Source organism: Acinetobacter suaedae (assembly GCF_008630915.1).
Lineage (GTDB): Bacteria > Pseudomonadota > Gammaproteobacteria > Pseudomonadales > Moraxellaceae > Acinetobacter > Acinetobacter suaedae.
This window is the reverse complement of the sequence record NZ_CP043909.1, coordinates 2,074,997-2,190,339: the sequence shown is the minus strand read 5'-3', so window position 1 is coordinate 2,190,339 and position 115,343 is coordinate 2,074,997. Positions and strand designations below refer to the sequence as shown.

The window sequence follows — 115,343 nt, the reverse complement described above, 5'->3', positions numbered from 1 at the left end:
GTGGGATTTGCCAAATCGGTGAGTGGTCCAGATTTCCTAGGTGGAGGACGCTTACATTTATTATTTGAAGAATGGGATTATGCATGGACACCACATGTTGAAGCTCAGTTGATTGAATTATCAGAATTAGGAGGTGAGTTAAATACTGTTGCAATACAAAAACTCTTGCATATCAAACAGACTTTTTCTCAGACAGGGCAAGGAAGATCATCTCATCTTGCAGTACAGCTTTTAATTCGAGCAGCATTGATGGGATTGCACAAACAAATTCCAATTCTGTTTGTTGAAGTTCAACAATTCTTACCAACTGATCCTGATTTGGATTCGGTGATTCAATGTGGACAAAAATTATTAAATTTATGGACAGGCAAAGATTTCTTAGCTTTTCAGCAACAACCTGAACTTAAAGTGCTGATGCAGCAAGTCATCCCCACAGCATTATTTTTACTGTCTCAGTTGGCTACGCCACCAGCAGATCAACAACAGCAAATTCTTAATCAAGTTTTGCAATTACGCAATTTGTCTAAGCAGATAAATCGTGTAGTAGGTGGTGAGCAAAATTTCTTAGCACAATTTTATAATGCTTTAGCAAGATTAAATATGGAGTGGCAAAAGCTAGATGTGTTGGCGGGTGCGGTTGATGCCTTACGTTTTATTGATGGTGATTTGACTGAACAGGATTTACAGCAATCAGTTCAGCGACATTTTGGTTTGGGTGCAAACCCTGAACATGCAGTCGCTTATCTATCTGGAATGATGCAAAGCTCACCTGAATTATTATTGCGTTATCCTGCCATGGCACAACTACTGAATCAACTGTTATTAAAATGGGATGAGGCTTCCTTTGTGTCGATTCTACCTGATTTACGCCAAGCATTTACTCATTTTAAACCGAAGGAAACAGCAGCTTTTGCTGAGAAGATTGCACAGCTGAATGATGTTTCAAGTTTGGATATCTCTCAATATATCAGTGAGGTTTCAAAAGCTGAAATGCTACAAGGTGTTCAATTAAATCAACAACTACAAGAATTTTTGATCAAGCGAAATTTACAAGGTTGGTTAGTATAATGAATGATTCAAACTCTAATAACCTTGCAGCACGTTGGCGGTTGATTCTGGGTCGCTATAGTGATCGAGCTTTGGATCAGGTACAGCTTGATGCAGAACAATTACGCTTGGAACGTACTCTCGATTATTTATACAACCGTGAGTATGAACAACGTGGTCATGTTGCAGGGGAGTCTCGTCATGGCTCATTAGATGACTCACAGCTCACTGCAATTAATTGGCTCAATCAAGCGCGAAAATTATTTCCGCAAAGTACCTTTGAACGTATTCAAACTCAAGCAGTTGAACGCTACCAATTAGATGCATTACTCAAAGATCCGCAAAGCTTAAAAAGTTTAGAACCTACACCTCAGCTTGCTAAAGCCTTATTGACGATGCGTGGGCGAATGAATGCGCAAACTCGAGATGCTGTCCGAGAGATTATTCAAACTGTAGTAGAGCAAATCGTTGCACGATTAAAACCTAACTTTATCAATGCGATTCATGGTCGACGCAATCGTTTTCGCCGTTCTTTGATTGCAAATAGCCAGAACTTTGACTGGCGACGCACGATTCGAGAAAATCTAAAACACTATAACGCTGATTTAAATAAGCTCATTATTCAACAACCATTCTTCAATGCGCGGGTACAACGTCATTTACCATGGACTGTCGTGTTGTGCGTGGACCAAAGTGGTTCAATGATGAACTCTGTCATGTACAGTGCGATTTGTGCCAGCATCCTCGCAAGTTTACCTGCTGTGAAAGTACATCTCGTATTATTTGATACCAATATTGTTGATTTATCTCATATGGCACATGACCCCGTTGAAGTGCTATTGACTGTTCAGCTTGGCGGTGGCACAGACATTGCCAAAGCGGTGAATTATTGCGAACGTTTTATCAAGCAACCAAATCGCACGATTTTTACGTTAATCAGTGATTTTGAAGAAGGTGGTTCTGTAGCACATTTACTCAATGCGATTAGTCGCTTGCAAAGTCAACACGTAAAGTTATTGGGCTTAGCTGCTTTAGATGAACAAGCTAATCCTGTCTATGATATTCAAATGGCACAGAAGCTGAATGAGAGGGGCATGTCTGTTGCAGCGCTCACCCCTGAACATTTTGCCGAATGGATGGCAGAGGTGATGCAATGAGCTGGCAACGCCAATATTTGGCTTATGATCAAGACAGTCTTGCTACTTATGCAAATACTGGTTTAGTTCGCCGTGCCTTAAAAGATATTGAGGCAGGAAAGGTGATTTTACAAACGGAGCAATCTGAACACATCACCATTGAGAGTGATGGTCAACAGGTTGGTTTATCATCGGCAGGTTTAGTTAATGCATCATGTACCTGCCCAGCAACAGGTGCTTGTAAGCATATTGTTGCAGCCGTTTTATATCTGCAACAACATTTACAAAAACCTGTTCAGCAACCGATTGTAAAACCAGTACCAGACTCAGCTACAGAGATTCAAGGTGCGACGGTTGAACTGACTGAACAGCATAAAAATGATATTCAGCTCAACCTTATCGAAGAAATATTAGCATTCGATCTTAGCCAAATTGGCAAGAAAATCGGTAAAGCTCAAACTCAAAAAGCTATTAAACTAGCTCGGCTTTGGCAACAAGAACAACAAACGGAATTATTGGAAGAAGAGTACAGTTTAAAAATTCGTATCAAGAGTCTAGCTGAAGACATTATTTATGTTGCAGGGGCTGGTTTTGCTGGAATGCTGTCCAATTTAGAAAAGGATCAGCCCGCATATTATTTAGCTGCTTTAAGTGAAGTACAACGACTGCAAGGAAAATTCTGGACTGAGTTGGAACTCAGTGAAACAGAGAATCTCACAGTTCTGAGTGAGAGTGAACGTCAATTTATTATAGAACTCAAAGATGATCTTGCTCAGTTGATTGAATTTGGTTTATCACATGTAAACGAAATGACTGCACGACAATTACATCTACTGAATATGTCAGCTAGAAGTGAATCATTACCACGTTTGGCTGGAATGTTAAGACAGCTTAGTGGTCAGGTCAGTCGACTTTTAAATCGTGACGAACATAGTTCTGAACACGAAACATTATTGTATTTAGCGCAAATGAATGCGTATCTCTACCAATTAGAACATGCTAAAGGTGAGGTTTTAGTTCGCTTAAGAGGCCGGTCACGTCGTCAATATGAAGTGGATCAAGAACAAATAGATTTAGAGCTTTTACCTTTAGGCGCGCGTTGGTGGAGAACATTAGGTGGAGCTAGAGGATTAACTTTATATTTCTCAGAACAAGACAACCCTCAAATTTTTGAGGTGACACTAGCACGTACTGAAAATAATGATCCAAACTTTAATCGTTACAATGCGTGGTCCCAACAAAGCATTTGGATGATGACAGCCCAACAACTCATGCAGAAAAAAGTACGACTACAGCAGCCACGATTTTCAGAGAATAATCGTTTATCGGCATCAGGGCAAAGTCGCGCTTTACCATTAAATAGCTTAGATAATCTTCAGGATTTTAGTGTCTATCAACACATCGGATTTAATGATTGGAAAAAACTACAACAACGTTGGCAGCAACAATTACAAAGCATTGATGGTGTTGATCAAACGGTAATGCTTAATATTTCTGACTATGACAGCCCTCAAGTTGATGAAATTGAGCAATGCCTGTGGTGGGCGGTCTATGATCAGAATCAATCAGCGATACATTTACGTTTAGATTGGAAAACATCAGAAATAGAAAAAATTCGTCAGCTCGAACGTTTCTGTACTCAAAAGATTCAAATCAACTCTGTTTTTGTGTATTGCCAAATTAAAGAACATGAGCTGGTCTTGTCACCTATGAGTTTATTAATCACGCAAAACGAAAAAACACGACTGTTTAATTTGGATTTTGATCAGTGGGTTGAGCCTAAGAAAACCCTAAAAGAAAGTTTAGTGGGACGTATTGAGCAACTCCTAGCGAGAAAACAACAACAAAAAAAACAAGTTCCCCCTTCAAAAGGTTTGGGGCAGAAAGTTTGTGAACCTATTCTAGATATATTACTTAGCCAAAGCTGTTCAGGGCGAATGATATTAAGCCGTTCTCAGATTGAAACTCTCCAGCAACAACGTCAGTTAGCCGCAGATGCAGGAATGAACATACTTGCAAGGCAACTTACATTAATGCTTGAGGCTTCTAAATTAAACGTTGGGTCAATTTTACAGTTGGCTTATCTTTGTGATTTAACATTAAAGATGCAGGTCCGTTTTCCTATACAGCTAAATGTTTAGTTTTTATATGATCTTGGTAAAATTTGAGAATTTATGCAAAAAATTAAATTTATGTGATATGTCCTACAAAAAATGTGTAATTGACCGATAAATAATCTAAAATCCTCAGTAAGTTTAGTATGTTGAGATATCAATTTTATGGATGTCATTTAGTTGTGATGGACTTGAAAGATATGCATAAAATTGTAGAACGGTTATGAAGGGGGAAGCTATGTTGGAATCAAAAAACCTAATTGTTTTAGATCGAACACTTATCTTAACAAAAGAGGGTAAAAGTGATTTAGTATATGAAAATGACACATTACTAAAAGTAAAAATGATTTCAAATCAACATATTGTTGTAGAAGATGATCAGCAAGTGAGCTTTATATTAAAACAACAAGACGAAAATGTGATTTGGTCTTTTGTTTAAATAGTGGTGGGATAGGTACTTCACTATTTGTTATTGCATCTAAATACTAGTCACATTTGAGATATCAAATTGATTTCTTCAGTTCTAATAAGATAGGGCAACACTCATTTTCTGTAGTTTTACACTCATCCAGCCATGTTGAAAGACGTTGTTTAAGCCCTTGTAATTCTTTTATACGTTCATCGATTTTATTCAAACGTTGTTCTATGACGTGGCGTACTTCAACGCGATCTCCTAAATTTAAAGTGAGCAGCTCTTTAATTTCGTTGAGTTGTAAACCAGCATCTTTTGCTTTTTGAATAAAATTTAAGGTTTCTATATCTTGTTGATGATAGTAGCGATAGCTTTGTGTACTTTCAGGTATACGCATTAAACCAATCCGTTGATAGTATCGGATCGTTTCAACATTTAACTGACATGCTTTTGCCAGTCTACCAATAGTAAGGTTCATTTGCTGTTCCTTAAAAAAGTGCTAAAAATTGCTTGACTCTGTACCTAGGTACAGACTTTATCCTAACCCTATCAGAAAATAAAAGATAGGTGTAGCAATGGCACATCAACAATCTTCATCATGTTGTTCAGGTAACAAATCGGCAATTATTTATGAATATATTGACCCTGTATGTGGGATGCAGGTTGCTGAAACATCTGAACATTCTTTCGACTATCAAGGTGTTCGATATTTATTTTGTTCGGCTGGTTGCCAACAGAAATTTAGCGCGCACCCAAAAAACTACTTAAACGTGGATAAAACTGAGCAAAAAGCATCATCTTGCTGCCCTGAAGAAAAGCAGCAAAAGCAGTCAAGTTGCTGCGATACTCAGAAAGAAGAACTGACAGTTACAGAAACATCTTCTTGTTGTGCTCCAAAACCTGATGCATCTAAGGCAAGTACATGTTGTGATCATAAAACTCAATTACAGCCGACTAAACCAGAAGTGAAAAAATCTGCGTGTTGCGGTGGTGGACACGCACATCAAGTTACTGATGGAGAAACAGAGATTGATCCTGTTTGCGGTATGTCAGTGAAGACAACAACCGATTTAAAAACAGATCACCAAGGCAAAACATATTACTTCTGTAATCCTTCTTGCTTAGAAAAATTTAAAAATGATCCAGAATTTTATTTGATTCCTGTCGATCAGCGTCCTGTGCCTGAAGGGGCAATGGATATGGATTATACCTGTCCGATGGATCCCGAAATTGTGCAAAAAGGACCAGGAACCTGTCCGATTTGTGGTATGGCATTAGAACCAATGCAACCGACTTTGGATGAAGGTCCAAATCCTGAGTTAGTTGATTTTAGCAAGCGTTTTTGGACAACTTTACCTTTAAGTTTATTGGTTGTTGTTTTGGCAATGGGATCGCATATTCATGCTTTTATTTCTCCCCATATTCAGCCTTGGCTTGAATTAATTTTAAGTTTACCTGTCGTACTCTGGGCAGGTTATCCAATTTTACAACGTTGTTGGGTGTCATATAAAACAGGACATCTCAATATGTGGAGTTTGATCGGTGTCGGTGTACTTGCTGCATTTATTTATAGTGTTGTGGCAACGATTTTCCCATCACTGATTCCAGTTGAGGCAAAAACAGGGCATGGTGTTGCCGTATATTATGAAGCCGCCTGTATGATTGTTTCACTGAGTTTATTGGGACAAGTTTTAGAACTGAAAGCGCGTTCGCAAACAGCGAATTCACTAAAAGCTTTATTACGTTTACAACCGAGTAAAGCGAAGTTAGTTCAAGATGATCAAGTGGTTGATGTTGATATTGCCATGATCAAACAAGGTGATGTATTACAAATAGCTTCGGGCGAGCAAATTCCTCTGGATGGTGTGGTGATTGAGGGGAAAACCTACGTTGATGAATCCATGATGACAGGTGAGCCCGTACCTGTGAAAAAGGAAAAGGATGATCAAGTGATCGGTGGAACCATCAATCAACAAGGTTCAATTCGTATCCAAACGACGGCTGTAGGTACCAATACAACTCTGGCAAAAATGATCCAAACCGTCGCTGATGCACAGCGTTCCAAAGCACCATTACAACGGATTGCTGACGTAGTCGCAAAATATTTTGTGATGGTGGTTCTCGCAATCAGTGTTTTGACATTTATCGCATGGATGGTGTTTGGTAAAGCGCAATTTGATTTAGCGTTAATGTGTGCGGTAGCAGTTTTAATTATCGCATGTCCTTGTGCTTTAGGTTTGGCGACACCGATGTCTGTGATGGCAACAACAGGTCGAGCCGCACAGAAAGGTGTTTTGTTTAAAGATGCTGAAGCGATTGAAGCTTTGAGTAAGGTAAATACCCTAATTATTGATAAAACAGGGACATTAACTGAAGGAAAGCCAAGCTTAAAGAAAATTCAGCCATTGTCTAAGACATATACTCAAGCACAAATTGAATTGTGGATCGCGTCCATTGAACAATATTCAACACATCCGATTGCACAGACCTTAACCAAATTGGTTGAACCTACGCAATTATTAAATGTTATTGATTTTGAGGATGTTACGGGTTTTGGAGTAAAAGGGCAGATCGATGGTAAGACCTTGTACATTGGTAGCCAAAAACTTGTGGATCAACTTGGTTTAACCTTTAGTGAGAGTCTAACTAAGCAACTTGATCAGATGAGATCACAAGGTGATGTGATTAGTTTTCTGATGTCTGAACAAGAAGTGATTGCTTATGTATCGATCCATGATGCAATTAAACAAAATGCGAAAGCGGTGATTGATCAACTCCATGCGGATGGTATTGATGTCATTATGGCAACAGGTGATCATGAGAAAAATGCACAGATGGTAGCAGAACAACTTGGGATTAATCAGGTCTATGGAAATTGTGATCCAAAGCAAAAGCTTGAGATTGTGAAACAGGTGCAAGCCGAAGGAAAAGTTGTCGTGATGGCAGGTGATGGTATCAATGATGCACCAGCACTTGCACAAGCTAACGTGGGTATTGCGATGGGAACAGGAACAGATATTGCCAAGCAAACTGCTCAAGTGACTTTGGTAAAAGGGGATATTCAGGGCGTTGCACATGCGGTTCATATGGCAAAACTAGGCGTGAAAAATATGAAGCAAAACCTTGCTTTCTCATTTGTATATAATGGATTGGGAGTACCTGTTGCAGCAGGATTATTCTATCCATTAACAGGCTTATTGCTCACACCGATGTTTGCTGCTGTCGCAATGTCGTTAAGTTCCTTATCGGTTGTTGTGAATGCTTTGAGATTAAATCGCTCATAATACAAAGCTAAAATGTAAATAAACTCTAATTTTTTAGAGATAGGAAAAGCTGTCGTGATATAGATCGACAGCTTTTTTTATACGTTGTTTTGACTATTTTGACGGGATCAACGCAACTCAGGTCAATTTTATTTGCGAGGGATTTACTTAGTGTAAGAATAATTCACAGGAGTGATAATGATGTTTAAACAACAAAAACAATTTAAATTGGGACATTTATTCAAATCTATATCCCTTACAGCTTCTTTGCTAACACCGCTATTACTAACTACGACTGTCCAGGCAGCACCAGCCGAGAAGTTAGATCTCACACTATCCCAACACTCTCAAAATAAAATTAAAACGTTGTTAAATGATCCAAAAATTTGGCAGCAAATTCCAAAACAAGTGACCCTATGTGTTTACTCACCCAATGGTGAGCATGGTGAGGCATTCCAACAAGCCACCAGTTATATGAGTGAATTACCACGTATTGTGCGCATTGCAAAACAGTATGGGGTCAATATGAACATCACTCGACCTTCTAATTTACAACTTAAAATTGATATTGATTATCCTAAATTAAAGCAAACTGCTTCTACGATGGTGACGCTCAAAGTGTATACCAATGAAGGTGTATTAACTGAGGATTTTCGTAGCAAGCGTTGTGATGGAGCAGGGATTAGTAATTTAAGGGCGCGCCAGTTCAACTCTTTTGTTGGAAGTATTGATGCGATTGGAGCACTGCAAAACTATAAGCAATTAACTTCAGTAATTCAGTTGTTAGCAGATCCAAAATTTGATGAAAAAATGGTAAATAAAGATTATGAGGTGGTCGGAATTGTACCGCTTGGCGCAGCGTATATTATGGTCAGTGACCGAAATATCAATACATTGGCAAAGGCTGCTGGGCGAAAAGTTGCGGTATTCTCCTTTGATCCTACACAGAAAAAATTAGCACAAAATGTGGGTGCACAGCCTGTATCAGTAGATTTGGCGACAGTCGGCCCTAAATTTAATAACAAAGAAGTTGAGATTATTGCTGGTCCAGCAATTTTATTTGATCCTTTGGAATTGCATAAGGGCATGACCGATAAATCAGGTAAAGTGGCTGGAGGAATCATTCGTTTTCCTGTGGTTCAGGTAACAGGAACCTTAATCATGCATCGAAATAAGTTTCCTGCGGGAATGGGACCGATTGCACGCGAGATTATCTCTAAACAATTACAACCTGCCTTTGATTTTGTAGACAAAATTGAAAAAGATATTCCTGAAAAATACTGGATGGATATCCACGAAAGCGATAAGCCTGGTTATATGCGATTAATGCGTGAAGCGCGTATTCAAATGACCAAAGAGGGGTATTACAATAAAGAAATGATGAGACTGCTTAAACAAGTTCGTTGTTCACAACAACCGACTCATTTTGAATGTTCTTTGAATGATGAGTGATTTGAAATGATGCAAAAATAAAATGCTCCAGAGATGCCGCTGCATGTCGTTACCCTTGAACCCTAAAGTTCAAGGTGGAGGTGACGCATACTTGCTGGGTTTCCTACTCGGGGTAGGCATACGCTCTAAATATGCAGGACACCATCCTAAAGAGATGATATCGGCTCAGGGGAATCAGACCGGCTGGCGAACACCCTAGAGACAGTATTAAGTATAACTGATCTTGACCTGATGGCAATGTTTGCTAGCCGTTTATCTGTAACGATACTTACTAATTGATGAGGCTTTGTGCAATTTTACTCAACAGTTTGTTCAACATCTTCTAAAATAGTTTGCAGCAAACGTTCGCAGTGCGCATATTGCTGTAAAGACTTGTTTAAACTAAAAACTTCCTGTGCCATTTGTAGAGCCACCATAATCACCAATTTATTATGTTCGACTCTCGGAGCACTACGACGCATATCATGAAATTTCTGATTCAATAGTTCCGCTGCACGCTCTAACTCTTCACGTTTATCCTCAGTCGTATTGAGGCGAAAAGTCTGCTCAATTAAACGGAGTTCAACGACAATAGTTTCACTCATGATTGTGACTCCTCTTGAGGTTCAGCAATAGGGTGGGCGAGCTGTTGGATTTCTTGTGCATTTTGATCTTGGGCTGTACCCAAAATCGCTAGACGTTGAATAATGGCTTCAACTTTTGATTTAGCCAGTTCATTTTTCTGCAATAGGCGATCACGATCTTGTTGTAGATCTTGGATCTCTTGCATGTTGTTACGTTGTTGCGCTTGTAACTTTTCTTTGATTACGCGTAAATCATTACGCTCGGCCAAAATTTCTTGGAAACGATTTTTCAAATCGGTGGTACTTTTTTCCAAACGACTATAGCGCTCTGCTAAAGTTGTTGCATCATTATTCAGTTGTTTGAATTGATCTTGTAACTGAGACAGTTGTTCAGTTAAGTTATCAATCTCATCCTGCTTTTGCGTGATGATGCTATTTTTTTGCACAATTTGTGCATGGTGATCAGTTGCGGCTAATTGTTTAGCTTCAGAAAGCGAGTTATTTTCTCGCTCTAAATGACTTAAGCGTGTTTTTAAAACACCAATATGCGCTTGTAGACGCTGTAATTGTTCTAACATAACGAAGGTCGCACAGAGTTGCAATCAAAGGTAATATATACAGCAGTATAGAGATTGGATAAACGAATGCAAGACGATATTTCAGGTTGGAACGAATGGAATGCTCATTTTGAGGGGATTGAAGAAATTTCAAGTCCAAGTGAGTTACATGGTTTGCTAACAGGTATAGTTTGTGTGACACAAGCACCAACTTCAGATGAATGGTCACAAATCTTAAACACCCTCAATGTACCACCACTTTCACCCGAAGCCCTCAGAAGTTTGACTGATGAGGCCGAAGATGTAGCACATGCTTTATCCGATGATGAATTAGATTATTTACCAATGTTGCCAGATGACAGTCATGTACTGGCTGATCGAGTTCAAGCATTGGCAGATTGGTGTGCAGGAGTTGTACTTGGTTTTGGTTTAGCTTCGGGGCATATTCGAGGCGAAGAGCAAGAACTGATTGAACATTTACAAGATGTTGCAGCTGTTGAATTTGAAGATTCAGACAATGATGAAGAAGGCGAAGAAAGTTATCAGGAGCTGTATGAGTTTGTGCGCCTAATTCCTGTTAGTCTTTCGATTGGACGAACAAAAGTTCCTGTTGCTGAAAGTTCTTTATTGCGAAATTTCCATGCAAAAAGCCGCAATCAAGATGAGACGGTTTCAGATCCACAAACGATCGTTGAAATGTTTACGCCACATCGCCCAAGTTAATTGCATTAATTTTATAGATCCCTCTTCGGAGGGACTTTTTAGTCGTAGGATAATATGAAACTAACTCAAGCAGATTTTAAAAAACGTCGAGATCGCCTTGCGGAACAAATGGGCAGTAACAGTGTAGCGGTAATTGCGACACGAGCGGAAATGTATCGTAATCGTGATGCAGATTATAAATATCGTGCAGACAGTAGTTTTTATTATCTTACTGGATTCGCTGAACCTGAAGCTGTTGCAGTGATCGAGACTTTTGCTCAGGGTGAGGCATATCGTTATACGCTATTTTGTCGGGAACGTAACCGTGAAATGGAAATTTGGAATGGTTACCGAGCAGGACTAGAAGGTGCAGTCGAACAATATCATGCAGATCAAGCATTTGCCATCCATGAGTTGGATCAGAAAATTGTTCCTTTACTTTTAAATAAATCGAAACTCTTTGTTCGACTAGGACAAACGAAAAAATTTGATGCTGAAGTGGGTGGGTGGTTACACAAAGCAAAAGCAATGCAACGTCAGGGTGGCGATGCACCTCAGCAAATTATTCAAATTGATTCAATTATTGATGAAATGCGTCTGAAGAAGTCGGCGCAAGAAATTGAACTGATGCAGATCGCATCCAATATCAGTGCAGAAGCACATACGCGTGCGATGCAAACTGTAAAGCCAGATATGATGGAGTATGCACTTGAAGCAGAACTCAATTATATTTTCGGTAAAAATGGCTGTGTCCCTGCTTACAATAGCATTGTAGGCGGTGGTGAAAATGCTTGTATTTTGCATTACGTTGAAAATAATAAGCCGTTAAAAGATGGTGATCTGGTTTTAATTGATGCGGCTTGTGAGTATGAATGCTATGCTTCAGACATTACCCGTACATTCCCTGTAAATGGTAAATTTAGTCCAGAACAAAAAGCACTTTACAATATTGTTTTAGATGCCCAGCTTGCCGCAATCGATGCTACGCGTATTGGCAATAATTATAAATATCCGCATGAAGTTGCTGTAAAGATTTTAACTCAAGGTTTGGTTGATCTTGGTTTACTGCAAGGTGATGTAGATGAGCTGATAGAGAGTGAAGCATTCCGTCAATTCTTTATGCATGGTACAGGGCATTGGTTAGGCATGGATGTGCATGATGTCGGTTCTTACAAAATTGATGAAGATTGGCGTGCTTATGAAGCTGGCATGGTGGTTACCGTTGAGCCGGGTTTATATGTTGCACCTGACGATGAAACGGTAGATGCAAAATGGCGTGGTATTGGGATTCGTATCGAAGACGATATTGTAGTCACTGAAAATGGACCGTTGGTTTTGACTAAGAATGTAGTGAAAACTGTTGAAGAAATTGAGCAATTAATGGCTAGTTAAGTCAGAAATATTGATCTAAAGGCTTATTCTCGGATAAGCCTTTTTTTATTTGTCGAATTAAAATAAAACACAGACCAAACAAAGTACAAATTCCAATCCCAATTTGAGTTAGAGTAAGATAGACCCGAAACATCAAGTCATGAAAAACTGATAAGGAATAATATTATGCAGCAACAAGTCATCATTGTCGGTGGGGGTATGGTTGGACTCAGCCTTGCTTTAATGTTGGCAAAATCTAATATTGCCGTAAAGCTATTAGAAGCTGTGAAATATCCAAATTATGATGATGAAAACCTTGCGCCTTATCATTCTAGTTTTGATGCAAGAAATACCGCATTGTCACGCCGTAGTGTGCAAATTTATCAAAAGTTAGGATTGTGGGATGCATTACAACAGCATGCGACCCCAATTTTACAAGTGCATATCACAGAGCAAGGTAGCTTTGGTAAAGCACGACTAGTCGCAGAACAAGAAAAAGTAGAAAGCTTTGGGCAGGTGATTGAGAATGCGTGGTTAGGTCGAGTATTGCTGACTCAAGTGCGCCAACAACCACTCATTGAGTTGATTGATGGGGTAAAGGTTACGACTTTAACTCAAAATGCTGAGTTTGTTTATATCGAAGCGCAGCGTGGTGAGGAAAACCTACAGCTCGAATCAAAATTACTGATCGCAGCCGATGGTCGTGATTCGTTCTGTCGTCAGGCGATTGGCGTGGGTGTAGATGAACATGATTATGACCAAGTGGCGATTGTCACCACTGTGCAAACTTCTAAACCGCATCAACAAGTTGGCTTTGAACGTTTTAGCGCTTTAGGACCGTTGGCACTTTTACCGTTACCGGGTGAATACCGCCGTTCAGTGGTTTGGCCTGTGAAGAAGGGTACGGAAGCTGAATGGTTAGGTGAAGAAAACGATCAGCACTTCCTTGAAGCCCTACAGGAAACCTATGGCGATCGTGCGGGTAAATTTGAAAAAACAGGCAAACGTTTTAGTTATCCATTGTCTCAAGTCTTGGCACATAAACAAGCCGTTGGGCGTGTGGTGTTGATGGGCAATGCAGCACACACCATTCACCCTGTTGCAGGACAAGGTTTTAATCTGTGCTTACGTGATGCTGATGTGCTGGTTCGTTTCTTGATGGAACAATTAGTGAAGTCAGATGATATTGGTCACCCAGACAATTTGTTGGCTTATGAGCAAGCACGTTTGAAAGACCAACAACGCGTGATCAAGTTCTGTGATTCAGTCGTTCGTGGCTTTAGTAATCAAAATCCAATTTTAAAATTAATACGTAATACAGGATTGGTTGCCTTTGACGTGATTCCGGGAATTAAGCCGTTGGTTGCCAATTACGCAATGGGGCTGAAAGCATGAGTGAAATGTTAGATGTGGTCATTGTAGGAGGTGGCTTGGTTGGTGGCTTAACCGCCTTGCTATTGGCACAAGGTAATGTGCAAGCAACAGTATTGGACGCTGCCCCTGTACTGGATCAAGAAAAAACACTTGCGGTGATGAATCCACGCGTGTTGGCCCTCAGTCAGGCAACCATTCATCTATTAAAGACTGTGGATGTTTGGGATGATTTAGCCCGTCAGATGCCATATTCAGGCATGCAGGTCTGGAATAAAAATGGCTATGGAGAAATCAATTTTGGACATGCATCGGAGCGACCACCACATGCAGATCAAGCATTGGGTTCAATGGTGGAGCCAAGTGTCCTGAATGTTGCGATTCAACAAAAAATGTTGCAGCAGCTTAAAGATTACCGCACTCAGGTGAAAGTGATTCGTATCGAGCAAATTCCACAAGGTTGGTCGATTCAGCTAGCAGATGGTACAACGTTGAAAACCAAACTGTTGATCGGTGCTGATGGGGCAAACTCGTTTGTACGTGAACAAGCTTATATTGATTTGGATGTCTTAGATTACAAACAAGCTGCAATCAGTTGTGCGATTAAAACCACTCAACCGAATCAATATGTGGCACGCCAAATTTTCCTACCAACAGGACCATTGGCTTATTTACCAATGGCGAGTTTGGACGCGCAAGACAATGGTTATTGGCAATCGATTGTGTGGACATTACCAGATGATTATGCTGATGAATATTCAGCACTCAGTGATCAGGAATTTATGCAATTGCTGACCCAAGAAAGTTTGCAAATGCTTGGTGAAGTGGTTGAAGTACGTTCAAGAGCACAGTTCCCATTGAAAGCTCGCGCTGCGCAACGGTATATCAAATCAGGTCTAGCATTGATTGGAGATGCAGCACATGTGATTCATCCTTTAGCTGGACAAGGTGTCAATATTGGTTGCTTAGATGCAGCGGTGCTTTGTGATGTTTTGCTGCACGATCTAAAACGTGGTGTATGGGCAAATGAGCAGACTTTGTTACGTTACGAACACCAACGTAAAGGGCAGAACGATGCCATGATGCATAGCATGTCAGCGATAGGTTGGTTAGAAAGTTCAGAGTTATTTCCTTTTGTTTGGGCGAGAAATTTAGGTCTGAAACAGGTTGAACAACTGGATTGGCTTAAAGATCGTTTCATGCAACAAGCCAATGGATTGGTCGCATTGAAAGAGACGCGTTATGCGTGCTAAAAAACAGTAGATATTTTTTAAACAATCATTTATAAATCAGAGTGAATTTGGTTGAAAAAAGCGCAAATTGATAAATATTTTGCTTTGATAAACGAGAAGAGCTTGTTAAATTTCATCAAGTTCTGATGACCAAATAGCGATGATGAAGATTTAGTCATTGTGGGGAGAGTAATATGACGGAAATGAATGATTACGACGAAAATACAGAAGATGCGACTGTAGATGATGAGGAAGCGAAAGCTGCCGAGAATGGTGCGACTGACGAGGAATCAAGCATTAATGATGCAGATCTAGCTGAAGCTGAAAGCTTAACTGTTACTGCTAAGCAGAAACAACGCCAAGCTTTAGAAGATGAAGTTGCAGCATTCCTTGCACGTGGTGGGCGTATTACTGAAGTTCCGCCGGGCGAAACTCACGAATAAGTTAGAAGATTCAAAAAGCATCACGATTGTGGTGCTTTTTTATGCTGGTGTGATTCGTGTTCGCATTCTAATGGTTGGTGTAGTTCTTTTAAAATTCCACATTGTTCAATTGTACGATGTTGAGAGCATTGTTGTTTTAAGTACATTAAATCTTGTTTAAGATGCTTTAAGTTGTTAATTTTTTGCGATACATCGGCAAGATATTGGTCAATCAAACGATCAACTTCACTACATGTCTGATCGGGGTTGGTTGATAACTCTTTGAGTTTTTGTATATCTTGCAAAGTGATACCTAACTCTCGACAATGTTTTAGAAATAACAGTTCTGAAAGCATTTGTTCAGAGTAATTTCGATAATTTCCAGCAGTTCGTTTTGCTTTTTCAAGTAGTCCTATTTTTTCATAATAACGAATGGTATCGACAGAAACACCTGCCTTTTTTGATAATTGTCCAATTGTAAAGTTCATCATGCTTGACTCTGGAGTTACTCTAGGGTTTTAAATCACTATAAAATATTAAGTGAGAAAAGTCATGGCTGGATGTGGATGTAGTACAACCTGTTCCCCAACACAAAAAATTAGCCCAAAATTCCGAAGAGCATTATGGATTGCGCTGGTTTTAAATGCATTAATGTTTTTTGTGGAGATTATAGGTGGATCGCATGCACGCTCAGTTTCATTGTGGGCAGATGCACTAGATTTTGCTGGGGATGCTGCAAACTATGCAATTTCTTTAGCCGTACTATCGATGACATTGTATTGGAGAGCAACTGCGGCATTATTAAAAGGAATGACTATGGCTGCATTCGGCGTGTTTGTTATTGTAAAAGTATTTTGGTCATGGTGGCATGGTATGGTACCAGAACCAATGTTGATGGGTGCAATTGGTGTCCTCGCGTTGCTAGTAAATGTTGCTGTAGCAGTAATGCTTTATGCCTTTCGAGATGGTGATGCGAATATGCGTTCTGTGTGGTTATGTAGTCGTAATGATGCAATTGCAAATATTGCGATTATTGTCGCAGCTTTAGGTGTCTTGGGAACGGGCACTATGTTTCCTGATTTGTTTGTTGCCTTTATTATCGCGTACTTAGGTGTTTCTTCAGGTTATGCTGTTATTAGACAGTCATTGCGAGAAAGAAAACAATCGAGTATTACAATGGGGCGAGAAGCATAGATATGTGTTGTTTAAAAAGTATCATCTACGGATGATACTTTTTCGTTTTTAATAAATTAGAGGAGTAATGAAATTGCGATACTCCACATCATACAACCAATGATAAAATCTAAGACCTTCCACGCCTTTGGGTTGGTAAATAACGGCTTTAACAGTTTAGAACCGTATCCTAAGCTAAAAAAGAAAATCCATGATGCAACAATACTACCAAGTGCAAAACTGATTTTATCCTCGAACTGCGTGGCAACCGATCCAATTAAAACAATTGTGTCTACATAGACATGTGGATTTAACCAAGTGAAAGCAAGACCTGTTAAAAGCACTTGAGTTAAAGTCTGTTTTTGATGGCTCATAAGTTCTATGCTTTGAGTGTTTTTCAAAGCTGCATGAAATGCTTTAGCACCATAGACCAATAAAAATGTTGCCCCTAAATATTTAGCAATTGTTATTAACAGTGGTGACGTAGCCATGATCTCGGCAAAACCCAATACACCTAATGCAATTAAAATGGAGTCAGAAAGTGCACACAATAAGCATAGCCAAAATACATATTGTTGCTTTAAACCTTGTTTTAAAACGAAAGCATTTTGAGCACCAATAGCGACAATAAGACCGCTACCAATACCAAAACCTTTCATAAAGACGCTAAGAGAGAACATAACAAATAAAACGGAAAATCTAGATGTGAGAATTATCTGACTTTTAAAGGTAAAATAAGTAATATTAAGAATAATTAGGTTTGGCTAAAAATAATTTAGGTGGGTGAGTGTTAGATAGTAAACAGTGTGAAGCATTTCTTGCTGTAGCTGAAGCAGGAAGTTTTGATGCGGCAGGAGAACACTTATACATTACACCTTCTGCAGTATCGTTACGTGTACAAGCTTTAGAAAAGTATTTAGGACAAGTTTTAATTATTCGCGGACGACCATGTGTGCTTACCCAGGCAGGGCAAACCTTGTTACAGCATTTGCGTCATACTCGGTTAATGGAACAAAATCTTTTACAAGGTTTGATGGGAAAATCCTCTGAATCGGAATTTTATAAGATTGCTTTGGCATCCAATGCAGATTCATTGGCAACATGGTTGTTACCGAGTATTCAGCCAACTCTGTTTAGAGAAAAAATCGTTTTAGAGCTTAAAATTGATGATCAATCACATACCCATACATTATTAGAAACAGGACAGGTGAATGCCTGTATCACTGCCGAAGAGCAGGTTATGTCAGGTTGTTTAGCTCAACCTCTAGGAAAAATGCGTTATAAAATGTTGGCTTCAGCTGAATTTGTAAATAAATGGTTCAGTGCTGGAGTTAATAGAGAAGCATTAAGAAAAACGCCAGCAGTTATTTTTAATCATAAAGACTTAATGCATTCAGAGGTTTTATTAAAGGGGTATGGCTTACCGATGCAAAGTTATCCCTATAGTTTTATTCCAGCAACAGATGCTTTCGTCAAAGCAATTCAATTAGGTTTGGGTTATGGCATGGTGCCTGAGTTGCAGGTTCAACCGCTACTCGAAAATGGAACGCTTGTTGATATTATGCCTGATGCCCAACTTGATATTCCATTATATTGGCATCATTGGAAACGACAGTCTAAACAATTGGATGTATTGACAGAATGTATTGTTCAAGCGGCTAAGCAAGCGCTGAAATGATGGAAATTTTTTGATAATAGAGCAAGGTAATATCTTCTGATAATTACCTTGCATCCATGTTTATAGCTAAGCTTGAGTCAACTCTAAAGCACGTTGATATGCAATTTTCTTTTTAATTCCAGTTAAATCTGCAGCAAGTTGAGATGCTGCTTTTACGGATAAATCTTGCAGCAAGCGTTTTAATAGCTCATCCAATTTATCTTGTGCCATATCTTTTTCAGTGGTTGCACCGCCAACAACGACTACAATTTCGCCTTTCTCTTGGTTGTGATCATTTTGAATGAAATCAAGTAACTCTTTTAAAGTCATTTTCTTGATGGTTTCAAAGGTTTTGGTGATTTCACGGGCAAAACCTACTGGACGATCTTCACCAAAAACTTGGACCATATCTTGAATACACGCCAAAATACGATGTGGAGCTTCATAAAAAATAAGTGTTTGTGTTTCATCTTTGAGTTTCTCAAGCTGGCTAATTCGTTGAGACGCCTTTGATGGTAAAAAACCTTCAAAACTAAAGCGATCACTCGGTAAACCAACTGCACTTAATGCAGCAATTGCGGCACATGCGCCCGGGACTGGAATCACACGAATACCATGTTCTTGGGCAGCACGAACAAGTTTAAACCCTGGATCACTAATTAAAGGTGTTCCAGCATCGCTGATTAATGCAACTGTTTCTCCATTTAACATTTTTTGGAGAAGTTGATCAATTTTGTTACTTTCGTTGTGATCATGACACGCAGTGAGCGGAGTTGAGATATTATAGTGTTTGAATAATTGAGCAGATTGTCTGGTATCTTCTGCTGCAACCACCGAGACTGATTTTAAAATATCGATTGCACGAAACGTCATGTCATCCAAGTGCCCAATCGGGGTTGCTACAACAAATAATTGAGCACTCATAAAAGGTAACTCCATAATGTATTCAAAAAAATATTGGCTGCTACTTAGTTTGGCAGCATTGATTAGTCCAGCCTATGCGGACGTATTGGTCATTCTACCTGAATCGGGCCCTATGGCGCGAGCTGGTGAAAGTATTAAACGCGGTTTCATGAGTGCTTATACAGCATCGGGAAGTAAAGAAAAAATTATTTTCGTGGATTCTGCAAAAAGTAACGTAAATCAAATTTTTAAAACTAGGGTTAATAAAAATACGAAATTGGTTGTTGGGCCATTAGGCCGATCTGATATTGAGGCGGTGATTAAACTAAAACCGAAAGTTCCTGTGTTAGCACTAAACGATGTGAATACACAAACTGAAAATGTATGGCAATTTAGTTTGGCTAAACAGCATGACGCTGAAGCTTTAAATAAATTACTCATCAAGGATCAAATCCAAACTTTATTGGTATTGCGTGAAGCTGGGACTGAGTCTGCGACAGAACTATTTATGATGTCACTCATGTCTCAGTCACATGCTGCGATTGAAGTGATTCATGAATTACCTAAAAAACTACCTAAAAAAACAGGATTGTTACTATTAGGGGATCATGAGTGGATGATGGGGCTTGGTTCATTACCAAAACAGAATATTTATGCAACTCCGATGAGTATCGAAGAGGGGAAATCTATTCCCATCGGATTACGTTTCTGTGATACACCCGCTTTGTATAATGGACAATGGGCAGACCTAATTGAGGCTTACAAAGAACAACCAGAGAATATGGCATTTCAACGTTTGTTGGCATTTGGTGGTGATGCATGGACGCTTAGCCAGCAGTTCCTAGCCGGTGCTGATAACCAACAATTTTCTTTTGTTGGACGAACGGGGGCTATTGAGGTGAATGCGGGCAAGATCAATCGACAGCCTTATTGCTTTGAACAGCAGAAAAAACACATCCAAATTTTAAAATAAGATATCTCACGCATGGAACAGCAAACAAATTCTATGGGGCAATGGGCGGAGGAAGCAGCAAAGACATTGCTCCATTCTCATGGGTATCAATGTATCAGTCAAAATTATCATTCACGTTTTGGTGAAATTGATTTAATCGTTAGGCGTGGTCAAGAACTTGTTTTTGTTGAAGTAAAAGCCAGATCCTCTGGGAGTTATGCTCATGCTTATGAGGTGATTACCCAAGCGCAAAAGCGTAAAATTATTAAAACAGCCAAATTCTTTTTACAACGTTATCCTAGTTATTATGACTTTGATTGTCGTTTTGATGTGATTTGTTTTGATTTTCCACAGAAAATTGCAAAAACAGTACAACCAGATTTTTCAAAATTGAAGTATGATCAGCAATGGATTGAACATGCATTTACTTTAGACTAATTCTGGCAATATGATCTAAAAGTAGATGTGGAAGATTGAGCAAATGTGTGAATAGGGAGTCTTGCCAAGTGTTAAAACGTTTATCGATCACGTTACTTTGCGCTGCAAGTTTATCGGGTTGTGCGAGCTTTATTTCTGGCGGAACAGGGACTGCACCTGTTGGCACAAATAGTGGTGATCGTAGTCTAGGACAAGTTTTTATTGATTCTTCAATCAAACGTACTGCAAATGTTAATTTATACAAATTAGATCATCGTTTTAGACAGTCTCGCATCAATATTGAAAGTTTTCACAGCAACGTGCTTTTGACAGGCCAAGTGCCTGATCCATATTTAAAGCAACTTGCTGAGGATAATGTACGTGCAATGAGTGATGTCAAAGCCGTACATAACTATATTACAGTAGGCGATAAAGTTGGTTATAGCACGATCATGCAAGATGCGACTGTTACCGCAAATACTCGCGGCTTGTTGATGAGAGCTCCTGTTGTTTCTGATAGCAAAGTTCTAGTACATACTGAGAACGGTGTGTTGTATGTGATGGGGCGTTTAAATACAGCAGAAATGAATGACTTGGATGATGTTTTACAAAAAGTTGGCAATGTGACTAGAATTGTGACTTTAGTTGATAATATTGACCAAACAGCAGGAACCACGACAGCACGTATGGGAGCAACAACTCAACCTTTGGTCGAAACACCAGTGGCAATTGATCCTGATCAAGCTGAGCCTGTGACTATCACTCCAACTACCCCCTAATTTATGAAACAACTTATTCAACAAGTGCAAGAAAATGTAATACGGGCGAGAGACTTTTACAAAGAATTTCGTCTGTATGACTTTGCCAGTTATTCGATTAACTATTTGACGCCGAAAGATACATTTGAAAGGGATGAGCATCTTGCTTATGGATTAAAAGCGCGTCAACGTTTAGATCTTTATCGAAGTAAAAATGCAAAGCAGCAAAAACCACTGATTGTTTTTGTACATGGGGGATCATGGCAGCATGGCAACAAGCGTGATTATTTATTCATAGGTGAAACCTTTGCACGTGAAGGTTATGATGTGGCCGTGATTAATTATCATCTCGCACCTGAGCATATTTTCCCTGCTTTTATTGATGATATTGCACAAGCTATACATTATTTGAATCAGAATCAAAGCAAATTAAATATCTCTACGGAGAATTTGATTTTGATGGGGCATTCTGCTGGTGCATTTAATGTGATGTCTGTGGTTTATTCTGCACAAGCGAAGAACTTTAAATATAAAGATCAAATTAAAGCAATCATTGGATTAGCTGGACCTTATCATTTTGATTATAAAGGTGATCCGCTGGCTGAGCATGCTTTTGATTTGAATGTTTCCTATCAACAGGTTATGCCATATTACTTTATTGAGCCGAATCAAATTAAGCATTACTTGTTAATAGCGGAACAAGATCAATTGGTAGAGAGAAGAAATACGCTTGATTTGGATATTGCATTAAGACAAAAAGGTAACCATAGCCATATTGCTGTTATACCCAAGACAGGACATATTACAATTATTGCGACGCTTGCGAGTTTAATGAGTCATTATTTCAAGACCAAGAGGACGATCTTGCATTTCTTAGAAGAAGCATTAGATTCATAATGAGAAAGAAAAGCATCGATTAGGATGCTTTTCTTTTTTCGGTCATTTGCATAATCATGCTGTGAGCAATGCTCCCTTTGAATGGGATTTGTGGTAACTGATCAAATCTAAAAAATTGAGCATCACTGATCTCTTCAAGCTGTAATTGGATATCTCCAGATTCATATTCAGCATGAAAGGCAATCATTAAATTGCTAGGGAAGGGCCAAGGTTGGCTAGACATATAACGTATATTTTTAAGCTTTAAGCCAACTTCTTCCATTGTTTCACGTTGCACTGCTTCTTCTAAGGTTTCACCTACTTCTACAAAGCCTGCTATCAAACCATACATATTGCTTTTATTATGGGCTGATTTTGCAAGTAATACCTCGTTGCTACCGCGTGTAATAATGGTGATTATACAAGGTTGAACCCGTGGATATTGATGATACCCACAATCAGGGCAAATCATGGCATATTCTTTGTCATGGATTTCAGTCCGTTGTCCACAGTGACTACAGAACTTATGATTACGACGCCATTCAAGCAGTTGTACAGCGCGACTGGCCTGTAGGAAATCTGGTGTTGACCAAGTCTGAATCAAATCACGGATGGGTACAAGTTGAAAGCCATCGGGGATGATTTCGCCTTCTAAAAGATCGCGAGCGATCACATGATCATTTGGATGAATTGGAAGATCACTTGCTAACTTTTCAACTTTAGGTAGTTGAAAATTTTCATCGACTAACAGTTTTTGGTGTTGGAAAATATAAGCAAGTGATCGTTTAGACATTAGGCGGCTATCGTTTTTAATTGCTGACTATTTGATAATGCCACATCAAACATAGATTGCAATACGGGTTGTTTATTTCTTAAGTTATCAACTAATAAATCTAAGCCAGCGACAACATTGAGAATACAGTTGATTTGTTCAGAATCAAGGGTTTGATTTTGAGACAAACGAAGCTGAGCAAAGTCGGCGGCACCTAATAATGCGGTCTGTTGTGCTGCACTACCTAAGAATTGCGCTGCTCCTGACAGTTCTTTGAGATAGTCAGGTAAAGCCTCAATATTATGTGAGGTTGGATCCTGAGCATATAAACTGAGAGTTTGAGTCAGTGTGTCAATTAATGTTTTTGTTTCCGTTAATAGGGCCTTATGAGCTTCATCTAAACGATCAAGTGAGATTTGAAGGTTATTCACACGGAGCTGTAAACGGCTAGAGGTATAATTACGCTCTAAAATTCCAATTGAATTCATTGAAGCTAAAATGCCATTCATTAATTGTTGAACCGAATTGGCATCAGTCAAGAAGTCAGAATGGCTTAGTTTTTCAGCTTGTTGTGTGATCTCTTTTGCTGCTTCATTTAAATTGAGTACTTTGAAAACATTGGCAAGTTGATTGAGCTTTTGCTGAATCTCTTGAGTTTTCTCTGTGGACATGTTTTGGTAGTTGTACTCAATTTCATTGCGAATTTGAGCCATTTCATCCGTCATTAACCGGCTAACAGTATGAATTGTCTCGTAGTCTGGACCATATAAATGGCGACTTAATACCTGAAGTTGAGTGTCACTCAATAATTCATCGCCGATATTGAGTTGATCACGGATATGGTGAGAGAGATTATTCTCTTGACTAATACAGATTGCTAAAATATCTGCAAGATCTTTTAGTTCATGTTGGAAAGTTGAAGGTTGGGCTAAGAACTTAGCAATGTTGGTTTCAATTTGAATAAAAGTACGTAGTCGCGCTTCAGTAATTGTAACTTCATCAATTAAATTTAAAGCGACGTTAACCAGTTGCCAATATTGTTGACTTGGATGATTTGTTGATAACCCTGCAACGTAAACCCCAACAAGTTTCATGCCCTGTAAATCAAGTGGTGTCTCAGTCTGTTTGATCAGTTTATGTATACATAACTTGTAAAGTTGATGAATATATTGAGATTTTTCAAGTACTGGCGCTTGTGGAAGATTAAAACTTGGGGTCAATAAGTTAAGTAAAGGCTGAATAGTCTGACCTTCTTTGGTTATAGGTTTTCCTAATGCCAGTTCTAAGCGATTGAGCGTATCAAGTAAAAACTGTGGAACTTTGACTTCTCTTAAGCAAATGAACTCAATATAGCGTTTTAGCATGGTCGTACCTTCACTCAATGCAACTACGTCATTGGTGTTGATCTGCTGTGGATGAGCCATGATCTTACGCATAAGTTCGCTTGAGTACTGCGTAATTTGTGATAGATGTGGCATATCGATTAGCGCAAGAACCTGAGTACATTGTTCAAGTTGACTGAGTGCATCATCAATTCCGAAGGGTAATGCTTGTTCTTCGGCAAGGGTATTGACCGCTGTTTCTACCAATTTAATCGAATTGTCGATTTCATTTTTTATTATTAATAATGCCGTTGGGTCGAAATGAATCGAGGTTTGGTAAGACATATGACCTACACCTTTCCTGAGTTGTTATATCCATGGACCTCCTTTTGGGAGGTCTAAATCATTTACAGTTAATATAACTTAACTTTGAATGCTTGAAATACAAAAAGCGACATTGATTTAAAAAATTATTTTGCGAAAAGGCATGGTTCGCCATGTTTTTCTTCAAATTGTTTGACCCAAGTCTCATGTTCACTCAACTCATGTTCAGAAGGGCGAATCACAGCTAAGTCAATTTGAATACGCTGACGTGTTGTTTTCTTTTGATCTTTTTCCTCTTGAGAGAGTGAATCCATGTCAAAAGAAACTTGTCCTCCTGTCATTGCAAGATAGACATCGGCCAAGATCTCAGCATCGAGTAATGCACCGTGGAAGGTACGGTCTCTAGCAGGGATTTCATAACGTCTTACAAGTGCATCTAAGGAGTTTTTTTGGCCCGGATGTTTATTTTTTGCAAGTGCTAAAGTATCTGTGACTTCGCACACTTCTGAAAGTAAGGGTAAACCGACACGTTTGAACTCCATATCTAAGAAGTTCATATCGAATGTTGCATTATGTGCGATGATTTCTGCACCTTTTAGATAGGCGAACAGAGTATCTGCTATTTCAGCATATTTGGGTTTATCTTGTAGAAACTCATCAGTGATACCGTGCACATCAACCGAGTCTCCTACAGGTTTTTCTGGATTAATATAGATATGGATTGAACTTCCCGTAAGTTTACGGTTGATCATTTCAATTGCACCGACTTCAATGATTCGGTCGCCATCTTGATAATAGAAACCAGTGGTTTCCGTATCAAGGATCAGTTGTCGTGGCCCTTGTAAGTTGAATTTAGCTTCAGTAACCACAATGTGGGGATGTTGAGTAGTTTCGATTGATTCTGACGTTTGAACTGAACTCTCTATTTCTGTTTCTACCACTGGAGTTTCTAACTCCTTTTCAACATCTAATTCATCGATCATTTCATCTGTATCAAGGTCTAAGCCCAAAGGATCATTTAAAAGCCAATCGGCTTCAGGCTTTTTTATATCAGCGTTAGCCTGTATTGATGCTTTGAGGTGTTGAGCAGTTTGTTCTGCACCTAAGTTTGCGAGTTGATCCGCCATTTCATTACCAGCATGCCCAGCATGGCCTTTGATCCAATTCCATTCAATATTACGATTGGCACAAACGGCATCAAGTTTTTTCCAAAGTTCTGGGTTTTTAACATCTTTCCAGTTTTTCTTTTTCCAGCCATGAATCCATTCTGTAATTCCTTGTTTTACATAGTTAGAATCAGTCCAAATAATCAGATGCGCATCGATTGGGCAAAAAGAAATACCTTCAATTGCAGCTTGTAGCTCCATACGATTGTTCGTTGTTTCTGCTTCACCACCGCAGAGCTTGTGTTCTCCTTGTTCTGTAATGATATATGCCCCCCAACCACCTAAGCCTGGATTGCCTTTACATGCGCCATCAACATAAAGAGTGATTGTTTGTGACATATTTGAACCTGAACAATATATGAGTAAAAAAACTTGATCTGTTTTGCAACAAAGCTAGCAAAAATAGATTAAGAGAATATTAGCATTCCCTCGAATATCATGCATTGTAAAGCTAAAATCAGATGTTGTGAGTTACAAAACTCATGTTTTTTAATTTCTTGTAACATTTCCATGCAAATCACGTTAAATTATTGCCTTGTCTATGTAGCAGGCTTTACTACAATGGCAATCAAAGTAATAAACTAGCGTAAGTTGACTGGAAGATTTTATGTCTAAATCGAGCACATTGGTGTCGCGTACATCTGCAACATCATTATTCAAAATCACTGTACTCACTTCTGCTTTGACTGCGCTGGGAATTACAACGGGCTGTTCTTCAACGCCACATTCTTCAAAAACTTCGTCTTCAAAGCAACTTGGTTCGGGCTATTTGGATGCAAGTAGTTTAGATTCACTTGAAGATTTACTTTCTGCAACAGACATGCGTGCAGTGGAAGGTGATCGCTTATTGGTTTTGAAACATGGTGATGTATGGAAACGTATGACCGTTGGTTTCAAGATGGATTTGAATCGCTGGGATTCTCGTATTGAAGCACAACGTGGTTGGTTTATTTCTCGTCAGCCATACTTGGATCGATTGAGTGCGCGTGCCAGTCGCTATTTGTACCATACAGTGAAAGAAGCTGAACGTCGTGGCATGCCAACTGAATTAGCTTTATTACCTGTAATTGAAAGCTCATATGACCCAGCAGCAACAAGTAGTGCTGCTGCGGCTGGTTTGTGGCAGTTTATCCCAAGTACGGGACGTATTTATGGTTTGCAGCAAACGAGTCTTTATGATGGTCGCCGTGATGTGGTGGAATCTACACGGGCTGCTTATGAATTCCTAGGAAGTTTATACAATCAGTTTGGTTCTTGGGAGTTAGCTTTAGCTGCTTATAATGCGGGTCCTGGTCGTGTACAACAAGCGATTAATCGAAATCGTGCTGCAGGTCTGCCGACTGATTATTGGTCATTAAAATTACCACAAGAAACCATGAACTATGTGCCACGCTTCTTGGCAGTTGCACAAATTATTAAAAATCCAAGTGCGTACGGGGTGTCATTGCCTCCAATTGCAAATCGTCCACATTTTCGCGAGGTGTCATTATCTGGACCTATGGCATTGAGTGAAATTTCTACAATCACGGGTCTAAGTCGTGCTGAGTTATATGCATTGAATCCTGCACATCGTGGTGAAGTGATGGACCCAACGAGCCCGATGCGTATTTTGATTCCAGCAGATTTAAGTCCATCTATTGATGCTCGACTTCGTTCAAATAAATCATCAGGTGGTTTCTGGGCGAGTAAAACGCCACCACCAGCGATGAATACTTCATCCAATACAAGTACAACAGTTCGTACAACGACAAGTACGACTTCACCATCAAACACTGGTGCAGTAAAAACAACACCAACGATGACGGCAAGTAGTACGCCTACTCGCCCAAGTTCAACAACGACGAATACCCGAATCTCTACACCGAAAGGATCTGATGCATTAGCCTCATTTGCTGCTTCAGCTGATGTTCCAAGTGCACCTCGTATTCCAGTTGCAATTACACCAGCGGCAAATGTAAAACCAGTAAGCACTGAGCCACCGATTTCGAGCAAAGAGCGTGAGCAAATTTTAGCAACAATGAAAGCCGAAGGTGAGCAGAAGTCAGTTGCTAAAATTGCAGAACCACAAGCTACACAAGCTGAAAAAGATCAGGTGGTTGCTGAAATTAAGGCAATTGCTCCGAAAGGTACTGAAATTGTTGATCCATTTGATGGCAAAATTAAGTTGACAGCAATTCAAACTAGCCAGTCTGTTGCTGAAGAAAAAGGACAAGAGGTCAGTAAAGGTTTTGCTTACCCAAAAAATTTAGTTGAAGATAAAGTTACTGCGAATAGTGAGGATGCAAAGCGCAATCAAGGCAAGCCTTATATTAGTACCGATACAGAAGTGGTTGTCGTTGCGCCAAAAGGTAAGCGTAGTACTTATGTAGTACAACCAGGTGATACGTTGGCTGTTATCGCGCAGAAAAATAGTGTGAACTGGCGTGATATTGCGAAGTGGAATCAAATTGATCCTGCGGGGACTTTGTTTGTTGGTACGAGCTTATATTTATATGATGCAAAGCCTCAAGCTGAAACGGCAAAGGTGAATGAAACTAAACCAGAAAGTTATGTGGTACAGTCTGGTGATAGTCTCACTAGCTTAGCAAGCCGTTTTGATTTAACAGTTAAACAATTGGCGGACTATAATAATTTATCTATTACGGATGGATTGTTGGTCGGTCAACGATTAACCTTAAAAGAACCAAAGAATAATCCACGCACATCACAGCAAACTGCTCGTGCAACTGAAGCAAAAGCTGCGACCTCACAAAAAGTTGCGACTAAATCATATACGGTTAAACGTGGTGAGTATTTGAAACTCATAGCAGATCGTTATGCGTTGTCAAATCAAGAACTGGCAGATTTGACTGAAGGATTATCTGCAACAAGTAGTTTAATGGTTGGACAACGAATCAATGTACCATTACAAGAAGTGGGGCAGGCTGAGGAAACAACCAATACAAAGAATACGGTAAAGCATGAAAATGTCACTGCATCAACCAGTTATAAGACTGAAAGTTATACGGTGCAGCGTGGTGATACCTTGTCGAGTATTGCCACTAAATCAAAGATCACACTAAATGAGCTGGCTGAATTAAACAATTTAAAAACCAATAGTGGTGTTCGTCTTGGACAAAGTTTGAAGATTCCTGCTGGTTCAACTGTGCCAGATCAGTATGTCGTACAGTCAGGGGATAGTCTGAATGCGATTGCCAGCCGATATAATTTACAAGTAAGTTACTTGGCTGACTTGAATGGTTTGAAACCGAATTCTGGTGTACGTATTGGACAGCGTCTAAAACTAACTGGCGAAGTTGCAAGTATTGAAACACCAGCATCTGTGGAACCAACTAGAAATAGTACTATTACCACAAGCAATCGTAATACAAATACTGAGCAATACACGGTGAAAGCAGGTGAGTCTTTAAATAGTATTGCGAGCCGTTTGGGTATGACAGGTCGTGAACTTGCTGATTTAAACCAGTTACGTGCAAATACAGGTTTACAGCGTGGTCAAACTATCTTGATTCCAAAAACAGTGACTGAATATCGTGTTAAACGTGGTGATACTTTAATTGGGTTGGCAAGTCGTTATGGTATGCAAACCAATGCATTAGCAGAAATGAATGACTTGGCTCCAAATACGCAGTTACGTATTGGGGATGTGATTAAAGTTCCAAATCTGTAAGGATATATATGCACTTGTCTCATGGAAGAGCACAAACTCTCATCCTTTTATTTGGTCTAGGGCTGGGTAGCCAATTTAGTTTGGCTGCTCAACAAACGACGCCTTTTTTGGCTGTACATGCAACACCTCAGTACACTCATTTAAAAGTGATGCCTTATGCAGATGCTAACGCATCTAAAGGTGGAATATTAAGCCAATCAAGTAATGGAACATTTGATAATCTGAATAGTATGAATGGTAAAGGTAGCTCAACTGCTGGAGTCAATTATCTATTTGATACTTTAATGGATCATTCTTTAGATGAGCCGAATGTCATGTATCCATTGCTGGCAGAAAAGGCAACCTACGATCCGCATAAGCCTAAATTTGTTATTTTCTATCTGAATCCTAAGGCTCGGTTTAGTAATGGTGATGTACTGACCGCTGAAGATGTTAAATTTACTTTTGATGCCTATCAGCAAAAAGCCAATCCTGGACTAAAGATGTATTTGTCTGATTTGGAAAAGACAGAAGTTTTATCTAAGCATCAAGTCAAATTTACCTTTCGATCTGATGATAATGCAGAAATGCCGCTCATCGTGGCAAGTTTACCGATTTACTCTAAAAAAGACTGGCAGAATAAAGATTTTACCCGTGTAACGATGCAACCAATTTTAGGGTCAGGTCCTTATTTGATTGATCGGATTGATGCTGGGCGGAGTATCACCTATAAACGAAATCCAAATTATTGGGGTAAAGACCTTCCTGTCAATCGTGGACGTTATAATTTTGATCGCCTTAGATATGTGTACTATCGTAATTTAGATGTAACCTTTGAAGGGTTTAAATCTGGACAGTTCACACTGCATGAAGAGAATACGTCTCGTCGCTGGGTAACCGAATATAAATTTCCTGCTGTCCAAGCGGGACTTATCAAAAAATATAATGCAAATTTAGCCAAGCCCCTAGATTTTCAGAGCTTTGTATTTAATACAAGGCGAAAACCATTAGATGATATCTATTTGCGTAAAGCTTTGAGTTATGCTTACGATTTTGAGTGGCAAAATAAGGCTTTGTTTTATGGTCAATACCAACGCTTACAGAGTTATTTTGCAAATAGTGAATTAGCCGCAGTTGGACGACCATCATCCGCTGAACTTTCTGTCATTGATCCTTATTTATCAAAATTAAACCCATTGATGCAAAAGGGTTTTTTGGCTGATTGGAAATTTCCTGCATCAGATGCTAGTGGTTTCAATCGGAAGAATTTATTATCAGCTCGCCAAATCCTACACGATGCGGGGTATTCGGTTCGCAATGGTCGTTTACTTGATCGTCAGGGTAAACCCATTGAAATAGAACTGCTAATTCATCAAGATGGTTTACAACGTACTTTGATGCCTTTTGTTCGAAATTTGAAGCGTTTAGGTATAACGGTAAATATTCGGCATGTTGATGTGCCTCAGTATATAGAAAGAATGCGCCGTGGTGATTTTGATATGACCACGATGCGTTTGCCGCAAACCATTACACCAGGCAAAGAACAAGCTCAGTTTTGGGGGAGTAAGGCTGCGGACGAAGAAGGGAATTATAATTTTGCAGGCATTAAAAATCCTGCCATTGATCAAGTGATTCAAAAAATTATTGCCGCTGAAAGTCGAGAGCAGGTCGTTTTACATACACGGGTATTGGATCGCTTATTACGGGCTGGTTATTATCATATTCCAACTTATGGTAAGCCTGAAATATGGTTGGCATATTGGGATATGTACCAACAACCGAAGCAAAAACCAAAATTATCTGTTGGTTTAGATTATTGGTGGGTAGACGCTGAAAAAGCGAAGAAAGTAGATCAATATTTACGTAGGAAATAATCAGTCTGGACAATAAGGATAAGATTGATGAGAACATATATATTAAAACGGCTATTACTGATTATTCCAACTTTGTTTTTTATTTTGTTGATTAATTTTGCAGTGATCCAAATTGCACCCGGTGGACCTGTTGAACAAGCAATTCAACAGGCACAAAGTTTTCAAGGCGTTGGTTTATCTGGAGGGGAAACTGCACAACAAAGTTCTCAGACACAATATCAAGGTGCGCGTGGCTTAAGTGCAGAAATGGTTGAGCAGATTAAAGCTCAGTATGGTTTTGATAAGTCTGCACCAGAACGCTTTTGGTTGATGCTTAAGGGCTATCTTTCTTTTGATTTTGGGACAAGTTTCTTTAAAGATAAACCTGTTACTCAATTGCTCTATGAAAAAATGCCCGTGACGATTTCGTTGGGTTTATGGAGTACGCTGTTAATTTATCTAGTGTCTATACCTCTTGGCATACGCAAGGCCAAACAGCATGGCTTAATCTTTGATAAATCGACCTCGTTGTTATTGGCAGTGGGTTATGCTGTTCCATCTTTTGTCTTTGCGGTATTGCTCATTGTATTCTTTGCGGGTGGGAGTTATTTTCAATGGTTCCCGCTACAAGGGCTGGTATCTGAAAACTTCGCTCAACTGAGCATGCTCGATAAAATTAAAGATTACTTCTGGCACATGAGCTTGCCGCTATTGAGTATCGTATTGGGTGGATTCGCAGGTTTAACCTACCTTACAAAATATTCCTTTATGGAAGAATTAAATAAGCAATACGTACTGGCAGCACGTTCAAAAGGGTTAACTGAAAATCGTGTGTTATATGGGCATGTATTCCGTAATGCCATGCTGATTGTGATTGCAGGATTGCCTGAAGCATTGGTTGGAATATTCTTCGTGGGTAATTTATTTATCGAGATTATTTTTAACTTGGATGGGCTTGGTCTATTGGGGTTTGAGGCTATTGTCCAGCGTGATTATCCTGTGATTTTTGGTACTTTATTTCTGTTTACCTTGCTTGGTTTAATTTTACGTTTGATCAGTGATGTGTTGTATCAGGTGATTGATCCTCGGATTAACTTTGATTCGCGAGGAGTAAAATAATGTCACCAGTGATGAAAACCCGTTTAGCACGTTTTAAAAAAAATAAATTAGGTTTCCGATGTTTTATTCTTTTTACCATTATTTTTATATTATCTCTGGCCGCAGAGTTTATTGCCAATGACAAGCCGTTATTGGTGAAATATCAAGATAGCTTTTATTTCCCTGTTTTCAAAGACTATCCAGAAACGACTTATGGTGGTGTGTTTGAGACTGCAACGGATTATCAAGACCCTGCTGTACGTGAGTTAATCTCTGCACATGGCTGGATGATTTCACCGATTGTTCCATTTTCATATCAGACCCCAAATTTGGAATTAACCGTTCCTGTGCCTTCTAAACCCACAGCACAAAACTGGTTGGGTACGGATGATCAAGGGCGCGATGTGTTGGCGCGAGTGCTGTATGGTTTGAGGGTGTCGTTGTTATTTGGTTTTGCTTTGACAATCTGTGCTGCAGTTTTAGGCATTATTGTGGGAGCGGTTCAGGGCTATTATGGTGGTTGGGTTGACTTGCTTGGACAGCGTATTCTGGAGGTGTGGGGTGGATTGCCAATGTTATTTATGGTGATGATCCTGGTGAGTATGTTTACACCCAATGTATATTGGCTGTTTCTGATTATGCTGTTATTCGGCTGGACAGCTTTGGTTGGGTTGGTTCGTGCAGAGTTTTTACGCGCGCGAAATTTTGATTATGTGCGTGCTGCTCGAGCATTGGGCGTTAGGGATCGTACAATTATTTTTCGACATATTTTACCGAATGCCATGAGTTCAAGTTTGTCGCAATTACCATTTATGTTGACGGCAAATATTACGGCATTAACTGCACTGGATTTTTTAGGTTATGGTTTGCCACCAGATGCAGCTTCACTTGGTGAGTTATTACTACAAGGGAAAAATAATTTAAATGCACCTTGGTTGGCATTGTCGGGCTTTTTTACACTCGCAATTGTGTTGTCATTATTGATTTATATTGGGGAGGCAACACGTGATGCATTCGATCCAAGACAATGATTTAAAAAAAGATCATGTACTCAATGTTAAACAATTAACTGTTACGACAGAGGCTGGCCAAGTTTTAGTTGATCAATTGAGTTTCGATTTAGCTGTGGGTGAAACAGTCGCAATCGTTGGTGAGAGTGGTTCAGGGAAATCAGTTAGCAGTTTGGCCTTGCTCGGATTGTTACCGAGCCATTTAAATATTCAGGGTCAAGCATATCTGAACGATCAGGACTTATTGGCTTTAGATTCAATCGCATTACGTCAAATTCGTGGGCAAAAAATTGCCATGATTTTCCAAGAGCCGATGACTGCCTTAAATCCTTTACATCGTGTTGAGAAAATTATTGGTGAAACATTACTGTTACAGGGTTGGCCAAAAACAAAAGTAAGAGAAAAGGTCATTGCCTTATTAAATGATGTGGGTATACCCGAACCTGAACAAAAATTACGTCGTTATCCCCATGAGTTGTCTGGTGGGCAAAGACAGCGCGTGATGATTGCAATGGCATTGGCACTTGAGCCAGACATTCTGATCGCAGATGAGCCAACAACAGCACTGGATGTAACTTTACAAACACAGATCTTAAACTTGCTTAAACAGTTACAGCAACAACGTAATATGGCGATGATTCTGATCAGCCACGACTTGAATCTTGTTAAGCGCTATGCAGATCATGTCATTGTCATGAATAAGGGAAAAGTAGAAGAGCAGGGTGCGATCACGGAAATTTTTACCCGACCACAAGCGAGTTATACACAACATTTATTGGATCATGATTTTGGCCAAGCTATCCCATATGTAGAGGGACAGGTTATTCTTCAATTAGAACAATTAGCGGTGAGATTTCCGATTAAACAAGGGCTGCTGAATCGAGTAAAAGATTATTTTACGGCAGTTGAGCCATTGAGTTTGAGATTGGAGCAAGGAGAATCTCTAGGCGTCGTAGGAGAAAGTGGATCTGGGAAATCGACTTTAGCCTTAGCAATTACCCGTTTGATTGAAAGTGATGGGCAAATTGTTTTCTTGGGGCAGGACTTGAATCAATTGAATGAAAAAAGATTGCGCCCTTTGCGAGCAGATTTTCAGATTGTGTTTCAAGATCCATTTAGCAGTTTGAACCCACGTATGACGATCGGGCAGATTATTGGTGAAGGATTAGCACTGAAAGTATTGGATCAAGCACTGGTAGATCAACAGATTGAAAAGACGTTGGAAAAAGTGGAATTGCCGATAGACTTTAAAAGTCGATATCCGCATGAGCTTTCTGGTGGGCAACGGCAACGCGTTGCTTTGGCACGCGCTCTAGTTTTACAGCCGAAATTGATGATCTTGGATGAGCCGACTTCAGCATTGGATCGCACAACACAGCGGGCGATTGTAAAGTTGTTGAGACGACTGCAACAACAAGAGCAAATTAGTTATATTTTTATCAGTCATGACTTACAAGTCATCAAAGCGATTTGCCAAAAGGTGATGGTGCTAAGACACGCAAAACTTTTGGAATATCAAACTACTGAGCTACTTTTTTCACAACCTCAAACTGAATATACCCGTCAGTTGATTGCCGCAAGTCAGTACTAGTCTTGTAATTAAATTGACATATGGTATTGTCAAATTATAGGAAGGTTATTTGACCACATGAATAATTAGATGAAGTTAGGGTATAAGCCCTAATTAGGATAGCAGAGGATGACCATGAGTCAGATCGCAGACAGTATTAAGATTCGTAATACGACATTTAAAAATCGCATCATCAAAGGGGCGATGAGTGAAGCATTAGCCAACCATGATGGACAGCCGAATGAGTTGCATATTGGTTTGTATGAGGCATGGGCGAAAGGTGGTTTGGGTTGTGCGATTACGGGCAATGTCATGGTCAACATTGCTGCAAAGAATGAACCTGGTGTTGTTGCTATTGAAACCGAACGCGATTTGGGTAAATTACAGCAATGGGCTGCGGTAGGTAAAAAATACGGTATGGTGCAATTGATCCAATTGTCACATCCAGGTCGTCAATGTCCTAAGGGATTAAATAAAGAAACTGTTGCACCCTCAGCTGTTCCTTTTAGTCCAATGTTAGCCACAATGTTTGGTACGCCTCGTGAACTCAGACATGATGAAATCTTAGATATTATTCAACGCTTTGCAACAGCTGCTGCAATCTGTGAGAAAGCTGGTTTTGAAGGCGTGCAGTTACATGGTGCTCATGGTTATTTGATCAGTCAATTTTTATCACCGTTAACCAACAAGCGTACTGATGAGTGGGGCGGTTCTATCGAGAATCGTATGCGTTTCTTGTTAGAAATTTATAAAGCTGTCCGCACAGCGACATCTGATGATTTTATTATTTCTGTAAAACTAAACTCTGCTGATTTCCAGCGTGGAGGAATCACCGAAGAAGATGTGATCAATGTATTTAAGTCTATTGATGCCGCTGGCATTGATATCATTGAAATTTCAGGTGGTACTTATGAAGCGCCAGCGATGGCAGGTGCGAAAGCAGAGAAACGAAAAGCAAGCACGATTGCACGTGAAGCTTATTTCTTGGAGTTTGCTGAGAAAATACGTCAGCACGTGTCTTGTAAGTTGATGGTTACTGGTGGTTTCCGCACTGTAGAAGGGATGAATGCTGCACTTGAAAGCGGTGCATGTGACTTTATTGGTATTGCTCGTCCACTGGCAGTTGAAACAGATTTAACTGATCGTTTGATCGCAGGGCATGACGTGCGCTACGCCGTAAATCAAATTAAAACGGGTATTCCTTTTGTCGATAAAATGGCAATTATGGAAATCATTTGGTATGCAGCACAATTTAAAACAATTGGGCAAGGGAAAAAGCCAAATCCTAAATTATCGCCATTATTGGTATTCTTGAATTATGCGAAAGGGAATATCAAAGCGGTGGTCAAAGGACGCGTGAATTCTCGTAAATCAGCATAACATCTAGGACTCTTCGGAGTCCTTTTTAATTTTTTATAAATAAAAAAGCCACTTTCGGTATGATGCAGTGGCTTTTTTGAATTTGGCGTCCCTACGGGGATTCGAACCCCGGTTACCGCCGTGAAAGGGCGATGTCCTAGGCCTCTAGACGATAGGGACTTCTTGAGGTGGGTGTATATTAGGGTTCTGTCACCAAACTGTCAAGAAGGTGAGGAGACAGTTTGTTCAAAATATAGCAAAACAGTTCAGCCGTCTTTTGAGTATCGTACAGAGCAGAGTGTGCTTCTTTACCATCAAACTCAATACCCGCTTGAATACATGCTCTTGCTAGAACTGTTTGGCCAAACATGACCGCACTCAGTGTCACCGTATCAAAGACTGAAAAGCTATGAAATGGATTTTGATTTTTAGTGCCAGAACGCGCAATCGCGGCTTGTAGGAAACCAAGATCAAAATGAGCATTATGACCAACCAAGACAGCATGTGTGCAATGTTGTGCTTTACGTACTTCATTGAGTGATTTGAATATACGACGTAGTGCAGTACGTTCATCTTCTGCCATTGCAACGCGCATAGGGTTGAATGGGTCAATACCAATGAAGTCGAGCGAACGACGGTCTAGATTAGCCCCTTCAAAAGGGTTGATATGTGCTTGAAATGAGGGGCCTGGTATAAATTGTCCTTGCTCATCATAGATAATCGGAATACAGGCAATTTCAAGCAGGGCATCGGTTTGGCAGTTAAAACCTGCTGTTTCAACATCAACAACAACAGGTAAAAAACCACGAAAACGCTGACCAATTAAGGGAGCTTTGTTCTCTTCTGTCACACTTTTCTCCATTGCAGTGTTTTACCTGCATGAAGTGGAATGATTTTTTGATCATCAAGATAGTCAAAAGATTCAGCAACAGTATGTTCTTCTTTCACTAAAGTGATCGTTGAGGTATTCCGTGGCAAACCATAGAAGTCAGCACCGAATATGCTGGCAAAGCCTTCTAGACGCTCTAGTTTTCCAACTTGATCAAATGCTTGTGCATAAAGTTCAATCGCATTTGGCGCGCTATAACAGCCTGCACATCCACATGCATTCTCTTTGGCATTTTGTGCGTGTGGTGCGCTATCTGTGCCTAAGAAGAACTTTGGATTGCCGCTCGTCGCGACTTCCAATAAAGTAGTTTGATGTGTTTGACGCTTTAAAATAGGTAAGCAATAAAAATGAGGTTTTACACCTCCAACCAACATATCATTTCGATTGAATAATAAATGTTGAGGAGTAATTGTTGCTGCAACATTACGATCTTGTTCAAGGACAAAGTTAGCCGCATCACTTGTTGTAATATGCTCTAATACGACTTTTAGTTTTGGAAACTGTTTAAGCAAGGGTGAAAGTACTTCATCTAAAAATCTTTTTTCACGATCGAAGATATCGACATGATTGTGAGTCACTTCACCATGTAATAGTAATGGGACTTGATGCTCCTCAAGTTGTTCAATAACAGCGTAAACTTTACGAATATCACTTACACCATTATCTGAGTTTGTTGTTGCTCCAGCAGGGTAAAGTTTGATGGCATTTACATGCTCAGAATCTTTGATTTTACGGACTTCATCAGGAGAGGTGTGATCGGTAAAATAAAGTACCATACGTGGATCAAAATCAAGCCCTTCAGGAATATGGGCAAGAATACGCTCACGATAAGCCAATGCTTCAGCAACGGTTTTAACTGGAGGAACTAGATTCGGCATACATATTGCGCGAGCAAACTGTTTTGCTAAATCGGGAACTGTACGTTTTAAAGCTAAACCATCACGCAAGTGTGCGTGCCAATCATCGGGTTGTAAAAGAGTAAGCGTATTCAAGGTGTACTTCAAACTTAAAAATAATACAAATAATAATGCATAAATTGTGAAAATGGTAACTACAATTACGGATAAGTGGTTAAGTAAAGTTCATGACAAAATGAGAATTTGTGTTATTTTTATCCGGCATCTGGATGCCAAATTATAAAAAGAGTAAAAAGGATGGAAAATCAATATGATCTTGAGCAGTTAAGGAGATCTAAAGAAGCACTTGAACAACTTGTTGCTCAACATTTTAAATCAAGACGGATACATCATGCTTTACCTACAAAGTTAGAAAATGACTTTTGGCGGTTTAATCTTGAGCGGACGCGTATTAATGCCATTCAATTTTTTGGTCAAGGCGTAATTACTTATGCAATTTTTGTATTACTAATTTTACCTTCTAACTATATCGTCATACAGGGGAGTGAGGACTTTGTTGCAGATTTTGTATATAGCATTCTAAGTTTAATTGTTGTTGGCTTAGCTTTATTTTTATTTTGGGCTTTTGCACGATTTAGAAAATTTAGTCAATTCTTTTATCCTGCAGCTTGCACGCTTGTTTTCTGTACGATTGTTTTTACTTCGATTTTGATGATGAGTGTATCCAATGTCGTACTTCAGAATCAGGCGATGGTTTTGATTGCATTTCTCTACATGTTGGGATTTATTCTAAGTGGTATCAAGCCACTGCACATGCTGTTTATTGGCGCTTGTGCAGCAATTGTTATTTTATTTTTTTTATATTTATTTAATGTGTCTTATGACTTGCTCATGATTGGTCGAACCTTTATTGGTAGCATCTTATTGGGTTTTTCCATTAGTGTTATGTTGACCTCTAAAGAGCGAAGAATTTTTTTAAAATCTAAAATTTCAGAAATTGATGAAAAAATTTTACGTTTACAAGCATCTGAACTTCTACATTTGAGTCAGCATGATGATTTAACAAATGTATCAAACCGTCGTACTTTTGAGGAAATGTGTACCTATTATTATGATCTAGCATGCCAAGAGCAGAAACCATTGGCTGTTCTATTTATTGATATTGATTATTTTAAAAACTATAACGATTTTTATGGGCATCAAATGGGAGACCATGCGATTTCTGAGATTGCCAAGACGATTAAAGGCTCAATTCGTCATATGGATTTTATTGCACGCTATGGTGGAGAGGAGTTTGTGGTACTTTTACCTGAAACACCTGCACAAGGTGCCTACGCTGTAGCAACAAATATTTATCGAGCCATTGAACGTTTGATGATCCCACATGAAAAGTCGTTGGTATCTAATCATGTAACTATTAGCTTAGGGATCACAGTGTTTAATGGTAATCCATCTATTAGCCAAGAATTGCTGATTGATACTGCTGATAAAGCTTTATATCGGGCAAAACAGTTGGGACGCAATCAGATCTATTACCAACCTTTGCCTAATCTCCAAGAACATTATCAGAATTAAAAAACCGAATATCAGGGATGATATTCGGTTTTAAGTTATTCAGAAGATTTAGATTATTCTAAAAATCTTACAGTTACACCAGCACGTACTTTATTACCAAGGTCATTTGCATCCCAGTTGGTAAGACGAATACAACCATGAGATGCATTTTTAGAAATCATTGATGGATTTGGAGTTCCGTGAATACCGAAAGACTTTTTGCTCAGGCCAATCCAAATGTTACCTACTGGACCATTTGGGCCAGGTGGAAGTGACAATGGCTTAAGGTTTTTACCTTGAACGAAGTTAGATGGTGAGTAGCTATACCATGGATTTTTAGCAACGCCTGTTACCTTGTAAGTACCTGTTGGAGAAGGCGTACTTGTACTGCCAATTGTTGCAGGAAACGAAGCGATCATTTGATTGCGACTGTTAAATAAATACAGTTGTTTTGCACCTTTGTGTGCAACGATTAAATGAATATCTTCAGGTAAATCATTACGGACATTGGCTACAACAATCTTTTCACCCACCTTGTTAAAGTTTGCTCTAGGATTAAGCTGTCTTAGGAAACGCTCATCCATATGGAACTTTTCACCTAACATTTCAGTTACGCGGGTGTAATACAATCCTTTCATTTTTGCTTGTAAGGCATAGTCTGTTGGAATTGATTCAGCATAAGGACCTTTGAGGTCCGCCTCAGTGATTGTATATTCAACATAAGCTGGCTTAGTTTGTTTTGCAACTAGAGCATCCCAAGTTTCCTTGGTGAGTTGTCCAGTAGGTGTTAAGCCATTCATTTGCTGGAAAGAAGCAATTGCTTTTAATGTGTTTTGACCATTTGAGCCATCAATTGCACCCGGTGAAGCATGTGCATTATTCAACATAACATGAGCACGCGCATAAACAGGTAACTGACGTCTAGGCATGTCTTCATACCACTCAGCTGAGTTAATTGCATCCATTGTCCATGATGCAGGAACTTCAGGTGCTTGAGACGGTGTTTTTGTTGCCGTTGTTGTTGTGTCCAGTGTGGCTTCGCGAGCAGGCGCAGCTGTTACTGGAGTTTCTGGTGTGTTTTCTATTTTTTGAGCAACATTGGCTGCTGGATTTGGGCTAAGTTGAGGTTCTGATGCGGCAGCAGAAGATACAGCGCTACTGCTTGATGCAGCATAATCAATTGCCAAAGGATCAATCGGATCTTGGACGGCAGAAATTTTTTGGGGTTTTAATGGTTGCTCAGTTGTTGGCGCAGCAAAAGCAACATTAGCAAGAATACAACTTAAACTCATAGCGAGTAATGAGCGAACAAACATGTAATTCAACCTTAAGAATTATTCATATTGGATATAAGACGTTGCAAGTATTACAGAAAATGATCAAGCTTGCAGTAGCAATTTTGTGACCAGACAATTTTTTCATCAGCATAATGGATCAAAGGTATCTGTAATTATATATCTTAGGTGATTTTTGTTATCATGCCTTTCACATGAAAGATTATAGAGATTGGTAATGACAACGTTGAAGAATGATCGTTTCTTACGAGCTTTGCTACGTGAACCTGTAGACACCACCCCAGTATGGATGATGCGTCAAGCAGGGCGTTATTTACCAGAATATCGAGACACTCGTGCAGAGGCAGGGGATTTTCTTTCTTTATGTAAAAATACGGATTTTGCTTGTGAAGTGACATTGCAGCCTTTACGTCGTTATGCACTTGATGCCGCAATTTTATTTTCAGATATTTTAACTGTGCCAGACGCGCTCGGTCTAGGATTGTACTTTGAAACCGGAGAAGGACCAAAGTTCCATAAAACAGTCCGTACCGAACAAGATGTCGCAAATCTACCTAAGTTAAATGCAAAATCTGATCTTGCTTATGTGATGGATGCAGTTTCAACAATTCGATCTGCTTTGAATGGACAAGTACCATTGATTGGTTTTTCAGGCAGTCCATGGACTTTGGCAACCTACATGATCGAAGGTGGATCGAGTAAAGAATTTCGTTTCACCAAGCAAATGATGTATGCACAACCTGAAGTGCTTCATGCCTTGCTTAATCATCTTGCGGACTCAGTCATTGATTATTTAAATGCACAAATTGATGCTGGTGCTCAGGCGATTCAAATCTTTGATAGTTGGGGTGGTGCACTTGCACATCGTGAGTATGCTGAGTTTTCATTGAATTATATGACCAAGATTATTGCTGGGTTACAGCGTGAAAAAGATGGACGTCGTATTCCAATTATCGTTTTCACCAAAGGTGGGGGACAATGGCTGGAAACTATGTTAACGACAGGTGCTGATGCTTTTGGTCTTGACTGGACAACACCGTTGTATATAGCTCGTGATGTTGTTGCTGGTCGTGCAGCCTTGCAAGGAAACTTAGATCCTGCGGTACTTTATGGCTCTGCTGCTACTATTGAAAAATCAGTTAAAGCGATGCTTGACGATGCATATCGAAATGGTGAAAAGACGGGTTATATCGCAAACCTAGGTCATGGAATTACGCAGTGGGTTGATCCTGCCCAACCAAAAATCTTTGTTGATACAGTACATGAATATAGTGCGAAATATTTGGGTTAAATGATTAAGGGCTGAAGCGTTAACAGATCCTAATTATTTTTGAAAGGTTTATTTTGTGCCGTTATTTTTAATCCCGCTCGATTTCATGACTAAGGCAGCTTCTGCTGCCTTATTTGGTATATTGCTTTTAATAGCCTTTGCGCTCACTGCTCCGATGGGAAGCCATGAATATCAAGGTTTTTTCCGTTATGATTACTTGCTATTTTATGCATTGATTATCCAAGTTTGTTTGATCTATTTAAAGTTGGAATCGTGGGCAGAGGCAAAAGTGATTGCTTTATTCCATATCCTTGCGATGGGAATGGAAATATTTCTTACACACCCTGCAATTGCTTCTTGGCAGTATCCACAACCCGCAGTATTTAAATTACTAACAGTGCCTTTATTTGCTGGCTTTATGTATTCAGCCGTGGGAAGTTTTTTTGCGCGCTCCTTACGACTTTATCAAGTTTCTTTCGAAAACTTACCCACTTTTAGCAATATGTTGTTACTGGCAGTGTTGTCTTATCTCAACTTTATGACAAAGTTTTTTATTCCAGATATTCGTATAGGATTGTTTATTTGGAGTGTGATGATTTTTTGGAAAACGAAAATATACTTTCAATTACAACAACACCGCTTCAAGGTTCCGATGCTGCCAATTTTATTATTGCTCGCGTTTATCATTTGGATTGCGGAAAATATCAGTACTTTTTATAAAATTTGGCTATATCCAAGTCAAGTCGATGCTTGGCATATGGTTGGATGGGGAAAGTTAGGCTCTTGGTATTTATTATTGCTATTGAGTTTAGTGCTTGTACTTAAAATATTAGGTGTTCGTGATCAAAATGGAACTTGGAAATTGTATTAATACATTTTTAGTTTTCGATAATGGATAATCTAGGTATTTGTACAACCATATTATAAATATTTCAGTAATATTTAAAATTTTATTTGCTAAAAAACCTGAACCTCGTTATTTTAATTTGTGTCTGTGAGATGTCACAGCGCATTAGTAATAACAAAATACTACTAAAGAATAATTGATACTGGAGATTTTTCCGATGTTAAAAAAAATTGCATTAGCTGTATTACTCGCTGCTGGTTCAACTGTAGCAATGGCTGATAATGATGTAGGTTGTGGTGTTGGTACACAAGTATGGGCAGGTAAAAAAGGTGTAGGTCCTAAAATTCTTGCTGCAACGACCAACGGTATTTTTACTAACCAATTACTCGGTATTACTTTTGGTACATTGGGCTGCCGTCAAGGTGGGACAGTAACAGCACAAGTCGTTCAATTTACAAATGAAAACTCTGAGTCTTTAGCACGTGATATGGCTGTTGGTCAAGGCGAAAGTTTAAATGTTCTTGCTGAACTCATGCACATTAAATCTGAAGATAAAGCACGTTTCTTTGCAGTTTCTAAAGCAAACTTTGCTGAGATTTATTCAAGTAAAAATCAAAACACACTTCAAGTTTTAGATTCTTTACAAAACGTAATGTCAAATGATGATGTATTAAAAGCTTACGTTTAATCGATTACATTTAAAAAACCCTGTCCTTGTGACAGGGTTTTCTTATACTTAATCTGAATTATATTTAAAATATTTGTTGCTGAATGAAATTTTTAACTTTTGCGATTACTGCTTTTTTATCTCATATTGCACATGCTGCGATTGAGCCAAATATCAATAATTACCAGCAACTTGCTGAACAGAAAAAATTAGACCAACATATTACGTGGCAGCGTTTAATGTATGCTGAGCAGGCCAAAAAAAGCGAAGTCACATATACAGGATATTTTTATGCCAAAGATGGGCAAATAAACTTACTCAATGAGTTAAAAGCAGATATTCAGGCTTTATTTATAGCATCTGATGATAATCAGTCCATTCGTTGTAAATTTCCTGCACGAAGTCGTTGGTTGATGCAACAGTTAAACATCGACTCAAAACAGCTTCCAGCAGTGAATTGTCCTGAATTCGATGAATGGATCAATCAAATTAATCCTCATAAAGCAACGTTGATCTATGCAACTGATTTTATGGGTAATCCGAGCTCTATGTTTGGACACACCTTATTGCGTTTAGATCCTAAAGATCAACAACAATTAAACTTAGTTTCTTATGCAATTAATTATGCGGCAACGGTAAATAATCAAGACAATTGGTCTTATGCATGGAAGGGTTTAACTGGCCAATATCCTGGCGAATATTCTTTGATGCCATATTACCGTAAAGTAAAAGAATATGGTGATTTTGAAAGTCGTGATTTATGGGAATATGAGCTCAATTTGACACCAGAAGAAACACGATTCTTAGTTGAGCATATTTGGGAAATGCAACATGTAAGTTTCCCTTACTATTTTGTGAGTGATAACTGTGCCTATCGTTTACTCGGGCTAATTGACTTAGTCCGCCCAAATCTTAATCTAAAAGCTCAATTTAATTATGCAGCGATTCCAATTGAGACACTTAAAGCGGTCGATCAGCAGAAATTAGTAAAAGACGTTATTTATCGTCCAGCACTAGAAACACAACTATTATCTCAAGCAAAACAGCATGGAAGTAGTTTGGCAAAAGTTGCTCACAATGTTGCATTTACACCGATAGAGCAAGTGTCTGAAATTTTGCAACCTTATGAAATACACGATCAAGCCAAAATTCTTGAAATGGCTTATGATGATTTATATCTAAAATATATTAGTCATAAAGCCGATGCTGATTTTGCACCTATACATTTGCGCCAGTTACTCGCAAAGCGTAGTCAGATTCAGATAGATAAACAACGTCAAGAACCACAAAGACCTTCGATCCAGCCTGTTGAAGGACATCATGCTCGAAATATTTCTGTGAACATTGGAGAGGTGCAGGGCAAAACCTTTATTGAGCTGGGTCATCGTCAAGCTTATCACGACTTAATTGATCCATCGGGTGGTTATCGTTTAGGAACTCAATTACTTTTTCTAAATGGTGCGCTGCAATATCGCGAGGATAAGCTCAAACTTGAGCATTTAGATTTGCTCGCTGTTAATTCATATAATCCAATTCACCCCTTTAAAGCGCCTTTAACTTGGGGTTTTAATTTAGGTTGGAAACAAGAGGCGATTGATCAGGGTGATTTTACAGATCAATCCCAACATGGTGTCATGAATTTAAATATGCAAGTGGGCTACAGTTTAGCGGATGATGATCGTAAACATTTGTGTTATGCGCAAGTACAAGGACATTTACAAGGTGGCAGAGCACTCGAAAAAGGTTGGCGGATAGGGGCAGGGCCAACACTTGGGTGTATGAATCAGTGGACCAATCAAGTCAATAGCCTATTGCAAGTCGAGCTACCGTACTGGGAAGATCAAAAGCAATGGGGACTGAGGGTAGGAACACAAGTTCAGTATAGTTTAAATGCCAATAACGCTATCCGCTTAAATTGGAAATATGAACAACAAGATCATAAAGACTGGAATAAATTGGGTTTGGCTTTTATTCGTTTCTTTTAAAGAGATAATTGTTGAAGTGTGATCCTTGGGGATGCTTATACTTCAACAATCACATAGTATTTTTTAACTGCTTCAACCACTTCAAATGTACCCACAAATGCAGGAGGAATAATACCTGCATTTCCAGCAGTCACTTCAACAAATGAAGCTGTGTTGGCATCGTGGATTCGCACGACACCTTCAATGACTTGAAAGAACTCTTGTTTATTGTCCGCAAATTGGATATTCCAAGCTCCCACCTCACACTGCCAAATTCCACAGTCCATATGAGGATGCTCATATAGACTATAAGTCAGGCGTTTTGGATTTCCCGTGACCAGACGATCGGGACGTGGGTAATCAATACTCGCTTCAGGTTGAGATAATTCACCAAAACCTGCTAAGTGAAGAGATGACATGGTTAATGCTCAGTTTAATAACTTTCTGGAACGGCACTTAAAAACTCACGACGTGCATCTTTGTCTGTTTTAAAATCACCCACAAAAGAAACGGTACGTGTAGTTGACTCTTGTTTGCCAACACCACGCATCATCATGCACATATGCGCTGAGTCGATAACTACAGCTACACCACGCGCCTGTGTGACTTCTGCAACCGCTTCTGCGATTTGCTGAGTCAAATTCTCCTGAATCTGTAAACGACGTGCAAACATTTCAGTAATACGTGCAAATTTTGATAAACCGAGAACCTGACCTTCAGGTAAGTAGGCAATATGCACACGCCCATAAAATGGAAGCAAGTGATGCTCACAAAGTGAATAAAATTCAATATTTTTAACCAATACCATTTCATGGTTATCGGATGGAAAAACAGCACCATTTGTTACTTCAGCAAGCGTTTTGCTATAGCCAGAAGTTAAAAATGAGAAAGCTTTAGCCGCACGCATAGGTGTATCTTGTAGACCTGGGCGAGTAAGATCTTCACCAACGGCAGTTAAGATATTTGCGTACGATTGCTGCATAGACATAACAATGTTCACTTAGGTGGGTTGAACAAAACGGGAATTGTATCAGAAAACCGCTAGAAAAATTAACTTTGATCTAAGTACCGATTATTGTTTGTACTTTGGGTTCTTTTCTGCACGTTTTAATAGTACTAAAACTGCGCCAGTGCCACCTTGGTTTTCGGGGGCGCTGACAAATGCCAGTACATCACGGTGTTGTCTGAGCCAACCGTTCACATAGGTTTTTAAAATCGCTTCTGGGCCTTTTCCATGTACGATTTTGATGACATTTTGATTTTCGTCTTTAGCCATCTGAATGATTTGCAAAACTGCGGCGCGTGCTTGTTCAACGGTACAACCGTGTAAATCCACCGCTTCAAACCAGCGAATTTTACCTGCTTTTAAATCTTCAAATACTTTGTGCTGTAGTGTCGCAATGCGATAACTAAGAGCAGCTTGGCTTGCCACAGGATTTAAAATCGCTTGGGTATCAGAGATCTCAGTAAGTTCTTGCTCAGTGCCACCTTCTGCTGCTGCGCGTTTTGCCAAAGTTTGGGCATCTACTTTCTTTGAAGGTTTAGTCCGAATCTGTGCGATATTGCCATTATCAATGGGTTTTACACCCGATAACGCTTTTTTAAAAAGCTCGCTATCCTCCAATTCTTCAGCCTCAGCCTGAGAATTTTTATTCTCAGGCTGATTGGCAACTTTGCTTGAATGAGGATTGGAGATTTGCTTTTTAAATTGCTTTAATAACTTTTGGTGCTCTTTAGAAAGCGATGAATCTTTATTGCTCATATATCTTCATTAAACCGTTTGGGGTTGTCCAAAAAGGGCTGTGAAAGCCTGATCTGGTCTAGGCTGTTTCATAAAGCTTTCACCAACAAGGAAAGTATGAATATCATTAGCTTGCATCATCTCTACATCAGCAGGCGTGGCGATACCGCTCTCAGTGACCAATACACGAGAAGCAGGCAGCAATTTCTTTAAACGTAATGATGTATTTAAATCCACATCAAAAGTTTTAAGATTACGGTTATTCACGCCCAAAATACATTGCTCAGAAAGCCTTAATGCGCGTTCAAGTTCATATTCATCATGTACTTCAACTAAGACATCAAGCTGATGCTCAAATGCAGTCTTAGACATTTCTTCAAGCTGTTGATCAGATAAACATGCCACGATCAATAAAATACAATCGGCATGTAAAGCTCTTGCTTCAACGACATTATAGGGATCAATCAAGAAATCTTTGCGTAATGCAGGCAGGGCACAGTGATTGCGTGCAATCGCAATATTCTCATCTGCACCTTGGAAGAAATCTACATCGGTCAGAACAGAGAGGCATGCTGCGCCTGCTTGTTCATATTGTTGTGCAATTTCCGCAGGATTAAAGTCTGCACGAATGATGCCTTTTGATGGAGAGGCTTTTTTAATTTCAGCAATCACAGCAGGACGTTTATGTTGTAATGCATTGGCAAAGCCACGAACAGGTGTTGCTTCCTTTGCCCATTGTTCAACATCATGCAAACTACGTTGTTTCAAACGCGCAGCAAGTTCCTCATGTTTGCGGTCAACAATTTTACCGAGAATGGTATTTTGAATATCGATCATGAGAAATCCTTAATCTGCCTGATATTGTTTCAATGTTTTGGTAAATTCAGCCAAAATACTCATTTTCTCTAAGGCTTGTCCGCCGTAAAGAATATCTTGTGCTAGTTCAACTGCTTGTTTATAGGTGTTGGTAAGACCAGCAACATATATGCCTGCGGCTGCATTCAGTGCGATCATATTTGCGGCTTTTTCACCGATTTCAGATTTATCACGACCCAAAGCATCTTTAATCAATTTTAAGCTTTCTTCAGAACTGTTGACGACTAAACCTGTCAGGGTTTGAGACGGAATACCCACATCATCGGGAGTGAGCGTCCATTCTGTAATTTCGCCATCTTTTAATTCTGCAACTGAGGTTGGAGCTGCAAGACTAATTTCATCTAAACCATCTTTGGAATGTACAACCAATACATGGACAGCACCGAGTTGTTTCAGAACTTCCGCAATCGGGCGACAAAGCTCATCTGAAAATACACCAATGACAAAGCGATTTACACCAGCAGGATTGGTCAGTGGACCGAGTAAATTGAAAATACTTCGAATCCCAAGTTCACGACGTGGTGCAACAGCATACTTCATGGCTTTATGGTGATTCGGTGCAAACAGAAAACCCACACCCATTTCACGGATGCAGCGTTCAGTTTGTTGCATGTCTAAATCAAGTTGGATCCCCATTTTTTCAAGTACATCTGAGGAGCCAGATTTACTTGAAACACCGCGATTACCATGCTTTGCAATCGTTGCGCCAGCGGCGGCAATCACAAAGCTTGAGGCTGTAGAAACATTAAATAAATTTTGTCCGTCTCCACCTGTTCCCACAATATCCACAAGATGGGGGATATCACTCACATCAATCTTGATTGCAAACTCTCGCATGATCCTTGCTGCTGCGGTGATCTCATCAATGCTTTCACCTTTCATACGTAGGCCCATCATCAATGCGCCAATCTGAGCATCGGTTGCTTCGCCTTGCATGATACTTCGCATGACATCTTCCATTTGTGTTTGAGTCAAATGGATATTTTTTGTAATGTGATTAAGTGCCTGTTGAATATTCATAATTTGGATATAGCATTCATGCTCTAATGTTTTGAAGGAATGTAGTGAATGAGGGTATTCATGACTACTGACTTACATACGTCAGGCGTTATGTTATCAGAAAATAGTTTAGATTTTATAGGGTAGGTTGATATTTCACTTACTTGTTCAGACCTAAAACGGCATGGCTGCTAAACTTTGGTTTAGTTGTTATAATTTTGAATCATTATAAAAAGATATTTGTCATAACCCTGCTTCATTGTTTTTTAATTATTCCAACTGTTCTTAAAGGTATTTCATCGTGCATGTCAGTCAACTTTTTCATTATCCAGTCAAATCATTACGTGGTAACGCACTAACTGAGATGGAAATCGATTCTTTCGGACCAAAATGGGATCGTAGGTGGATGCTAGTGGATCATGAAGGACGTTTTATCACTCAGCGTCAGTGCGCGATTATGGGACAGATCAGTGTCAAGGTATTTGCTGAGACAGTACGTTTTGAATTCCAAGGCGATGAGGTAACTTTAAGTCTTGAGGAAGCACAAGGACAGGTTGATGATCGTCTGATCACAGTATGGCAAGATCAATTGCAAGGCAACCGTATAGATCATCCTGTAAATCAATGGTTCAGTCAGATATTAGGGCGGGAAGCGTGTTTGGTCTTTATGCCGCAGAGAACCTTGCGACAAGTCGATTTGGAATATGCACAGCAAGGTGATCGCGTTGGTTTTGCTGATGGTTTTCCTTTTCTAATTATTGGCGAGGCGTCGGTAGAATTTCTTGCTGAAAAAGTTGGATTTCCATTAGATGTGCAACGGTTTAGACCTAATATTGTGATTTCAGATTGTGAAGCATTTGCTGAGGATCATTGGAAACAGATTCAGATTGGTGAAATTAAATTTGATTTGGTTAAGCCATGTTCTCGTTGTGTTATTCCTACGATTGATTTAAAAACCAGCCAAAAACAACCTGAAGTTATGAAAGCCATGCTGGCGTATCGGAAGCAAGGTAATAAAGTCATGATGGGACAAAATGCATTGCATCGAGGGATCGGATTGATTTCACTTGGACAAGAAATTCAAATTTTAAAATAACAACATCTTAAACCTATCTTTTATTGATCTTCAAAATGAAAAATGCCAATCGATGTCGATTGGCATTTTTACTGGAACTAGAGTTAATGACGTTATTGCTGATCGTCTACTGGTTCTCTCACGCCAAGCAGTTGACTGGTGGCGGTACCAGCAGTCATTGAACCGTTTACATTTAATGCAGTACGCCCCATATCAATCAGTGGTTCAATCGAAATGAGCAGGGCAACCAGCGTAACTGGAAGTCCCATAATCGGTAGAACAATCAGTGCTGCAAATGTTGCACCTCCGCCAACACCAGCTACGCCAATAGAACTGAGTGTCACAATAATCACCAATTGTGCAATCCATAAAGGGTCGAGTGGGTTAATACCTACAGTGGGAGCAACCATTACCGCCAACATCGCTGGATATAAGCCTGCACAACCATTTTGCCCAATGGTCGCACCAAATGAAGCTGAAAAACTGGCAATACCTTCAGGTACACCAAGTTGCTTTGTTTGTGTTTCTATATTTAAGGGAATACTTGCTGCACTAGAACGACTGATAAACGCAAAGCTTAAAACAGGGAATGCTTTTTTGAAAAAGTCGATTGGGTTAACGCGTACAAACAATAGAATCAGTGCATGTACCAGAAGCATGATGATCAGCCCCAAATAAGAAGCGATGACAAATTCACCGAGTTTGATGATGTCGGCGAGGTTTGCCGTTACCACCATTTTGGTCATCAATGCAAGTACACCATAAGGCGTGAATTGCATAACTAAGCGAACTAGACTGATAATTAATGCTTGTAATGCCTCGATCCCGTGTCGAATTCGCTCCCCATTAATTTTGTCTTTCTCCATGAGCTTTAAGGCTGCAACACCTAAGAACGCAGAAAAAATAACCACACTAATGATTGCGGTAGGACGAACACCTGTTAAGTCCGCAAATGGATTCTGCGGAAATAATGAAAGCAGCAGCTTCGGAATATCGAGATTGGCAACTTGTCCAATATATTGGCTTTCAATCGCCGCTAAACGTTCTGTTTCACGAACGCCTTGGACCAAACCTTCTGCTGTTAAACCAAAGAGATTGGTAACGCTGATTCCTACAAAGGCAGCAATCGCTGTGGTGAAAAGTAAAATACCAATCACTAAAATGCTGATTTTTCCCAATGAGGTGGTCTGATGTAATTTAACAACAGCACTTAAAATTGAGATAAAAATAAGTGGCATAACTACCATTTGTAACAGTTGTACATAACCATTACCAACGATGTTGAACCATGCCACCGATTGATCGAGTACAGTACCTTCACCGTAAATGGTTTTGAGACCTAAACCGAAAATGATACCAATCAGCATTCCGATCAATACTTTTTTGGCTAGACTCCAGTCATGGCGATTGGTAAAAAATAATCCAGCCAAAAGCAAGATAAAAACAAGAATATTCAATAAAACGAGTGTATTCACAAGAGGTGTCCTGATAGATGATTCAGGGAGCCAGAAGCTATAAATAATGATTTTAATTTTAGCATCGTGTTACCCTGAAAGCTTAATCATTCCTATGACTATAGTTAATCGAAAAAATTAAAAAGCACTTTTTAGACGCTTGGTGATGGCTTCAATTAATTTTCTTTTTTAAATGTGAAAAATACATTAATTATTGAAATAGAATGATTTGTTCTAAGTTAATATAGACTGTATGTTAATTTTAAAATATAAAAAATTGTTGATAGAGAGTAGTTATTTATTGTTTTTAGATGTTTAAAATTAAAACAACCTATTCATTTAGAATAGGCTGTCAGACTTACTATATGAAATTGTTTTACATTTTAAGCGTAGATATCTAAGAAATTTTTGAAAATTTGATGCCCGTGTTGGCTTAGGATAGATTCAGGATGGAACTGAACACCTTCAACAGGGAGGGTTTTGTGCTTAACACCCATAATCTCTTCAATGGTTCCATCCGCTTGGTTGGTCCAACACGTTACTTCTAGGCATTCTGGTAAGCTTTCTTGTTCGATCACAAGAGAGTGATAACGCGTTGCTGCAAATGGAGAAGGGAGGTGACTAAAAATCCCTTTATCACTATGGTGCATATCAGATAAACGACCATGCATTACTGTTTTCGCACGTATGATGTTACCGCCAAATGCTTGACCAATCGCTTGATGACCTAAACATACACCGAGTAAAGGTATTTTTCCTGCAAAGTGGTTGATTGCAGGAATTGAAATCCCTGCTTCACTTGGTGAGCATGGACCAGGACCAATAACTAGGTATTTTGGCTGCCATCGCTCAATATCCTCTAATGTGACTTGATCATTACGAACAACTTTTACTTCTTGATTCAATTCACCAAAGTATTGAACGATGTTGTAAGTAAAGCTGTCATAGTTGTCGATCATTAGAAGCATTTTAGAGTCAACCTGTTGATTGTGTTGAATATCTTTGAGATGGATGTTATGTATTACCCACTTTAAGAAAAGTGACATTCCGAATATAGAAAAGCCACTTTACTTAAGTGGCTAATGTATCAGATTTTAATTCTCTTGTGACTACATCATTTACGTATGAATTTAAGTAGTAGCCGAATCAACCATCTTTGAGTTGTAGCGTTATTTAGCTGGATTCGTACTTGTGATTTAAACATGTTAAATATTAACATATAATGATGTATACCTAGATCATCAAAAGAATGAGTACAACATCGGTAGCAAAGTCTGATTAAAGCATAGGCTTTTGCATTTTTTATTGTGTGTCTAGGTGGAAAAGGAGTCCATAATGAATATTAAAAAACTGGTGGGTGGTCTATTGAGCATTGCTGGGTTGATGGTGGTTGATGTCTACTTCAACAGTGTAATGGCTTTGGTTCCACAAGCGGAAAGACATCGGATTTCAACTGGTGGTCATAGTGGGCAATATGGATATCGACAATCCACTGCGAGTAGCCATTATTATGTCCCAAATAAATATTATGCGGGTGCAGCTCGGCATCCTGATGTCATGGATATTTGGGTGCTGACTGCCTCAGGAGATGCGAGAGATCTTAGACAAAGAGCTGTGGATGCTTGTAATGCTGTCATGGGTGGAGGCTGTGATGATGGGGGCTGGTGGACTGATGCCACCATGACTGTTTTGCGTACTGCATCTGGTGGACTTTATTTCGCAGGTGGATGGGATCCTAGTGAATCTCGACGTGTACATGAACTTTGTAATAGTCAACAACCACTACCTTGTGAAGTAGTTGGAAAATACAATAATTATCGGAATCATACTCCTGTTAGGTCTGCGCATAAACATTATGCTGCAGTTGCAAGAATTGATGGGAAGGATTATGGCGATAAACTCTATATTGCCAGTGGCTTTACTTCATTACATGCAGCGCAAAGTGCAGCGATGGTCAAATGTCAGCAAGCATCGGGCAGCAAGCCATGCGGTATGGGTGTTTGGGTGGCAAATGGGGTGCTTCATATTTATCAATCACAAAGCCATTTTAGTTCAATGGTTGAGAGTTCACCTCAACGAGCAGAACAAGCAATGAAACAATATTGCATAACTCAGCAATTTAAAAATTGCCAAACTCAAGCCCAGTACGATAGCCGTCAACCAGGAATTTTTGTACATGATTATTTAACATTGCTGAAAGATTAACTTGGTTTTTGAAGAATAAAATGTAATTGGGTGACCTTCAATATGTGTTAGCAAGTAACATTGAATGTTTAGTACATGATAATGAAGAATAGTAAATAAAGTGAGATTGAAATGAAATTTAGAACAACATCATACTATTTCTTGGTAATTTCGACTGTGATGATTGTAAATGGGGTTATGCCACATTTAGCCAATGCATATACGCCACAAGCAGAAAGGCATCGAATTGCAACGAGTGGTGGAACCCAGCAACCTCCTCGTGATTATCGGGTACATTATGGTGGAATGGCATGGCATGTGGATGCTGTTGATGTTTGGGTGGATACGAAGTGGTATGGTCCAGGAGGTGCAGCCAGTGCCAAAAACACTGCTCTGCAAGCCTGTAATGCCGTAATGGGCGGCGGCTGTAAAGATGGTGGTTCGTGGTCAGATTCCAAAGTAGTGATTATGCGTCGTGCGAATGGGGATATCTATTGGGTTTGGGGAGGAGGTGATGGTAAAAGCGGTGATTATAAAAAAGGTCTTGCGGAATGTTCCGCTCAACAGCCTTTAACATGTGAAATATTGGGGCGTTATGGTAGTTATACCAGTAAGAGGCATTTTCCTGATGCTTCGGTACGTAAATTTTATGCAGCAGGCGCAGAAATTGAAGGTGAAGCGTATAATAATAAGTTATATATTGCCAGTGGCTTTAATTCACTAACTGCGGCACAGAATGCGGCGATGCAAGCCTGTCGTCAAGCTGCAGGAAAGAATCGATGTAAAGGTGTTGCTTGGGTAGGCAATGGAGTGATTCAGACCTACGTTGCACAGCAACATCATGGTGCTGTCATCGAGAGTTCAAGTGGACGTGCGCAGAAAGCAGTTAAACGTTATTGTGGTAATCGAAATTTTAAAAAATGTAAGTCACAAACCCAATATGATAGCCGTCAATCTGGGATTTTTGTGCATGATTATTTTGCTGGGATGAAAAATTAAGAGCTGTTTTTGATATTTTGGCTAATGGTCATCGCAATATATCCCCCCTTTTGTGCTTCTTATTAATATACGATTGAGTTATAAGGAAACGATATCAATACGTGTGTTTAACCTCCATAATTATTTCTAATTGAATACTTTGTCAAAATAAGCGACAAGTGAATCAAAAGTCTAAATGAATTGATTGGAATGAAGTTCAAAAGAATGATATAAAAAGTCAAATTTATGCAAACGATATGTGGCATAAATAGCACTACAATAGTTCTTTGTTACATGTATTGCACTATTTTGGTTCAATAAGCCTTTTTTAGGGACGGCTTGAAATATAAATGTGTGAATATGGTGCATTTGCGATTGCAGACATGCGAATAGACATAGGACATGGAGCTTGAAATATTTTTTCTATAAAGAATTTCAATATTTTAAGTATGCTTTAAAATTGTTGGTATGGTAATTGCTTATTATATGCCAACAGCTAACACGCACTTAACAAGTGCACATAAATTTCATTGGAGCAAATGAGCATGGCGAACAAGGTCCTTCAACTCATCAAAGAAAGTGGCGCAAAATGGGTCGATTTTCGCTTTACTGATACTAAGGGTAAAGAGCAACATGTAACTTACCCAGCAGATACAATTGATGAAGATACATTTGAAGACGGTAAAATGTTTGATGGTTCTTCAATCTCTGGTTGGAAAGGCATTGAAGCTTCGGACATGATCTTACGTCCAGATGCTGAAACAGGTTTCCTTGACCCGTTCTTTGCTGAGCCTACAGTTGTTGTGACTTGTGACGTAATTGAGCCATCTACTGGCCAAGGTTACGAGCGTGACCCACGTTCGATTGCTCGTCGTGCAGAAGAATACTTAAAATCTACTGGTATTGGTGATACTGCATTCTTTGGTCCAGAACCAGAATTCTTTGTTTTTGACGAAGTGAAGTGGGACATTGACATGTCTGGCGCTCGTCATACGCTGATCGCTGAAGAAGCTGCTTGGTCTACTGGCAAAGATTTCGAAGCTGGTAACTCTGGTCACCGTCCTCGTGTTAAGGGGGGGTATTTCCCAGTTCCTCCAGTTGATTCTCATCAAGACATGCGTGCTGAAATGTGTGCACGTATCGAAGACATCATGGGACCTGGTCGTGTAGAAGTACATCACCACGAAGTTGCATCATGCCAATTAGAAATTGGTGTGAGCTTCAATACACTTGTTCGTAAGGCTGATGAAGTTCAACAGTTTAAATATGCAGTTTGGAACGTTGCTCATCAATATGGCAAAACAGCAACATTTATGCCTAAGCCAATGGTGGGTGATAATGGTTCTGGTATGCACGTTCACATGTCGATCTCTAAAGATGGCAAGAATTTGTTCGCAGGTGACGAATATGCAGGTTTATCAGAAACAGCATTGTTCTTCATTGGTGGTGTAATTAAACATGCTCGTGCGTTGAATGCGTTAACAAACCCTTCTACTAACTCATACAAGCGTTTAGTTCCTCACTTCGAAGCACCGATTATGCTTGCTTACTCAGCACGTAACCGCTCTGCATCTATCCGTATTCCTTACGTTTCAAACCCTAAAGGTAAGCGTATCGAAGCTCGCTTCCCAGATCCAATGATGAACCCGTACTTAGGTTTTGCAGCATTGTTGATGGCTGGTCTTGATGGTATCCAAAACAAGATCCACCCAGGTGAAGCTGCTGATAAGAACTTATATGATCTTCCACCTGAAGAAGAAGCAAAAATCCCAACTGTTGCTCATAGTTTAGATATGGCGCTTGAAGCACTTCAAAATGACCACGAATTCTTGTTGAAAGGTGGTGTGTTCACTAAAGAAATGCTTGATGCATATATCGAACTTAAAACTGAAGATGTACGTCGTCTTAACACGACTACTCACCCAGTTGAATTTGATATGTACTACAGCTTGTAATACTTTCCGAATAAAAAAACTCGCTTCGGCGAGTTTTTTTATGCTGTTGATAGAAATTGAATTTCATACATTATTACGAAAAAAATCATGTAAACTCATGGGGTCTGCTGTCACTTCACAGATGCTTGCGACAGAGGACATTTTTTAGATGTTACAAGGCGGGGTGTATGAAATTTAGTGCTTCTAAATGAATACGAGCTAACGTAGTAACATCAAAAAATGACCCTGTCCCGAAGGGTTATGTCTAAAACTTCCCCAAACTTCGTTATGAAACTTGACAAGGGTATCGCCATTGTCTACGTTTCATGCCTTGTTTATGTGGTTTTAGCCTATAACGCAATGCATGGCTGAAGTATCAGCAGACCCTTATGATGTTTTTAGTGAGTTAAGCATGCGAAATTTACAACCAAATAGAATAAAAGGAAAAGATATTCCTACTGCTTTAAAAAAATGGTTGTACGCATCAGGTTCACTTACTCAGCAACTTACAGATCTTGGCGGTGGCGAGTTTCATGTTGAACGTATTAGAGAGCATTATCAACGCTTAGCATTTGCTGATAGCAAATGGATGAATATGCCAGCACATCATATCGCATGGGTGAGAGAGACGTATCTTTATGGCTCTGAGTCACAAGCTTGGGTGAAAGCAAAAAGTATTTTTCCGATTCTCAGCCTACAAAAAAAAGCCAGAATATTTAAATACATCCGAAATAAGCCAATTGGTTGGTTTCTATTTCAACGTACGAATCCTGCCTGTGAAAGACGAATTATTTATACCGAAGAGGGTTGGGCGCGGCAAAGTTGTTATACTTGGCATGGATGTAAATTTATCGTACAGGAAACTTTCCTGCCTAGATTTGAACAGTTTATTGAACAGCATTGACTCTAAGGATTCGCATGGATACGGTGCAACAAACTACATGGCGACAGCGTTTAGAAGCCTATTATTATTTATGTCGTTTTGATAAACCCATTGGCACAGAATTAGTGTTTTGGCCAACGATGTGGGCTTTGTGGGTTGCGTCTAAAGGAATTCCTGATTTAAAAATACTGCTCGTGATGTCGCTAGGGGTTTTGTTTATGCGGGCTGCAGGTTGTGCGATTAATGATTTTGCGGACCGTAAAGTGGATGCGCATGTTGAGCGTACAAAAACTCGACCTCTAGCGACCGGTGTGATTCGAGCGAGAGAGGCTGTATTTGTTTTTTTAGCTTTGGTTGCTGCTAGCGCCTGTTTGTTGTTTTTCTTGCCAATTGAAACGTTTTATTGGTCATTTGGTGCATTGTTCTTAGCGTTTATTTACCCTTTTATGAAACGCTATACTCACTTGCCTCAAGTGTTTTTAGGTGCTGCTTTCTCTTGGTCTATTCCCATGGCTTATACGGCGGTTGGGCAGACACCTGATCTAATATGTTGGTTGTTATATTTTGGCAATTTGGCATGGACGGTTGCCTATGACACGCAATATGCCATAACTGATCGCGAATATGATTTGAAAATCGGTGTGAAATCTACCGCAATTTTATTCGGTCGTTATGATATTCAAATTATTGGTTTACTTCAGGTATTAAGCCTGATTTTGATTGGCATAGCATTATCTTTAGAAAACTTGCTTATACCATTTGGTCTGCTTGCATTGCTTATCGTGGCAATAGATTTTGTATATCAAGCAATAAAAACTAAAGATCGTAATCCTCAACTTTGTTTTTGGGCATTCCGTCACAATCGTTGGGTGGGGATGATAATTTTTATTGGAATCTTTTTGGGTTCATTTTTAAAATGACTTATTAGTTGAAAAGTGTACTATGCAGAACACTTTTTTTATGTATTAATAGAAATGCATGTAGCTTCATGCACAAAAAAACAAGGACTAAAAGGATATTTTATGAAACGGTCAAATATTGCTTTGGCAGCATTTTCAATGACAACATTATTACTTGCTGCTTGTGGAAGCGATAATAAAAATCATCATGAAGGTTCAGCGCCTACCTATTTATCTGAAATACCCTATGATGCAAATAAAACTCAGCTTCCTGCTGAAGCTGCTGAGAGTATTGGAGCAAAATCAATCAATGTAATGACTTATAATATGGTTGATGTTCAGGGGAAAATTGCAAAAGCTACAGCAATGGTGATGTTTCCAAAAGTCGCACCGCCAGCAGATGGATACAGGACAGTGGTTTGGGGGCATGGAACAGTTGGTGTTGGTGATGATTGTGCACCAAGTCAAAATGTATTGCATCCTCGTTTTTCGATTCTAGCGCAAACATTATTAAAAGCTGGATATGTCATTATTGCGCCTGATTATGAAGGCTTGGGTACGAAAGGTATTCACCCTTATTTAAACCTTAAGAGTGAGTCGTTGTCTGCAATTGCAGCGGTGAAAGCAGTAAAAGATCGTTACGGTTTTCAACTTCAAGGTGATTGGATGTCGATAGGGCAGTCACAGGGGGGGCATGCTGTATTGGGGATTGCTGAATTTGCGAATAAAGACAGTAGTTATAAAGGGACTGTTGCTGGTGCACCAGCTTCTAGTTTAGGGAAAATTATTCAAAGTTATATTGATCCACAGTTCAATCTTGATGATGAGGGTAAACCTAAGGCTCACGGTTTGAATCGATTGGATGAAAACTTGCAGCAAGTACGGTATGCAGTTGCAAATGGAATTTTGACTGAGGAACAGGGTCAAGAAAAGATAAATGAAATTGCTTATGGTTATGCTGAATTGTTAGCTTATGCAGCGTTTACAACTGTTGGTGCTAAAGCGCAGCATAAAAACTATGATTACAAAAATATTTTTACGGCTAATGCTGCTGAAATTGCAGAGTTGGCATATGGTCGTACTGGTGATGATGGGGCGTGTTTAAGTTATCCAGCTCCTAATAGTGGAAATGGTTTACAAGAACAATTTAGAGCTGGGATTGTGGATTATTTAAGTAATCCGACGCACAAACTCGCAGACTTTGGTATTGATTTGGAGAAATTCAAAAAAGACCCTATTGTTCAGGCATTTTTAGAAGAAACTCAACCTGCTACGAATGCCACTGAATCTCAAGTTATAAAAACACCAGTGTTTATTATTCAAGGTGAAAAAGATCAGGCAGTATTACCAGTTGTTACGCAAGGTTTATTTGCAAACATGAAAACTAATGCTTTGAAGTTTTTCCCTCAAGCAGACTATGCTGATCGTTATAAATTAACAATTGTACCGAATGCAACGCACACACAGGCAATTGTGTGTGAAAATGCGAATGCGGTAGATTTTATTCAGGAACATATGTCGGCTGGGACGGGTATTGTTTTGACTGATGCAGATAAAGATGCAAGTCAAAATTCTCATTGTACAGGCAAGAGCTAATGCCTCGCTTGATTTGATTTTAATCGACAAAAGAGTCTCTTTATTGAGGCTCTTTTTTTGTTATAGTGTCGCCTTGTTTGAAATATTACTTTTTTGGAATCGGCTATGAGTCAAAATGCTGTTGAAAAAAGATCTGTACCATGGGTTTTGATGGGGTTGGGGTTGCTGATTCCAATTTTTATCGTTGGCATGGCCTTTCTAGCGGCGAAAAGTGATGCTAAAACTAAAAGAGAATATGAACGACAACGTGCTGAAATAGCAAAAAGATTTGAGCAGCAAAAAAAAGCAGAGCAAGAAGCTGCAACTTTGGAAAAATAATTCTCAATCAGTTTAGTTTAGCGAATATCCATCTGTAACTGCTTTATAGATGGAATTTGCGTATAACGTTGTACTAAATAAACCTGCTTGTTGCAACATGTGATCACGCTTTTTATCTTCTAATTCTTTACCTATATGGCTAGGATCATCTAGTTCTATAATTGCAATCACTTGCATATCTTTGTCTAAAATTACAAAGTCTGTGACTTTACGATTAAAGCGGCTTCGAATCTTATAATGATCACTGGTAATCAAGGCGCTAAAAAGCAACCTGTGCCAAAATATGATGTTGCGGAAAAGCTTGTTGCAACCTTAAAAACATTTGTGATTCAAAGTTAGTAATAACAGGACGGGCAAAAAACTCTTGTTTGAAAAAGTATGAGCGTACACAGCTGATCAATAAAAGTAGAGCGCTAATACTACCAATGAATAAAAATATGGGGTGACTGGATTCAAACATTCTAAATTAAGTGTCAATAAAAAACCCACTCAAAGAGAGTGGGTTTTTAGAATCTTGGCTCTCCCACCTGGGCTCGAACCAGGGACCTGCGGATTAACAGTCCGTCGCTCTACCGACTGAGCTATGGGAGAATCTGGATATGCATTTTATGCATATCATTTTTAACGGTCAAGCTATTCATTTAAGAATTTGGCTCTCCCACCTGGGCTCGAACCAGGGACCTGCGGATTAACAGTCCGTCGCTCTACCGACTGAGCTATGGGAGATTAGCTTGGCTCTCCAACCTGGGCTCGAACCAGGGACCTGCGGATTAACAGTCCGTCGCTCTACCGACTGAGCTATTGGAGAATCTGATGCGCATTTTAGGCATGAAATATTCATGCGTCAACAAGAATAGTAAATAAAATGAATCGTTTGCTTGATAAATATTCTTTTCGGATTTTATTTATAAAAAAACTGCCCAAGGTGGGCAGTTTTTATGCAAGAAATAAAAGATTATTTCTCAACACCTGCTGGTTGACCTGCAAGTTTTGCATTTGCATAGTCCCAGTTCACTAAGCTTTCTAAGAAAGTTGCGATGTATTTAGGACGTAAGTTACGGAAATCGATGTAGTAAGCATGTTCCCAAACATCAATTGTCAATACTGCAATTTGACCATGAGCGAGTGGTGTATCTGCATTGGCAGTTTTAGTAATTGATAATTTACCATTTACTTCATCAGCTACTAACCATGCCCAACCTGAACCAAATTGAGTTGTTGCAGCAGCCGTAAATTCTTCTGCAAACTTTTCGTAGCTACCAAAAGCTTCATCGATTTTAGCTGCAATCGCGCCAGTTGGTTTACCACCACCATTTGGTTTCATGCTGTTCCAATAGAAGGTGTGGTTCCATACTTGAGCAGCATTGTTGAAGATACCTGCTTTAGATGCATCACCAGCAGATGCTTTGATGATTTCTTCTAAAGATTTACCTTCAAGGTCAGTACCTTTGATTAGGTTATTTAAGTTAACAACATAAGTATTATGATGTTTATCATGGTGATATTCTAAAGTTTCACGTGTGATATGTGGTGCTAAGTCATCATAGCCATATGGAAGTGCAGGTAAAGTAATGGTTGTCATGTTTCAATCCTTGCATTTGCTGGGTTTTACATTAAGTGGCTCTATTGTAAATGATTCTAAAGACAATATGACAGTCTTTTAAAGAACTATACACAATAACGACTTAATTTAAATGTATAACCTGCGCTTGAAATGAAGCAAAGTTTGATTTGAAGCGCAAGACAGCATTATGGAAAAATATTTAACAAAATCGGAGAGTGCGACTGGGTTAAATAGGGTTGTTTAATTCAAAATAATTTGCCTCAATTGCAAATTGATTTGCAATTGCTTGAGCTAAACGCTGTACGCCATAACGTTCAGTTGCGTGATGTCCACATGCAAAATAATGAACACCTAGTTCTTTAGCTTGATAAAAAGTACGCTCACTTACTTCGCCTGAAATATAAGCATCACAATTTTCCTGAGCTGCTTTTTCAATAAAGTCTTGAGCTCCCCCTGTACAGAAACCTACTTTTTGAATAGCAGATTTATTGCAGGGCAGGTGAAGCACAGAAAAATCAAAAATTGTTTGTAACTTTTCTTTGAACTGTTCAGGACTTAATGTACTTTCTAAATAACCAATATTGCCGATAGGATGTCTTTCTGTTGGATCTAAGGCTTCTATGTTTTGTAGACCGATTAATTCGGCTATTGCTGCATTGTTACCTAAGGTCGGGTGGGCGTCTAAAGGTAGGTGATAGGCAATGAGTGAAATGTTGTTTTGAATTAGTTTTTTGATACGATTGCCACGCATTCCTGTGATTGGATAGGGTTCGCCTTTCCAAAAATAGCCGTGATGAACCAGTAAGGCATCTGCTTGTTGTGCAATTGCAGCATCAATAGCATCCTCTGAAGCTGTAACAGCACAAATGATTTTATTTACATCAGACTTACCTTCAATTTGTAAGCCATTTGGCGCGTAGTCTTTAAACTCATTTGATTTTAAAGTTTGATTACACCATTGCACTATGTCATGCAAATTTGCCATAGAATTCCTCAAATGATTTACATTTTATAGCTGTCAATAAAAACATACTTTTTAATGTAACTAAAGCTAGACAAAAATTTTTTAACTTTTGCATTGTTTTTAAGTAATTTACATTACAATGATGGAAATTTTCTGTTCCGACAACAGACTCAATAATTTGTTCATAACATAAATTTCGCCTAGAGGACAATAAACGTGCGCCGTGCATTTACATGGTTACCTTGGGTATTACTCATTGTCGTTATATTCAGCTTTCTCGCTTGGCAAAAATCACATCAGCCGAAACCAACAGTAGCGTCTGATGGTGTGAAAATGCCAGCAGAAAAGGTCGAACCCTTAGTCGATACGAATCGCATGGGTGGGGTAGTTTCCTATAATGCTGCAGTTAAAGTGGCGGCACCTGCCGTGGTCAATATTTTTACCACCCAAAAAATTAAGCAACCAAATCATCCCCTGTTAAATGATCCTGTATTTCGTGAATTTTTTGGTAATCAGATTCCTCAGCAACCAAAAAATGAAAACAGTTTGGGTTCAGGTGTGATTGTGCGTGCTGATGGTTATATTCTGACAAATAACCATGTTATCGCACAGGCAGAGCAAATTGTCGTTGCGTTATATGATGGACGTCGTGCAGAAGCGAAAGTCATTGGTACAGATCCAGATACAGATTTAGCTGTGATCAAAATTGAGTTGGATAAACTTCCTGTATTACCGTTTAAACTTAGTGGTAATGAGGTTGGTGATGTTGTATTAGCGATTGGTAATCCATTTGGTGTAGGGCAAACTGTTACGCAAGGGATTATTTCTGCAACAGGACGATCAGATTTAGGTATTAACACCTATGAAGATTTTATTCAAACGGATGCTGCCATAAATCCAGGTAACTCGGGTGGGGCATTGATTGATGTTGCAGGTAATTTAATCGGCGTAAATACTGCGATATTTTCACAGTCTGGCGGTTCACTTGGAATTGGTTTTGCTATCCCTGCGAAGGTTTGTCAGCAAGTCTTAAACTCTATCCTAAAAGATGGACGTGTTGTCCGTGGTTGGCTGGGAATCAGTCTAATTCCAAACAATTTAGATGAAAACGTACTGACTGCAAAACCGGTTGGTGTTCTAGTTGCAGATGTCTTACGTGGAGGACCAGCAGATCAAGCAGGTGTGAAACGTGGCGATACGATTATTCAAGTCAATGATGAGCAGATTTCGTCAGCTTCTCATTTAATTAATTATGTTGCATTGCAAGCACCTGAGAGCATGATTGATATTGTTGTTGAGCGTGACGGTAAGCAACAGAAGTTGGAGGTGAAGGTTGGGGAAAGAAAAGTTCAACAAAATACTCAATCTCAATATATTCCATTACCAAAAGGTCAATAATTCTTTGAATCAGGAATTGTTGATTCATTTATCTTAATAAAAAAGCCTGTTGATCTTATCGATCAACAGGCTTTTTGCGCTTTTATAGGCTTTTTATTTTTTATTAAATCATCCAAATTTGATAATTTGATGACAACTGTCAAAGTTTTGATGTAATCCAATTCAATCTATTGAATCAGCAATAAAAATTTTTTTTAAAATTTATAATCCAACTGTAACCAAAGCTTTTCGGTATCTACACCAAAATCTTCAGCTTGATAGCTGGAAAATTTTGCTAATCCAGATAACCCCTTGATTGGTAATGCTTGACCATAGGAAAAAGAAAATTCTTGGCCATAGTTTAATCCTTTTATATCACTTCGGTAATGATGCAGCTCGGTTGCTAATTTACCTTTGCTGAATATATTAAAACTTGAGCTTATATAAAGATCACGTAAACCATTGGCTGGTGTATTTAAGAACAGGTCACTCCAGCCATTGAAGCGATGTTTAGTTGCAAGTGGAGTTTGAAAAGCAATTTTACCTTCGTCACTACTTAAAACTTCATAACCAATTGCAACTTCACCAAGCGGTTTCTGTCCAGAAACTTGGTAGCCAAGTTCTAAAGCATAATAATCAGTATCGTATGTTAATGGTTGATCTGCATAGTCCTGTTGTTTTGCATATTCAGCACTATAGCGGAAGTTTTTGTGCTTCCCTGTGAAACGAAGACCATAGCTTTGATTTGACCAAGCATTGAGGTCTTCAAAGTCAAGAAAGTAGCCATAGAGTACGGCATTGAACTGAGGGCTATAGCTGTATTTAATTTGTGCTAAATGGATTTGACTATCTTGTTTACCATCTTGAGCTTTTAATGCAACTGGTTTAGCTGTTTCACTACCAAAGATTGTGTTTACCTGTTCAATATAAGCATAGTAGAACTGGAGTTTTGGATCTGCTTTAAAATTGAAGCTAATTGCATCGTAACTTTGTTCATTTTGACGCCAACCAACAGAACCAATAAAGCGTTGATTATCTAGATTGATAACTTGCCGACCTAATCGGGCATCAAACTTGGAACTGTTATAATTTATATATAACTGATTAAGATCTAAGTTTTTGGGATCAGGAACAGTACTATATGTGGTTTCACTGTTTCGAGTGCTATTAAAATGATCATTGAGTTCAATGTTTGCCTCGCCTTGTGCATATAGGCTCAAGCCCTGCCATGAGCCTGTTTGTAGTGCAGGTCGTATACGTAATGTCGCAGCTTCAGCTTTTTTTAATGGGTTGTCTTGATCAACCATCTCAAAACGTAAGCGACTATCCAGTGAAAGCTTGGTATTTGTTAATAAATCGCTATTGGCAAATAAATGAGTTGTAGAAATACAGCCGAGTGCGATCAAAGAAATTGAAATGATTTTCATCATATTTCCCCTAGAGTTAAAAATGAGACGTGAGTTGGTTAGGAGGGGATGTGAATAAGCACATCCCTCTTAGAACAGCGTTGAATTAAGCGGTTGAGTTACGTTCAAGCAGTGCTTGCTTAAACAGATGTTGTTCTTGTTCTTTATGTTCGACTGAGAAGCGGATCAGAATGACACTGAATGCGGCAACAGTTACAAGGCAGCCTAGGATCATGAGACAAGTTTGGATGTCGAGCAAACCTTTGAGAAGGAATCCTGCAGCGACGGCACCTACGTTACCACCTGCACCAATAATGCCAGCCACACCGCCGAGTGCATCACGATCAATAAATGGTACGAGTGCATAAGTCGCACCACATGCCATATGAGTAAATAGTGCAAAAACGGTCATGGCAAGTACAGCAAGTATGACGGTATTCATTTGAGAAAAAATGATGAGGAACAATCCTTCACCCAAGATAAGTAAGAAGAGGATGCGTGTACGTCCATCTAACCCTTTATTGGCAGCCACTTTGTCAGAAACGATACCACCCAATGCGCGAGCAAATAGTGCCAGAAGGCCGAAGATTCCGGCTGTTAGTCCAGCTTCCTTCAAGCCCATATTAAAGTGGTCCACATAGTACATTGCGGCAATATTATGGATAAAAATTTCAATACCGAAACATGCAGCATAGGAGATAAATAAAATCCAGACACGATAATTACGTGCTGCTTGCATCAAGATAGCAGTTCCACCTTTTTTTGTATTACCAGCATCAATGCCTTGTTCACGTAATTCTTTAAAGTTACCTTGTGGACTATCTTGTGTTAGTTTCCAGTAAAGTATACCCACGATTACCATCATGATTCCTGGAACAAGTAATGCGATACGCCAGCCCATTGCTTGCTCCACACCAAACATGATGATTGCACCTAGAATGAGAGGCATGATGGCTTGTGTTGCACCACCACCTGCATTTCCCCAACCTGCTGCAGCGGCATTTGCAGTGCCAACAACATTTGGTGCGAACATCACACTGGTATGGTATTGGGTAATAACAAAACTTGCTCCAATCGCTCCAATTAAAAGGCGGAAAAATAGAAAGGATTCATAGGTATTGGCTGCAGCAACACCAAACACAGGAATACTGCCAAGAATCAATAGGGCGGTATAGGTCTTGCGTGGTCCATATTTGTCACATAGCGGACCGACAATAAGACGGATAACAATGGTGATTGCAACAGCTGCAATATTGATGTTTGCAATTTGGGCTTTGGTTAAATTAAATTCACCTGCAATTACAGGCATAAGTGGTGCGCATGCAAACCATGCAAAGAAGCACACAAAAAAAGCCAGCCATGTCATATGGAATGCACGCATTGCTGGAGTGGAGAAGCTAAATAGTTTTATTTCAGTTGCTTTCTTTGCATCTAGATTCATATTTGAAGACATTGCCTTCCCCCTGAACTGAACGAATTACCATTTCGTAAGCTAAACAAAGTTATGCTTACAAACAGAACAGAACGGACGTCTTTGGCCGCCAACAATTTTTTGAATCGACATTGATTCTATATGCTATGAAATAAGCAAGGGATGTGCCAATAAAAATATTTAACCAAAAGAATAATTTAAGGTATTAATTTAAATGGCTAATATTTTGGTTTTCATTGTTTTGGATTCAGCGATAGGCGCTTATTAAATTTTAAAGGAGTAGATATTCTAAAAACTGTAAGACAATATTGTGTGAGTTGTTTTTAAATGGTGCATCTTTTTTATACAGTGTGGCTTAAAATATAGCGATCATAAAAAAAGCAGCCGAAGCTGCTTTTAGAAGGAAAAGATTAGAAGCGGTAGCCGATACCTGCATAACCTAAAATAGGATTAATTTCGATATCTGCTTTGGCTTTAATTAATTCCCCATATTTTGAATCATTCACAGTAATAGTAGCATCAGTACTTAAGTGAGCATAAGATACAGAGCCTACAGCGTACCATTTTTCATTAAAATCATAGGTAAAACCAACCGTTGCTACAGGAGCAAAAGTATCTGAAGCATCTAACTTAACTTTTGGATTTCCTGAGCTTTTTTTCTGGTCTAGAGCTGCGCCAGCTTTACCGTCTTTAATATTGACAATCATATGACCAGCATTGACAAGATCTTTTTCCAAGTCTGGGTTCATTTCTAGTTCACTGAAGTAAGCATACATGAGCCCTAAACCAACATATGGTCTAAATTTATTTATACCGGTTTTTCCAAAGCGGTATTGGAGTTCGAATGCAGGTGTCCAAGCACGTGCGGAAGATGTCTTTTTATGGGCTTCTAAGTCCGTAATGAAAATATCTTTCTTTAATGGAAGATCACCAACTACTACACCTAATCCTTCTGGAGTAGCGATCCCTGTTAAAGGTGCATAAATTTTTCCTTTACCTTGAATATCTACTTTAGGAGGGATACCAGCTTTAACTTCCAACGACAGATTATCTGTAAAATGATAACTTGTCATGATCCCTAAGGTTAGAACATCATCGGCTTCAAGACCTGTACCTTGATTTTCCCATGAAGATAAACCATTGATTTCTGCTGTACCTGCAGTGCTCGCTCTGAGGTACTGTGCTCCATCATCACCTTTATAAGAGACAATACCTTCTTTACCCAAATTAAGGAGTGTATGTCTTTCTAGATCAAGAACGCCTTTTAATATAGCTTTTTTAGCTGTAGCTTCTGGTTGTGATTCATCAATCGCGTCTAATACAGAATCGCCTTTGACATCTCCAACTTTGGTTTTGGTTCCCTCTGCAACAGAGGTATTTACACGTATAGGTTGTCCTTTACCCGTTGGTTTTACATATAGGGGACCAGCTGAAATAGAGAAGCGCTTAAACCCATCTCCATCTTTGAGGCTAAAATATGGTGAATCTGCAAAAGTAAGTGTAGGAAGGGCACATAAACCTGTTGTAATCAGGCATGCAAATGACTTCTTCATCATCTTGGGACTCCATGTCCTAAAGTTTGTAAGGATTTTTCTTGCGCTCACCATAACGTTTTTTTATGCAGAATTTGTTTAGATAGAATTTATAATTGTTATAACTATGAAAAAAATTGTAGTAATTAGATTAAAATTGAGTGATTTTTACGCTAAAAAGGGTGGGTACTTAAGTACCCACCCTTAAAAATGAATTATTGAAAACGTGAAAGATCTTCTTCAGGGCGAGCTGTCAATACTTCAATTCCAGTCTCAGTCACTAAGATGGTGTGTTCGTATTGAGCAGACAATTTATGATCTTTGGTAACAACAGTCCATTTGTCACCCAAAAGTTTGGTTTGCCAGACACCTGCATTGACCATTGGTTCAATAGTGAAGGTCATTCCTGCCTCTAAACGCATTCCTGTACCTTTTTGTCCATAATGTAACACTTGAGGTTCGTCATGGAATACATTGCCAATACCATGACCACAATATTCACGGACAACACTAAAGCGCTCAGACTCTACATATTGCTGGATAGCATACCCAATATCGCCAAGATATGAACCATCTTTAACTGTAGCCATACCACGATACATTGCTTCTTGTGCGACAGAGCACAGACGATTTGCAAGGATCGATGTTTCCCCTCCAACGATATACATCATATTGGTATCGCCATGATAACCATCTTTAATAACAGTGACGTCAATATTTAGAATGTCACCGTTCTTTAAAATTTTATTTTCAGATGGAATACCATGACAAACGACATGGTTTACAGATGTACAAATCGAGTGCTGGAAAGCAGGGCGACCCGGAGCTGCGCCATAACCCACACATGCAGGAATAGCCTGTTGTACATTTTCTATATGGTTGCGACAGATTGTATCGAGTTCTAACGTACTCACACCCGCTTTGATATGCGGCTTAATCATGTCTAAAACTTCAGCAGCCAATTTCCCTGCAACACGCATCTTTTCAATTTCTTCAGGTGTTTTAATTAATCGACGAGGAGCTGTATAAGTTGTATTCATGATCTCTAAAAACTTTTGGTAATTTGCAAGTGTCTATGGTATAAATAGCCGCCTATTTTATCAAATGCTTTTCGTGACAAATCTTCTTTATTTTTATTGGAGGCTTTTACGGAATTATTTGATAATAAATAGTCGTAAAAAAATCCGCACATATATCGTCACATTACTCTGGGTGCCTAGCAATAGGTGGAGAATGCGGATATATGGAGGCCTAACCCAAACTTTAAGGTAAAGAAAATGGCAGATTACAACGTAAGCATGCGCGACCTTCTTCAAGCAGGCGCACACTTTGGTCACCAAACTCGTTTCTGGAACCCAAAAATGCGTCAATACATTTTTGGCGCGCGTAACAAAATTCACATCATCAACCTTGAGCACACTGTTCCTGCGTTAAATGATGCATTGAACTTCGTTAACAACTTGGCGAGCAAAAAGAACAAAGTATTATTCGTTGGTACGAAACGTGCTGCTTCTAACATCATCCGTGAACAAGCTCAACGCGCTGGTCAACCATATGTAGATCACCGTTGGTTAGGTGGTATGTTGACGAACTGGAAAACACTTCGCCAATCTATCAACCGTTTAAAAGATCTTCAAACTCAATCTCAAGACGGTACTTTTGCTAAGCTTACTAAACGTGAAGCTTTAGAACGTACTCGTGAGATGGAAAAACTTGAACGTGCTTTAGGCGGCGTTAAAAACATGGGTGGTTTACCTGACGCATTATTTGTAATCGACGTTGATCACGAAGCGATTGCAATTAAAGAAGCTAAAAACTTAGGTATTCCTGTAATCGGTATCGTTGATACAAACTCTAACCCAGACAACGTTGATTACGTTATTCCGGGTAACGATGATGCGATCCGTGCAGTTACTTTGTATGCTTCAGCTATGGCTGATGCGATTCTTGCTGGTAAAGAATACGCTCAATCACAAGCGAATGCACAAGCGAAAGGCGAAGAAGCTGCTAAAGAAGCTCCTGAGGCTTAATGCGTTTTGACGCAAGCTTGTCATTTTTGTGATTTAAAATGATGACAAATTGAGCGTCGAGAAAGCAAAGCGGCCCAGAGAAAACTTTGGGCCGTTTTTGTTGAACAGATTTATATTCTACCGATTTTAGGAGATCAACATGACTGCAGTTACTGCGAGCATGGTAAAAGAATTACGTGACCGTACTGGTCTTGCAATGATGGAATGCAAAAAAGCATTGACAGAAGCAGGCGGTGACATTGAGCTTGCGATTGATAACCTTCGTAAATCAGGTCAAGCAAAAGCTGCTAAAAAAGCAGGTAACATTGCTGCTGATGGTGCGATCACAATCGTTCAAAACGGTAATAAAGCGATTCTTGTTGAAGTTAACTGTCAAACTGACTTCGTTGCAAAAGACGAAAACTTCAAAAACTTCTCTGATAAAGTGGCTACAGCTGCACTTGCTGCAAATGAAACTGATGCTGCGAAAATTGCTGAACTTAAACTTGAAGATGGTTCTACTGTTGAAGAAGCGCGTGTTGCACTTGTTCAAAAAATCGGTGAAAACATCCAAGTACGTCGTGCTCATATCGTTGAAGGCGAAAACTTGGCTATTTACAAGCACGGTTTAAAAATCGGTGTTGTAGTTTCTTACACTGGTGATGCTGATACTGGTAAAGGTATTGCAATGCACGTTGCTGCGTTCAACCCAGTTGCAGTAAATGCTGAAGCTGTTCCAGCTGACTTGATCGCTAAAGAGAAAGAAATTGCTGAAGCAAAAGCTTTAGAATCTGGTAAGCCTGCAAACATCGTTGAGAAAATGGTTACTGGTTCAGTTGAGAAATACTTGAACGAAGTAGCACTTGATCGTCAAATGTATGTTATTGATAACGACAAGAAAGTTGCTGATGTATTAAAAGCGACTGGTACAGTTGTTGCTCAATTCACTCGCTTCGAAGTAGGTGAAGGTATTGAGAAGAAAGCTGAAATGAGCTTTGCTGATGAAGTTGCTGCTGCTCAAGCTGCTGCTGCTGCTCAATAATTTTTACTGAATAAGTAAAAGTTATAAAAAACCCAGTCATTATTTTAGACTGGGTTTTTTTATTGGAGAACAATATATTATTGTGGTGTGGGAACGGTGTAACTCGCTATAAAATAAATTTTCAGTCTCATTAAAATAAAAGCTTGAAATAGAAAAAATAACATTTTCTTCATTAAAAACTCAATATAGTGGTTTTAAGTATAAAAATTAATTTGGAGTTCAATATGTCCATGCCTATGCCAAAAATTCTTCTCAGTACAATTTTTTTGTCATGTTTATCTTTGCCAGTTTATGCCACGGTGGGTGGACCACAACATATTGAAGTTCTAGGGTTGGATCGCAAAGCTCAAAAAATTTATCTCATGCGACATTTTGAAGATGGGCGGGGACGTTTACCTCAACTTTATTATTATCAATTAAATGGCACCAATCCAACTAAGCTGATCCAAGTTGATTCACTTTATATTAATCCTAAAACTAAATTAATTGATTATGATCAAAATAGTACGCAATTTGATATAGAAATTGCGAAAATTCAGAAGCGTTTATTGCCACTTCAGCCTATACATAAGAGTAAGGCTCATATTCAATTATTATCTGTTAAAAAAGGAGAGGCAAAAGCATGGTATGATCCTGAAATACCTATTGATAAATGGTCATATCAATATCAGGTTAAAAGCTTTTGCCTAAAAAGCAAGCCGCAGACAGCTGATAGCTACAAGGAAGAGTTAAATATAGCCAAAGTCTATAAAGTGCCTCATAGTAAAAATATGCTTGTAACAGTCGAATATCTCGGTATTCCTTTTGAAACAGGTTACAACATTGAAGATCCTGTATTGTTGACGAAATAATGGCCCTATTTTTAGCTCTTTGTGTTTCTTAACGATGAGAAAAAATACAAAGAGCGATAAGAATTATGTACAAGAGATCTAGTGTAAAGCTTGAACTGTGGGATCATGTGATGGTGAGGTATTGAATAGCTTTATTCGCCGTATTGCTCTTTAAATTTTGCTAATGCTTCAATCCTATATTGAACTAGCATTTCACCAATTTCAGGGCCTTTAATGTGTTCTGGTAAATCTTGGGCACGAATATTTCTTACAATGTCCATCGCATCTAAAATAAATTGAGCTTGGGGATATGGGCGTTCTTCCATACCAAGGCGACCTTTTGCATCACATTCACAAGCTTGAACGAAAGCTCTAACTTTATCAGGGCGGCGCAGTACATCCAAACGTTGTAGAAAGCGCCATAACGTTCCTGGTTTTAGATTCTTTGCTTGATGGCATTTCAAATGCTCTTTACATACGGTGAGCGCTAGATTTTTTATATGTGTAGGAACTTTTAATCGATCACATAGCGTAGTAACGGGCTGTATTCCACGCTCTTCATGCATAATGTGTCTAGGAAGCTCTTCTATAGGGGTGAGTGCTTTCCCTAAGTCATGAACGAGTACTGCAAAGCGGACATCCAAAGTATAATTGGCCTGACATGCTTGTTGTAGTGCCATTAAAGTATGAATGCCACAATCAATTTCAGGGTGGAATTCTGGTCGCTGCGGTACACCAAAAAGTGCATCAATTTCGGGAAATAAAATTTTTAAAGCATCACAATCTTTAAGAATTTGGAAATATACATCTGCATGATCTTCCATTAAAGCACGAGCTGTTTCTTTCCAAACACGTTCAGGTGTAAGTGCATTTAGTTCACCAGACTTTGAGATTTCTTGCATTAATTGCAATGTATTCTCTGCAATTTTAAAGCCATAAGGTGTGTATCGCGCAGCAAATCGCGCAACCCGAAGCACACGTAGAGGATCTTCTGTAAATGCATCAGAAACATGGCGAAGAATTTTTTCTGCTAAGTCTTTCTGTCCACCATATGGATCGTATACCTGACCATTTTCATCCATAGCCATGGCATTAATGGTTAAATCTCTTCGGATAAGATCATCTTCGAGAGTAACATTTGCATCAGTGAAAAACTGGAAACCATGATAGCCAATACCCGATTTTCTTTCTGTACGTGCAAGTGCATATTCTTCTTTTGTTTCTGGGTGTAAAAATACGGGGAAGTCTTTGCCAACAGGTTGATAGCCTTTAGCAAGCAATTGCTCAGGTGTTGCACCGACCACTACATAATCTTTTTCGTGATAGGGGTGCCCAAGTAAATGATCTCGAACAGCACCGCCTACTAAATAAACTTGCATGAAAAAACCTCTATTCTTCACACAATCATGCTACAGAATAGAGGTTTTCTCAAGTCTCAAGAGGAGCTTTTCTAGGCAAGCTTCTCTTAAAAATTAGTTTTGGCTCTGTTGAATTTCGGCAACAGTTAATGCTGTCATATTGATCAAACGACGCGTTGTTGCAGTTGGTGTCAAAATATGAACTGGTTTAGCAGCACCTAATAGGATAGGACCAATTGTTACATTATTTCCAGATGTTGCTTTTAACAGGTTAAAAGAAATGTTAGCGGCATCTAGGTTTGGCATAATTAACAAGTTTGCTGAGCCTTTATAGCGCGAATTAGGGAATGCAAAATGACGAATATTTTCATCAAGTGCTGCATCACCATGCATTTCACCCTCAACCTCTAAATCAGGTGCTTGTTCTGCGAGTAAACGATAGACTTCACGCATTTTTTGGGCGCTAGGATCTGTTTGATCGCTACCAAAACTAGAATGAGAGAGGAGGGCGACGCGTGGTGTAATACCAAAGCGGCGTACTTCTTCTGCAGCAAGAATGGTCATCTCAGCCAATTGAGCAGCTGTTGGGTTGGTATTTACATAAGTATCTGCAATAAATAAATTACGATCTTCGAGCATTAATGCATTTAAGGTAAAGAATGTACTGCGACCTTCTTTTAGACCGATCACATTACGAACAAAATCTAAATGAATATCATAGCTACTGTAAGTACCACAAAGCATACCATCGGCTTTACCAAATTTCACAAGTAGAGCTGCAATCAATGTTGAACGGCGACGAGCTTCGCGTTGTGCATATTCAACAGTTACGCCTTTACGTTGCATTGTTTGGTAGTAATCTTTCCAAAACTCTTCATAAAGAGGGTTTTGTTCTTGATCAACAATTTCAATATTTACACCATGTTGCAAGCGTAAACCTAACTTTTTAATATTTGCTTCGATTACAGTTGTGCGACCGACCAAGATTGGTTTAGCTAAGCCTTCATCAACAGCGATTTGAACTGCACGTAATACGCGTTCATCTTCACCTTCAGCATAAGCAATGCGTTTAGGATCAGTTTTTGCCTGAGCGAAGATTGGTTTCATTAAGAATGCTGAGTTATAAACAAACTCAGAAAGTCTTTGGCGATATGCTGAGAAATCTTCGATTGGGCGGGTTGCAACACCAGAGTCCATTGCTGCTTTGGCAACAGCTGGTGCAATTTCCAAAATTAAACGTTGATCAAGTGGGCGTGGAATTAAATAATCACGACCAAATGATGCAGATTTTTCACCATAAGTTGCTGCATCCGCCTCTACGTGGGCCATGCGTGCGATTGCATGTACACATGCGATTTTCATTTCTTCGTTAATTGTGGTTGCACCAACATCTAATGCGCCACGGAAGATATATGGGAAACAAAGTGCATTATTCACTTGGTTTGGATAATCTGAACGACCTGTTGCCATAATTGCATCTGGGCGTACTTCATGCGCATGTTCAGGTAAGATCTCTGGATCTGGGTTTGCGAGTGCAAAAATGATTGGATTTTCAGCCATTTCTTTAACCATTTCTTTGGTTAAGATACCTGCAGCTGAAAGACCCAAGAACATGTCTGCACCAGCAATCACTTCATTTAACTGAGTTGCTTGAATGTCTTGAACATAGCGCTTCTTCGAATCATCCAGTCCATCACGAGAAGTTGTAAGTAGACCACGAGAGTCAGCAACAATAATATTTTCTTTATTTACGCCTAGAGCACATAACAAATCAAGGCATGACAATGCAGCAGCACCTGCCCCTGAAGCGACAATTTTAATTTCATCGATCTTTTTATTTACGATTTGTAGTGCGTTGAGTAATGCTGAACCAACGATAATACTTGTGCCATGTTGATCATCATGGAACACAGGAATCTTCATGCGTTCACGTAATTTTTTCTCGATATAGAAACATTCTGGTGCCTTGATATCTTCAAGGTTGATACCACCAAATGTTGGTTCTAATGCAGCAACGATATCAACGATTTTATCTGGATCATTTTCCGCGATTTCAATATCAAAGACATCAACACCTGCGAATTTTTTGAAAAGTACGCCTTTACCTTCCATAACAGGTTTGGATGCTAAAGGACCAATGTTCCCTAAACCAAGAACAGCTGTACCATTACTCACGACGGCAACCAAATTACCGCGCGCTGTGTATTTAGCAGCGGCAGAAGGGTCACGTTCGATTTCTAAACATGGAGCTGCAACACCTGGGGAATATGCAAGCGCTAAATCTCGTTGGTTAACGAGCTGCTTGCTAGGTGTCACACTGATTTTTCCAGGAGTAGGAAATTCATGGTAATACAAAGCGGCTTGTTTTAAAGATTGATCGTCCATCTGAGTCTCGATTGTTCCGATAATAATCAGGCATATATATGACTGAAGATTATATTAAGATAAGTGCACAAGAATATAGCACTAGTTCATGCTTTAGCCCAGTCAAAATAGCTTATTTTCACTGAATGATACGACTTATTGACAAATTTTTTTTAACGAAAAATAAAGGGTTAAAGTCGCAAAAACTATCCGTAAATGTAAGATCTTGCAGTTGACAGTTAACTATGTTGCTGTAGGTATTTGGTCGCTTCTAAAGCTGTTAATGGCTTGGCAAATAAGTAACCCTGTAAGATGTCACAATTTTGTTTTCTCAAGTAATCTCTTTGTTGGTGGGTTTCTACACCTTCAGCTACGACTTTTAAGCCAATTGTTTTTCCCATTGCGATCATGGCATTAACGATCGCATCTTGTTTGGGATCACCAATCTTGGAAATAAAAGCACGGTCAATTTTTAGGGTATCAATAGGGTATTCGGTCAAATAAGCAAGAGATGAATATCCAGTGCCGAAATCGTCTAAAGCAATCGAAATATGACGATCTTTTAATGCTTCCAAAACCGTTTTAACGGTTTCTGTATTTTCTAAGAAAGCTGATTCTGTGATTTCTAATTCTAAATGATGCCCAGAGATTTTATATTGCGATAAAATTGTATCTATATCATGTAATAATTGTCCACGTAACACTTGCTGTACCACGATATTGACTGCGATATGGATTTGTGAGTAACCAAGATCTAACCATTGCTGAAGTTGTTTTGCTGCTTCGTGTAATACAAATTGTCCGATATCTGAAATTAAGCTGGTGCTCTCTGCTAAGGGGATAAAGATATCAGGCATGATGAGACCCTTACTTGGGTGTTCCCATCGTATAAGTGCCTCGAAACCATTCACTAGATTGTCGTGAGCAGTCATCTTGGGTTGGTAATAAACAACAAGTTCATTATTTTGAAGTGCTTTTCTCAAATCCAGTTCTAAATCTGAATAGCGTGCAGCTAAATCAGCCCTTTCATTTGAATAGTAACGTATTGTATTGCCACCTAAACGTTTGGCTTCATTCAGTGCTTGTTCGGCATGAGTATTTAAATTATCAACCTGACGACCATGTTCTGGAAACATAGCTACACCGATTGAAACACTTACAAAGTATTCTTGATCAGCAATATAAAACGGTTGACTAAAGTTTTCGACAATATTGTTACACAATTGATGAATGGGTGGATGTAAAGGGGACATTTCATAAATAATTGCAAAATCATCTGCACTTAAATGTGCAACTAATAGCGCATCAATATTGCTAATACGCAATCTTTGAGCCACCTGTTTAAGTAACTCATTACCAGCTTGGTTGCTCACCAGTTCATTTAGGGTCCGGAAGCGATCAATGTTCAAGCGAATAACGGCGAGATGTTGAATGGCAGCCTCATTCACTAAATATTGATGTAATTGCTGCTGATAATAGAACCGATTTGGCAAGTCTGTTAGTGTGTCATAGTTGGTAAGATAAGATAATCTTTGTTCCTGATGCTTTCGTTCGGTTTGATCAGAAACGATACCAATGTAATTAATTACTCGATCATGTTCATCTTTTACAGCATTAATATGCATCCATAAAAAACATGATTTTTCGGAGTGATAGGTTTCTTGGAATTCGCCTTCATACTCATGTTCTTGGCTTAATGTATCGAGAATAGAAAGCTGGAAGTTTTGATGATGTAATTTATTTTGCTTCGTAATTTCAAAAAGTTGTTTGCCTAAAATGACTTGTTTATCGAGCTCAGTGATTTGCTCATATTTAGGATTGACTTCAAGATAATTGAAGTATTCATCTAAGATAAAAATTCCTTCAGATGCCTGTTCAAAAACACTTGCAGCAAGTTTTAAGCGTTCTTGGTCTTTACGCTCCTGATTAATATCTCGATGAATACCCACCATTCGCAATGGTGTTTGATTTTCAGTGTTGCGTTGGATGACTTGTCCAACATCATGGATCCAAGACCACTCACCATTTGGGGATTTTATTCTGTAAGTTTCTTCATAGCGTAGAGCTTCGCCAGACAGATGAGCGTATAGAGCTTTCTTTACACGTTCAATATCATCAGGGTGAACAATTTTGTGTAGAAGCGTGTAATGGTTTTCAGAATCTCGTTTTACTGCTTGGTTGTGAACATTTGTTATGCCAATTGTTTGTTCTTCTAAGTTCCATTCCCAAGGGCGGATACCGGCTGTCTCATGTGCAAAAGCTAAGTTTTGACGGTGTTCTTCTAAGCTCTCATTCATCTGTGTGAGATCATAGGTACGATCACGAACTTTTTGTTCCAATAAGTGGTTGTTAAATTGAAGTTGAGCTTCAATATCTTTGGATTTATTTATTTCGTGTTGTAATTGCTGACAAAGTTCTTCGGTCCATTGATTGTGTTGCTCAGCAACATCAACTAACTGCTTATTTTTGTCTAAGACTTGAGAAAGATGTTTATGAATCTTAAATGTTGCATGTGCGCATAATAGCGTAGCAAAGAAAGTGGAATAATACGCAAGGTAAAATAAAGTATGTTCATTATTTCGATATAAGAGATGCGAAATAATGAGTGGAAGAACACTTGGAATGAAAAATAGAAAAAAATAACGAATATGTTGGGTTAGAAATGTTAGAGCGATAATGTGTGATGTTGTTAGTAATAGTGCAGTTAATATCAGAATATGTGAGCCAGTCAGTTGAGGGACATCATGGATCAGGTAATAAGTGATGATGATAGAGTTAATGCCAAGTAATAAACCTGTGATAAAACAAACAGTTTGAAATAAAATATGGCTTTTTTTGATAAAAGCTGGTGATGAATAGCATTTTAAAGAAAAACGGCATAAAAAAAAGAAAACTAGTAAAACAATAGCAGTGATGCTGATCCAACTCGTAAAGATATTTGGGGTGAAAGAATAGAAGATACCAAATAATACATAGTCTAAAAGACATATACACAATACGCTAAGAACAAAGGATCGGATATGACTTGAGTAATTGATTTGATCCATGTAAATAAATGGTGCTAAACCTTGTTTCTGAACCCCAGACATACAAGAATAATCCTTTCTTTTTTCAGTGCCTACAGTTTTTATTTTTTATAAACTATAGTGTCGAGTTTATTTAAACTAACGTTAAACCCAATAGAAAGCAATGTAAATGAATCATTTGCTTGAAAAGTGGTGGTTTAAAATTGATAGAGCAACAACAGGTGCTGTTTCTGTTCTTAGAACACGATCACCGATGCACCAGTTTATAAATTGGTATTGGTTTGCTGTTTCGATTTCTACTTCACTGAGCCCACCTTCTGGACCAATTAATAATGCAATATCTGGTGTGCAGTTCAGTAGTATATTTGTTTGATCTTTATTTGGGGCAAGTACAAAACGAGATGTCGGTAACTCAGATTTAACCCAATCATTTAGTGAAACAGGAGGTAAAATTTCTGGTACGCGATTCATTCCACATTGTTCACAGGCTGCGATTGCAATAGATTGCCAGTGATCTAGTTTTTTTTGATCGCGGTCATACTTTAATCGCATTTCACAACGGTCACTGGTTAATAATTGAATTGTTGTGACGCCCAGTTCAGTGGCTTTTTGAATCGCATAATCCATGCGATCACCTTTACTCATCACTTGACCTAAAATGACTTTAAAAGGTGCAACCCGATCGATTGGGTTAAATTGGTCAATCGACACCAAAGCATTTTTTTTGTTGATTTCTGTCAAAGTGACTAGATACTCGCCACCTTTCCCATTGAAAAAGATGGCTTGCTCTTGTTCTTTTGCGCGAAGCACACGTACCCAATGATGAAACACTGATTCTGTTAGTTCGATGGTTTTGCCAGTATTTAATTCAGTTTCGATATAAAAACGATTCATGCTTGGGTAGAGCTCTTACAAATTAGTTGAGACCAAGATCGACAACGAGTTGTCGGGTTGGTTCGGTTTGGTTCATTGAATAGAAGTGAAGGGTTGGTGCGCCGCCAGCAATTAAACGTTCACAGAGTTTCAAAATCACTTCATGACCAAAAGCTTTAATGCTTGCACTGTCATCACCGTAAGCAGAAAGCTGTTTACGAATCCAGCGTGGGATTTCAGCACCTGTACCATCAGCAAAACGAATTAAGTTACTTGCATTAGTAATGGGCATGATTCCTGGTGCAATTGGGATATTTACCCCAGCTTTCTCAAGACGTTCAATGAAATAGAAATAAGCATCTGGATTGAAGAAGAATTGAGTGATTCCTGCATTTGCTCCAGCTTGAACTTTCTCTACAAAACGTTTGATATCAGCATCGAAGCTTTCGGCTTGTGGATGCATTTCAGGATAAGCTGCGACTTCAATATGAAAGTGATCGCCTGAATGTTCACGAATAAAGCGAACCAAGTCCTGTGCATAAGGCAACTCGCCTAAACCCACCTGACCTGAAGGTAAGTCACCACGTAGTGCTACGATGCGATCAATGCCCTGAGATTTGTATAAATCTAATAGCTCGGCAATACGTACTTTATCATCACCGATACACGAAAGGTGGGGTGCAACAGGCGTACCTTTACCATTGAAATCATCAATTGCAGCTAAAGTACGTTCACGGGTAGAACCACCAGCACCATAAGTAATGGAAAAGAACTCTGGATTCAGCAGTTGAAGTTCTTGGTGAACAACTTTTAATTTTTCTGCACCAGCATCAGTTTTTGGTGGGAAAAACTCAAAAGAAATAGGAACACGTTTCGTCATTTCAAATCCTTTTTAAAATCGCTTGGAAATTTTTAGAAAAAAGGGCAGTCCGTATAACGTCTGCCCTAAATTTCTTAGTATTTGTAAGCGTCAGATTTGAATGGACCTTCGACAGGCACACCAAGGTAATCTGCTTGTACTTGTGTTAATTGTGTCAACACACCACCAAAGCCAACAACCATCGCTGCAGCAACTTCTTCGTCTAGTTTCTTAGGAAGTACTTCTACACGGATTGCAGCTTGCTTTTGATCAGCAGGAAGATCAGCAAATTTTTCAGCAAATAAATGCATTTGACCCAATACTTGGTTAGCGAAAGAACCATCCATCACACGTGAAGGGTGACCAGTTGCATTACCAAGATTGACTAAACGACCTTCTGAAAGAAGAATTAAGTAATTGCTTTCGTCTTCTGAGCGATAAACTTGGTGTACTTGTGGCTTCACTTCAACCCATTTATAACCACGTAAATAAGCAGTGTCGATTTCAGTATCAAAGTGACCGATGTTACAAACCACTGCACCTGCTTTTAGACTATCTAACATTGCAGCGTCACATACATGGTAGTTACCAGTCGTTGTCACAACAAGATCAGTATTACCTAATAGATCATGGTTGATGTCTTCTTTCTTGCCAGTTTGTACGCCATTTTTGTATGGAGAAACAACTTCGTAGCCATCCATGCACGCTTGCATTGCACAAATTGGATCAACTTCAGTTACACGAACGATCATGCCTTCTTGACGTAAAGATTGTGCAGAACCTTTACCGACATCACCGTAACCAATTACAAGTGCACGACGACCAGAAAGTAGCATGTCAGTTGCACGTTTAATTGCATCATTTAGTGAGTGGCGGCAACCGTATTTGTTGTCATTCTTCGATTTAGTGATCGAATCATTAACGTTGATTGCTGGAACTTTAAGTGAGCCGTCTTTCCACATTTCTAATAGACGTTGTACGCCTGTTGTGGTTTCTTCAGTAATGCCGTGAATACGTTCTAAAAGAGCAGGGTATTTGTCATGAACAAGTGCTGTTAAGTCACCACCATCGTCCAAAATCATGTTGGCATCCCAAGGCTTGCCATTTACATTGATTTGTTGCTCTAAGCACCATACATATTCTTCTTCAGTTTCGCCTTTCCACGCGAATACTGGAATACCACGAGCAGCAATTGCCGCTGCAGCATGATCTTGAGTTGAGAAAATGTTGCATGAAGTCCAACGAACTTCAGCACCAAGTTCAATTAATGTCTCAATAAGAACAGCTGTTTGGATTGTCATGTGAATACAACCCAAAATTTTTGCACCTGCAAGCGGTTTAGCTGCTGCATAACGCTTCCGTAAACCCATCAAAGCTGGCATTTCTGCTTCAGCAAGTTTGATTTCTTTACGACCGTAGTCAGCAAGGGAAATATCAGCAACTTTGTAATCTGTAAATGAAGCATTCACCGCGTTCATCAGGATCTCCTAGAAAAAAATAGTATTGATCGTTCTGTTCGCGGATGCCGTTGTTGGTTAAAACGAATGTTTAACCGATCGTCGAGCCTGGCAAATCGATCTTCTTGTAGATCGATCGTCGCAGCATCCCTCGACTAGGGCATTATAATACTTGGAAATCGTTTAAGTTCCAATGTTAATTTGCATGAAATATAAGGTTGATAGTTTTTTTATTTTAATTCTCTAAGTACTAAAAAATAGAAAAAAGATATTTCATATTTGCAGCATGCCCTTTGAATTTTTCATGCCATCTCATTGTTCCATCGCCATTGGTGCATGAGGGATCATTCTATACTTTTTAAATTTTATTTTGAAATTTGATACTAAATTTTGCTATTGACTTTTATTTCTTTATAATTGAATATTAATTTCGTTATACGAAATATAGTTTCTATATTTTCTACTTTTAATAAGAAGACACCGTTAAAGGATAAAACGGTATTCGATGGGTTAGTCACATGCTCCAGCATCAAACTCATTCAATAGAACAGTGGATAATTAAGATAGGAAAAGGAACGATGATGGTTAATAAAATATGGGTAAATGAATACCAAAAATGGGATATTTCAACTGATATTCAATTTCCTCAAGAAGCTTCTTCACTTTTAGATTTTTGGGATAAAAGTTTTGCTAAATTTCAGCATAGAGATGCTTTTATTTTCAAAGATCAACGTTTTACATTTGCTGAGGTTGAATATTACAGTCGTCAGTTGGCCGCATTTCTACAAAATCTAGGTTTACCACAAGGCAGTCGTATAGCAGTTATGTTGCCGAATATTATTCAATACCCATTGCTTGCTCTGGCTATTGTTCGTGCTGGCTTGATTTTGGTGAATGTAAATCCACTCTATACGGCACGTGAATTGAAACACCAGCTCAATGATGCAGGTGCGACAGTACTTATCCTATTAGATGGATTGTTGCCTGTATATAAATCTATTCATGAGGATGTTGATGTTAAATATGTCATCACCACAGCACCAGATGATTTATTAGGTAATAATGATGTCGAACAAGCTTCCAATACCCAAAATAATCTTTTTAAATTTGTCGATATTTTAAAACAGACTTCCGCTGATCATTATATTCGTCCAAATCTTAATTTAGAGGATACGGTACTTTTACAGTATACCGGAGGAACGACAGGAGTATCTAAAGGTGCTGAATTAGTTCACAAAAATATTATGAGTAACTTGCTACAGAATGATGCAGTATTTTGTAGTTACTTTGGTAATCGAGATGCATTATCTGGCGATACAATGATTTGCGCTTTGCCCTTGTACCACATTTATGCATTCACTGTTTGTCTATTACATTACACCTTGAATAAGGGCTATACCACTGTACTCGTTGCCAATCCACGGGATATTGATGACTTAGTTGACTGCTTTGATAAATACAAACCGCAAACCTTCACTGGGGTAAATACGTTATTTAATGCACTTAATCATCATCCTAAATTTAAGACGCTGGATCATAGCCGTTTAGAAATAACAGCTGGTGGGGGCATGAGTATATTGCGTTCTACAGCAGATCAGTGGGAAAAGATTACCGGTTGCGCAATTCGTGAAGGGTATGGGTTGTCTGAGACGTCACCAGTCGTAACATTTAATCCTCCCAAAGCACGGAAGTTTACAGGAACTGTTGGTCTTCCATCACCTGGGACAGAAATAATTATTATCGATGATCAAGGTCATGTCCTGCCTCAAGGTCATGCTGGTGAGGTGGCTATACGTGGCCCACAAGTGATGAAAGGCTATTGGAATCTTCCTGAAGAAACAGCCCAGGTAATGACGGCAGATGGTTTCTTTAAAACAGGTGATATTGGTAGTATGGATGAGAGGGGATATCTCACCCTTTTAGATCGTAAAAAAGATATGATTTTAGTATCAGGATTTAATGTGTATCCAAACGAGATAGAGAGTGTTTTGTCGCAACACCCAAAGGTTATGGAAGTTGCAGTGGTTGGTGTAGCAGATGAGAAATCGGGTGAGGTACCGAAAGCGTTTATAGTAAAGAGAGATCACTCTTTAACCGTAGATGAAATAAAGCTTTATACACAAGAGAATCTTACCGCGTATAAAAGACCTCGTCATATTGAATTTATATCTGAGTTGCCAAAGTCGAATGTGGGAAAAATATTAAGGAAAGAACTTAGAAATAAATAAGTTATTGATATTTAATATATAAACATGGAGGTATTTCTAAGGTTAATCTTTTGAGATCACGTCTAAACAATCGCAGATTATTAATTTTTATAGATTCTTATTGCGAATTGTTTAGACATAAAAGTTAGCCAAAGCTTAATTTTCTTTAGCTAAAAGAAAATTAAGCTTTGAGATGATCTTCAAATTCTTCGCCCAGCTGCATTGCTAAAGCATTACCAGATAAATCGCCTGTCACTAAGCCATATTCTTTTTTAAAGCTAAACGTAAAGCCACGATTATCTGTAAGATTCTTAACTGAGTATCCTAATTTTTCTAACCAAATACGAAACGCTAATAAATTTTTTGCTTTAACAACTCTGTTTTTCATGCGAGAACTCCTTGTGAACCTTTAATTATTAATAGGGGTAGGTTAAAAATTTTTAAAGGGTCTTTCGATAGATTTATTTTTCTGCGTGTAAGTAATGTAAAAATAGAGTAATTTACAGATATGGTTTTTAAAGCTTAATGTTTCTAAGTATTTGATTAATATATTAAAAAATAAAATATTTCATGGCTTGTTTTGAGTTTAGTTTTAAAAATAAATTGCCATAAAATGTAAAAAAAGATTTCATTTTCCACTTTGATGGCAAAATGGAAAATGAATCATTAAGGAGAACATTATTTATTTAAAATTGGTCTTTTAGAGTACGAATTCGTGCAAAGTCTTCAGCACTTTCTGTCCGCAAGAAAGGATTGGTTGCAAGTTCTAATTCTATGGTACTTGGAAGCGTAATTTGATTCGCTTCTCGTAATGCTCTAACGTGTTTTAGACGCTCTTGTAAGGCAACATTATGTGGTTCTATGGTGATCGCAAACTCTGCATTGGCAAGGGTATATTCATGTGTACAGTATACTTTTGTTTGGATAGGTAGAGCCGCTAACCTATTTAATGAATGGTACATTTGTTCAGCTGTACCTTCAAACAAACGTCCGCATCCCATTGCAAATAATGTATCACCACAAAAAAGTGCATCCATTGCTTCAATAAAGTAGACAATATGCCCTAAAGTATGGCCAGGGGTCGCAATGATTTCAATTTTTAAGTCATTAAAGTGAAAATGATCATCTTGTTGTAATGGGTTTGAAATAAAAGAAATTTTACTTAATTCATCTCTCGGACCGTAAACTGAGATGTTTTCATTTGCCAATAAATCTTCTACCCCCCCTGTATGATCAGGATGCCAATGTGTGAGCCAAATTTGTTGTATCTGTAGATGATGTTGTTCACAGAACTCTGTGACTAAACTCGCTTCTGTTGGATCAATCACCACAACTTGTTTTGTCGTTGTATCTTCCAATAACCATATATAGTTTTTTAAGGCATTCTGTACGTCAATCGCATGGATTTTATAATGCATAGCCGAGTCCTAAATCATTGTTTCATGTGGTTATTACTAGTTAGATGATAGAAGATCATTAACTTTTGCTAGTGTAAGTGTAAATACCTCATCGTGCAAAGTAAGGATAAGTGCAGGTTTTGATGATGACTGTTTTGGACACATAGTGACGACAAGAATAAGTGAAAATCTTTATAATTGACAAGGGGACGGTTTTCTATAAATATGAAATAAAAGTTTTATAAGTTAATGATTTATATTCATCTTTAGATTTATATTTTATTTAAAAATGCTAAATGATTTTCGTGATTAGATTTAACAATATAAATACATAGGGTTGATTAAAGGACGATGAGTTTATAAATCATAAAGAACAAGCGAGGGGGTGCTATGTCGGATTTAAAAGACCATGAAGTGGTCAGTATTTTTAAGCAATATTTATATCCGCTATCTGCCAAACTCACCGAAATGTTGAATGAACATTTTAGTCATCAAACTGAACGTCGAGGTTGTGGATATACGCAGGCAACACGGGTAATCGCTGAGTTTGTATCACAGCCGCGTGATGCGTTGGGGTTTCAGGATTTACGTATTTTTGATGATTACGATACGAAAGGATTAAGAAATATTTTAAGTCAGGCAGCCTCATACGGGCTTGAGTTAACAACATGGCGGCATCTTGATATTCATGTTGATGTTCAGCAAAGCCTAAAACGTTTAAATCCAGATGATGGTTATACGCAGAACTTACAGCAGGAAGTTGATTTTCAAGCCAAACTTAGAACACTTTATCAATATGCTGAGCGAGAAGAAAGTAGACTCATTTGTCAGTTACTTGCGGATATTATCCTTCCTCAAGATGTTCAACATATTGAAATAATTGAATGCCAAGCTTTAGAGGAAAAACCTAAGGTTGGCTCGTGTCCGATGGCAGAAAAATTCTTCTTGAGAATTGCACATCATCGTCTATTGAGACAAGGTGAAATTAATATTTTCGTCGATGAGCATGATCAGCCAGTTATGATGGAAAAGATGAATATGGGGGACAATCATTCCTGTATCAGTCTGGTTCCTTTACTTATGAATGGTGTGCGTTTACCAGCGGGGAGCCTTTTCTCTACAAACTATGAGATTGAGCCGCTAGAAAAGAATAAAAACAAACAATATAAAGGTTATGTGATCCCCATTTCTTCAATGAAAGGTTTTTGGTTTCTACGACTGACGACACTGGCGGTTTCTCCTGAAAATCGAGCGCGTGCATTCGGATATCATTTTAAACAACAAGTTGATAATGGATTATTTCGACCCGATACGACTGAATTGAGTCAATTGATGGAAATTGCTCAAGATCAAATCTATGTAGGAAATCCATGCTAAAAGCTTGCTACTCGCCACGCTATTATGCGCAAACGCATACCAATAGTATGGAAAAACTGACTGCAGTTGCTGAAGTGCTACAGCAGCAACAGTTGGTTGAATTGATAGATCCTGGACTTATAGACATTGATATCTTGAAAAAACTACATAACCCGCAATATGTAGATGCCTTTTTTGCAGGTGATTCAAGTTTCGCGACTGTACAAGGATTTAAACCTTGGAATCCACAACTACGTGATGCCATTTTGTCGGTACAAGCAGGGCAATTGGTCGGTGCTGAGATCGCATTGAAAGAAGGAATCGCTGCTAATATCGCACAAGGTTTTCATCATGCGAGTTATGATTCTGGGGCCGCTTACTGTACCTTTAATGGTTTGGCATTAATTGCAAAACAATTTCCGGACAAACGAATTTTTATTTTAGATTGTGATCAGCATGGTGGGGATGGTACTGCGATTTTCACCAATCGTATGCCGAATTTGATTAATTTTGGCATTTTTGGTATCCGCTTTGGTTGCAAGGCGGGGGAGCGTAGTTTGACTCGCTATATTCATCCAAAGCAAGGTAACTTTGATTTGTATCGAGAAGCGATTTTAGAAGCTTTTCAATATGCATCACGTTGGGATGCTGATCTTATCGTTTACCAAGCGGGCATGGATTGTCATCAACATGATAAATATGGATCAAAATGGTTTACAACAGCGCTCTTATTTGAACGTGATCGGATTGTGTTTGAGATGGCAAAGAAAATGAAAATTCCTTTGCTTTTTGTTCTGGCTGGTGGCTATCAACCTTTGGAGGATTTGGTTCCTTTGCATGTCAATACATTCAAAGCAGCGCATCAAATTTATTTTGCTGAGGTTTAGCCTAGCTATAGAAAAAATGCTCTCGCGAGGAGAGCATTGAATTGGGCGTTTAGCGTAGTTTTGCTAACCATTCTCCAAATGATTGTACAAACTGAACCAATAATAAAAGTACGATAACGGTCAAGATGACAACACTACTATCGAAACGCTGATAGCCATAGGAAATAGCAAGATCACCGATTCCACCTGCACCTACAGCACCTGCCATCGCTGTTGCACCAATCAATGAAATGGTACCAGTGGTGAGATTGAGAATAAGAGAGCTACGTGCTTCAGGCACGATAAATTTGAATACAATTTGCCAAGGACTCGCACCCATTGCTTGTGCAGACTCAATAATACCTTCATTTACTTCAAGTAAAGAAGTTTCGATGAGTCGACCAAGATAAGGACCGACATAAATGGTTAATGGAACGATAGCAGCCCATGTTCCGATTGATGTACCAACCAAAAGTTTTGTAAATGGAATGACGGCGATTAATAAAATGATAAATGGGATTGAACGTAGAGCATTCACGATTGGGTTCAGCGCATAGTAAATCGCACGGTTTTGTAAAATCCCACCATTACGTGTGACTACCAAAGTAATACCTTGAATAAATCCCCAAATGCATCCAAATAGCAATGCAAAGAATACCATCTGTAAGGTTTCTTCCAGTGCCGTTACAAATTGATCAATGGATAATGAACTTTGCCAAAATGGAGCTGTGATTTCAGTCAGCCATTGCACAATTAAATCTCTCATTGGCTTACTCCTGACTGTTCAACTTTGACACCCTGACTTTCTAGGAATTGAATCGCTTCCTGAATAATCGTTGGGTCGCCTAAAAGTTGGATAAACATTTGACCGATAACAGTGCCATTAATCTCAGTCATGTTGGCAAATAAAATATTTAAACTAATATCAAATTGCTTAATTACGGATTGAATAACGGTTTCTTGGGCTGATGTTCCTAAGAATTGCAGATTATAGATACTGTTATGATGTTTGTGTTCAAGATTATTCAAGATATTGATCGGCAATTGTTGCTGCAATACTGTTTGGATAAATGTCTTGGTTGTTGGGTGTTGTGGTTGACTGAATATATCTAAGGTGCGACCTGTCTCAATGACTTTGCCAGCTTCCATGACTGCGACATAGTCACAGATAGATTCAATCACATCCATTTCATGAGTAACCATCACAATGGTGATGTTCTGTTCTTGATTAATTTTCTTTAATAATGCTAAAACGGATTGTGTGGTTTGAGGGTCCAGTGCAGACGTTGCCTCATCACATAGCAAAATTTTAGGATGATTCGCAAGCGCACGCGCAATACCTACACGTTGCTTTTGGCCGCCTGAAAGCTCATCTGGATAAGCATCTTTTTTATGTTTAAGGTCAATAAAATCCAGCAACTCTGCAAGACGTTTTTCACGTTCGACTTTGCTATGACCTAATAGTTTAAGTGGCATTTCAATATTTTCAGCCACTGTTTTGGTTTGCAATAAGTTAAAGTGCTGAAAAATCATGCCAATATTTGCACGTTCTCGACGAAGTGTACGCGCATCCATTGCAGTAAAGTCTTTTTGATTAATCATCACTTGTCCGTGGGTCGGACGCTCCAGTAAATTAATCAAACGGATTAAGGTACTTTTACCTGCACCACTATAACCGATAATGCCAAAAATGCTGCCATCAGGGATCTCTAAGTTGATTTGATCCAGCGCAGTGATCGTTTGACCTTTGAGCTGATAGTGTTTGGAAATATTTTTAAATTGGATCATATCGTCAATACTAAGCAGAAAAGAAAAACAGGCAAAATCACTTTGCCTGTTTTGTTGAGAAAAGTATATTACGGATTCTCTTCAGTGAGATAGCTGATTGGTTTATTTACATCAACTTTTGTACCAGCAAAATGATCTTGTACATATTGTTTTACTGCATCAGTGTGATAAAGCGCACCGACTTTTTGTAAAACAGGATCATCTTTGCGAGATTCAGCCGTTGCTAGAACATTGACGTTTAACTTGGTGCTTTGATCAATTGGTTCGTAGAAGATTGCATCTTTAAGAACGTTTAGACCACCTTCCATTGCAAGGGTATTACCCAATAAAATCGCATCAACCTCATCTTTAACACGTACAGCTGTTGCCATTTGAATTGGTTTGATCACAATGTTCTTTGGGTTTTCAATCACATCAGCTGGTGTTCCTTTTACAGGATCAAAGTCAGCTTTTAATTTAATTAAACCCGCGCTTTGTAAAAGTAATAAAGCACGAGATTCATTTGCCCCATCGTTAGGGATTGCAATCGTTGCACCATTGGCAAACTCTTCAACTTTTTTTACCTTGCTTGAGTAGATTCCCATTGGTTCTAAATAAGTTGTAGAGACTGGCGCAATTTTGTCTTTATTTGCTGCATTGAATGCAACGAGATATGCATAGGATTGAAATGCATTCAAATCGACTTCTTTATTTGCAACAGCAGTATTCATTGCAACATAGTCAGTAAAATTTTTAATTTGAAGTTTTAGTCCAGCAGCTTGGGTTTCAGGCAAGCTTGCAATGTGACGCCAAATATCAGCATCAGAACCTGTAGAAGCAATAACGACAGTTTCTAATGCGCCTGCATCTTTGTTCTGTTCAGCAGTGTTATCTGGCTGTTTGCTGCATGCCGCAAGCAACAACACTGATACACTTAAAAAAAGGCTAATCAGCTTTTTCATGTGGAAATCCTAACCAAAATAATGCTGAGAAAGTAATGTTATTCTCGCATTGATGTAATCGCTTTGAGGATGCAAATTGGCTTTATACAAAAAATAATCACATGAATTATTTCTTGGGTATTTGCCATTATGATTCCATGATTTTAAGAAAAATAAGTGAACATTCATGTGCTTATTTGGAACCAATAAATAATGCAGACATCCATTCACATCTTTTCAAACCAAATATTGGTCTAGCTGTTGGTTTCTGTTGATTGGACAAAATAGCTTAATCATTTGATAATCATGAAAAAGCATATATCTTTAACATAAAAACAACATCTAAAATTGTGCCAATCATAGCAATATTTTGATAAGGGTTATAGTGGTCTGCATGATACTCAAGAGTATAAGCATCTGATTATCTAAAGAAATTATGTGCATAGTAAATGTAAATTAATGATAGTTTTATAGATTTTTGCAAATGTTTGATTGGTGATTTTGGTGAAATAAATAATATATATTTTTCTGAACTCTATATATTCAAATTGAATAAAGAATGTAAATTGATAGCGTTTCAGGAATAAAAAAGCCTTCCGAAGAAGGCTTTATTCACAATAAAATTATTCAGCTTTTTCGCGAGCAATTGCACGATAACCAATATCACTACGATATTGCATACCTGTGAATGTCACTTGGCCACATACTTCTAATGCATTGATCTGAGCTTCCAGTACAGTATCACCTAATGCTGTTACACAGAGGACGCGACCACCAGCTGTAACAATATGACCATCATCAGTCATGGCTGTGCCAGCATGAAAGATTTTGGTGTCTTCAGGTGATTGACCGATACCCGAAATGACATCACCTTTACGAACAGTTTCAGGATAGCCTTCGGCAGCAAGAACGATACCAATAGATTTGCGCTCATCCCATTCAGCTTCGCTTGGTAAGTTACCTTCAATGCCAGCCTCAACCAGATCAACGAGAGATGATTTCAAACGCATCATAATAGGCTGTGTTTCTGGATCACCAAAACGACAGTTGAATTCGATCACACGTGGTTGACCTTGATCATCAATCATCAAACCAGCATATAAGAAGCCCGTGTAGACATGACCATCTGCTGCCATACCATCAACTGTCGGGCGCATCACTTCATTCATGACGCGTTCAAAAACTTCTGCTGTAACGACTGGGGCAGGAGAGTAAGCACCCATACCACCAGTATTTGGACCTTGGTCGCCTTCAAAGATGCGTTTGTGGTCTTGAGAAGTTGCCATTGGTAAAATATTTTTACCATCAATCATGCAAATAAAGCTTGCTTCTTCGCCAGCTAAGAATTGCTCAATCACAACACGTGACCCAGCATCACCGAACTTGTTGCCCGCCAACATGTCATCAATCGCATCAAAAGCTTCTTGGTTGGTCATCGCAACGATAACGCCTTTACCCGCTGCTAAGCCGTCAGCTTTAATTACAATCGGAGCGCCATTTTTCTCAACATAAGCTTTTGCAGCATCAACTTCAGTAAATACGTCATAGAAAGCTGTAGGAATGTTATGGCGTTTTAAGAAATGCTTAGCGAATGCTTTTGAACCTTCAAGTTGAGCCGCATATTGAGTTGGTCCCCAGATTTTTAGACCTGCTTCACGTGCAGCATCAACGACACCATTGACTAATGGTGCTTCTGGCCCAACGATAACAAGCGCAACATCATTTGCTTTTGCAAATGCAATAATTGCAGGGTTGTCTAAAATATCGAGGTCAATATTTTCACATTTGTCTTCAGTTGCTGTACCCGCATTGCCAGGTGCGACAAAGACTTTAGCAACTTTTTCATCTTGTGCGATTTTCCATGCAAGTGCATGTTCACGGCCACCGCTACCTAATACTAAAATATTCATTATTAAGTTATTTCCTTTTTAAGTATCTCTAGTACATCCACTAAAAATAGAAAATTCCCCCTTGAGATGCAACTAAAACATCGCAAGAGGGATTTTTAAAATCTATTAGTGACGGAAATGACGCATACCCGTGAAGACCATTGCAATACCAGCTTCATCCGCTGCTGCAATTGTTTCTTCGTCGCGCATAGAACCACCCGGTTGAATGATACATTTGATACCAGCTTTAGCAGCGTTATCAATACCATCACGGAATGGGAAGAACGCATCAGATGCCATCACTGCACCTTCAACGACTAAACCAGCATGTTCAGCTTTGATCGCCGCAATACGAGCAGAGTTCACACGACTCATCTGACCTGCGCCTACACCAATGGTTTGACGGTTTTTTGCATATACAATCGCATTTGATTTTACGTATTTTGCAACTTTCCAAGCAAAGATCATGTCATCAATTTCTTGTTCAGTTGGTGCACGCTTGGTCACAACCTTTAGGTCATCTTTAGTGATCATGCCCAAATCTTGATCTTGAACAAGTAAGCCGCCGTTAACACGTTTATAATCAAGTTGTGGAGCACGTGCATCAATTGCAGGTAATTCACCGCACACCATGACGCGTACATTTTTCTTTGCGCCTGTAACTTCAAGTACACCATCAGCAATGCTTGGTGCAATGATTACCTCAACGAATTGACGATCGACAATTGCTTGAGCAGTTTCTACATCTAACTCACGGTTAAATGCAATGATGCCGCCAAATGCAGACTCTGGATCAGTTGCATAAGCAAGATCATAAGCAGCTTTAATGCCATCTAAAGAAACGGCAACACCACAAGGATTCGCATGTTTAACGATAACGCATGCAGGTTTTGCAAATGATTTAACACACTCAAGTGCAGCATCAGTATCGGCGATGTTGTTATAAGAAAGCTCTTTACCTTGTAATTGTTTCGCAGTAGAAACTGACGCTTCTTTAGCATTTGCTTCTACATAAAATGCAGCATTTTGGTGTGGGTTTTCACCGTAACGTAAATCTTGTGCTTTATTTAACTGCGTATTGAATGTACGAGGGAATAAATCTGCTTCGCCTTCAGCTTTACCTACACGTGCACCTAAATAAGAAGCGATCATGCCATCATACTGAGCTGTGTGTTCAAATGCTTTTACTGCTAAATCGAAACGAGTCTCGTAAGAGAGTGAACCATTTTGCTTTAATTCAGCAACAACAGTGTCATAGTCAGATGCATTGACAATAATACCCACAGAAGCATGGTTTTTTGCTGCTGCACGAACCATGGTTGGGCCACCGATATCGATATTTTCAATCGCATCAGCAAGAGAGCAATTTGGCTTCGCTACAGTTTCAGCAAATGGATAAAGGTTCACAATCACCAGATCAATTGGATCAATATTGTGTTCTTGCATAACAGCTTCGTCCAGACCACGACGAGCTAAGATGCCACCATGAATTTTTGGATGAAGTGTTTTTACACGACCATCCATCATTTCAGGAAAACCTGTATGTTCAGAAACTTCTACGACAGCGATATTGTTGTCTTTAAGCAACTTATAAGTACCGCCTGTAGATAAAATTTCTACCCCGAGAGCTGCAAGATTTTGAGCAAATTCAACGATTCCAGTTTTGTCTGAAACAGAGATTAACGCACGTTTGATAGTCATGATTTAAGTCAACAGTTTGAAGTCTACAGATTAAAACAAATAGGCATAAAAAATGCCCACGAGAACGTGAGCATTTTATCAATTATTCACTCATTAAACCGTGAGCTTTTAACTTTTTACGTAAAGTTCCACGGTTAAGACCTAGAATCTCAGCAGCACGCGTTTGGTTGCCACGAGTATATTCTAAGACCACAGACAAAAGAGGTTTCTCCATTTCTGCTAGAACCATGTCATACACTTGAGATGGTTGCTCACCTTGCAATTGTGCAAAATAATGACGAACTGCGCGATCTACGTGGATGCGAAGAGCGACATCAGATTGAGCCGTAAAAATAGGAGATTTGCTATTCATGCGTGTTAATCCGAAAAATCAAATATCACTTGGGTAAAGTGATATATAAATGTGGTCTAAATTATTGAGTCCTGTTTTAGATCCTAAAACAGTGACTCTAAAACAAAGGGACTATTAGCTTGCCACAAATCCTCGAATTGTGTAAAAAATAAGCGTAACAATAGTTAAATATTTGTTACAGCCTACTTTCAAAAACAAAAAAACCAACTATGCGCTTATAGAGTAGAAGCACAGTTCGTTTAACGATTTTTTGTCTGTGAAATACGAGGAGTAAGTGGGTTAAAGCTTTCGTGGCGCGTATCATACCACTGTCTGCGAAAAAGTGAGCAAATTAACTGCACTTTTTTTTATTTTTTTTGTCATTTTTTTTAATTTTTAGGGTTGTACAATTTCTAAACTATAATTTGTAAAACTATTTCTGCTTTTTGGGACGGTAAAATCGAATTTAAAAGGACTATTTGAAGGGATGCGTTGAATTGTTTTTAAGCTATCCACAAGATATTCGTCTGGTTTGAGTGTGGTATTCGAAATCACAACATCATTATTGTCTTTTAGTACAACTTGTATAGAGGGTAGTAAAATACTGTGCTTATTCTGATTGATCAGGATACCTGAGAAACGTGTGCTATTTTGTTCAGCACGTCTTAACGTTATTTTTTCAAAATTCAAATTTTTGTATTGCCTATCTCGCATTTTACATGTGACAACAGTACATGCAGTATTAAAGATCTTGTTTAAGACAGGGCTATCATGCATCAATTTTGGATTGAACCATAGAATTTGAAATGCAAAAACAAGAATTAGAACTATGTTCCCTATACCCCAAAGGGTGTAATAGAGCCAGCCATGTTGTTTATCTGCAGCCTCTTCATCAATGAGTAGAGCATCCTCTGATAGATTTAGATTGGGTAATGCTGTTACAGGCTCTGTATTAAAGTAATTTAGATTGTTGAGATAGGTGAGTAGATCAATATTTGAGTTTTCAATTTTTTGATCAAAAATACTTAAGATTTGCATTTGCTTTTCTGCAAATGTGCTGTCAGGTTGAATTGAAGAAAATAAAGAGCGATTCGTTGTTGCAGGAATCGTTTCATTTGATGGAGATTCTAATAAATTGGTGAGTGCATTAAAGTTAATGACACATTTGGGGCAACAAACCATGCCCTGTGCAACACTAAGTTGTGAAAGGGTCACTTTATACACGGTTGAACATTTTGGGCAGCGGGTTTGTTTTTCACTCATAAGTTATAGAAATCTCAAATTGTTGTTTTGCGTTTTCCTGAGATACGACACCAGTTTTCTTCACGCTTGTCGACTTCTAATATATCAAAAAATTCAGTGTAAACACTAGAAACATCAGCAACTTGCTCTTCAATCACACCTGCAAGTGCGAACTCTCCCTCATTTTTTATCAAAGTTGAGAATTCTTGCGCGAGTGCCATCAAGGGGGCTGCTAATATATTGGCGACCAATATATCTGCTTGTTGAGGTTTAAATTCTTGATCAAATTCTTCTGGCAAACCAACATAAAGACGATCAAGTACCCCATTCAATTCAGCATTTTGTTTGGTTGCTAAGACTGCTTGTGGGTCAATATCAGTGGCGTAGACTTTTTTAGCACCTAGTAAAAGTGCAGCGACGCCTAAAATCCCTGAACCACAACCATAGTCAATCACAACTTTATCTTTTACATCGGTTTTGCCTAACCATTGTAAGCATAAAAATGTACTTGCGTGATTACCTGTACCAAATGCGAGGCCTGGATCAAGTTTAATATTGGTTGCATCTGCTTCAGGTGGTTCTAACCATTCAGGCACAATCCAATATTTTTCACCGATTTGAATGGGTTCATAATAATCCATCCATGCTCGTTCCCAGACTTGGTTTTCCAATGTTTCATGGCGCATAGGCACATCTGGGAGTTGAGCTTTTAAAAAAGCTTCTAAGCGATCAACATCTATTGGATCATCTTCTTCTTGTTGATAAATACCTGTAACAATAACTTTATTCCATAGTGGTGTTTCACCTGGAAGCGGTTCAAGTAAAGCCTGATCTTCTGCATCATCTAAAGTTACGCTAACTGCACCTAAGGATAAAAGTAGAGTTTCGCACAGTTCAACTTGATCTTGATCGACAGTAATATGAATTTGTAGCCAGTTCACAGGACAACCTAAGTAAATTTATTTACAGGTATTGTAAAGGATTCGTGCTGTATAAAGGAGTCTATAATTGGTTGTTTACAATTTTAAGATGAATTATTTGGTTATCAGAGTATCAATGTTCTTAAATAAATAAAGGATATAGAAAAACTATATCCTTTATGGTGATTTAAATATTGTGTATTTAAGCGATTATGGTGCTTCTTGTTCGTTTTGCATCATCGGTTGTTCAGTATTCTTGACAGGTGCGGCTAACTCATTTGGAGCTTGGCTAGGTGCAGGGGCCGATTCAACTGGTGTACCACTTACTGGACGTGGTTCTGATTGAGTCTCGGAGATTTTGCTTTGTGTTTCTGGTGGAGTGTCAGTAGTTGGTGTTGGTGGTTGGAAAACTAATTTGTCATTTTCATCGTTTTGACAAGCACCATTGAATACAACGCCTTTATAGGCAAATGAAACTGCATCGCCTTGTTTTTTACCTTTACAGACCTGTTGATACTTCTGTGCAAGTTGATCTGTGGCAGGTTTTGCATTTGCTTGAGCTGTCACAGTAAAAAATAAACCACAGATCAGTGATGATAATAAAAGCTTCGAGTTCATATCATTTTCCTAAGTATTTGTTATGCATCTCTTAGGATAGGAAAGTTTTTTCAAAAAACAGTGTTGTTCAAGTTAACGATTCTAAGGCACTTTGTTAAAAATACATGAAAAATGCAACATAAAGTTTCTTTTTGTGTCAATTTAAAGGTAATCAATCTCTTATTCTAGGCAATATTTTAATTGATTTTTTCAAACTACGACAAAATTCCTGTATAATGCTCTGTCATTTTTTGAATACACATTTACCACTATGCACTATCCTAAAGTTTACGACGTTATCGTAATTGGTGGCGGCCACGCTGGTACGGAAGCTGCACTTGCTGCAGCACGTATGGGAAGACAAACACTATTGTTGACGCATAATATTGAAACTTTAGGGCAGATGAGCTGTAATCCAGCGATTGGTGGTATTGGTAAATCACATTTAGTCCGTGAAATTGATGCCCTAGGCGGTGCAATGGCACTTGCCGCAGATAAGGGTGGTATTCAATTCCGTATTCTGAACTCTCGTAAAGGTGCTGCAGTGCGTGCAACACGTGCTCAAGCAGATCGTGTCCGATATAAAGCTGCGATTCGTCATACTTTAGAAAATCAAGCAAACTTGGATATTTTCCAACAAGCTGCAGATGACTTGATTGTTGAAGGCGATACCGTAAAAGGTGTTGTCACCCAAATGGGTATTCGTTTTGATACCAAAACTGTTGTACTTACGACGGGTACTTTCTTAGGTGGTGTTATTCATATCGGTTTACAAAATTCGAGTGGTGGTCGTGCAGGCGATCCTCCTTCAATTGCTTTGGCACATCGTTTACGTGAGTTAAAACTCCCAGTTGGTCGTTTGAAAACAGGTACACCGCCACGTATTGATGCGCGTACTGTTGATTTCTCTGTGATGACACCACAGCCAGGTGATTTCCCTTCTCCTGTAATGTCATTCATGGGCGATGTTTCGATGCATCCAGAGCAGGTGAATTGCTACATTACTCATACCAGCGAAAAAACCCATGAAATTATTCGTGGTGGTTTAGATCGTTCACCTATGTATACCGGTGTGATTGAAGGGGTTGGTCCTCGTTACTGTCCTTCGATTGAAGACAAAATTCATCGTTTTGCAGATAAAGATTCGCATCAAGTATTTCTTGAGCCTGAAGGCTTGGATACACATGAACTTTATCCAAATGGTATTTCAACTTCGTTACCATTTGATGTGCAGTTCAATCTAGTTCGTTCGATCCGTGGTATGGAAAATGCACATATCCTACGTCCAGGTTATGCAATCGAATATGACTATTTCAATCCGCAAGCATTGAAATTTACCCTTGAAACCAAAGCGATTCAGAACTTGTATTTTGCAGGTCAGATTAATGGTACAACTGGCTATGAAGAGGCGGGCGCGCAAGGTTTACTTGCGGGGTTAAATGCTGCACGTCGTGCATGGGAACAAGAAGAATGGACACCAAAACGTGATCAAGCCTATATGGGTGTACTCGTAGACGACTTGATTACATTGGGAACTAAAGAACCATATCGAATGTTTACCTCTCGTGCGGAATATCGTTTGATGTTGCGTGAAGATAATGCGGATCAACGTTTGACAGAGATTGGTCGTGAACTTGGTTTGGTTGATGATGAACGTTGGGCAGCTTACAGTGAGAAAATGGAAGCTGTTGAACGTGAAACTTCTCGTTTGCAACATTTATGGGCTGCGCCGAATAACCCAATGGGCAAAAAGTTCGTTGAAATGACAGGTGCAGATCTAAGCAAAGAGTGTAGCGCGATTGATTTATTGAAACGTCCAAACATTAATTTTGCTCAAATTGCTGAATTAACAGGTTCTGAAGTTTCGCAACAAGTGGGTGAGCAAATCGAAATCGCTGTGAAATACGAAGGTTATATTAACCGTCAACATGATGATGTTGCACAGATGAAGCGTTTAGAGGAAACTAAAATTCCTGCTGATTTTGATTATGATGTTGTTTCTGGTTTATCACGTGAGATCACACAAAAGCTTAAGACTGTTCTCCCAGAAACATTAGCTCAAGCCAGTCGTATTCCAGGCGTGACACCTGCAGCAGTTCAGTTGGTGATGATTACGATTCGTAAAAATAATATGGCAAAAAAATCAGCATAAGTCTGCTTGATACAGGACGAAAAAACACCCTTTAAAAGGGTGTTTTTTTCTGTCTATTTTGCTTGTATTTTAAAATACATTCGATGAGGTATAAAAATTAATGAAAAATTGGATGTTTTTATTTATCGCAATCATTGCTGAAGTGATCGCAACGTCTGCTTTGAAAAGTAGTGATGGCTTTTCTAAACCAATCGCTTCAGTTGTGGTTGTCGTAGGGTATATTGTCGCATTTTATTTTTTATCTCTAACCTTAAAAGCTATCCCTGTCGGGATTGCTTATGCAATATGGTCTGGTGTTGGTATTGTTTTAATTACCACTGTTGCTTGGTTTATGTTTGGTCAAAAACTAGACCTTTGGGGGATTGTTGGGATTGCATTGATTATGAGTGGCGTATTAATTTTAAATTTGCTATCGAAAACAAGTGTGCATTGATGAAATAAAAAACCGAGCTAAAGTAAGTAGCTCGGTAAAATTTTAATAATAAAATACAGGCATGGATACTTAGAGTGTCACCACAATTCCCTGACGTAAATTTAATTGGTCAAGTTTGGAGTTCTCATCAATTTTTGCAAAAGCTTTAGGTATTAAACGACGAGCTACTTTATTCACCCTTTTCTCTAACCAAATAGGCATTTTCATGGCGAGAGGGTTGGTTTCAGTGGTCGAAGCATCGGTCATCACGCGTGTTCCCATGATGTAATCAAACCAAGGTCGCGTGACACACCAGTTGGCATTTTGATTACTGGTCATGTGGTGATCATAGTGCCAAGGAATACGTTTTTTTGCATATTCGGGATCTAGATGAGATTTGGCATGAACTTTCCAGTAGTTCCAAATTCCATAATATAAGCCTGCTGTAAAAAATGGTGCAATGGGCAGAAAAACTGTAGATACGGCGGCTAGAGCAATTAATGCTGATTTTTCATTGTACATTTCAGAGTTTTTAAACATCGACTCTGCATAACCTTCATCATGAAAACCATTTAAACGAGCACGTTTATGATGGGCGATATGAGTAAAGAAGGGGCTATTTCTATTTTTACTTGGAAATTCATGTAGCCATACCTTATGAAAATACCATTCCATCCCATTTGCGACAAAGATACCTACTGGAAAACCGATCATATTCGTTAACCTCATAAAATATGATCAGATTGTAGAAACTTAATGGTGAAAGTTTTTGACTGAACTGGCAGGTTTGATTTGCCGATCAAATCAAATTATTGTTGTTTTCGTTGTCGATAGGCTGTTGGTGTTTCACCTGTCCAACGTTTAAAAGCCCTTGAGAATGCAGATGGTTCAGAGAAACCAGTAAGATAGACGATTTGATCAATTGATTCTTGGGTTTGAGAGAGTAAGCGCCGAGCAAGCCGTTCACGATATTGTGCAATTACTTTTTCATAGCTGGTATTCAGAAGTTGCAAATCCGCTCTTAAACTGCGGGCACTACGACCTAATCGACCAGCAACAATACTCTGATCAAACTCACTCGATTCCAATAATCCGCTCGCCAAGATCTTTTCTATCTCATGAATAAGTTGATGTTTATGTAAAAGCTCAAGTTGTGAGGCGGCATGGTGTTCATGGACTTTTAATAACTCAGGTTCATAAGCAGGCGAAGGATGGTCTAATAATTTCGCATCAAAGAAAAGACGACCTTCAGTTTGTCCAAGTCTGACATTACACCCCCATATCTTTTTATATTCATCCTGCTTGGCACCTTCATCGTAAGGAAGCCAAATTTCAGAGGGTGTAAATGCATCTTCACTTATATATTTGAAGAAATTAAGCAAAATTCCTATTGCACATTCTAAGTAATGTCTTACGGGATGATTGAGACCAGAAATGATCGCAACCTCATTATCATGATGTTCGAGTTTAAAAGACATCGCATCTGTGAGTAATGCTTGATAATGAATAGTGCGTTGTAATCCTTCACCAAAGGTTGGACTACTGAGAAAAAGATATTCAATCACTTGTCCACGAAATGGAGGTACATTTCCTCCAACATGAAGTCCGATATCTGAATCTACACTAATTTTCTCAGCCGCATCCCAGAAACGTCTTTGTGTAGAATTATCTCTTCGCACTGACTTGTCAGGAGGTTGATCCGGTAAATGAACACTTGCAAAGATAGCTGCCGCATCAAGGTTCATCTTGTGCATGGTTTGATACACCGTCCATAAAAAAATGCCAGCATCGCTTGCTTTATTTGTGACCATGTTTGAAGGTTAAATAAACTTTTAAAACAATATACTATGTTCTTTTATCATAGAAATGAAATGTTTGTTAGAAGCTTCTTACAGGCCTCATTAAATAATATTTATACCTCATTTAAAAATTTTCTTTGTCATACAATCAAAGAAATAGCCATCAACAGGAATAAAAAAGTTGGAGTACATCTAAATGCGCCCCAACTAAGATTAATTAGAAATAAATAGTTAAGTTTTAATCATTATCTGTAAGATCACGCCCTCCAGATAAAATCTCTTTTCCTAAGTGCCCAAGTTGTTCGAGTGGGGTTTGTGGTGGAGGTGTGGGTGTATGTTCTTCTAATAAATGCTTTTCTTTAATATTTTTCAATTCTTCTTCACTAAGTTTTGGAGGGGGATTAAACTCACCCCATCTACCGAAATGGATGTTGCCTTCAAAGGCTTCAGCCTGATCTGAAGCTTGTAGATCTTCATTCGATTCGGATTGATCATTTTGATTATTGGTCATTTTATAATTCCTTAATAATAGATGTTTTATGTTATTAAAGTCTTATCACATGTCTTTTATTAAAATAAGTAATGGAGTGAATAGACCAAAATACTTTAGCAAATTTTTTGAACTAGAAAACATCAATAAACATAAAAATACAAAGTTTTGCCTTTGAGTGTTCATGAGGTTTTTAATCTTTAATGGATGAAAAACAACCCGGAGGCTGAAAATTAATACGAAAGTTGGTGAAAATGAGAATTATTTTTATTAAAATTGTAACGCATTTTATTATTTTATTTTTTTTTACTTTTGTCTGAGTTTTTTGGAATTTTTATGAAGTCTGCTGCATTGGGGTTGTTTGAACAGCCTATTTTTAAATTTAGTGTATTGAGTTTGATGTTGTTGCAAGCTCAGCATGCAATCGCAAATGAACAAACTGCCGTTATGCCTACAATCAAAATTGAGGCGATGAGTGAGCTTGATCCGATCAAAAGTTATATTGATTATGATCAGGCGAGTGTGACGCGTAATGGATTAAAGAAAAAAGATATTCCGCAAACCATTGATACGATTGATGTGCAGAAATATAAAATTTACGGTGCCAATGATTTAAGTGTGATGTTGCAAGGTACGCCAGGCGTATCAACGAGTTATGATATGCGTGGTGATGGTATCAGCATACGGGGTTTTAATGCTGATACTGGTGATATTTATCGAGATGGTATTCGTGAAAGTGGTCAAATACGTCGGAGTACAGCAAATGTTGAACGTATCGAAATTTTAAAAGGTCCAGCATCTGTACTTTATGGTCGTAGTTCAGGTGGCGGTGTGATCAATATGGTGAGTAAATTTGCCAATTTTGACTCTAAAAGTTCGGTAGGGATTTATGGTGGATCATATGATAACTATGGAACAACGTTGGATTTCAACCAAGTTCTAAATGATAACTTTGCTGTCCGTTTGACAGGAGAATATGGCGAGTCGAACAGTTTCCGTTCAGGTATCGAAAACAAAATCGAGATGCTTTCCCCAAGTTTTACATATAAAAATGATGATGGCTTAACTTGGACAATGCAGTATACCTACGATAAATTACATCGTGTTCCAGATCGTGGCCCTTCATTTACTGCTCTACCTAAAGGTACATCAATCAAAACAGGTTTTGCACAAGAGGGTGATTATGTAAATGATATTTTACAAGTTGCACGATCTGACCTGAATTATGAGTTTGCGCCAAATTGGAACTTTCATTGGGCTGTTAGCTATCGAGAAACTGAGCAGAATTTTGATCATTTTTACTTGGGTAGTCTTTGTTTAACAGATGTAGGAGCTTGTAATGGACATGTCGGTGATATTTCACAGCTCTACTATTGGCAGCAAACAAGTAACAAAACTACAAGTAATACCTTTGATATTCAGGGTGAGTTCAATACTGGAAGCATAAAACATAATTTATTGCTGGGTGCTGATTGGACCTATGAACAGCGCGAACCTTTGCTTGCAAATCAAAATGAAAATGGTACGGCTATTTATGGTTATGTAAATCCGTTAACTGGGGAACGTAGTCATTCAAGAGGTACAGGTGCTCTAAAAATACGAACACATAACTATAACCAAGGGGAAGGCTATGGTGTATTCATTCAAGACCTGATTAGTTTTAATGAATATTTCAAAATGATGTTGGGTGGGCGCTATGATTACTTCCACTCGCAAACAACTAATCGTTTGAAGACAAGTGAAGAGAAGGAGTACCAACGTAGTATTGATGGAGAAAGCTTTAGTCCAAACATCGGTTTTATTTGGCAGCCTGTAGAAAGTCAAAGTTTCTATGCTTCTTATAGTAAAAGTTTTGCTCCATTTGGTGGTCGAGTGGGAGTGAGTGTCGTATCTGCGGATACAAATGTTAATGCGTTTGATGCCGATCCTCAATACAACGAGCAATACGAAGTTGGTGTAAAAAGTGATTGGTTAAATGACCGTTTGAATACTCAATTTTCTGTTTTCGATATTCGTAAGAATAATATCCGCTATAAACCAGATCCTGAGAATAAACCAGAAGAATGGGCAGTTGGCGGACAGCATCGTTCTCGAGGAATGGAGTTTAGCTTTATTGGACGTGCACTCGATAATGTTTTTGTACGAGGTGGATACAGCTATATAGATGCAGAAGTTACTAAAGATAAAGAAAAACCAAAAAATGTTGGAAAAGAACTGAATAATGTACCAAAACATATCGGTAATTTATTTGTTCGTTATCTACCTACAGATAAAATCTATGGAGAAATTGGTGCAACTTATGTAGGAGATGCGAAGGTATATCCAAATGGTAATTTAGATAGAGAACCGACCGATTTTAAGGGGTTTACACGTCTCGATGCTGCGATTGGTTATAGCGCTGACCCTTGGAACCTGACGATTGCTGTCAATAACTTGACCAATAAAGAATATTGGCGTTCTGACTCGATGCCAGGCACACCACGTAATTTCTTGGTACGTTTAAACTATCAATTCTAATGGCTTGAACAAGTCACATATAAAAAAGCACTTTTGATCAACAAAAGTGCTTTTTTCTTTCTTATAAACGTAGGACGCCATACGCAAACTATAAAATGCTGTCAGAAAGGAATTAATTTAGAAAAACAACTACAAAGTCACAAAATTTGTTAGAATCAGAGAAAACACTAACAAAGAGATAATAATAATGAAGATCGCACTTGTACTCCTATTCTTATTTTCTATTCTCGTTTTGGGTTATACCAGTTATGAAGATGCACAGACGAAAAAACGCCAAGAACTTATGAAAGTGGTTCATGAGGCTGAGCATAGTTTGAATGAAATTCAACACAATCCACACACGCATTTGACCAATCTAAAACAAACTAAATAAGTAACAAGTTTTGCTATGATGTATTGAGCTATTTTGATGCATTTGTTGCGATCAACAAGTCATCTTTTTTTGATTGTAGGTGCGCAAGTTCCTATTAGAATCTGCTAAAATATTTACCATTAAATAAAAAGCTGCATATTTGTTATGCGGCTTTTTATATTTTGATAGCGGAATTAGATTTATACATGTTTTGATGTGACGCGTATCGAGCTGGCATATAGATTGCTTTCAGCTTTGTATACCTTTTGGTGAAAAATTCAAAAAAGTTTGAAACACAAAGGTATAGATTTTATCTCCTATGATCTTAGATTTTGACAGGTGCTATTATGGCAACGCCTAATGCTTCGGCAGGTTTGTTAGAACGCTTATTTAAATTGAGCGATAACAAAACGAGTTTTAGAACAGAAGTTCTTGCAGGTGTAACTACATTTTTGACCATGTGTTACATCATTATTGTAAATCCATTGATTCTTTCAGAAACAGGAATGGATCATGGTGCTGTATTTGTAGCAACCTGCTTAGCTGCGGCGATTGGCTGTTTGGTGATGGGGTTAATTGCGAATTATCCAATTGCTTTAGCCCCAGGTATGGGCTTGAATGCTTACTTTACATACTCAGTATGTTTGGGTATGGGAGTGCCTTGGGAAACCGCTTTAGCAGCAGTATTCATTTCTGGTTTGGTTTTCCTCGCGATTAGCTTTATGAAAATTCGTGAAGCGATTGTCAATGCTATTCCGATGTCGTTGAAACTGGCGATTGGTGGTGGTATTGGATTATTCCTTGCTTTGATCGCATTAAAAAATGCTGGGATTATTGTTGATAATCCAGCAACTTTAGTTGGTTTAGGGGATATCAAACAACCAACAGTATTACTCGCTTTATTCGGCTTTTTAATGATCGTGGTTTTGCATCAGTTCAAAATACGTGGTGCAATCATTATTAGTATTTTGGTGATTACCGCAATTGCAACAGCTTTAGGTTTAAATGAGTTTAAGGGTGTGGTCGGCCATATTCCATCAATTGCTCCAACATTTATGAAAATGGACTTTGAAGGTCTATTCACTGCCAGTATGATCGGTGTTATCTTCGTCTTCTTCATTGTTGATTTATTTGACAGTACTGGAACTTTGGTCGGTGTTTCACACCGTGCAGGCTTGTTGAAAGATGGTAAATTGCCGCGCCTGAAAAAGGCATTGTTTGCTGATTCATCAGCAATCGTTGCGGGTGCTGCATTAGGTACATCATCAACAACTCCGTATATTGAATCTGCTTCTGGGGTTGCGGCAGGTGGACGTACAGGTTTAACGGCGGTGGTCGTTGCTGTGTTATTTGTGGGTTGTTTATTTTTAGCACCACTTGCTCAATCTGTACCAGGTTTTGCTACAGCACCTGCATTGTTGTTTATTGGAGTATTGATGATTCAAGGAATCACCCATATTGATTGGGATGATATCACTGAAGCAGTACCTGCATTTTTAACGATTGTATTTATGCCATTTACCTATTCGATTGCGGATGGTATTGCAATGGGCTTTATTAGCTATGCATTGGTTAAACTTCTTACGGGCAAAGCAAAGACTGTACCGTATATGGTTTGGATCATTGCAGCACTGTGGGTATTTAAGTTTGTTGCATTTGGCGGTTAAGTCGCTTAAAAATTAGAAACCTTTTAAGGGGTGTACCTGATTAGGCAACACCCTTTTTTATTTAGACGTGGAGTTAATATGAATCAAGTCGAACTGATTCGTGCTTTACCCAAAGCCGAGTTGCATGTGCATATTGAGGGGACATTTGAACCAGAACTGATGTTTGCAATTGCACAGCGTAATCAGATCCAGATTCCTTACCAATCTGTCGAAGAAGTGAAGCAAGCGTATAACTTCCATAATCTTCAATCTTTTTTAGATATTTACTATGCTGGCGCAAATGTGTTGGTGCATGAACAAGATTTTTATGATCTTGCTTGGGCATATTTTGAAAAATGTGCAGACGATCGCGTCGTGCATACTGAAATGTTTTTTGACCCGCAAACGCATACTGAGCGTGGGGTTGAATTTGTTACGGTCTTAAAAGGTTTAAAACGTGCGTGTGCAGATGCAAAAGAAAAGTTGGGCATCAGTTCTCAGCTGATTATGTGTTTCTTACGTCATTTGAGTGAAGAGAAAGCATTTGAAACACTTGAGCAAGCTTTACCATTTAAAGATGACATTATTGCTGTTGGTTTGGATTCAAGTGAGGTGGGGCATCCACCATCGAAATTTGAACGTGTTTTTGCCAAAGCGCATGAAGCAGGTTTCTTAATCGTTGCACATGCAGGTGAAGAAGGTCCACCAGCGTATATTTGGGAAGCCTTGGACTTACTTAAAGTCAATCGTATTGATCATGGTGTTCGTTCAGAAGAAGATGAGCAGCTTATGGCTCGTTTAATTTCAGAAAAGATGCCCTTAACTGTATGTCCTTTAAGTAATCTAAAGTTATGTGTAGTAAATGATATGGCTGAGCATAATATCCGTCGCTTACTGCAAAAAGGTGTCCATGTCACAGTAAACTCAGATGATCCTTCATATTTCGGTGGTTATATGAATGATAACTTTGTTGCGATTCAGCAGGCCTTAGATTTATCCAATGATGAGCTAAAACAGCTTGTGATTAATTCATTTGAAGCTTCATTTATATCAGATGAAGAAAAACGAAAGTGGATTGATGAAGTAAAGAAAATTTAAATGAAAAAAACCGCATTATGCGGTTTTTTTATATTCAAGGGCTTATTTAGGTTGTTTTAACATGCTTCGTAAGACATTATCTTTATCGATAAAATGATGTTTAACTGCCGCTAAGGCATGTCCAACGATCAGCAAGCCTGCAAACCATGACAAATAAATATGAAGCGGTTTTACAATTGCTAAAAGCTCTGGATTATCTTGAACTAATCTTGGAATTTCGAAAAGATATAACACAGGCGCAGGATGACCAGCACTCCAACTAAATAAACAACCAGTGATTGGTAATGCCAAGAGCATTAAATAAAGTAGGAAATGTCCAACATGCGCCAAGGTTTTCATCATTGGTGACATGGTGTCGGGAAGTTTGGGAGCTGGGTGGGTATAACGCCAAAATATTCGAATGACAACTAAAAATATAATTGTAGTTGCAATATTTTTATGTAGAGTGATGACGTTACCTTTAAAGCTACCATCAACTTCGTAGCTAAGAAAATTTCCACTATAAAAGCCAATAAGCCATGCAACAATAAAAATCGCTGCCATGAGCCAATGCAATACTTGTGCTGTGCGTGTGTAGTATTGTGGTGAGGTTGACATCGCAACATCCTAGCTGTGATATGAATAAGTTGATTCTAAATATGGAAATAAACTCCTCATACTGTGTCTATGTAACAGAGCGTTTTATCCTTAGAACGTTTAAGGGCTGCTAATATTAAGATCGAGCATATTTTGGAATGATACAAGATATGTTTCATCATTATTCCACGTAAGCGAATTATCATGCTGTAAGAGTGGAAATTGTTTTATTGTGTAAAAATGATTTTGAGTCATATCATAAATGCTCGCGTTTAGGCACAATACGCCTGCCAAAATTTAGGTAGGTAAAAAATTATGAAAAAATTAGTATTGACTGTTGTTCCATTGGTTTTAGCATTTACTGGATGTGCTGCTACAGATACAAATAACCCAACAGCAACCTCACAGCAATTGGGCATGGCTGCTTTAAAAGTTGCCGTAAATGCAAAATGCTTAAATGAAATTAACAATATTCCAGCATGGAAAACTGCTACACGCCTTATGAGTGCGGACCAGAAAAATGAGATCCAAACCAATGTGTGTGGTTGTGTCAGTGATAAAGCACCTGAAAGTGTGACTGCTTTTGATCTTGCAACTGCAGCAGTTGACCCAGCTGCACGTACAATGATTGTAAATAAAGTCGTTTCTGAAACAGTAAATGCATGTGTAAACGAGGCTTTTGCACAAGCAAAGTAATAAAGTGAGGCTGTAATCAGCCTCTTGTTGAGAGATTTAATATGACGATTGCTGGTGTCGATGAGGCAGGCCGTGGTCCGTTGGTTGGCTCTGTAGTTGCTGCAGCTGTGATTTTGGATCCAAATAATCCAATTGAAGGCTTAAATGACTCGAAAAAGTTGACCGAAAAAAAACGTGAAAAACTATTTGCTGAGATTCAGGAAAAAGCATTAGCTTGGTCGATTGCTGAAGCAAGCCATGCTGAAATTGATGAGTTTAATATTTTACAAGCCACTTTTCTTGCAATGCGTAGAGCAGTGGAGGCATTAGCGACTCAACCAGCAAAAGTGATTGTGGATGGTAATCAAATTCCTAAAGGAATCAGTATACCTTGTGAAGCAATTGTGGGTGGTGATGCGACGCATGCTGAGATCAGTGCTGCCAGCATTCTGGCTAAAGTTACGCGTGATCGCCAAATGAAAGTTTTAGACCAACAATATCCTGATTATGGCTTTGCTAAGCATAAAGGTTATCCTACTAAGGCTCATTTTGAAGCGATAGCAATACATGGGGTGATTGACGAGCATCGACGTAGTTATGCTCCTGTTAGAAAAGCATTGGGCTTATAAATAATTAAAGCGACTATTTTAGTCGCTTTAATTATTGAAGAATTCGCTATATTAACGATTAAAGTTATTATGTTGAGAGAAATCATTACTCTCTTCTTCATACGTGTGTTGATAATCTTGATCAAGATGTTGTAAATGCTCATGCATGGCACGTTCATGTTGGATACGTTGGTAAATTTCCTCACGATGCACAGAAACCTCTTTTGGAGCATTTACACCAATACGCACCTGATTGCCTTTTACGCCAAGCACAGTAACACTGACTTGATCCCCAATCATTAATGTTTCTCCGACACGACGGGTCAGAATCAGCATGTTTATCTCCTTGCTAAACGCTTAAACTTGCGACAGGGAATTCATTGTTCGAAAGCACAGCCTAATATACAAAAAATTCTAACAAAATTATGTAAAAAAAATTTTTTTTCGTAAATTTTGTGAGAACTTTCTTAAAACCTCTGCGCTAATATAACAGAGCCACTATAAAAAAAACTATAGTGGCTCTGTTTTTTTTATTATTTACTTGAAAGTAAATATTTAACTAGCTAGAAATTAAGCACGTGCACTGCTTTCACCATGCTCACGGTCTAGACCAAAAGCTGTGTGTAAACAACGAACTGCTAGTTCTAAATAGTTTTCTTCGATTAATACAGAGATTTTAATTTCTGATGTAGAAATCATGAGAATATTAATGCTTTCTTCCGCTAAAGCTGTGAACATTTTACTTGCAACACCAGCATGAGAACGCATACCTACACCAACGATAGAGACTTTAACGATATCATCACGCGTAACAACCTCACATCCTTCGATGCTGCTTGCTGTTTGCTCTAGAATTGCTTTTGCTTTCGCTAAGTCGTTACGATTTACTGTAAAAGTGAAATCAGTTGTTCCATCTTCTTCTACATTTTGGATAATCATATCCACTTCAATGTTGGCATTACTAATCGGCGATAAGATTTTAGATGCAATACCAGGTTCATCAGGAACGCCTAGAATCGTTAATTTTGCTTCGTCACGGTTAAATGCAATACCTGCAATGATTGGTTGTTCCATATCGTCTTCCGCCTCAGTGGTAATTAGTGTGCCTACATTTTGTTTAAATTCTTCGTCAAATGCGCCGTCATTGTCATTATCAAAACTAGATAATACACGTAATGGGACTTGATATTTACCTGCGAATTCAACAGAGCGAATTTGTAAAACTTTCGAACCTAAAGATGCCATCTCTAGCATTTCTTCGAATGAAATACGGTCAACTTTCTTTGCCTTAGGTGCAACACGAGGATCTGTGGTATATACACCATCAACATCAGTATAGATTTGGCATTCATCAGCTTTCAATGCAGCTGCGATTGCAACACCTGATGTATCTGAACCACCACGACCTAAAGTTGTTGTATTGCCATCAGCATCAAAGCCTTGGAAACCAGCAACGACGAGAACACGACCTGCATCTAAATCTTTGGTCATAATGTCGGTGTCAATAGATTCAATACGCGCTTTAGTAAACGCACTGTCAGTTCTGATTCCAACTTGACGACCAGTATATGATTTAGCTTCTACACCAATAGAATTAAGTGCCATAGCTAACATGGAAATCGTTACTTGTTCACCCGTAGACACCATTTGATCAAGTTCACGTGGGTCAGGGGTGCTGGTAATGGCTTTAGCAAGCGCAAGTAAGCGGTTAGTTTCACCACTCATTGCAGACACAACCACGACCACCTTGTGACCATGATCATGCCAGCGCTTGACACGACGAGCAACATTTAAAATGCGCTCAGGAGTACCCATTGAGGTACCGCCATATTTTTGAACGATTAATGCCATAGTTGTTCCATATAAGCCATGACCCTGAGAGGCATCAGGGTCAGTTACACAAAAGTGAAGTTCTTATTGCCCAAGCCAAGCAGGCAATCCTGCAAAAACTTGATCGAACTTCTCGTTTAGTGGCGCGCCACCTTGTGCTAAGTCAGGTTTACCACCACCTTTGCCACCGAGTTCTTGAGCTAAGTGTTTGATGATGTCACCTGCCTTGAGATTTGCAGTATATTGTTTAGCGACAGATGCGATTAAACTCACTTTATCGCCTTCAACGCCAGCTAAAATAATGACTGCATCTTCCAATTTTGATTTTACGCTATCATGTAAATTGCGTAATGATTTGGCATCTAAACCTTTGACTGTTGTAATGAGTGTTTGACGTCCAGCAATGTCTTTCACCTGATCCAATAATTCAGCTGCTTGGAAGCTTGCTAATTTTTGATTCAATTGTTCAATTTGCTTTTGCAAACTTGAAGCTGTTTCAACAACTGCTTCAACTTTTTCAACAGTTTGGTCTTTTTGAGCTTTTAATAAGCTATTAATGGTCTGAATGTCATGATCTGCCTTTTGTACGACTCCAAGTGCTTGAGTGCCAGTTACAGCTTCGATACGACGCACACCAGCAGCAACACCGCCTTCAGACGTGATTTTGAACAGACCAATGTCTCCAGTGCGTTGAACGTGAATACCACCACAAAGCTCTATAGAGAAGTTTTTCTCTTCAATTACTGAGCCCATAGACAATACGCGAACTTCATCACCGTACTTTTCACCGAAAAGCATCATTGCACCTTTGGCTTTGGCTGTTTCGATATCAAGTAATTCGGTTGTCACTGGAGTGTTTGCTATAATTTCTGCGTTAACCAAACGTTCAATTTGTTGAAGTTGTTCAAATGTCACCGGTTGGTCATTTGCAAAGTCAAAACGTAAAACGTCGCTAGCAACGAGGGAGCCTTTTTGCTGAACATGATCACCTAAAATTTGACGTAAAGCTGCATGTAAAAGGTGTGTTGCAGAGTGGTTACGTGCAGTTGCTGCACGAATGTCTGCTTTAACGGTTGCTTCAACACTTTGAGTTGCTTTTAAGCTACCTACAGTTACGATACCTTGATGCACGAAAGCACCACCAGATTTTTTGGTATCTTGTACTTCGAAGATACCCGTATCGTTTTTGAAGACACCTGTGTCACCGATTTGACCGCCGCTTTCTGCGTAGAAAGGTGTTTGATTCAATACAATTAGGGCTTCATCACCTTCATTGATCTCATCAACTTGAATACCATCTTTATAGATCGCAACAATTTGACCTTGGCCATGAGTTGCTTCATAACCGTCGAATTGGGTTTCACCTTCGACTTTCACAATGCTGTTATAGTCTACTGCGAATTTTCCTGCATCACGTGCACGTTGACGCTGTGCCGCCATTTCGACCTCAAAACCAGCTTCATCGATTGTTAGATCACGTTCACGTGCAATATCTGCGGTTAAATCTGTTGGGAAACCATAAGTATCATAAAGTTTAAATACCGTTTCACCTGCAATCACATTACCTTTGAGTTGTGCGAGTTCACCCTCAAGTAATTTCAAACCTTGTTCAAGTGTTTTAGCAAACTGTTCTTCTTCACGGATTAACGTTGCTTCGATGACATCTTTGCGAGCAGCAAGCTCAGGATAAGCTTCGCCCATAACCTCAATTAAAGGTTGCAACATTTTATAGAAGAATGTGCCAGTTGCACCAAGCTTGTTACCATGGCGTACTGCACGACGAATAATACGACGTAATACATAACCACGACCTTCATTTGAAGGATTTACGCCATCCGCAATCAAGAAACAGCAAGAACGTGCGTGATCAGCAACTACACGGAGTGATGGTTGACCTTCATCCTCAATACCGATGATGTTGGCTGCCGCTTTTAATAAGTGTTGGAACAGGTCAATTTCATAGTTTGAGTTGACATGTTGAAGTACAGCAGAAATACGTTCTAAGCCCATCCCTGTATCAACAGAAGGTGCAGGAAGAGGGTGCATCACGCCATCCGCAGTACGGTTGAACTGCATGAAAACGTTATTCCAAATTTCAATGAAACGATCGCCATCTTCTTCTGGCGTACCTGGTAAACCACCCCAAATGTGGTCGCCATGATCGTAGAAAATTTCTGAACAAGGACCACAAGGACCTGTATCACCCATCGCCCAGAAGTTATCTGAAGCGTATTGACCACCTTTATTGTCGCCAATACGGATAATACGTTCAGCATCTACACCGATTTCTTTATTCCAGATGTCAAATGCTTCGTCATCAGTATGATAAACCGTGACATATAAACGATCTTTTGGTAAGCCTAACCACTGTTCGCTGGTTAAAAATTCCCAAGCAAATTTCAAGGCATTTTGTTTGAAATAATCGCCAAAAGAGAAGTTACCCAACATTTCAAAGAATGTGTGGTGGCGTGCAGTGTAACCAACATTATCAAGGTCGTTGTGCTTACCACCTGCACGAACACACTTCTGTGATGAAACGGCACGAACATAGTCACGCTTTTCTAGACCTAAAAAACAGTCTTTGAACTGGTTCATACCAGCATTGGTAAACAGCAAAGTTGGGTCGTTGGCGGGAACGAGTGAGCTCGAAGCGACACGTGTATGCCCTTGCGATTCAAAGTAACGCAAAAATGCTTCACGAATTTCAGCTGATGTCATAAAACGAGTACTCACAACCAAGACACTCCATAATTTTGAATTTGGCTATATGCAATTAAGGTGATTGTAAAAGGTTCTACAATCGAGCTTATTGCATGGCATGGATTTTAAAAGTGCTAAATTATAACGGAAAATACCTATCCGACCAACGATTTTACAAGCAATATCATATAAAACTGTGTTTAAGCTAAAAATCTATATTCAACAGCGCGCTTCATGTTTTACCATATAGCACATAAATGATGATGTTTTGATGAACAAGGGCTCTGCATGCAACGTATCGCTATCAATGGATTTGGTCGAATTGGCCGGAATGTATTACGTGCATGGTTTGAAAATCCTAAACAGTTCCAATTTGAGATTGTTGCAATTAATGACGTCG

Annotated in this window: 101 protein-coding genes, 4 tRNA genes, 1 other RNA gene and 1 pseudogene (2 of these 107 running past the window's edge); 52 read left to right on the top strand and 55 right to left on the bottom strand. The window is 38.9% G+C overall.

Annotation, left to right across the window (positions count from 1 at the left end; genetic code table 11):
* The 4 genes from F2A31_RS10245 to F2A31_RS10230 all read left to right on the top strand — a co-directional run.
* Positions 1–1,068 carry the end of a DUF5682 family protein gene (locus F2A31_RS10245; RefSeq protein WP_150026291.1) on the top strand. Its footprint begins 1,428 nt before the window's first position, so only the last 1,068 of its 2,496 coding nucleotides appear in the window; its start codon lies beyond the left edge, outside the window; its stop codon occupies positions 1,066–1,068.
* Complete coding sequence (locus tag F2A31_RS10240; RefSeq protein WP_150026290.1) at positions 1,068–2,204, top strand: VWA domain-containing protein; 1,137 nt, start codon at positions 1,068–1,070, stop codon at positions 2,202–2,204. Before F2A31_RS10245 ends, F2A31_RS10240 begins: the two co-directional genes overlap by 1 nt.
* Positions 2,201–4,324 (top strand): SWIM zinc finger family protein, encoded by a 2,124-nt coding sequence (locus F2A31_RS10235; RefSeq protein ID WP_150026289.1) that lies wholly within the window; start codon positions 2,201–2,203, stop codon positions 4,322–4,324. Before F2A31_RS10240 ends, F2A31_RS10235 begins: the two co-directional genes overlap by 4 nt.
* Before the next feature lie 211 nt (positions 4,325–4,535).
* Positions 4,536–4,736 carry a hypothetical protein gene (locus F2A31_RS10230; protein ID WP_150026288.1) on the top strand — a complete coding sequence of 67 codons (201 nt, stop codon included), beginning with the start codon at positions 4,536–4,538 and terminating at the stop codon, positions 4,734–4,736.
* Between the two features lie 64 nt (positions 4,737–4,800).
* Here F2A31_RS10230 and F2A31_RS10225 read toward each other — a convergent pair whose 3' ends face one another.
* Positions 4,801–5,187, bottom strand: coding sequence for a MerR family transcriptional regulator (locus tag F2A31_RS10225; protein ID WP_150026287.1), 387 nt, complete (start codon positions 5,185–5,187; stop codon positions 4,801–4,803).
* Between the two features lie 97 nt (positions 5,188–5,284).
* Here F2A31_RS10225 and F2A31_RS10220 point away from each other — a divergent pair, with 97 nt between their 5' ends.
* Positions 5,285–7,993, top strand: coding sequence for a heavy metal translocating P-type ATPase (locus F2A31_RS10220; protein WP_150026286.1), 2,709 nt, complete (start codon positions 5,285–5,287; stop codon positions 7,991–7,993).
* Between the two features lie 180 nt (positions 7,994–8,173).
* Positions 8,174–9,424, top strand: coding sequence for a putative solute-binding protein (locus F2A31_RS10215; protein WP_017396690.1), 1,251 nt, complete (start codon positions 8,174–8,176; stop codon positions 9,422–9,424).
* Positions 9,425–9,444: 20 nt separating this feature from the next.
* Here F2A31_RS10215 and ssrS read toward each other — a convergent pair.
* From ssrS to F2A31_RS10200, 3 genes are all read right to left on the bottom strand, one after another.
* Positions 9,445–9,629: non-coding RNA, 6S RNA (gene ssrS, locus F2A31_RS10210), on the bottom strand.
* Between the two features lie 91 nt (positions 9,630–9,720).
* The gene (locus tag F2A31_RS10205) at positions 9,721–10,008 is read right to left on the bottom strand and encodes a cell division protein ZapA (protein WP_004638418.1); all 288 of its coding nucleotides are present in this window, start codon (positions 10,006–10,008) and stop codon (positions 9,721–9,723) included.
* Positions 10,005–10,565, bottom strand: coding sequence for a hypothetical protein (locus F2A31_RS10200; RefSeq protein WP_150026285.1), 561 nt, complete (start codon positions 10,563–10,565; stop codon positions 10,005–10,007). Before F2A31_RS10200 ends, F2A31_RS10205 begins: the two co-directional genes overlap by 4 nt.
* A gap of 66 nt (positions 10,566–10,631) precedes the next feature.
* On the opposite strand from F2A31_RS10200, the gene F2A31_RS10195 reads away from it, so the two are divergent.
* The 5 genes from F2A31_RS10195 to F2A31_RS10175 all read left to right on the top strand — a co-directional run bounded on the left by F2A31_RS10195 (position 10,632) and on the right by F2A31_RS10175 (position 15,663).
* Complete coding sequence (locus tag F2A31_RS10195) at positions 10,632–11,267, top strand: UPF0149 family protein (RefSeq protein ID WP_005081949.1); 636 nt, start codon at positions 10,632–10,634, stop codon at positions 11,265–11,267.
* Positions 11,268–11,321: 54 nt separating this feature from the next.
* Complete coding sequence (gene pepP, locus F2A31_RS10190; RefSeq protein WP_150026284.1) at positions 11,322–12,638, top strand: Xaa-Pro aminopeptidase; 1,317 nt, start codon at positions 11,322–11,324, stop codon at positions 12,636–12,638.
* A 165-nt stretch (positions 12,639–12,803) separates the two neighbouring features.
* Positions 12,804–14,012 (top strand): 2-octaprenyl-6-methoxyphenyl hydroxylase, encoded by a 1,209-nt coding sequence (gene ubiH, locus F2A31_RS10185; RefSeq protein WP_150026283.1) that lies wholly within the window; start codon positions 12,804–12,806, stop codon positions 14,010–14,012.
* Complete coding sequence (locus F2A31_RS10180; protein ID WP_150026282.1) at positions 14,009–15,241, top strand: FAD-dependent monooxygenase; 1,233 nt, start codon at positions 14,009–14,011, stop codon at positions 15,239–15,241. The genes ubiH and F2A31_RS10180 overlap by 4 nt, the downstream gene beginning before the upstream one ends.
* A gap of 173 nt (positions 15,242–15,414) precedes the next feature.
* Positions 15,415–15,663, top strand: coding sequence for a hypothetical protein (locus F2A31_RS10175; RefSeq protein ID WP_109440640.1), 249 nt, complete (start codon positions 15,415–15,417; stop codon positions 15,661–15,663).
* 20 nt (positions 15,664–15,683) lie between these two features.
* Here F2A31_RS10175 and F2A31_RS10170 read toward each other — a convergent pair whose 3' ends face one another.
* Entirely contained in the window at positions 15,684–16,133 is a 450-nt protein-coding gene (locus tag F2A31_RS10170) for a Cd(II)/Pb(II)-responsive transcriptional regulator (RefSeq protein ID WP_150026281.1), read from the bottom strand.
* A gap of 61 nt (positions 16,134–16,194) precedes the next feature.
* Between F2A31_RS10170 and F2A31_RS10165 the strand changes: the two genes are divergently transcribed.
* Entirely contained in the window at positions 16,195–16,836 is a 642-nt protein-coding gene (locus F2A31_RS10165) for a cation transporter (RefSeq protein ID WP_109440638.1), read from the top strand.
* 56 nt (positions 16,837–16,892) lie between these two features.
* Here F2A31_RS10165 and F2A31_RS10160 read toward each other — a convergent pair whose 3' ends face one another.
* Positions 16,893–17,495, bottom strand: a complete 603-nt coding sequence (locus tag F2A31_RS10160) for a LysE/ArgO family amino acid transporter (RefSeq protein WP_118902899.1) — start codon at positions 17,493–17,495, stop codon at positions 16,893–16,895.
* 107 nt (positions 17,496–17,602) lie between these two features.
* Between F2A31_RS10160 and F2A31_RS10155 the strand changes: the two genes are divergently transcribed.
* Positions 17,603–18,493, top strand: coding sequence for a LysR family transcriptional regulator ArgP (locus F2A31_RS10155; RefSeq protein ID WP_150026280.1), 891 nt, complete (start codon positions 17,603–17,605; stop codon positions 18,491–18,493).
* 66 nt (positions 18,494–18,559) lie between these two features.
* Here the strand turns inward: F2A31_RS10155 and rsmI are convergent, their stop codons facing one another.
* Positions 18,560–19,396: a 16S rRNA (cytidine(1402)-2'-O)-methyltransferase gene (gene rsmI / locus F2A31_RS10150; RefSeq protein WP_150026279.1), complete on the bottom strand. Its 837-nt coding sequence runs from the start codon at positions 19,394–19,396 to the stop codon at positions 18,560–18,562.
* Between the two features lie 16 nt (positions 19,397–19,412).
* On the opposite strand from rsmI, the gene F2A31_RS10145 reads away from it, so the two are divergent.
* The 4 genes from F2A31_RS10145 (at position 19,413) to F2A31_RS10130 (ending at position 22,399) form a co-directional block, all read left to right on the top strand.
* Positions 19,413–20,348, top strand: a complete 936-nt coding sequence (locus F2A31_RS10145) for a penicillin-binding protein activator (RefSeq protein ID WP_100833486.1) — start codon at positions 19,413–19,415, stop codon at positions 20,346–20,348.
* 12 nt (positions 20,349–20,360) lie between these two features.
* Positions 20,361–20,765 (top strand): YraN family protein, encoded by a 405-nt coding sequence (locus tag F2A31_RS10140; RefSeq protein WP_005081968.1) that lies wholly within the window; start codon positions 20,361–20,363, stop codon positions 20,763–20,765.
* Between the two features lie 68 nt (positions 20,766–20,833).
* Positions 20,834–21,523 (top strand): BON domain-containing protein, encoded by a 690-nt coding sequence (locus F2A31_RS10135; RefSeq protein WP_150026278.1) that lies wholly within the window; start codon positions 20,834–20,836, stop codon positions 21,521–21,523.
* A gap of 3 nt (positions 21,524–21,526) precedes the next feature.
* A complete protein-coding gene (locus tag F2A31_RS10130) occupies positions 21,527–22,399 on the top strand; it encodes an alpha/beta hydrolase (protein WP_150026277.1) in 873 nt (290 codons plus the stop codon).
* A gap of 19 nt (positions 22,400–22,418) precedes the next feature.
* Here F2A31_RS10130 and nudC read toward each other — a convergent pair whose 3' ends face one another.
* The 3 genes from nudC to dnaQ all read right to left on the bottom strand — a co-directional run bounded on the left by nudC (position 22,419) and on the right by dnaQ (position 26,301).
* Complete coding sequence (nudC, locus tag F2A31_RS10125) at positions 22,419–23,171, bottom strand: NAD(+) diphosphatase (RefSeq protein WP_150026276.1); 753 nt, start codon at positions 23,169–23,171, stop codon at positions 22,419–22,421.
* Positions 23,171–24,817: a chemotaxis protein gene (locus tag F2A31_RS10120; protein WP_150026275.1), complete on the bottom strand. Its 1,647-nt coding sequence runs from the start codon at positions 24,815–24,817 to the stop codon at positions 23,171–23,173. The genes nudC and F2A31_RS10120 overlap by 1 nt, the downstream gene beginning before the upstream one ends.
* Before the next feature lie 125 nt (positions 24,818–24,942).
* Complete coding sequence (dnaQ, locus tag F2A31_RS10115) at positions 24,943–26,301, bottom strand: DNA polymerase III subunit epsilon (RefSeq protein WP_150026274.1); 1,359 nt, start codon at positions 26,299–26,301, stop codon at positions 24,943–24,945.
* A 268-nt stretch (positions 26,302–26,569) separates the two neighbouring features.
* Here dnaQ and F2A31_RS10110 point away from each other — a divergent pair, with 268 nt between their 5' ends.
* From F2A31_RS10110 to F2A31_RS10085, 6 genes are all read left to right on the top strand, one after another.
* The gene (locus tag F2A31_RS10110) at positions 26,570–29,632 is read left to right on the top strand and encodes a lytic transglycosylase (RefSeq protein ID WP_150026273.1); all 3,063 of its coding nucleotides are present in this window, start codon (positions 26,570–26,572) and stop codon (positions 29,630–29,632) included.
* An 8-nt stretch (positions 29,633–29,640) separates the two neighbouring features.
* Positions 29,641–31,485, top strand: a complete 1,845-nt coding sequence (locus F2A31_RS10105) for an extracellular solute-binding protein (protein WP_150026272.1) — start codon at positions 29,641–29,643, stop codon at positions 31,483–31,485.
* Positions 31,486–31,512: 27 nt separating this feature from the next.
* Positions 31,513–32,583: a microcin C ABC transporter permease YejB gene (locus F2A31_RS10100; RefSeq protein WP_005081982.1), complete on the top strand. Its 1,071-nt coding sequence runs from the start codon at positions 31,513–31,515 to the stop codon at positions 32,581–32,583.
* The gene (locus tag F2A31_RS10095; protein WP_150026271.1) at positions 32,583–33,593 is read left to right on the top strand and encodes an ABC transporter permease; all 1,011 of its coding nucleotides are present in this window, start codon (positions 32,583–32,585) and stop codon (positions 33,591–33,593) included. Before F2A31_RS10100 ends, F2A31_RS10095 begins: the two co-directional genes overlap by 1 nt.
* Entirely contained in the window at positions 33,571–35,163 is a 1,593-nt protein-coding gene (locus tag F2A31_RS10090; protein WP_150027762.1) for an ABC transporter ATP-binding protein, read from the top strand. The genes F2A31_RS10095 and F2A31_RS10090 overlap by 23 nt, the downstream gene beginning before the upstream one ends.
* A 114-nt stretch (positions 35,164–35,277) precedes the next feature.
* The gene (locus F2A31_RS10085; RefSeq protein WP_150027760.1) at positions 35,278–36,522 is read left to right on the top strand and encodes an NADH:flavin oxidoreductase/NADH oxidase family protein; all 1,245 of its coding nucleotides are present in this window, start codon (positions 35,278–35,280) and stop codon (positions 36,520–36,522) included.
* 83 nt (positions 36,523–36,605) lie between these two features.
* Here F2A31_RS10085 and F2A31_RS10080 read toward each other — a convergent pair.
* The 3 genes from F2A31_RS10080 to pyrC form a co-directional block, all read right to left on the bottom strand.
* Positions 36,606–36,681, bottom strand: a tRNA-Glu gene (locus F2A31_RS10080).
* A gap of 19 nt (positions 36,682–36,700) precedes the next feature.
* Positions 36,701–37,363, bottom strand: a complete 663-nt coding sequence (gene rnt / locus F2A31_RS10075) for a ribonuclease T (protein ID WP_150026270.1) — start codon at positions 37,361–37,363, stop codon at positions 36,701–36,703.
* The gene (gene pyrC / locus F2A31_RS10070) at positions 37,348–38,382 is read right to left on the bottom strand and encodes a dihydroorotase (RefSeq protein ID WP_150026269.1); all 1,035 of its coding nucleotides are present in this window, start codon (positions 38,380–38,382) and stop codon (positions 37,348–37,350) included. The genes rnt and pyrC overlap by 16 nt, the downstream gene beginning before the upstream one ends.
* 162 nt (positions 38,383–38,544) lie before the next feature.
* On the opposite strand from pyrC, the gene F2A31_RS10065 reads away from it, so the two are divergent.
* Positions 38,545–39,822, top strand: coding sequence for a diguanylate cyclase (locus F2A31_RS10065; RefSeq protein ID WP_150026268.1), 1,278 nt, complete (start codon positions 38,545–38,547; stop codon positions 39,820–39,822).
* 53 nt (positions 39,823–39,875) lie between these two features.
* Here the strand turns inward: F2A31_RS10065 and F2A31_RS10060 are convergent, their stop codons facing one another.
* Complete coding sequence (locus F2A31_RS10060; protein ID WP_150026267.1) at positions 39,876–41,117, bottom strand: L,D-transpeptidase family protein; 1,242 nt, start codon at positions 41,115–41,117, stop codon at positions 39,876–39,878.
* A 196-nt stretch (positions 41,118–41,313) separates the two neighbouring features.
* Here F2A31_RS10060 and hemE point away from each other — a divergent pair, with 196 nt between their 5' ends.
* The 4 genes from hemE (at position 41,314) to F2A31_RS10040 (ending at position 45,865) form a co-directional block, all read left to right on the top strand.
* Positions 41,314–42,387 (top strand): uroporphyrinogen decarboxylase, encoded by a 1,074-nt coding sequence (hemE, locus tag F2A31_RS10055; RefSeq protein WP_150026266.1) that lies wholly within the window; start codon positions 41,314–41,316, stop codon positions 42,385–42,387.
* 85 nt (positions 42,388–42,472) lie between these two features.
* The gene (locus F2A31_RS10050) at positions 42,473–43,237 is read left to right on the top strand and encodes a DUF817 domain-containing protein (RefSeq protein ID WP_171490660.1); all 765 of its coding nucleotides are present in this window, start codon (positions 42,473–42,475) and stop codon (positions 43,235–43,237) included.
* Between the two features lie 193 nt (positions 43,238–43,430).
* Positions 43,431–43,901: a DUF3015 family protein gene (locus tag F2A31_RS10045; RefSeq protein ID WP_150026264.1), complete on the top strand. Its 471-nt coding sequence runs from the start codon at positions 43,431–43,433 to the stop codon at positions 43,899–43,901.
* Positions 43,902–43,984: 83 nt separating this feature from the next.
* Positions 43,985–45,865, top strand: coding sequence for an Lnb N-terminal periplasmic domain-containing protein (locus F2A31_RS10040; RefSeq protein ID WP_150026263.1), 1,881 nt, complete (start codon positions 43,985–43,987; stop codon positions 45,863–45,865).
* A gap of 35 nt (positions 45,866–45,900) precedes the next feature.
* Here F2A31_RS10040 and F2A31_RS10035 read toward each other — a convergent pair whose 3' ends face one another.
* The 5 genes from F2A31_RS10035 to trpD form a co-directional block, all read right to left on the bottom strand.
* Positions 45,901–46,263: a cupin domain-containing protein gene (locus F2A31_RS10035; RefSeq protein WP_150026262.1), complete on the bottom strand. Its 363-nt coding sequence runs from the start codon at positions 46,261–46,263 to the stop codon at positions 45,901–45,903.
* Positions 46,264–46,277: 14 nt separating this feature from the next.
* Positions 46,278–46,826 carry a GTP cyclohydrolase I FolE gene (folE, locus tag F2A31_RS10030; RefSeq protein WP_171490659.1) on the bottom strand — a complete coding sequence of 183 codons (549 nt, stop codon included), beginning with the start codon at positions 46,824–46,826 and terminating at the stop codon, positions 46,278–46,280.
* A gap of 90 nt (positions 46,827–46,916) precedes the next feature.
* Positions 46,917–47,606 (bottom strand): Smr/MutS family protein, encoded by a 690-nt coding sequence (locus F2A31_RS10025; protein ID WP_150026260.1) that lies wholly within the window; start codon positions 47,604–47,606, stop codon positions 46,917–46,919.
* A 9-nt stretch (positions 47,607–47,615) separates the two neighbouring features.
* Positions 47,616–48,422 (bottom strand): indole-3-glycerol phosphate synthase TrpC, encoded by an 807-nt coding sequence (gene trpC, locus F2A31_RS10020; protein WP_150026259.1) that lies wholly within the window; start codon positions 48,420–48,422, stop codon positions 47,616–47,618.
* A gap of 9 nt (positions 48,423–48,431) precedes the next feature.
* The gene (trpD, locus tag F2A31_RS10015; protein WP_150026258.1) at positions 48,432–49,481 is read right to left on the bottom strand and encodes an anthranilate phosphoribosyltransferase; all 1,050 of its coding nucleotides are present in this window, start codon (positions 49,479–49,481) and stop codon (positions 48,432–48,434) included.
* A gap of 280 nt (positions 49,482–49,761) precedes the next feature.
* Here trpD and F2A31_RS10010 point away from each other — a divergent pair, with 280 nt between their 5' ends.
* Complete coding sequence (locus F2A31_RS10010; protein WP_150026257.1) at positions 49,762–50,556, top strand: MOSC domain-containing protein; 795 nt, start codon at positions 49,762–49,764, stop codon at positions 50,554–50,556.
* A gap of 92 nt (positions 50,557–50,648) precedes the next feature.
* Here the strand turns inward: F2A31_RS10010 and F2A31_RS10005 are convergent, their stop codons facing one another.
* Together F2A31_RS10005 and F2A31_RS10000 are read right to left on the bottom strand one after the other, a co-directional pair.
* Positions 50,649–52,010: an L-cystine transporter gene (locus F2A31_RS10005; RefSeq protein WP_150026256.1), complete on the bottom strand. Its 1,362-nt coding sequence runs from the start codon at positions 52,008–52,010 to the stop codon at positions 50,649–50,651.
* 362 nt (positions 52,011–52,372) lie between these two features.
* Positions 52,373–52,957 (bottom strand): anthranilate synthase component II, encoded by a 585-nt coding sequence (locus F2A31_RS10000; RefSeq protein ID WP_005082008.1) that lies wholly within the window; start codon positions 52,955–52,957, stop codon positions 52,373–52,375.
* Positions 52,958–53,324: 367 nt separating this feature from the next.
* Between F2A31_RS10000 and F2A31_RS09995 the strand changes: the two genes are divergently transcribed.
* The 7 genes from F2A31_RS09995 (at position 53,325) to F2A31_RS09965 (ending at position 60,781) form a co-directional block, all read left to right on the top strand.
* On the top strand, positions 53,325–54,194 hold the full coding sequence (locus F2A31_RS09995; protein WP_150026255.1) for a DUF4189 domain-containing protein: 870 nt from the start codon (positions 53,325–53,327) through the stop codon (positions 54,192–54,194).
* 111 nt (positions 54,195–54,305) lie between these two features.
* Positions 54,306–55,172 (top strand): hypothetical protein, encoded by an 867-nt coding sequence (locus F2A31_RS09990; protein ID WP_150026254.1) that lies wholly within the window; start codon positions 54,306–54,308, stop codon positions 55,170–55,172.
* 518 nt (positions 55,173–55,690) lie between these two features.
* Positions 55,691–57,106, top strand: a complete 1,416-nt coding sequence (gene glnA / locus F2A31_RS09985; RefSeq protein ID WP_171490585.1) for a type I glutamate--ammonia ligase — start codon at positions 55,691–55,693, stop codon at positions 57,104–57,106.
* A 391-nt stretch (positions 57,107–57,497) separates the two neighbouring features.
* Complete coding sequence (locus tag F2A31_RS09980; RefSeq protein ID WP_125501995.1) at positions 57,498–57,989, top strand: chorismate--pyruvate lyase family protein; 492 nt, start codon at positions 57,498–57,500, stop codon at positions 57,987–57,989.
* 14 nt (positions 57,990–58,003) lie between these two features.
* On the top strand, positions 58,004–58,888 hold the full coding sequence (gene ubiA / locus F2A31_RS09975; protein WP_150026252.1) for a 4-hydroxybenzoate octaprenyltransferase: 885 nt from the start codon (positions 58,004–58,006) through the stop codon (positions 58,886–58,888).
* Positions 58,889–58,990: 102 nt separating this feature from the next.
* Entirely contained in the window at positions 58,991–60,463 is a 1,473-nt protein-coding gene (locus F2A31_RS09970) for an alpha/beta hydrolase family protein (RefSeq protein WP_150026251.1), read from the top strand.
* 105 nt (positions 60,464–60,568) lie between these two features.
* Positions 60,569–60,781: a hypothetical protein gene (locus tag F2A31_RS09965; RefSeq protein WP_150026250.1), complete on the top strand. Its 213-nt coding sequence runs from the start codon at positions 60,569–60,571 to the stop codon at positions 60,779–60,781.
* Between the two features lie 17 nt (positions 60,782–60,798).
* Here F2A31_RS09965 and F2A31_RS09960 read toward each other — a convergent pair.
* The 6 genes and pseudogenes from F2A31_RS09960 to F2A31_RS09935 all read right to left on the bottom strand — a co-directional run bounded on the left by F2A31_RS09960 (position 60,799) and on the right by F2A31_RS09935 (position 63,330).
* Positions 60,799–61,241: pseudogene (locus F2A31_RS09960) on the bottom strand (DUF2726 domain-containing protein).
* Positions 61,242–61,296: 55 nt separating this feature from the next.
* A tRNA-Asn gene (locus F2A31_RS09955) sits at positions 61,297–61,372 on the bottom strand.
* Between the two features lie 59 nt (positions 61,373–61,431).
* Positions 61,432–61,507, bottom strand: a tRNA-Asn gene (locus F2A31_RS09950).
* 6 nt (positions 61,508–61,513) lie between these two features.
* Positions 61,514–61,589, bottom strand: a tRNA-Asn gene (locus F2A31_RS09945).
* A gap of 147 nt (positions 61,590–61,736) precedes the next feature.
* Positions 61,737–62,363 (bottom strand): superoxide dismutase, encoded by a 627-nt coding sequence (locus tag F2A31_RS09940; RefSeq protein ID WP_075315805.1) that lies wholly within the window; start codon positions 62,361–62,363, stop codon positions 61,737–61,739.
* A 208-nt stretch (positions 62,364–62,571) separates the two neighbouring features.
* Positions 62,572–63,330, bottom strand: coding sequence for a Nif3-like dinuclear metal center hexameric protein (locus F2A31_RS09935; protein WP_150026249.1), 759 nt, complete (start codon positions 63,328–63,330; stop codon positions 62,572–62,574).
* 195 nt (positions 63,331–63,525) lie between these two features.
* Between F2A31_RS09935 and F2A31_RS09930 the strand changes: the two genes are divergently transcribed.
* Positions 63,526–64,707 carry a trypsin-like peptidase domain-containing protein gene (locus F2A31_RS09930; RefSeq protein ID WP_150026248.1) on the top strand — a complete coding sequence of 394 codons (1,182 nt, stop codon included), beginning with the start codon at positions 63,526–63,528 and terminating at the stop codon, positions 64,705–64,707.
* A 194-nt stretch (positions 64,708–64,901) separates the two neighbouring features.
* Here F2A31_RS09930 and F2A31_RS09925 read toward each other — a convergent pair whose 3' ends face one another.
* The 4 genes from F2A31_RS09925 to map all read right to left on the bottom strand — a co-directional run bounded on the left by F2A31_RS09925 (position 64,902) and on the right by map (position 70,096).
* Positions 64,902–66,113, bottom strand: coding sequence for an alginate export family protein (locus F2A31_RS09925; RefSeq protein WP_171490658.1), 1,212 nt, complete (start codon positions 66,111–66,113; stop codon positions 64,902–64,904).
* 85 nt (positions 66,114–66,198) lie between these two features.
* Positions 66,199–67,545 (bottom strand): MFS transporter, encoded by a 1,347-nt coding sequence (locus F2A31_RS09920; protein ID WP_150026246.1) that lies wholly within the window; start codon positions 67,543–67,545, stop codon positions 66,199–66,201.
* Positions 67,546–67,934: 389 nt separating this feature from the next.
* Positions 67,935–69,080 (bottom strand): OmpW/AlkL family protein, encoded by a 1,146-nt coding sequence (locus F2A31_RS09915; protein WP_004963000.1) that lies wholly within the window; start codon positions 69,078–69,080, stop codon positions 67,935–67,937.
* 191 nt (positions 69,081–69,271) lie between these two features.
* The gene (gene map, locus F2A31_RS09910; RefSeq protein WP_150026245.1) at positions 69,272–70,096 is read right to left on the bottom strand and encodes a type I methionyl aminopeptidase; all 825 of its coding nucleotides are present in this window, start codon (positions 70,094–70,096) and stop codon (positions 69,272–69,274) included.
* A 237-nt stretch (positions 70,097–70,333) separates the two neighbouring features.
* On the opposite strand from map, the gene rpsB reads away from it, so the two are divergent.
* The 3 genes from rpsB to F2A31_RS09895 all read left to right on the top strand — a co-directional run bounded on the left by rpsB (position 70,334) and on the right by F2A31_RS09895 (position 72,958).
* Positions 70,334–71,086, top strand: a complete 753-nt coding sequence (gene rpsB / locus F2A31_RS09905) for a 30S ribosomal protein S2 (RefSeq protein ID WP_005082020.1) — start codon at positions 70,334–70,336, stop codon at positions 71,084–71,086.
* Positions 71,087–71,225: 139 nt separating this feature from the next.
* Positions 71,226–72,107 (top strand): translation elongation factor Ts, encoded by an 882-nt coding sequence (gene tsf / locus F2A31_RS09900; RefSeq protein WP_150026244.1) that lies wholly within the window; start codon positions 71,226–71,228, stop codon positions 72,105–72,107.
* 224 nt (positions 72,108–72,331) lie between these two features.
* A complete protein-coding gene (locus F2A31_RS09895) occupies positions 72,332–72,958 on the top strand; it encodes an aminotransferase (protein WP_150026243.1) in 627 nt (208 codons plus the stop codon).
* A 131-nt stretch (positions 72,959–73,089) separates the two neighbouring features.
* On the opposite strand, the gene F2A31_RS09890 is transcribed toward F2A31_RS09895, so the two are convergent.
* From F2A31_RS09890 to ahcY, 6 genes are all read right to left on the bottom strand, one after another.
* Positions 73,090–74,316, bottom strand: a complete 1,227-nt coding sequence (locus F2A31_RS09890; protein WP_150026242.1) for a multifunctional CCA addition/repair protein — start codon at positions 74,314–74,316, stop codon at positions 73,090–73,092.
* 93 nt (positions 74,317–74,409) lie between these two features.
* Positions 74,410–76,680: an NADP-dependent malic enzyme gene (locus F2A31_RS09885; protein WP_150026241.1), complete on the bottom strand. Its 2,271-nt coding sequence runs from the start codon at positions 76,678–76,680 to the stop codon at positions 74,410–74,412.
* A 218-nt stretch (positions 76,681–76,898) separates the two neighbouring features.
* The gene (locus F2A31_RS09880; protein WP_150026240.1) at positions 76,899–79,748 is read right to left on the bottom strand and encodes a putative bifunctional diguanylate cyclase/phosphodiesterase; all 2,850 of its coding nucleotides are present in this window, start codon (positions 79,746–79,748) and stop codon (positions 76,899–76,901) included.
* Positions 79,749–79,859: 111 nt separating this feature from the next.
* Positions 79,860–80,579, bottom strand: a complete 720-nt coding sequence (locus F2A31_RS09875; protein ID WP_150026239.1) for a 16S rRNA (uracil(1498)-N(3))-methyltransferase — start codon at positions 80,577–80,579, stop codon at positions 79,860–79,862.
* 22 nt (positions 80,580–80,601) lie between these two features.
* On the bottom strand, positions 80,602–81,438 hold the full coding sequence (metF, locus tag F2A31_RS09870) for a methylenetetrahydrofolate reductase [NAD(P)H] (RefSeq protein ID WP_004638490.1): 837 nt from the start codon (positions 81,436–81,438) through the stop codon (positions 80,602–80,604).
* A gap of 74 nt (positions 81,439–81,512) precedes the next feature.
* Positions 81,513–82,895: an adenosylhomocysteinase gene (ahcY, locus tag F2A31_RS09865; protein WP_004638491.1), complete on the bottom strand. Its 1,383-nt coding sequence runs from the start codon at positions 82,893–82,895 to the stop codon at positions 81,513–81,515.
* A 560-nt stretch (positions 82,896–83,455) separates the two neighbouring features.
* Here ahcY and F2A31_RS09860 point away from each other — a divergent pair.
* Positions 83,456–85,102: an AMP-binding protein gene (locus F2A31_RS09860; protein ID WP_150027757.1), complete on the top strand. Its 1,647-nt coding sequence runs from the start codon at positions 83,456–83,458 to the stop codon at positions 85,100–85,102.
* A gap of 160 nt (positions 85,103–85,262) precedes the next feature.
* Here the strand turns inward: F2A31_RS09860 and F2A31_RS09855 are convergent, their stop codons facing one another.
* A complete protein-coding gene (locus tag F2A31_RS09855) occupies positions 85,263–85,469 on the bottom strand; it encodes a hypothetical protein (RefSeq protein ID WP_004638493.1) in 207 nt (68 codons plus the stop codon).
* Positions 85,470–85,767: 298 nt separating this feature from the next.
* Positions 85,768–86,499, bottom strand: a complete 732-nt coding sequence (gene gloB, locus F2A31_RS09850; protein ID WP_150026238.1) for a hydroxyacylglutathione hydrolase — start codon at positions 86,497–86,499, stop codon at positions 85,768–85,770.
* Between the two features lie 369 nt (positions 86,500–86,868).
* Between gloB and F2A31_RS09845 the strand changes: the two genes are divergently transcribed.
* Both F2A31_RS09845 and F2A31_RS09840 read left to right on the top strand, forming a co-directional pair.
* The gene (locus F2A31_RS09845; protein WP_150026237.1) at positions 86,869–87,855 is read left to right on the top strand and encodes a hypothetical protein; all 987 of its coding nucleotides are present in this window, start codon (positions 86,869–86,871) and stop codon (positions 87,853–87,855) included.
* On the top strand, positions 87,849–88,721 hold the full coding sequence (locus F2A31_RS09840; RefSeq protein ID WP_004638496.1) for an arginase family protein: 873 nt from the start codon (positions 87,849–87,851) through the stop codon (positions 88,719–88,721). The genes F2A31_RS09845 and F2A31_RS09840 overlap by 7 nt, the downstream gene beginning before the upstream one ends.
* Before the next feature lie 49 nt (positions 88,722–88,770).
* Here F2A31_RS09840 and F2A31_RS09835 read toward each other — a convergent pair whose 3' ends face one another.
* The 9 genes from F2A31_RS09835 to F2A31_RS09795 all read right to left on the bottom strand — a co-directional run bounded on the left by F2A31_RS09835 (position 88,771) and on the right by F2A31_RS09795 (position 98,109).
* Complete coding sequence (locus F2A31_RS09835; protein WP_017395039.1) at positions 88,771–89,466, bottom strand: methionine ABC transporter permease; 696 nt, start codon at positions 89,464–89,466, stop codon at positions 88,771–88,773.
* Positions 89,463–90,488: a methionine ABC transporter ATP-binding protein gene (locus tag F2A31_RS09830; protein ID WP_005082032.1), complete on the bottom strand. Its 1,026-nt coding sequence runs from the start codon at positions 90,486–90,488 to the stop codon at positions 89,463–89,465. Before F2A31_RS09830 ends, F2A31_RS09835 begins: the two co-directional genes overlap by 4 nt.
* Before the next feature lie 68 nt (positions 90,489–90,556).
* Complete coding sequence (locus F2A31_RS09825) at positions 90,557–91,429, bottom strand: MetQ/NlpA family ABC transporter substrate-binding protein (protein WP_150026236.1); 873 nt, start codon at positions 91,427–91,429, stop codon at positions 90,557–90,559.
* A gap of 602 nt (positions 91,430–92,031) precedes the next feature.
* Positions 92,032–93,318 carry a phosphoribosylamine--glycine ligase gene (purD, locus tag F2A31_RS09820; RefSeq protein WP_150026235.1) on the bottom strand — a complete coding sequence of 429 codons (1,287 nt, stop codon included), beginning with the start codon at positions 93,316–93,318 and terminating at the stop codon, positions 92,032–92,034.
* 105 nt (positions 93,319–93,423) lie between these two features.
* On the bottom strand, positions 93,424–94,998 hold the full coding sequence (purH, locus tag F2A31_RS09815; RefSeq protein WP_113997454.1) for a bifunctional phosphoribosylaminoimidazolecarboxamide formyltransferase/IMP cyclohydrolase: 1,575 nt from the start codon (positions 94,996–94,998) through the stop codon (positions 93,424–93,426).
* A gap of 82 nt (positions 94,999–95,080) precedes the next feature.
* Positions 95,081–95,350 carry a DNA-binding transcriptional regulator Fis gene (gene fis, locus F2A31_RS09810; protein ID WP_001086304.1) on the bottom strand — a complete coding sequence of 90 codons (270 nt, stop codon included), beginning with the start codon at positions 95,348–95,350 and terminating at the stop codon, positions 95,081–95,083.
* Between the two features lie 375 nt (positions 95,351–95,725).
* Entirely contained in the window at positions 95,726–96,592 is an 867-nt protein-coding gene (locus F2A31_RS09805) for a DUF3426 domain-containing protein (RefSeq protein WP_113997453.1), read from the bottom strand.
* A gap of 14 nt (positions 96,593–96,606) precedes the next feature.
* Positions 96,607–97,512 (bottom strand): 50S ribosomal protein L11 methyltransferase, encoded by a 906-nt coding sequence (gene prmA / locus F2A31_RS09800; RefSeq protein ID WP_150026234.1) that lies wholly within the window; start codon positions 97,510–97,512, stop codon positions 96,607–96,609.
* 189 nt (positions 97,513–97,701) lie between these two features.
* Entirely contained in the window at positions 97,702–98,109 is a 408-nt protein-coding gene (locus F2A31_RS09795; protein WP_150026233.1) for a hypothetical protein, read from the bottom strand.
* A gap of 250 nt (positions 98,110–98,359) precedes the next feature.
* Between F2A31_RS09795 and mnmG the strand changes: the two genes are divergently transcribed.
* Positions 98,360–100,240 carry a tRNA uridine-5-carboxymethylaminomethyl(34) synthesis enzyme MnmG gene (gene mnmG, locus F2A31_RS09790; protein ID WP_150026232.1) on the top strand — a complete coding sequence of 627 codons (1,881 nt, stop codon included), beginning with the start codon at positions 98,360–98,362 and terminating at the stop codon, positions 100,238–100,240.
* 100 nt (positions 100,241–100,340) lie between these two features.
* Positions 100,341–100,673: a DMT family transporter gene (locus F2A31_RS09785; protein WP_150026231.1), complete on the top strand. Its 333-nt coding sequence runs from the start codon at positions 100,341–100,343 to the stop codon at positions 100,671–100,673.
* Positions 100,674–100,742: 69 nt separating this feature from the next.
* On the opposite strand, the gene F2A31_RS09780 is transcribed toward F2A31_RS09785, so the two are convergent.
* From F2A31_RS09780 to F2A31_RS09770, 3 genes are all read right to left on the bottom strand, one after another.
* Positions 100,743–101,366, bottom strand: coding sequence for a sterol desaturase family protein (locus tag F2A31_RS09780; protein WP_150026230.1), 624 nt, complete (start codon positions 101,364–101,366; stop codon positions 100,743–100,745).
* A gap of 95 nt (positions 101,367–101,461) precedes the next feature.
* Positions 101,462–102,463 (bottom strand): AraC family transcriptional regulator, encoded by a 1,002-nt coding sequence (locus tag F2A31_RS09775; protein WP_150026229.1) that lies wholly within the window; start codon positions 102,461–102,463, stop codon positions 101,462–101,464.
* Positions 102,464–102,689: 226 nt separating this feature from the next.
* Complete coding sequence (locus tag F2A31_RS09770; protein WP_150026228.1) at positions 102,690–102,962, bottom strand: hypothetical protein; 273 nt, start codon at positions 102,960–102,962, stop codon at positions 102,690–102,692.
* A 315-nt stretch (positions 102,963–103,277) separates the two neighbouring features.
* Between F2A31_RS09770 and F2A31_RS09765 the strand changes: the two genes are divergently transcribed.
* The 4 genes from F2A31_RS09765 to F2A31_RS09750 all read left to right on the top strand — a co-directional run bounded on the left by F2A31_RS09765 (position 103,278) and on the right by F2A31_RS09750 (position 108,554).
* The gene (locus tag F2A31_RS09765) at positions 103,278–105,458 is read left to right on the top strand and encodes a TonB-dependent receptor (RefSeq protein ID WP_150026227.1); all 2,181 of its coding nucleotides are present in this window, start codon (positions 103,278–103,280) and stop codon (positions 105,456–105,458) included.
* A gap of 187 nt (positions 105,459–105,645) precedes the next feature.
* Positions 105,646–105,831: a hypothetical protein gene (locus F2A31_RS09760; RefSeq protein WP_150026226.1), complete on the top strand. Its 186-nt coding sequence runs from the start codon at positions 105,646–105,648 to the stop codon at positions 105,829–105,831.
* Positions 105,832–106,157: 326 nt separating this feature from the next.
* The gene (locus F2A31_RS09755) at positions 106,158–107,477 is read left to right on the top strand and encodes an NCS2 family permease (protein WP_004638516.1); all 1,320 of its coding nucleotides are present in this window, start codon (positions 106,158–106,160) and stop codon (positions 107,475–107,477) included.
* A gap of 78 nt (positions 107,478–107,555) precedes the next feature.
* Complete coding sequence (locus F2A31_RS09750; RefSeq protein ID WP_150026225.1) at positions 107,556–108,554, top strand: adenosine deaminase; 999 nt, start codon at positions 107,556–107,558, stop codon at positions 108,552–108,554.
* A gap of 42 nt (positions 108,555–108,596) precedes the next feature.
* Here the strand turns inward: F2A31_RS09750 and F2A31_RS09745 are convergent, their stop codons facing one another.
* Positions 108,597–109,151 (bottom strand): cytochrome b, encoded by a 555-nt coding sequence (locus tag F2A31_RS09745; protein WP_150026224.1) that lies wholly within the window; start codon positions 109,149–109,151, stop codon positions 108,597–108,599.
* A 294-nt stretch (positions 109,152–109,445) separates the two neighbouring features.
* Between F2A31_RS09745 and F2A31_RS09740 the strand changes: the two genes are divergently transcribed.
* Positions 109,446–109,826: a hypothetical protein gene (locus tag F2A31_RS09740; RefSeq protein WP_150026223.1), complete on the top strand. Its 381-nt coding sequence runs from the start codon at positions 109,446–109,448 to the stop codon at positions 109,824–109,826.
* 41 nt (positions 109,827–109,867) lie between these two features.
* Positions 109,868–110,434 carry a ribonuclease HII gene (rnhB, locus tag F2A31_RS09735; RefSeq protein ID WP_150026222.1) on the top strand — a complete coding sequence of 189 codons (567 nt, stop codon included), beginning with the start codon at positions 109,868–109,870 and terminating at the stop codon, positions 110,432–110,434.
* Between the two features lie 51 nt (positions 110,435–110,485).
* On the opposite strand, the gene csrA is transcribed toward rnhB, so the two are convergent.
* The 3 genes from csrA to alaS form a co-directional block, all read right to left on the bottom strand.
* Entirely contained in the window at positions 110,486–110,749 is a 264-nt protein-coding gene (gene csrA, locus F2A31_RS09730; protein ID WP_005082058.1) for a carbon storage regulator CsrA, read from the bottom strand.
* Between the two features lie 234 nt (positions 110,750–110,983).
* On the bottom strand, positions 110,984–112,264 hold the full coding sequence (locus F2A31_RS09725) for an aspartate kinase (protein ID WP_150026221.1): 1,281 nt from the start codon (positions 112,262–112,264) through the stop codon (positions 110,984–110,986).
* A 63-nt stretch (positions 112,265–112,327) separates the two neighbouring features.
* Positions 112,328–114,976, bottom strand: coding sequence for an alanine--tRNA ligase (alaS, locus tag F2A31_RS09720; protein ID WP_171490584.1), 2,649 nt, complete (start codon positions 114,974–114,976; stop codon positions 112,328–112,330).
* A 255-nt stretch (positions 114,977–115,231) separates the two neighbouring features.
* Between alaS and F2A31_RS09715 the strand changes: the two genes are divergently transcribed.
* Positions 115,232–115,343, top strand: partial view of a type I glyceraldehyde-3-phosphate dehydrogenase gene (locus tag F2A31_RS09715; RefSeq protein WP_017396203.1) — the 5' end (the start) only. The gene runs 914 nt beyond the window's last position; the window shows 112 of its 1,026 coding nt (coding positions 1–112); the start codon lies at positions 115,232–115,234; its stop codon lies off the right edge, out of view.

Bases quoted from the DNA above. Each gene is read 5' to 3' on its own strand.
- F2A31_RS09925 (WP_171490658.1), bottom strand. From the start codon at position 66,113: ATGAAAATCATTTCAATTTCTTTGATCGCACTCGGCTGTATTTCTACA.
- F2A31_RS10000 (WP_005082008.1), bottom strand. From the start codon at position 52,957: ATGCTTCTAATGATCGACAACTATGACAGCTTTACTTACAACATCGTT.
- F2A31_RS10200 (WP_150026285.1), bottom strand. From the start codon at position 10,565: ATGTTAGAACAATTACAGCGTCTACAAGCGCATATTGGTGTTTTAAAA.
- ahcY (WP_004638491.1), bottom strand. From the start codon at position 82,895: ATGAACGCGGTGAATGCTTCATTTACAGATTACAAAGTTGCTGATATT.
- F2A31_RS09885 (WP_150026241.1), bottom strand. From the start codon at position 76,680: ATGGACGATCAATCTTTAAAACAAGCCGCTTTGTATTACCATGAATTT.
- F2A31_RS10090 (WP_150027762.1), top strand. From the start codon at position 33,571: ATGCATTCGATCCAAGACAATGATTTAAAAAAAGATCATGTACTCAAT.
- F2A31_RS09965 (WP_150026250.1), top strand. From the start codon at position 60,569: ATGAGTCAAAATGCTGTTGAAAAAAGATCTGTACCATGGGTTTTGATG.
- F2A31_RS10230 (WP_150026288.1), top strand. From the start codon at position 4,536: ATGTTGGAATCAAAAAACCTAATTGTTTTAGATCGAACACTTATCTTA.
- F2A31_RS09995 (WP_150026255.1), top strand. From the start codon at position 53,325: ATGAATATTAAAAAACTGGTGGGTGGTCTATTGAGCATTGCTGGGTTG.
- F2A31_RS09740 (WP_150026223.1), top strand. From the start codon at position 109,446: ATGAAAAAATTAGTATTGACTGTTGTTCCATTGGTTTTAGCATTTACT.
- F2A31_RS10145 (WP_100833486.1), top strand. From the start codon at position 19,413: ATGTATTCAAAAAAATATTGGCTGCTACTTAGTTTGGCAGCATTGATT.
- F2A31_RS10195 (WP_005081949.1), top strand. From the start codon at position 10,632: ATGCAAGACGATATTTCAGGTTGGAACGAATGGAATGCTCATTTTGAG.
- F2A31_RS09785 (WP_150026231.1), top strand. From the start codon at position 100,341: ATGAAAAATTGGATGTTTTTATTTATCGCAATCATTGCTGAAGTGATC.
- F2A31_RS09835 (WP_017395039.1), bottom strand. From the start codon at position 89,466: ATGAGAGATTTAATTGTGCAATGGCTGACTGAAATCACAGCTCCATTT.
- F2A31_RS10065 (WP_150026268.1), top strand. From the start codon at position 38,545: ATGGAAAATCAATATGATCTTGAGCAGTTAAGGAGATCTAAAGAAGCA.
- rpsB (WP_005082020.1), top strand. From the start codon at position 70,334: ATGGCAGATTACAACGTAAGCATGCGCGACCTTCTTCAAGCAGGCGCA.
- trpD (WP_150026258.1), bottom strand. From the start codon at position 49,481: ATGAATATTCAACAGGCACTTAATCACATTACAAAAAATATCCATTTG.
- F2A31_RS09745 (WP_150026224.1), bottom strand. From the start codon at position 109,151: ATGTCAACCTCACCACAATACTACACACGCACAGCACAAGTATTGCAT.
- F2A31_RS10175 (WP_109440640.1), top strand. From the start codon at position 15,415: ATGACGGAAATGAATGATTACGACGAAAATACAGAAGATGCGACTGTA.
- F2A31_RS09890 (WP_150026242.1), bottom strand. From the start codon at position 74,316: ATGCAAGTTTATTTAGTAGGCGGTGCTGTTCGAGATCATTTACTTGGG.
- metF (WP_004638490.1), bottom strand. From the start codon at position 81,438: ATGACGAAACGTGTTCCTATTTCTTTTGAGTTTTTCCCACCAAAAACT.
- F2A31_RS09770 (WP_150026228.1), bottom strand. From the start codon at position 102,962: ATGACCAATAATCAAAATGATCAATCCGAATCGAATGAAGATCTACAA.
- F2A31_RS09765 (WP_150026227.1), top strand. From the start codon at position 103,278: ATGAAGTCTGCTGCATTGGGGTTGTTTGAACAGCCTATTTTTAAATTT.
- fis (WP_001086304.1), bottom strand. From the start codon at position 95,350: ATGAATAGCAAATCTCCTATTTTTACGGCTCAATCTGATGTCGCTCTT.
- rnhB (WP_150026222.1), top strand. From the start codon at position 109,868: ATGACGATTGCTGGTGTCGATGAGGCAGGCCGTGGTCCGTTGGTTGGC.
- map (WP_150026245.1), bottom strand. From the start codon at position 70,096: ATGAATACAACTTATACAGCTCCTCGTCGATTAATTAAAACACCTGAA.
- glnA (WP_171490585.1), top strand. From the start codon at position 55,691: ATGAGCATGGCGAACAAGGTCCTTCAACTCATCAAAGAAAGTGGCGCA.
- tsf (WP_150026244.1), top strand. From the start codon at position 71,226: ATGACTGCAGTTACTGCGAGCATGGTAAAAGAATTACGTGACCGTACT.
- trpC (WP_150026259.1), bottom strand. From the start codon at position 48,422: ATGATCGATATTCAAAATACCATTCTCGGTAAAATTGTTGACCGCAAA.
- F2A31_RS09880 (WP_150026240.1), bottom strand. From the start codon at position 79,748: ATGTCTGGGGTTCAGAAACAAGGTTTAGCACCATTTATTTACATGGAT.
- F2A31_RS09755 (WP_004638516.1), top strand. From the start codon at position 106,158: ATGGCAACGCCTAATGCTTCGGCAGGTTTGTTAGAACGCTTATTTAAA.
- F2A31_RS10130 (WP_150026277.1), top strand. From the start codon at position 21,527: ATGAAACAACTTATTCAACAAGTGCAAGAAAATGTAATACGGGCGAGA.
- ubiA (WP_150026252.1), top strand. From the start codon at position 58,004: ATGGATACGGTGCAACAAACTACATGGCGACAGCGTTTAGAAGCCTAT.
- purD (WP_150026235.1), bottom strand. From the start codon at position 93,318: ATGAATATTTTAGTATTAGGTAGCGGTGGCCGTGAACATGCACTTGCA.
- F2A31_RS09825 (WP_150026236.1), bottom strand. From the start codon at position 91,429: ATGAAAAAGCTGATTAGCCTTTTTTTAAGTGTATCAGTGTTGTTGCTT.
- F2A31_RS09760 (WP_150026226.1), top strand. From the start codon at position 105,646: ATGAAGATCGCACTTGTACTCCTATTCTTATTTTCTATTCTCGTTTTG.
- rsmI (WP_150026279.1), bottom strand. From the start codon at position 19,396: ATGAGTGCTCAATTATTTGTTGTAGCAACCCCGATTGGGCACTTGGAT.
- F2A31_RS09935 (WP_150026249.1), bottom strand. From the start codon at position 63,330: ATGGCAAATTTGCATGACATAGTGCAATGGTGTAATCAAACTTTAAAA.
- F2A31_RS09860 (WP_150027757.1), top strand. From the start codon at position 83,456: ATGGTTAATAAAATATGGGTAAATGAATACCAAAAATGGGATATTTCA.
- F2A31_RS09840 (WP_004638496.1), top strand. From the start codon at position 87,849: ATGCTAAAAGCTTGCTACTCGCCACGCTATTATGCGCAAACGCATACC.
- F2A31_RS09920 (WP_150026246.1), bottom strand. From the start codon at position 67,545: ATGTCTTCAAATATGAATCTAGATGCAAAGAAAGCAACTGAAATAAAA.
- F2A31_RS10050 (WP_171490660.1), top strand. From the start codon at position 42,473: ATGACTAAGGCAGCTTCTGCTGCCTTATTTGGTATATTGCTTTTAATA.
- nudC (WP_150026276.1), bottom strand. From the start codon at position 23,171: ATGTCTAAACGATCACTTGCTTATATTTTCCAACACCAAAAACTGTTA.
- F2A31_RS10205 (WP_004638418.1), bottom strand. From the start codon at position 10,008: ATGAGTGAAACTATTGTCGTTGAACTCCGTTTAATTGAGCAGACTTTT.
- F2A31_RS10120 (WP_150026275.1), bottom strand. From the start codon at position 24,817: ATGTCTTACCAAACCTCGATTCATTTCGACCCAACGGCATTATTAATA.
- F2A31_RS09915 (WP_004963000.1), bottom strand. From the start codon at position 69,080: ATGATGAAGAAGTCATTTGCATGCCTGATTACAACAGGTTTATGTGCC.
- F2A31_RS09980 (WP_125501995.1), top strand. From the start codon at position 57,498: ATGCGAAATTTACAACCAAATAGAATAAAAGGAAAAGATATTCCTACT.
- F2A31_RS09970 (WP_150026251.1), top strand. From the start codon at position 58,991: ATGAAACGGTCAAATATTGCTTTGGCAGCATTTTCAATGACAACATTA.
- F2A31_RS10045 (WP_150026264.1), top strand. From the start codon at position 43,431: ATGTTAAAAAAAATTGCATTAGCTGTATTACTCGCTGCTGGTTCAACT.
- F2A31_RS09875 (WP_150026239.1), bottom strand. From the start codon at position 80,579: ATGAATCGTTTTTATATCGAAACTGAATTAAATACTGGCAAAACCATC.
- F2A31_RS10225 (WP_150026287.1), bottom strand. From the start codon at position 5,187: ATGAACCTTACTATTGGTAGACTGGCAAAAGCATGTCAGTTAAATGTT.
- folE (WP_171490659.1), bottom strand. From the start codon at position 46,826: ATGCAGCAATCGTACGCAAATATCTTAACTGCCGTTGGTGAAGATCTT.
- F2A31_RS09990 (WP_150026254.1), top strand. From the start codon at position 54,306: ATGAAATTTAGAACAACATCATACTATTTCTTGGTAATTTCGACTGTG.
- F2A31_RS09795 (WP_150026233.1), bottom strand. From the start codon at position 98,109: ATGAACTCGAAGCTTTTATTATCATCACTGATCTGTGGTTTATTTTTT.
- F2A31_RS09725 (WP_150026221.1), bottom strand. From the start codon at position 112,264: ATGGCATTAATCGTTCAAAAATATGGCGGTACCTCAATGGGTACTCCT.
- F2A31_RS10235 (WP_150026289.1), top strand. From the start codon at position 2,201: ATGAGCTGGCAACGCCAATATTTGGCTTATGATCAAGACAGTCTTGCT.
- F2A31_RS10215 (WP_017396690.1), top strand. From the start codon at position 8,174: ATGTTTAAACAACAAAAACAATTTAAATTGGGACATTTATTCAAATCT.
- gloB (WP_150026238.1), bottom strand. From the start codon at position 86,499: ATGCATTATAAAATCCATGCGATTGACGTACAGAATGCCTTAAAAAAC.
- csrA (WP_005082058.1), bottom strand. From the start codon at position 110,749: ATGCTGATTCTGACCCGTCGTGTCGGAGAAACATTAATGATTGGGGAT.
- F2A31_RS10240 (WP_150026290.1), top strand. From the start codon at position 1,068: ATGAATGATTCAAACTCTAATAACCTTGCAGCACGTTGGCGGTTGATT.
- F2A31_RS10060 (WP_150026267.1), bottom strand. From the start codon at position 41,117: ATGTTTGTTCGCTCATTACTCGCTATGAGTTTAAGTTGTATTCTTGCT.
- mnmG (WP_150026232.1), top strand. From the start codon at position 98,360: ATGCACTATCCTAAAGTTTACGACGTTATCGTAATTGGTGGCGGCCAC.
- F2A31_RS10160 (WP_118902899.1), bottom strand. From the start codon at position 17,495: ATGTTCTCTCTTAGCGTCTTTATGAAAGGTTTTGGTATTGGTAGCGGT.
- F2A31_RS09895 (WP_150026243.1), top strand. From the start codon at position 72,332: ATGTCCATGCCTATGCCAAAAATTCTTCTCAGTACAATTTTTTTGTCA.
- F2A31_RS09775 (WP_150026229.1), bottom strand. From the start codon at position 102,463: ATGGTCACAAATAAAGCAAGCGATGCTGGCATTTTTTTATGGACGGTG.
- F2A31_RS09830 (WP_005082032.1), bottom strand. From the start codon at position 90,488: ATGATCCAATTTAAAAATATTTCCAAACACTATCAGCTCAAAGGTCAA.
- F2A31_RS10025 (WP_150026260.1), bottom strand. From the start codon at position 47,606: ATGAGCAATAAAGATTCATCGCTTTCTAAAGAGCACCAAAAGTTATTA.
- F2A31_RS10220 (WP_150026286.1), top strand. From the start codon at position 5,285: ATGGCACATCAACAATCTTCATCATGTTGTTCAGGTAACAAATCGGCA.
- F2A31_RS10035 (WP_150026262.1), bottom strand. From the start codon at position 46,263: ATGTCATCTCTTCACTTAGCAGGTTTTGGTGAATTATCTCAACCTGAA.
- rnt (WP_150026270.1), bottom strand. From the start codon at position 37,363: ATGGAGAAAAGTGTGACAGAAGAGAACAAAGCTCCCTTAATTGGTCAG.
- hemE (WP_150026266.1), top strand. From the start codon at position 41,314: ATGACAACGTTGAAGAATGATCGTTTCTTACGAGCTTTGCTACGTGAA.
- F2A31_RS10085 (WP_150027760.1), top strand. From the start codon at position 35,278: ATGAGTCAGATCGCAGACAGTATTAAGATTCGTAATACGACATTTAAA.
- F2A31_RS10165 (WP_109440638.1), top strand. From the start codon at position 16,195: ATGGCTGGATGTGGATGTAGTACAACCTGTTCCCCAACACAAAAAATT.
- F2A31_RS10105 (WP_150026272.1), top strand. From the start codon at position 29,641: ATGCACTTGTCTCATGGAAGAGCACAAACTCTCATCCTTTTATTTGGT.
- F2A31_RS09855 (WP_004638493.1), bottom strand. From the start codon at position 85,469: ATGAAAAACAGAGTTGTTAAAGCAAAAAATTTATTAGCGTTTCGTATT.
- F2A31_RS10110 (WP_150026273.1), top strand. From the start codon at position 26,570: ATGTCTAAATCGAGCACATTGGTGTCGCGTACATCTGCAACATCATTA.
- F2A31_RS10100 (WP_005081982.1), top strand. From the start codon at position 31,513: ATGAGAACATATATATTAAAACGGCTATTACTGATTATTCCAACTTTG.
- F2A31_RS10170 (WP_150026281.1), bottom strand. From the start codon at position 16,133: ATGATGAACTTTACAATTGGACAATTATCAAAAAAGGCAGGTGTTTCT.
- purH (WP_113997454.1), bottom strand. From the start codon at position 94,998: ATGACTATCAAACGTGCGTTAATCTCTGTTTCAGACAAAACTGGAATC.
- F2A31_RS09780 (WP_150026230.1), bottom strand. From the start codon at position 101,366: ATGATCGGTTTTCCAGTAGGTATCTTTGTCGCAAATGGGATGGAATGG.
- ubiH (WP_150026283.1), top strand. From the start codon at position 12,804: ATGCAGCAACAAGTCATCATTGTCGGTGGGGGTATGGTTGGACTCAGC.
- F2A31_RS10140 (WP_005081968.1), top strand. From the start codon at position 20,361: ATGGAACAGCAAACAAATTCTATGGGGCAATGGGCGGAGGAAGCAGCA.
- dnaQ (WP_150026274.1), bottom strand. From the start codon at position 26,301: ATGTCACAAACAATCACTCTTTATGTTGATGGCGCATGTAAAGGCAAT.
- F2A31_RS09805 (WP_113997453.1), bottom strand. From the start codon at position 96,592: ATGAGTGAAAAACAAACCCGCTGCCCAAAATGTTCAACCGTGTATAAA.
- F2A31_RS10040 (WP_150026263.1), top strand. From the start codon at position 43,985: ATGAAATTTTTAACTTTTGCGATTACTGCTTTTTTATCTCATATTGCA.
- F2A31_RS10180 (WP_150026282.1), top strand. From the start codon at position 14,009: ATGAGTGAAATGTTAGATGTGGTCATTGTAGGAGGTGGCTTGGTTGGT.
- F2A31_RS09845 (WP_150026237.1), top strand. From the start codon at position 86,869: ATGTCGGATTTAAAAGACCATGAAGTGGTCAGTATTTTTAAGCAATAT.
- pepP (WP_150026284.1), top strand. From the start codon at position 11,322: ATGAAACTAACTCAAGCAGATTTTAAAAAACGTCGAGATCGCCTTGCG.
- F2A31_RS10095 (WP_150026271.1), top strand. From the start codon at position 32,583: ATGTCACCAGTGATGAAAACCCGTTTAGCACGTTTTAAAAAAAATAAA.
- F2A31_RS09940 (WP_075315805.1), bottom strand. From the start codon at position 62,363: ATGACAACCATTACTTTACCTGCACTTCCATATGGCTATGATGACTTA.
- F2A31_RS09750 (WP_150026225.1), top strand. From the start codon at position 107,556: ATGAATCAAGTCGAACTGATTCGTGCTTTACCCAAAGCCGAGTTGCAT.